103 protein-coding genes, 7 tRNA genes, 1 other RNA gene, 2 pseudogenes and 1 riboswitch (1 of these 114 cut by a window edge) are annotated in these 112,765 nt (G+C 65.9%); of the genes and pseudogenes, 80 read left to right on the forward strand and 33 right to left on the reverse strand.

Translation table 11 applies throughout. The annotated features are described in order from the left end of the window. Window positions 1-677, reverse strand: a pseudogene (locus ACFO0G_RS08035) (pyruvate dehydrogenase (acetyl-transferring), homodimeric type); the annotation flags it as partial. A 426-nt stretch (window positions 678-1,103) separates the two neighbouring features. Between ACFO0G_RS08035 and ACFO0G_RS08040 the strand changes: the two are divergent. From ACFO0G_RS08040 to ACFO0G_RS08060, 5 genes are all read left to right on the forward strand, one after another. Then, window positions 1,104-1,523, forward strand: a complete 420-nt coding sequence (locus tag ACFO0G_RS08040) for a DUF3052 domain-containing protein (RefSeq protein WP_142133578.1) — start codon at window positions 1,104-1,106, stop codon at window positions 1,521-1,523. After that, window positions 1,520-2,014, forward strand: a complete 495-nt coding sequence (locus tag ACFO0G_RS08045; protein WP_286397580.1) for a peroxiredoxin — start codon at window positions 1,520-1,522, stop codon at window positions 2,012-2,014. Before ACFO0G_RS08040 ends, ACFO0G_RS08045 begins: the two co-directional genes overlap by 4 nt. A 6-nt stretch (window positions 2,015-2,020) precedes the next feature. Continuing rightward, a complete protein-coding gene (locus ACFO0G_RS08050) occupies window positions 2,021-2,941 on the forward strand; it encodes an NAD-dependent protein deacetylase (RefSeq protein ID WP_376976995.1) in 921 nt (306 codons plus the stop codon). A 94-nt stretch (window positions 2,942-3,035) separates the two neighbouring features. Next, window positions 3,036-3,111, forward strand: a tRNA-Val gene (locus ACFO0G_RS08055). A 102-nt stretch (window positions 3,112-3,213) separates the two neighbouring features. Further along, window positions 3,214-3,504, forward strand: a complete 291-nt coding sequence (locus ACFO0G_RS08060; protein WP_286397578.1) for a hypothetical protein — start codon at window positions 3,214-3,216, stop codon at window positions 3,502-3,504. Window positions 3,505-3,705: 201 nt separating this feature from the next. Here the strand turns inward: ACFO0G_RS08060 and ACFO0G_RS08065 are convergent, their stop codons facing one another. Beyond that, window positions 3,706-4,431, reverse strand: coding sequence for a FadR/GntR family transcriptional regulator (locus tag ACFO0G_RS08065; RefSeq protein ID WP_286397577.1), 726 nt, complete (start codon window positions 4,429-4,431; stop codon window positions 3,706-3,708). Window positions 4,432-4,631: 200 nt separating this feature from the next. Here ACFO0G_RS08065 and gndA point away from each other — a divergent pair, with 200 nt between their 5' ends. Both gndA and ACFO0G_RS08075 read left to right on the forward strand, forming a co-directional pair. Then, the gene (gene gndA / locus ACFO0G_RS08070; RefSeq protein WP_286397576.1) at window positions 4,632-6,068 is read left to right on the forward strand and encodes an NADP-dependent phosphogluconate dehydrogenase; all 1,437 of its coding nucleotides are present in this window, start codon (window positions 4,632-4,634) and stop codon (window positions 6,066-6,068) included. 126 nt (window positions 6,069-6,194) lie between these two features. Next, window positions 6,195-7,028, forward strand: coding sequence for an oxidoreductase (locus tag ACFO0G_RS08075; protein ID WP_286397575.1), 834 nt, complete (start codon window positions 6,195-6,197; stop codon window positions 7,026-7,028). 35 nt (window positions 7,029-7,063) lie between these two features. Here the strand turns inward: ACFO0G_RS08075 and epsC are convergent, their stop codons facing one another. The 3 genes from epsC to msrA form a co-directional block, all read right to left on the reverse strand. Next, window positions 7,064-7,648 carry a serine O-acetyltransferase EpsC gene (gene epsC, locus ACFO0G_RS08080; RefSeq protein ID WP_188572525.1) on the reverse strand — a complete coding sequence of 195 codons (585 nt, stop codon included), beginning with the start codon at window positions 7,646-7,648 and terminating at the stop codon, window positions 7,064-7,066. A gap of 39 nt (window positions 7,649-7,687) precedes the next feature. Then, window positions 7,688-8,623, reverse strand: coding sequence for a cysteine synthase A (gene cysK, locus ACFO0G_RS08085; RefSeq protein ID WP_286397573.1), 936 nt, complete (start codon window positions 8,621-8,623; stop codon window positions 7,688-7,690). Between the two features lie 65 nt (window positions 8,624-8,688). Beyond that, window positions 8,689-9,213, reverse strand: a complete 525-nt coding sequence (gene msrA / locus ACFO0G_RS08090; RefSeq protein ID WP_286397571.1) for a peptide-methionine (S)-S-oxide reductase MsrA — start codon at window positions 9,211-9,213, stop codon at window positions 8,689-8,691. A 101-nt stretch (window positions 9,214-9,314) separates the two neighbouring features. On the opposite strand from msrA, the gene ACFO0G_RS08095 reads away from it, so the two are divergent. Both ACFO0G_RS08095 and ACFO0G_RS08100 read left to right on the forward strand, forming a co-directional pair. Next, window positions 9,315-10,238: a Nif3-like dinuclear metal center hexameric protein gene (locus ACFO0G_RS08095; RefSeq protein ID WP_286397569.1), complete on the forward strand. Its 924-nt coding sequence runs from the start codon at window positions 9,315-9,317 to the stop codon at window positions 10,236-10,238. A 102-nt stretch (window positions 10,239-10,340) separates the two neighbouring features. Continuing rightward, the gene (locus ACFO0G_RS08100) at window positions 10,341-11,078 is read left to right on the forward strand and encodes a zinc ribbon domain-containing protein (RefSeq protein ID WP_286397567.1); all 738 of its coding nucleotides are present in this window, start codon (window positions 10,341-10,343) and stop codon (window positions 11,076-11,078) included. Window positions 11,079-11,103: 25 nt separating this feature from the next. Here the strand turns inward: ACFO0G_RS08100 and ACFO0G_RS08105 are convergent, their stop codons facing one another. Beyond that, on the reverse strand, window positions 11,104-11,868 hold the full coding sequence (locus ACFO0G_RS08105; RefSeq protein WP_286397566.1) for a YaaA family protein: 765 nt from the start codon (window positions 11,866-11,868) through the stop codon (window positions 11,104-11,106). A gap of 56 nt (window positions 11,869-11,924) precedes the next feature. Between ACFO0G_RS08105 and rnpB the strand changes: the two genes are divergently transcribed. From rnpB to ACFO0G_RS08130, 5 genes are all read left to right on the forward strand, one after another. Then, window positions 11,925-12,311: RNase P RNA component class A (gene rnpB, locus ACFO0G_RS08110), an RNA gene on the forward strand. 44 nt (window positions 12,312-12,355) lie between these two features. Then, entirely contained in the window at window positions 12,356-12,889 is a 534-nt protein-coding gene (locus ACFO0G_RS08115) for a TspO/MBR family protein (protein ID WP_286397565.1), read from the forward strand. A gap of 254 nt (window positions 12,890-13,143) precedes the next feature. Further along, entirely contained in the window at window positions 13,144-14,622 is a 1,479-nt protein-coding gene (locus ACFO0G_RS08120) for a glyceraldehyde-3-phosphate dehydrogenase (protein ID WP_286397563.1), read from the forward strand. A 73-nt stretch (window positions 14,623-14,695) separates the two neighbouring features. Next, a complete protein-coding gene (locus ACFO0G_RS08125) occupies window positions 14,696-14,905 on the forward strand; it encodes a hypothetical protein (RefSeq protein ID WP_142133590.1) in 210 nt (69 codons plus the stop codon). Window positions 14,906-15,029: 124 nt separating this feature from the next. Next, on the forward strand, window positions 15,030-15,845 hold the full coding sequence (locus ACFO0G_RS08130) for a GmrSD restriction endonuclease domain-containing protein (RefSeq protein ID WP_286397561.1): 816 nt from the start codon (window positions 15,030-15,032) through the stop codon (window positions 15,843-15,845). A gap of 60 nt (window positions 15,846-15,905) precedes the next feature. On the opposite strand, the gene def is transcribed toward ACFO0G_RS08130, so the two are convergent. The 3 genes from def to orn all read right to left on the reverse strand — a co-directional run bounded on the left by def (window position 15,906) and on the right by orn (window position 17,440). After that, complete coding sequence (def, locus tag ACFO0G_RS08135; RefSeq protein ID WP_142133592.1) at window positions 15,906-16,478, reverse strand: peptide deformylase; 573 nt, start codon at window positions 16,476-16,478, stop codon at window positions 15,906-15,908. 130 nt (window positions 16,479-16,608) lie between these two features. Continuing rightward, window positions 16,609-16,681: transfer RNA gene (locus ACFO0G_RS08140), tRNA-His, on the reverse strand. Window positions 16,682-16,810: 129 nt separating this feature from the next. Next, window positions 16,811-17,440 carry an oligoribonuclease gene (gene orn / locus ACFO0G_RS08145; RefSeq protein WP_286397558.1) on the reverse strand — a complete coding sequence of 210 codons (630 nt, stop codon included), beginning with the start codon at window positions 17,438-17,440 and terminating at the stop codon, window positions 16,811-16,813. Between the two features lie 155 nt (window positions 17,441-17,595). On the opposite strand from orn, the gene mptB reads away from it, so the two are divergent. Continuing rightward, window positions 17,596-19,152, forward strand: a complete 1,557-nt coding sequence (gene mptB, locus ACFO0G_RS08150) for a polyprenol phosphomannose-dependent alpha 1,6 mannosyltransferase MptB (protein ID WP_376976996.1) — start codon at window positions 17,596-17,598, stop codon at window positions 19,150-19,152. 10 nt (window positions 19,153-19,162) lie between these two features. On the opposite strand, the pseudogene ACFO0G_RS08155 reads toward mptB, so the two are convergent. Then, window positions 19,163-19,843: pseudogene (locus tag ACFO0G_RS08155) on the reverse strand (DNA alkylation repair protein); the annotation flags it as partial. Window positions 19,844-19,947: 104 nt separating this feature from the next. On the opposite strand from ACFO0G_RS08155, the gene ACFO0G_RS08160 reads away from it, so the two are divergent. Then, window positions 19,948-20,850: an aldose 1-epimerase family protein gene (locus tag ACFO0G_RS08160; protein ID WP_376976997.1), complete on the forward strand. Its 903-nt coding sequence runs from the start codon at window positions 19,948-19,950 to the stop codon at window positions 20,848-20,850. Here ACFO0G_RS08160 and ACFO0G_RS08165 read toward each other — a convergent pair. Continuing rightward, on the reverse strand, window positions 20,847-21,617 hold the full coding sequence (locus tag ACFO0G_RS08165) for an alpha/beta hydrolase (protein ID WP_286397554.1): 771 nt from the start codon (window positions 21,615-21,617) through the stop codon (window positions 20,847-20,849). The two genes, ACFO0G_RS08160 and ACFO0G_RS08165, sit on opposite strands and share 4 nt — an antisense overlap. Next, window positions 21,614-22,693 carry a LacI family DNA-binding transcriptional regulator gene (locus tag ACFO0G_RS08170; protein WP_286397552.1) on the reverse strand — a complete coding sequence of 360 codons (1,080 nt, stop codon included), beginning with the start codon at window positions 22,691-22,693 and terminating at the stop codon, window positions 21,614-21,616. The genes ACFO0G_RS08165 and ACFO0G_RS08170 overlap by 4 nt, the downstream gene beginning before the upstream one ends. 168 nt (window positions 22,694-22,861) lie before the next feature. On the opposite strand from ACFO0G_RS08170, the gene ACFO0G_RS08175 reads away from it, so the two are divergent. Genes ACFO0G_RS08175 through ACFO0G_RS08185 form a run of 3 tightly spaced genes read left to right on the forward strand, consistent with a single transcriptional unit; the run spans window position 22,862 to window position 26,081 of the window. After that, the gene (locus tag ACFO0G_RS08175; RefSeq protein ID WP_286397550.1) at window positions 22,862-24,031 is read left to right on the forward strand and encodes a Gfo/Idh/MocA family protein; all 1,170 of its coding nucleotides are present in this window, start codon (window positions 22,862-22,864) and stop codon (window positions 24,029-24,031) included. After that, the gene (locus ACFO0G_RS08180; RefSeq protein ID WP_376976998.1) at window positions 24,031-25,245 is read left to right on the forward strand and encodes a dihydrodipicolinate synthase family protein; all 1,215 of its coding nucleotides are present in this window, start codon (window positions 24,031-24,033) and stop codon (window positions 25,243-25,245) included. Before ACFO0G_RS08175 ends, ACFO0G_RS08180 begins: the two co-directional genes overlap by 1 nt. Next, window positions 25,242-26,081 carry a sugar phosphate isomerase/epimerase family protein gene (locus tag ACFO0G_RS08185; RefSeq protein ID WP_286397545.1) on the forward strand — a complete coding sequence of 280 codons (840 nt, stop codon included), beginning with the start codon at window positions 25,242-25,244 and terminating at the stop codon, window positions 26,079-26,081. The genes ACFO0G_RS08180 and ACFO0G_RS08185 overlap by 4 nt, the downstream gene beginning before the upstream one ends. Window positions 26,082-26,209: 128 nt before the next feature. Here ACFO0G_RS08185 and xylB read toward each other — a convergent pair whose 3' ends face one another. Beyond that, window positions 26,210-27,628: a xylulokinase gene (gene xylB / locus ACFO0G_RS08190; protein WP_376976999.1), complete on the reverse strand. Its 1,419-nt coding sequence runs from the start codon at window positions 27,626-27,628 to the stop codon at window positions 26,210-26,212. A gap of 96 nt (window positions 27,629-27,724) precedes the next feature. Beyond that, entirely contained in the window at window positions 27,725-28,912 is a 1,188-nt protein-coding gene (xylA, locus tag ACFO0G_RS08195; RefSeq protein ID WP_286397541.1) for a xylose isomerase, read from the reverse strand. A gap of 148 nt (window positions 28,913-29,060) precedes the next feature. Here xylA and ACFO0G_RS08200 point away from each other — a divergent pair, with 148 nt between their 5' ends. Then, window positions 29,061-30,284 carry an ROK family protein gene (locus ACFO0G_RS08200; RefSeq protein WP_376977000.1) on the forward strand — a complete coding sequence of 408 codons (1,224 nt, stop codon included), beginning with the start codon at window positions 29,061-29,063 and terminating at the stop codon, window positions 30,282-30,284. 52 nt (window positions 30,285-30,336) lie between these two features. Here ACFO0G_RS08200 and ACFO0G_RS08205 read toward each other — a convergent pair whose 3' ends face one another. Both ACFO0G_RS08205 and ACFO0G_RS08210 read right to left on the reverse strand, forming a co-directional pair. Beyond that, window positions 30,337-31,608: a hypothetical protein gene (locus ACFO0G_RS08205; protein WP_376977001.1), complete on the reverse strand. Its 1,272-nt coding sequence runs from the start codon at window positions 31,606-31,608 to the stop codon at window positions 30,337-30,339. A gap of 201 nt (window positions 31,609-31,809) precedes the next feature. Beyond that, a tRNA-Arg gene (locus ACFO0G_RS08210) sits at window positions 31,810-31,882 on the reverse strand. A gap of 207 nt (window positions 31,883-32,089) precedes the next feature. Here ACFO0G_RS08210 and ACFO0G_RS08215 point away from each other — a divergent pair. The 3 genes from ACFO0G_RS08215 to ettA all read left to right on the forward strand — a co-directional run bounded on the left by ACFO0G_RS08215 (window position 32,090) and on the right by ettA (window position 35,152). Then, complete coding sequence (locus ACFO0G_RS08215; protein ID WP_376977002.1) at window positions 32,090-32,641, forward strand: single-stranded DNA-binding protein; 552 nt, start codon at window positions 32,090-32,092, stop codon at window positions 32,639-32,641. Between the two features lie 206 nt (window positions 32,642-32,847). Continuing rightward, window positions 32,848-33,408, forward strand: a complete 561-nt coding sequence (locus ACFO0G_RS08220) for a DUF6993 domain-containing protein (RefSeq protein WP_376977003.1) — start codon at window positions 32,848-32,850, stop codon at window positions 33,406-33,408. A gap of 61 nt (window positions 33,409-33,469) precedes the next feature. Continuing rightward, complete coding sequence (ettA, locus tag ACFO0G_RS08225) at window positions 33,470-35,152, forward strand: energy-dependent translational throttle protein EttA (RefSeq protein ID WP_376977004.1); 1,683 nt, start codon at window positions 33,470-33,472, stop codon at window positions 35,150-35,152. Window positions 35,153-35,296: 144 nt separating this feature from the next. On the opposite strand, the gene ACFO0G_RS08230 is transcribed toward ettA, so the two are convergent. Then, on the reverse strand, window positions 35,297-36,217 hold the full coding sequence (locus ACFO0G_RS08230) for an acyl-CoA thioesterase (protein WP_286397530.1): 921 nt from the start codon (window positions 36,215-36,217) through the stop codon (window positions 35,297-35,299). Between the two features lie 62 nt (window positions 36,218-36,279). On the opposite strand from ACFO0G_RS08230, the gene ACFO0G_RS08235 reads away from it, so the two are divergent. Continuing rightward, on the forward strand, window positions 36,280-36,942 hold the full coding sequence (locus ACFO0G_RS08235) for a DUF8185 domain-containing protein (RefSeq protein ID WP_376977005.1): 663 nt from the start codon (window positions 36,280-36,282) through the stop codon (window positions 36,940-36,942). Window positions 36,943-36,987: 45 nt separating this feature from the next. Here the strand turns inward: ACFO0G_RS08235 and ACFO0G_RS08240 are convergent, their stop codons facing one another. Both ACFO0G_RS08240 and ACFO0G_RS08245 read right to left on the reverse strand, forming a co-directional pair. After that, entirely contained in the window at window positions 36,988-37,455 is a 468-nt protein-coding gene (locus ACFO0G_RS08240; protein ID WP_286397526.1) for a globin, read from the reverse strand. A 1-nt stretch (window position 37,456) separates the two neighbouring features. Further along, window positions 37,457-38,140, reverse strand: coding sequence for a mechanosensitive ion channel family protein (locus ACFO0G_RS08245; protein WP_376977007.1), 684 nt, complete (start codon window positions 38,138-38,140; stop codon window positions 37,457-37,459). 66 nt (window positions 38,141-38,206) lie between these two features. On the opposite strand from ACFO0G_RS08245, the gene ACFO0G_RS08250 reads away from it, so the two are divergent. After that, the gene (locus tag ACFO0G_RS08250; protein ID WP_376977009.1) at window positions 38,207-39,205 is read left to right on the forward strand and encodes an NAD-dependent epimerase/dehydratase family protein; all 999 of its coding nucleotides are present in this window, start codon (window positions 38,207-38,209) and stop codon (window positions 39,203-39,205) included. Here ACFO0G_RS08250 and ACFO0G_RS08255 read toward each other — a convergent pair. Beyond that, window positions 39,202-39,675 (reverse strand): OsmC family protein, encoded by a 474-nt coding sequence (locus tag ACFO0G_RS08255; protein WP_376977010.1) that lies wholly within the window; start codon window positions 39,673-39,675, stop codon window positions 39,202-39,204. The two genes, ACFO0G_RS08250 and ACFO0G_RS08255, sit on opposite strands and share 4 nt — an antisense overlap. Continuing rightward, on the reverse strand, window positions 39,672-42,245 hold the full coding sequence (gene pepN, locus ACFO0G_RS08260) for an aminopeptidase N (RefSeq protein ID WP_376977011.1): 2,574 nt from the start codon (window positions 42,243-42,245) through the stop codon (window positions 39,672-39,674). Before pepN ends, ACFO0G_RS08255 begins: the two co-directional genes overlap by 4 nt. A gap of 173 nt (window positions 42,246-42,418) precedes the next feature. On the opposite strand from pepN, the gene ACFO0G_RS08265 reads away from it, so the two are divergent. The 3 genes from ACFO0G_RS08265 (at window position 42,419) to ACFO0G_RS08275 (ending at window position 44,979) form a co-directional block, all read left to right on the forward strand. Next, window positions 42,419-43,438, forward strand: a complete 1,020-nt coding sequence (locus ACFO0G_RS08265; RefSeq protein ID WP_376977012.1) for a hypothetical protein — start codon at window positions 42,419-42,421, stop codon at window positions 43,436-43,438. Window positions 43,439-43,525: 87 nt separating this feature from the next. After that, window positions 43,526-44,020 (forward strand): ribose-5-phosphate isomerase, encoded by a 495-nt coding sequence (locus ACFO0G_RS08270; RefSeq protein WP_286397517.1) that lies wholly within the window; start codon window positions 43,526-43,528, stop codon window positions 44,018-44,020. Then, window positions 44,020-44,979 carry an Fpg/Nei family DNA glycosylase gene (locus ACFO0G_RS08275; protein ID WP_286397515.1) on the forward strand — a complete coding sequence of 320 codons (960 nt, stop codon included), beginning with the start codon at window positions 44,020-44,022 and terminating at the stop codon, window positions 44,977-44,979. The genes ACFO0G_RS08270 and ACFO0G_RS08275 overlap by 1 nt, the downstream gene beginning before the upstream one ends. A gap of 48 nt (window positions 44,980-45,027) precedes the next feature. Here the strand turns inward: ACFO0G_RS08275 and ACFO0G_RS08280 are convergent. After that, window positions 45,028-45,101, reverse strand: a tRNA-Gly gene (locus ACFO0G_RS08280). 132 nt (window positions 45,102-45,233) lie between these two features. Between ACFO0G_RS08280 and ACFO0G_RS08285 the strand changes: the two genes are divergently transcribed. The 6 genes from ACFO0G_RS08285 (at window position 45,234) to ACFO0G_RS08310 (ending at window position 50,423) form a co-directional block, all read left to right on the forward strand. Then, a tRNA-Pro gene (locus ACFO0G_RS08285) sits at window positions 45,234-45,308 on the forward strand. A 76-nt stretch (window positions 45,309-45,384) separates the two neighbouring features. Continuing rightward, window positions 45,385-46,785, forward strand: coding sequence for a trigger factor (gene tig, locus ACFO0G_RS08290; protein WP_286397513.1), 1,401 nt, complete (start codon window positions 45,385-45,387; stop codon window positions 46,783-46,785). Window positions 46,786-47,018: 233 nt separating this feature from the next. Further along, complete coding sequence (locus ACFO0G_RS08295) at window positions 47,019-47,642, forward strand: ATP-dependent Clp protease proteolytic subunit (RefSeq protein ID WP_286404440.1); 624 nt, start codon at window positions 47,019-47,021, stop codon at window positions 47,640-47,642. Window positions 47,643-47,679: 37 nt separating this feature from the next. Next, entirely contained in the window at window positions 47,680-48,339 is a 660-nt protein-coding gene (locus tag ACFO0G_RS08300) for an ATP-dependent Clp protease proteolytic subunit (RefSeq protein ID WP_142133618.1), read from the forward strand. 174 nt (window positions 48,340-48,513) lie between these two features. Further along, entirely contained in the window at window positions 48,514-49,794 is a 1,281-nt protein-coding gene (gene clpX, locus ACFO0G_RS08305; RefSeq protein WP_142133619.1) for an ATP-dependent Clp protease ATP-binding subunit ClpX, read from the forward strand. A gap of 14 nt (window positions 49,795-49,808) precedes the next feature. Next, a complete protein-coding gene (locus tag ACFO0G_RS08310) occupies window positions 49,809-50,423 on the forward strand; it encodes a mycothiol-dependent nitroreductase Rv2466c family protein (RefSeq protein WP_376977013.1) in 615 nt (204 codons plus the stop codon). A 355-nt stretch (window positions 50,424-50,778) separates the two neighbouring features. Here the strand turns inward: ACFO0G_RS08310 and valS are convergent, their stop codons facing one another. Continuing rightward, window positions 50,779-53,400, reverse strand: a complete 2,622-nt coding sequence (gene valS / locus ACFO0G_RS08315; protein ID WP_376977014.1) for a valine--tRNA ligase — start codon at window positions 53,398-53,400, stop codon at window positions 50,779-50,781. 81 nt (window positions 53,401-53,481) lie between these two features. Between valS and ACFO0G_RS08320 the strand changes: the two genes are divergently transcribed. Together ACFO0G_RS08320 and ACFO0G_RS08325 are read left to right on the forward strand one after the other, a co-directional pair. Next, the gene (locus tag ACFO0G_RS08320; protein ID WP_286397509.1) at window positions 53,482-53,853 is read left to right on the forward strand and encodes a DUF488 domain-containing protein; all 372 of its coding nucleotides are present in this window, start codon (window positions 53,482-53,484) and stop codon (window positions 53,851-53,853) included. 18 nt (window positions 53,854-53,871) lie between these two features. Further along, window positions 53,872-54,630 carry an SDR family oxidoreductase gene (locus ACFO0G_RS08325; protein WP_376977015.1) on the forward strand — a complete coding sequence of 253 codons (759 nt, stop codon included), beginning with the start codon at window positions 53,872-53,874 and terminating at the stop codon, window positions 54,628-54,630. Window positions 54,631-54,676: 46 nt separating this feature from the next. Here ACFO0G_RS08325 and ACFO0G_RS08330 read toward each other — a convergent pair whose 3' ends face one another. Further along, entirely contained in the window at window positions 54,677-55,675 is a 999-nt protein-coding gene (locus ACFO0G_RS08330; RefSeq protein ID WP_376977017.1) for an endonuclease/exonuclease/phosphatase family protein, read from the reverse strand. Window positions 55,676-56,107: 432 nt separating this feature from the next. Here ACFO0G_RS08330 and ileS point away from each other — a divergent pair, with 432 nt between their 5' ends. Genes ileS through ndk form a run of 4 tightly spaced genes read left to right on the forward strand, consistent with a single transcriptional unit; the run spans window position 56,108 to window position 61,722 of the window. Beyond that, entirely contained in the window at window positions 56,108-59,425 is a 3,318-nt protein-coding gene (gene ileS / locus ACFO0G_RS08335) for an isoleucine--tRNA ligase (RefSeq protein ID WP_376977018.1), read from the forward strand. Between the two features lie 3 nt (window positions 59,426-59,428). Further along, window positions 59,429-60,787, forward strand: coding sequence for a bifunctional folylpolyglutamate synthase/dihydrofolate synthase (locus ACFO0G_RS08340; RefSeq protein ID WP_286397503.1), 1,359 nt, complete (start codon window positions 59,429-59,431; stop codon window positions 60,785-60,787). Between the two features lie 2 nt (window positions 60,788-60,789). After that, window positions 60,790-61,254 (forward strand): DUF4233 domain-containing protein, encoded by a 465-nt coding sequence (locus tag ACFO0G_RS08345; protein WP_376977019.1) that lies wholly within the window; start codon window positions 60,790-60,792, stop codon window positions 61,252-61,254. Between the two features lie 51 nt (window positions 61,255-61,305). After that, window positions 61,306-61,722, forward strand: coding sequence for a nucleoside-diphosphate kinase (gene ndk / locus ACFO0G_RS08350; protein WP_376977020.1), 417 nt, complete (start codon window positions 61,306-61,308; stop codon window positions 61,720-61,722). 103 nt (window positions 61,723-61,825) lie between these two features. Here the strand turns inward: ndk and ACFO0G_RS08355 are convergent, their stop codons facing one another. Continuing rightward, window positions 61,826-62,494, reverse strand: a complete 669-nt coding sequence (locus ACFO0G_RS08355) for a vitamin K epoxide reductase family protein (RefSeq protein WP_286397500.1) — start codon at window positions 62,492-62,494, stop codon at window positions 61,826-61,828. 438 nt (window positions 62,495-62,932) lie between these two features. Here ACFO0G_RS08355 and ACFO0G_RS08360 point away from each other — a divergent pair, with 438 nt between their 5' ends. From ACFO0G_RS08360 to mctP, 15 genes are all read left to right on the forward strand, one after another. Next, window positions 62,933-66,385 (forward strand): Rne/Rng family ribonuclease, encoded by a 3,453-nt coding sequence (locus ACFO0G_RS08360; protein ID WP_376977021.1) that lies wholly within the window; start codon window positions 62,933-62,935, stop codon window positions 66,383-66,385. Window positions 66,386-66,534: 149 nt separating this feature from the next. Further along, window positions 66,535-66,632, forward strand: a riboswitch (TPP riboswitch). A gap of 7 nt (window positions 66,633-66,639) precedes the next feature. Further along, on the forward strand, window positions 66,640-68,160 hold the full coding sequence (gene thiD / locus ACFO0G_RS08365; RefSeq protein WP_376977456.1) for a bifunctional hydroxymethylpyrimidine kinase/phosphomethylpyrimidine kinase: 1,521 nt from the start codon (window positions 66,640-66,642) through the stop codon (window positions 68,158-68,160). 336 nt (window positions 68,161-68,496) lie between these two features. After that, the gene (rplU, locus tag ACFO0G_RS08370; RefSeq protein ID WP_141946370.1) at window positions 68,497-68,805 is read left to right on the forward strand and encodes a 50S ribosomal protein L21; all 309 of its coding nucleotides are present in this window, start codon (window positions 68,497-68,499) and stop codon (window positions 68,803-68,805) included. 62 nt (window positions 68,806-68,867) lie between these two features. Beyond that, entirely contained in the window at window positions 68,868-69,131 is a 264-nt protein-coding gene (rpmA, locus tag ACFO0G_RS08375) for a 50S ribosomal protein L27 (protein WP_009372867.1), read from the forward strand. 116 nt (window positions 69,132-69,247) lie between these two features. Then, complete coding sequence (gene obgE / locus ACFO0G_RS08380) at window positions 69,248-70,837, forward strand: GTPase ObgE (RefSeq protein WP_286397497.1); 1,590 nt, start codon at window positions 69,248-69,250, stop codon at window positions 70,835-70,837. Beyond that, the gene (gene proB, locus ACFO0G_RS08385; RefSeq protein WP_286397495.1) at window positions 70,827-71,978 is read left to right on the forward strand and encodes a glutamate 5-kinase; all 1,152 of its coding nucleotides are present in this window, start codon (window positions 70,827-70,829) and stop codon (window positions 71,976-71,978) included. The genes obgE and proB overlap by 11 nt, the downstream gene beginning before the upstream one ends. 26 nt (window positions 71,979-72,004) lie before the next feature. Continuing rightward, window positions 72,005-73,369 (forward strand): glutamate-5-semialdehyde dehydrogenase, encoded by a 1,365-nt coding sequence (locus ACFO0G_RS08390; RefSeq protein WP_376977022.1) that lies wholly within the window; start codon window positions 72,005-72,007, stop codon window positions 73,367-73,369. Window positions 73,370-73,447: 78 nt separating this feature from the next. After that, the gene (locus ACFO0G_RS08395; RefSeq protein ID WP_286397491.1) at window positions 73,448-73,687 is read left to right on the forward strand and encodes a hypothetical protein; all 240 of its coding nucleotides are present in this window, start codon (window positions 73,448-73,450) and stop codon (window positions 73,685-73,687) included. 55 nt (window positions 73,688-73,742) lie between these two features. Beyond that, a complete protein-coding gene (gene nadD, locus ACFO0G_RS08400; protein ID WP_376977023.1) occupies window positions 73,743-74,357 on the forward strand; it encodes a nicotinate-nucleotide adenylyltransferase in 615 nt (204 codons plus the stop codon). Between the two features lie 7 nt (window positions 74,358-74,364). After that, entirely contained in the window at window positions 74,365-75,657 is a 1,293-nt protein-coding gene (locus ACFO0G_RS08405) for a hypothetical protein (RefSeq protein WP_376977024.1), read from the forward strand. Between the two features lie 42 nt (window positions 75,658-75,699). Continuing rightward, the gene (rsfS, locus tag ACFO0G_RS08410; protein WP_286397486.1) at window positions 75,700-76,101 is read left to right on the forward strand and encodes a ribosome silencing factor; all 402 of its coding nucleotides are present in this window, start codon (window positions 75,700-75,702) and stop codon (window positions 76,099-76,101) included. A gap of 114 nt (window positions 76,102-76,215) precedes the next feature. Further along, window positions 76,216-76,288, forward strand: a tRNA-Ala gene (locus tag ACFO0G_RS08415). A gap of 240 nt (window positions 76,289-76,528) precedes the next feature. Beyond that, window positions 76,529-76,601 (forward strand) — tRNA-Ala (locus ACFO0G_RS08420). A 197-nt stretch (window positions 76,602-76,798) separates the two neighbouring features. Next, window positions 76,799-77,176, forward strand: a complete 378-nt coding sequence (locus ACFO0G_RS08425) for a DUF3311 domain-containing protein (RefSeq protein ID WP_286397483.1) — start codon at window positions 76,799-76,801, stop codon at window positions 77,174-77,176. Then, on the forward strand, window positions 77,173-78,849 hold the full coding sequence (mctP, locus tag ACFO0G_RS08430; RefSeq protein ID WP_286397481.1) for a monocarboxylate uptake permease MctP: 1,677 nt from the start codon (window positions 77,173-77,175) through the stop codon (window positions 78,847-78,849). The genes ACFO0G_RS08425 and mctP overlap by 4 nt, the downstream gene beginning before the upstream one ends. Window positions 78,850-79,034: 185 nt before the next feature. On the opposite strand, the gene ACFO0G_RS08435 is transcribed toward mctP, so the two are convergent. Further along, the gene (locus tag ACFO0G_RS08435) at window positions 79,035-80,417 is read right to left on the reverse strand and encodes a class I SAM-dependent methyltransferase (protein WP_376977025.1); all 1,383 of its coding nucleotides are present in this window, start codon (window positions 80,415-80,417) and stop codon (window positions 79,035-79,037) included. Between the two features lie 46 nt (window positions 80,418-80,463). Between ACFO0G_RS08435 and ACFO0G_RS08440 the strand changes: the two genes are divergently transcribed. From ACFO0G_RS08440 to ACFO0G_RS08465, 6 genes are all read left to right on the forward strand, one after another. After that, window positions 80,464-81,546, forward strand: a complete 1,083-nt coding sequence (locus ACFO0G_RS08440; protein WP_376977026.1) for an FAD-dependent oxidoreductase — start codon at window positions 80,464-80,466, stop codon at window positions 81,544-81,546. A 50-nt stretch (window positions 81,547-81,596) separates the two neighbouring features. After that, window positions 81,597-82,787, forward strand: coding sequence for a class I SAM-dependent methyltransferase (locus ACFO0G_RS08445; protein WP_376977027.1), 1,191 nt, complete (start codon window positions 81,597-81,599; stop codon window positions 82,785-82,787). A 166-nt stretch (window positions 82,788-82,953) separates the two neighbouring features. Further along, window positions 82,954-84,153, forward strand: coding sequence for an ROK family transcriptional regulator (locus tag ACFO0G_RS08450; protein WP_286397474.1), 1,200 nt, complete (start codon window positions 82,954-82,956; stop codon window positions 84,151-84,153). Window positions 84,154-84,158: 5 nt separating this feature from the next. Then, window positions 84,159-85,511: an extracellular solute-binding protein gene (locus ACFO0G_RS08455; RefSeq protein ID WP_376977028.1), complete on the forward strand. Its 1,353-nt coding sequence runs from the start codon at window positions 84,159-84,161 to the stop codon at window positions 85,509-85,511. Window positions 85,512-85,513: 2 nt separating this feature from the next. Further along, window positions 85,514-86,395 carry a carbohydrate ABC transporter permease gene (locus tag ACFO0G_RS08460; RefSeq protein WP_376977029.1) on the forward strand — a complete coding sequence of 294 codons (882 nt, stop codon included), beginning with the start codon at window positions 85,514-85,516 and terminating at the stop codon, window positions 86,393-86,395. Next, the gene (locus tag ACFO0G_RS08465) at window positions 86,392-87,222 is read left to right on the forward strand and encodes a carbohydrate ABC transporter permease (RefSeq protein WP_286397468.1); all 831 of its coding nucleotides are present in this window, start codon (window positions 86,392-86,394) and stop codon (window positions 87,220-87,222) included. Before ACFO0G_RS08460 ends, ACFO0G_RS08465 begins: the two co-directional genes overlap by 4 nt. Here ACFO0G_RS08465 and ACFO0G_RS08470 read toward each other — a convergent pair. Next, window positions 87,219-87,416 (reverse strand): hypothetical protein, encoded by a 198-nt coding sequence (locus ACFO0G_RS08470; RefSeq protein ID WP_142133647.1) that lies wholly within the window; start codon window positions 87,414-87,416, stop codon window positions 87,219-87,221. The two genes, ACFO0G_RS08465 and ACFO0G_RS08470, sit on opposite strands and share 4 nt — an antisense overlap. Before the next feature lie 139 nt (window positions 87,417-87,555). Here ACFO0G_RS08470 and ACFO0G_RS08475 point away from each other — a divergent pair, with 139 nt between their 5' ends. The 7 genes from ACFO0G_RS08475 to metE all read left to right on the forward strand — a co-directional run bounded on the left by ACFO0G_RS08475 (window position 87,556) and on the right by metE (window position 96,390). Beyond that, a complete protein-coding gene (locus ACFO0G_RS08475; RefSeq protein WP_376977030.1) occupies window positions 87,556-88,563 on the forward strand; it encodes an AAA family ATPase in 1,008 nt (335 codons plus the stop codon). Window positions 88,564-88,569: 6 nt separating this feature from the next. Then, the gene (locus tag ACFO0G_RS08480; protein WP_286397463.1) at window positions 88,570-89,466 is read left to right on the forward strand and encodes a DUF58 domain-containing protein; all 897 of its coding nucleotides are present in this window, start codon (window positions 88,570-88,572) and stop codon (window positions 89,464-89,466) included. Then, window positions 89,456-89,935: a hypothetical protein gene (locus tag ACFO0G_RS08485; RefSeq protein WP_376977031.1), complete on the forward strand. Its 480-nt coding sequence runs from the start codon at window positions 89,456-89,458 to the stop codon at window positions 89,933-89,935. The genes ACFO0G_RS08480 and ACFO0G_RS08485 overlap by 11 nt, the downstream gene beginning before the upstream one ends. After that, complete coding sequence (locus tag ACFO0G_RS08490; protein WP_376977459.1) at window positions 89,935-91,890, forward strand: vWA domain-containing protein; 1,956 nt, start codon at window positions 89,935-89,937, stop codon at window positions 91,888-91,890. Before ACFO0G_RS08485 ends, ACFO0G_RS08490 begins: the two co-directional genes overlap by 1 nt. After that, entirely contained in the window at window positions 91,887-92,609 is a 723-nt protein-coding gene (locus ACFO0G_RS08495; protein WP_376977032.1) for a hypothetical protein, read from the forward strand. The genes ACFO0G_RS08490 and ACFO0G_RS08495 overlap by 4 nt, the downstream gene beginning before the upstream one ends. A gap of 329 nt (window positions 92,610-92,938) precedes the next feature. After that, window positions 92,939-93,913 (forward strand): methylenetetrahydrofolate reductase, encoded by a 975-nt coding sequence (locus ACFO0G_RS08500; protein ID WP_286397458.1) that lies wholly within the window; start codon window positions 92,939-92,941, stop codon window positions 93,911-93,913. Window positions 93,914-94,050: 137 nt separating this feature from the next. Then, window positions 94,051-96,390: a 5-methyltetrahydropteroyltriglutamate--homocysteine S-methyltransferase gene (gene metE / locus ACFO0G_RS08505; protein WP_376977033.1), complete on the forward strand. Its 2,340-nt coding sequence runs from the start codon at window positions 94,051-94,053 to the stop codon at window positions 96,388-96,390. A gap of 75 nt (window positions 96,391-96,465) precedes the next feature. Here metE and ACFO0G_RS08510 read toward each other — a convergent pair whose 3' ends face one another. From ACFO0G_RS08510 to ACFO0G_RS08520, 3 genes are read right to left on the reverse strand one after another with little or no spacing between them, the layout of a single operon-like run. Further along, a complete protein-coding gene (locus ACFO0G_RS08510) occupies window positions 96,466-97,176 on the reverse strand; it encodes a DUF4386 family protein (protein WP_376977034.1) in 711 nt (236 codons plus the stop codon). A gap of 52 nt (window positions 97,177-97,228) precedes the next feature. After that, window positions 97,229-97,735 carry a DUF2004 domain-containing protein gene (locus ACFO0G_RS08515; RefSeq protein ID WP_286397452.1) on the reverse strand — a complete coding sequence of 169 codons (507 nt, stop codon included), beginning with the start codon at window positions 97,733-97,735 and terminating at the stop codon, window positions 97,229-97,231. Between the two features lie 45 nt (window positions 97,736-97,780). After that, on the reverse strand, window positions 97,781-98,698 hold the full coding sequence (locus ACFO0G_RS08520; RefSeq protein WP_286397450.1) for a LysR family transcriptional regulator: 918 nt from the start codon (window positions 98,696-98,698) through the stop codon (window positions 97,781-97,783). A 96-nt stretch (window positions 98,699-98,794) separates the two neighbouring features. On the opposite strand from ACFO0G_RS08520, the gene ACFO0G_RS08525 reads away from it, so the two are divergent. The 10 genes from ACFO0G_RS08525 to ACFO0G_RS08570 all read left to right on the forward strand — a co-directional run bounded on the left by ACFO0G_RS08525 (window position 98,795) and on the right by ACFO0G_RS08570 (window position 109,444). Then, window positions 98,795-100,183: an NAD(P)/FAD-dependent oxidoreductase gene (locus tag ACFO0G_RS08525; RefSeq protein ID WP_376977035.1), complete on the forward strand. Its 1,389-nt coding sequence runs from the start codon at window positions 98,795-98,797 to the stop codon at window positions 100,181-100,183. Next, complete coding sequence (locus ACFO0G_RS08530; RefSeq protein WP_376977036.1) at window positions 100,180-100,911, forward strand: DUF1365 domain-containing protein; 732 nt, start codon at window positions 100,180-100,182, stop codon at window positions 100,909-100,911. Before ACFO0G_RS08525 ends, ACFO0G_RS08530 begins: the two co-directional genes overlap by 4 nt. Then, the gene (locus ACFO0G_RS08535) at window positions 100,908-102,281 is read left to right on the forward strand and encodes a class I SAM-dependent methyltransferase (protein ID WP_376977037.1); all 1,374 of its coding nucleotides are present in this window, start codon (window positions 100,908-100,910) and stop codon (window positions 102,279-102,281) included. Before ACFO0G_RS08530 ends, ACFO0G_RS08535 begins: the two co-directional genes overlap by 4 nt. A 32-nt stretch (window positions 102,282-102,313) precedes the next feature. Next, complete coding sequence (locus ACFO0G_RS08540; protein ID WP_376977038.1) at window positions 102,314-102,835, forward strand: TspO/MBR family protein; 522 nt, start codon at window positions 102,314-102,316, stop codon at window positions 102,833-102,835. 353 nt (window positions 102,836-103,188) lie between these two features. After that, window positions 103,189-103,434, forward strand: a complete 246-nt coding sequence (nrdH, locus tag ACFO0G_RS08545) for a glutaredoxin-like protein NrdH (protein WP_013601222.1) — start codon at window positions 103,189-103,191, stop codon at window positions 103,432-103,434. 89 nt (window positions 103,435-103,523) lie between these two features. Beyond that, a complete protein-coding gene (gene nrdI, locus ACFO0G_RS08550; protein ID WP_376977461.1) occupies window positions 103,524-103,994 on the forward strand; it encodes a class Ib ribonucleoside-diphosphate reductase assembly flavoprotein NrdI in 471 nt (156 codons plus the stop codon). Window positions 103,995-104,014: 20 nt separating this feature from the next. Then, window positions 104,015-106,135, forward strand: coding sequence for a class 1b ribonucleoside-diphosphate reductase subunit alpha (nrdE, locus tag ACFO0G_RS08555; RefSeq protein WP_376977463.1), 2,121 nt, complete (start codon window positions 104,015-104,017; stop codon window positions 106,133-106,135). 97 nt (window positions 106,136-106,232) lie between these two features. Beyond that, window positions 106,233-107,207 (forward strand): class 1b ribonucleoside-diphosphate reductase subunit beta, encoded by a 975-nt coding sequence (gene nrdF, locus ACFO0G_RS08560; protein ID WP_015937302.1) that lies wholly within the window; start codon window positions 106,233-106,235, stop codon window positions 107,205-107,207. A 132-nt stretch (window positions 107,208-107,339) separates the two neighbouring features. After that, complete coding sequence (locus ACFO0G_RS08565) at window positions 107,340-108,386, forward strand: MsnO8 family LLM class oxidoreductase (RefSeq protein WP_376977039.1); 1,047 nt, start codon at window positions 107,340-107,342, stop codon at window positions 108,384-108,386. Window positions 108,387-108,715: 329 nt separating this feature from the next. Further along, window positions 108,716-109,444, forward strand: coding sequence for a PspA/IM30 family protein (locus ACFO0G_RS08570; RefSeq protein WP_376977040.1), 729 nt, complete (start codon window positions 108,716-108,718; stop codon window positions 109,442-109,444). A gap of 28 nt (window positions 109,445-109,472) precedes the next feature. Here ACFO0G_RS08570 and ACFO0G_RS08575 read toward each other — a convergent pair whose 3' ends face one another. Continuing rightward, window positions 109,473-110,507: an AAA family ATPase gene (locus ACFO0G_RS08575; RefSeq protein ID WP_376977465.1), complete on the reverse strand. Its 1,035-nt coding sequence runs from the start codon at window positions 110,505-110,507 to the stop codon at window positions 109,473-109,475. Window positions 110,508-110,606: 99 nt separating this feature from the next. On the opposite strand from ACFO0G_RS08575, the gene ACFO0G_RS08580 reads away from it, so the two are divergent. Next, window positions 110,607-111,146, forward strand: coding sequence for a hypothetical protein (locus ACFO0G_RS08580; protein WP_376977041.1), 540 nt, complete (start codon window positions 110,607-110,609; stop codon window positions 111,144-111,146). A 49-nt stretch (window positions 111,147-111,195) separates the two neighbouring features. Here the strand turns inward: ACFO0G_RS08580 and ACFO0G_RS08585 are convergent, their stop codons facing one another. Next, a complete protein-coding gene (locus ACFO0G_RS08585; protein WP_286397431.1) occupies window positions 111,196-111,744 on the reverse strand; it encodes a DUF3090 domain-containing protein in 549 nt (182 codons plus the stop codon). A 105-nt stretch (window positions 111,745-111,849) separates the two neighbouring features. Between ACFO0G_RS08585 and ACFO0G_RS08590 the strand changes: the two genes are divergently transcribed. After that, window positions 111,850-112,386: a GNAT family N-acetyltransferase gene (locus tag ACFO0G_RS08590; protein ID WP_376977042.1), complete on the forward strand. Its 537-nt coding sequence runs from the start codon at window positions 111,850-111,852 to the stop codon at window positions 112,384-112,386. 56 nt (window positions 112,387-112,442) lie between these two features. On the opposite strand, the gene ACFO0G_RS08595 is transcribed toward ACFO0G_RS08590, so the two are convergent. Next, window positions 112,443-112,765, reverse strand: the 3' portion of a protein-coding gene (locus ACFO0G_RS08595) for a hypothetical protein (protein ID WP_376977043.1). Its footprint extends 163 nt past the window's final position; 323 of the gene's 486 nt are visible here — the last part of the coding sequence; its start codon lies beyond the right edge, outside the window; the stop codon is at window positions 112,443-112,445.

Here is a 112,765-nt window from a genome sequence, read left to right on the forward strand (position 1 = left end):
TGCAGGTAGCGGTTGTTCTGGGCCTGGTAGATCGCGTTCATCGGCCCGATGCCCATGGACACGGTGGGGAATTCCCAGAAGTGCGGCATCAGGCGCGGGTGCGGGTAGGAGGACAGGGCGTGGCCCTGGCGGGACTTTTCCTGCCGGAACCCGTCCAGGTCCTCCTCGGAGAGCCGGCCTTCCATGAACGCCCGGGCGTACATGCCGGGGGAGGCGTGGCCCTGGAAGAAGACCTGGTCCCCGCCGCCGGGGTGGTCCTTGCCGCGGAAGAAGTGGTTGAACCCGACCTCGTACAGGGTCGCGGCCCCGGCGTAGGTGGAGATGTGCCCGCCGACGCCGATATCGGGCCGCTGCGCCCGGTGCACCATGACCGCGGCGTTCCACCGCATGTACGCCCGGTAGCGGCGCTCGTACTCCTCGTTGCCCGGGAACTCGGCTTCCTGGTCCACCGGGATCGTGTTCACGTAATCGGTGGTGGTCACCATCGGCACACCCACGCTCTGCGCACCCGCGCGCTGCAGCAGGCTCCGCATGATGTATTGGGCACGCTCGGTGCCCTGTTCCCTGATCAACGCATCCAGGGACTCAACCCACTCGGCAGTCTCTTCCGGATCACGATCAGGCAGCTGGTTAGTCAACCCGCTGAGGATATGGGAGGTATCTTCTCCTGCAGCCACGTCCAACCTCTCTTTGCGCGCATGAATCGGCGCACTCAGGCCAGGCAGGGTGACTGCCCGGCGTATATACGCCGTGTGCGACGTATCGGTTACAACAGCCCGGTCATGTGTGCCGGGCAGCTTCCTAGCGCTCCTATGTCTGCACGGAGTCACACGGTTGTCGTCCCGCAGGCATAGTTGTCACCAGCCACTCTAGCCCTGACGGCAAGCCGATGCGTAGCTGCGGCCCGGGTGCTCCAGTTGTATTTCGTTCGTCATACTGTTTGTGTGGCGAAAAGCCCCTGCGACGGGGTTGTTGCCGCGGGATGTGACGCAAAATATGCGCAATCCCGGGGGCGGCAGCTTGAAGCACAGGCGCAAAGGGTGTTGGCTGGGAGTAATGGAAATCACTATGCACACCGCATATATGAGGTATTGGAGGAACACGTGAGCGAGGCCGACGCCGCCACTTCGGTAAATGTGGCGGAAAAATTGGGTTTCAAAAACGGGGATCTGATTCAGGAGTTCGGTTACGACGACGATGTCGATTTCGACTTGCGTGACGATATTGAGGACCTCACCGGCTCCGAGATGCTGGACGAGGACGACCATGAAGTGGCGGACGCCGTCATCCTCTGGTGGCGCGACGGCGACGGGGACCTGGTGGACAGCCTGGTGGATTCCCTCACCACCCTGAGCGAAAACGGCGTTGTCTGGGTCCTCACCCCCAAATCCGGCAGGGACGGCTACGTCTCGCCCGCAGACATCCAGGAAGCCGCACCAACCGCCGGCCTGCATGTCACCACCTCCGCCGGAGTTTCGAAGGACTGGAGCGCCACGCGCCTGGTCAGCAGGAAGAACAAGTGACGGCAGCGGTTGAGGCCGCTTCTGCAGCTGTCCCTGCGCTGGGAGCAACGGCGCCTGACTTCGAGCTCGCCAACCAGTATGGCGAGCCCGTGCGGTTGTCATCCTTCCGCGGGCAAAACGTGGCGCTCGTTTTCTATCCCTTTGCGTTCTCCGGCATCTGCACCGGAGAACTGTGTGAAATACGGGACAACCTGGGCATGTTCAAGGACTCGAACGCAGTGGTCCTGGCAGTGTCCGTTGACAGCAAGTTCAGTCTCCGGGCCTATGCTGCGCAAGAAGGCTACGAGTTCGACCTCCTCGCCGACTTTTGGCCGCATGGCGCGGTGGCCACGGACTACGGAGTGTTCGACGCCGGCAGCGGCATGGCCAAAAGGGCCACCTTCATCATCGATTCCGAAGGCAAAGTCCGCTACAGCGTGGTGAATCCGCGCGGCCAGGCGCGCGACTTCAACGAGTACCGCACCGCCTTGGCGGACTTGAAGCGGGCCTGACCCGCCATGCCTGGGCAGCGGCGGGGGACGGGTCTTACCGGCTTTGCCAGCATGCCGCCGGTGCCCCCTGGACCGCCATCCGGGGAGGAACTGGAGGTGTTTGTTCGGATCCGCGACCTGCTCGCCGGCGCCCCGTTCGCGCTGCTGACGGGTGCCGGGCTCAGTACCGACTCCGGCATCCCGGATTACCGTGGTCCGGACTCGCCGCCCCGGTCGCCCATGACCTACCAGGAATTCGTCCGCCACGCAGACAACCGGCGGCGTTACTGGGCCAGGAACCACATCGGATGGTCGCACATGCGGCACGCGGGCCCCAACCAGGGCCACTACTCCGCCGCCGAACTGGAACGGCGCGGCTACCTCACCGGCCTGATCACCCAGAATGTTGACCGGCTGCACCAGGACGCGGGCAGCTCCAACGTCGTCGATCTCCATGGCAGGTATGACCAGGTAATCTGCCTTGACTGCGGGCGTACCTACTCGCGGCGGCTCCTCGCTGGTGTTTTCGAGGAACTGAACCCTGATTTCCTGGAACGGGCTGCAGCCACCGGCCTGGTGGAAGTGGCGCCGGACGCCGACGCCACCGTGGAAGACCAGGCCCTCATTGACAGCTTTGTGGTGGCAGTCTGCCCAGCCTGCGGCGGAACCCTGAAGCCCGACTTCGTCTACTTTGGGGAAAACGTCCCCAAGGACCGGGTTGAACGCTCTTACGCCATGGTGGATCAGGCGGCTGCCCTGTTGGTTGCCGGTTCTTCCCTAACGGTGATGAGCGGCCTGCGGTTCGTCAGGCATGCAGCCAAGGAGGACAAGCCCGTGGTCATCATCAACCGGGGTGCCACCCGGGGCGACGACAAGGCAACCATCAAGCTGGAGGCGGGGGTCAGCCAGGCGCTGCAATACCTTGCCGCTGAACTTCCCTCCCTTTAGGGAGCACTTCCGTCCCGATTCGCGTTTCGTGCCTCCAGTCCGGTAGAGTCTATGTTCGTTGGTTGCGGCGGAATGGCCGGAATCAATGCGTTTCGGGTCTTTAGCTCAGCTGGTAGAGCGCCACGTTTACACCGTGGATGTCATCGGTTCGATCCCGGTAGGACCCACCATTCAAACCCCGTTGTTCCGCCACCTGGCGGGGCAGCGGGGTTTTTTTCGTTCCGGTTCTCCTGCCGCGCGCCATTGTCTGACCCCTGCCATAGGTTGCAGCAATGGAACACGTCATAGTGCACACAGACAGCAACGGAATGCCGACGTCGGTGCTGAGCAGGGGCAGGGAATGGGCCGTGGGTGCCGAGCCGGTCAGATGGTTTGAGCGCATCAACTGGTGGGAAACCAGCCGCCGGATGCCAAAGGGCAGCGGCGGCGTGGACGTTGAGGTCCTGCAGCTGCAGGTCAGGCTGGGAAACAACAGCAGGTCAGCCCTGGCCACCATGTACCTGCAGCGCGACGGCATGGGAGGCGGGTGGCGGCTGAGGGAATCCGCAGCAGGAGCAGCCTGAGGGCGGGACTGCCATCCGGGTTGGCTGCGGGCATTGGAAAACCCTCCACCGCGACTATTGGGGGATGCCGCGGGGGAGGGCCTGTGATGAATATACCGTGAACTGCCGGAAACAAAAAGCCGCCGCGATTCATGACACCAGGCGGGGCCGTTTGGGGTTAGTGGTTGGGGCGGAGCATTGGCTGCGGCAGCCTGTGCCGCCTCATTGCCGGACGGGGATGAACACCCGTGGCTGCTGCGTCCAGGTATCGGCCATCTGGGACATTGTGCGCCGCATGATCCGGTCGGACGCTTCGCGGGCGGCTGCGGCATCGCCCCTGGCAATCGCCTCCGCCACGTCCTCATGCCACTGCAGCGCGGCCTGGTGTGGGTGGTCCGGCATCAGGCCATGGACAGTACGGCCCGTCAACGTTTCGGCAACCTGACCCATGAGGTTGGCGAACATCTCGTTGCCCGAACCCGACAGCAGCAGCGAGTGGAACCGGATATCCAGTTCCAGGAAGCGGGCAACCTCCCCATTGTTCCCGGCCTCCCGCATCTCGCGGGCAACATCCACGAGCTCCATCCGCAACGGCGCCGGGGCGTTCTGTGCTGCCAGTTCGGCAGCCGCCGGTTCCACCGCGGCCCGCAGTTCCGCAAGGGAGCGCAACTGCGCACCGCGGGCGTCGCTGGCCAGCCGCCACCGAATCACCTGCGGGTCGAAGGGATTCCAGCGGCTGGCCGGCAACACCCGAATGCCTACCCGCTTGGTGGTTTCCACCAGCCCCAGCGACTGCAGGACCCTGACGGCTTCCCGGATTACCGAGCGGGAAACCTTCAGTTCATCCTCGAGTTGCTCGGCGAGCATGACGTGGCCGGCAGGGAGGTCCCCCGAGATAATCCGGGTGCCAAGGTTTTCGATGGCACGGTGGTGGAGGCTGCTGGTCATGCTGCTAAGCCTAGTTGTTGCCGGCCTGCCGCCTGTCAGCCCCCTGAATCCGGCTGCGACACAATGGGTTCCATGACGCGGACGTTACTTTCGCGTCACCGCCAGAATATATATGCTTTATTCCGACCCCCTGATCTGCCCCGGTGACTTCCCGCCTGTGGAAGCCGGCAGCCGAGGCGAACAATGAATTGGAGTTATTGATGTCTGCACACATCGGTGTCACCGGCCTCGCCGTCATGGGCGCCAACCTGGCCCGTAACCTGGCCCGCAACGGGTTCACGGTTGCCCTGCACAACAGGTCGGTGGAGAAGACGGACGCGCTGCTGGAAAAGCACGGTTCGGAGGGTGACTTCATCCGGACCGAGACCCTGCAGGAACTGGTTGACTCCCTGGAGAAGCCCCGCCGCGTGCTCATCATGGTCAAGGCCGGCAAGCCCGTGGACTCCGTCATCGAGCAGCTGGAGCCGCTTCTGGAGCCGGGCGACATCATCATCGACGCCGGCAACTCCCACTACGAGGACACCCGCCGACGGGAAGCGGCGTTGGCCAAGAAGGACCTGCACTTCGTGGGCGTCGGCGTGTCCGGCGGCGAGGAGGGCGCACTGAACGGCCCGTCCATCATGCCCGGCGGCTCCAAGGAGTCCTACAAGGCCCTTGGCCCGCTGCTGGAAAAGATCTCCGCAAAGGTCGACGGCGAGCCCTGCTGCGCGTGGATCGGCACCGACGGTGCGGGGCACTTCGTCAAAATGGTCCACAACGGCATTGAGTACGCCGACATGCAGGTCATCGGCGAGGCCTTCGACCTGCTGCGTTCCGGTGCCGGCATCGAGCCAGCCGAGCAGGCAAAGATCTTCTCCGACTGGAACAAGGGCGAGCTGTCCTCCTTCCTGATCGAGATCTCCGCTGAGGTCCTGGGCCACGTGGACGCCAAGACCGGCAAGCCGTTCGTCGACGTCGTCGTTGATGCCGCCGGCCAGAAGGGCACCGGCCGCTGGACCGTTATCTCTGCACTGGAACTTGGCTCGCCGGTGTCCGGCATCGCCGAATCCGTATTCGCCCGCGCCCTCTCCTCCCAGGCCGCACAGCGCAAGCTGGGCCAGGAACTGCTGGCGGGCAACGAGGCCACCGTCGAGATCCCGGAGACGTTCGTCGAGGACGTCCGCCAGGCCCTCTACGCCTCCAAGCTGGTCTCCTACGCCCAGGGACTGGACATGCTGACCTCCGCCGCCAAGGAGTACGGCTGGGACCTGAAGCTGGACGAAATCGCGTCACTGTGGCGCGCAGGCTGCATAATCCGCGCCGAACTCCTCAAGGACATCACCAAGGCCTACGCCGCTGATGAGAAGCCTGCCAACCTGCTGTTCGCCCCGGCGTTCACCAAGGCCATTGCCGATGCACTGCCGGCCTGGCGCCGCGTCGTTGCCACGGCCGTCCAGCTCGGCATCCCGGTTCCGGTGTTCTCCTCTTCGCTCGCCTACTACGACGGCCTGCGCCGCAAGCGCGTAGCCGCCGCCCTCATCCAGGGCCAGCGTGACCTGTTCGGTGCCCACACCTACGGGCGAATCGACACCGAAGGCACCTTCCACACCCTGTGGGGCGAGGACAAGTCCGAGGTTGAAGCGGTGGACACGCACTAGTCTGCACCGTTTCCGGCCCGGCGGCCGGCGCTACCCGATACTCTGGGGGCGCCGGCCGCTGGTGTTTCCGGCCGGACTCCGCACTGCCTGTCCGTCCCGTAGCACCGACCCCGAGGAGTCCCGCCCATGAGCCAGCCCGTCGTCTTTGTCACCGGTGCGTCCACAGGAATCGGCTTTGAGGCCGCAAGGAGGCTCGCGGCCCACGGCTTTACGGTCTACGCCGGCGCCCGCCGGGTGGAGAAAATGGAGCCGCTCAGGGCTGACGGCGTCCGGATCCTGCCGCTGGATGTGACCGATGACGCCTCAATGGGTGCGGCGGTGGGGGAGATCCTTGCAGCCCACGGCAGGATCGACGTGTTGGTCAACAACGCCGGTTACGGGTCCTATGGCTCGCTGGAGGAAGTGGCGCTTGCCGAGGGCCGGCGGCAGTTCGAGGTCAACCTTTTCGGGCTGGCCCGGATGACGCAGCTCGTGCTGCCGGCCATGCGTGCCGCCGGCAGGGGCCGGATCATCAATATCTCTTCGATCGGCGGAAAGATGTACGAGCCGCTGGGCGCCTGGTACCACGCCACGAAGTTCGCTGTGGAGGGTCTCAGCGATTCGCTCCGGGTGGAGGTCAAGCCCCACGGCATCGACGTCTCCATCATCGAACCGGGCGGCACCCAGTCTGAATGGGGCGCCATCTCGGCCGAGGGCCTGTTGGCCAATTCGGGTTCGGGTCCATATGCGGCGCAGGCCAAGGTGGTGGCAGCCGCGCTGGCCTCCACTGACGGTTCGGCAATGTCCTCGCATCCAGAAGTCATTGCGGAGGCGATCGTCCACGCTGCCAGCTCGAAGCGGCCAAGGACCCGGTACCCGGTGGGCAGGGGCGCCCGGGCCATCCTGCTGCTGCGCCGGCTGCTGCCGGACCGTGCCTTCGATGTCGTTCTGTGGACTATCTACCGGCGTTTCCCCGGCTAGCGGACGAAGCCAGGGCCACGCCCGGACTGCGTCCGCTAGATCCGGTACTCGATGTCGTACTCGGCCGGGTCCACTGCGGGCTTGGTTTCCCGCTGCGCATCCCGGTGCCGCCACTTGGCGGGGACGCCGGTGACGATCGATTCCGGCGGCGCGTCCTTGACCACAACTGCGTTGGCGCCCACGGCACTGTCACGGCCGATGGTGATGGGCCCCAGGACCTTTGCTCCCGCACCGATGGTGACCCGGTCCCCGATCGTGGGGTGCCGCTTGATCCTGGCCAGGGAGCGCCCGCCGAGCGTAACTCCGTGGTAGATCATCACGTCCTCGCCGATCTCGGCGGTCTCGCCAATGACCACGCCCATGCCGTGGTCAATAAAGAACCGCCGGCCGATCGTGGCGCCGGGATGAATTTCGATTCCGGTCCAGGAGCGCCCCAGCTGGGACAGGAGCCGTGCCGGGAAACGCAGGGCCGGGTTCTGCCACATGCGGTGGGTCAGCCGGTGGATCCAGATGGCGTGCAGGCCGGAATAGGCGAAAAAGTTCTCAAAAGAACCTCGAGCCGCCGGGTCGTGGGACCGGGCGGCGTCGAGGTCTTCCTTCAGTCTTGCGAAAAAGCCCACAAAGTTCTTTCTACAGGAAACGGGCGGACAGCGGACTGATCAGCCGCGGATGTCGTCATAGAGCACGGTGGAGATGTAACGCTCACCGAAGTCGCACACGACCGCCACAATCAGCTTGCCGGCATTCTCCGGCCGCTTGGCCAGCTCCAGGGCCGCCCAGACGATGGCGCCCGAGGAGATACCTCCGAGGATGCCTTCCTTGACGCCCAGTTCGCGGGCCACGCGGACAGAATCCTCAAGGGTTGCGTCGATAACCTCGTCGTAGACGTTGGTGTCCAGCAGTTCCGGGATGAAGTTGGCGCCCAGGCCCTGGATCTTGTGCGGGCCGGGGGCGCCGCCGTTCAGGATGGGGGAGTCCTTGGGTTCCACGGCAACGATCTGCACGCCGGGCTTGCGCTCCTTCAGGACCTGTCCCACACCGGTGATGGTTCCGCCGGTGCCGATGCCGGCAACGAAAATGTCCACGGCGCCGTCGGTGTCGGCCCAGACTTCCTCGGCAGTGGTCTTGCGGTGGATTTCCGGGTTGGCTTCGTTGGCGAACTGCTGGGCCCAGATGGAGTTCTCGGTGTTGGCCACGATCTCCTGGGCCTTTTCGACGGCACCGCGCATGCCCTCGGAGCCCGGGGTGAGGACGATCTCGGCACCGAAGGCGCGCAGCATGACCCGGCGTTCGGTGGACATGGTCTCGGGCATGGTCAGGATGACCTTGTATCCGCGGGCTGCACCCACCATGGCAAGGGCGATGCCGGTGTTGCCCGACGTGCCTTCGACGATGGTGCCGCCGGGCTTCAGGGCGCCCGACTTTTCCGCGGCGTCGATGATGGCAACGCCGATACGGTCCTTGACGCTGTTGGCCGGGTTGTAGAACTCCAGCTTCACGGCAACGGTGGCATCCAGCCCCTCGCTGAGCCGGTTCAACCGAACCAGCGGGGTCCCGCCGACCAGTTGCGTCACATCGTCATAGATCCGTGCCATGTACATACGCCTATCTCTAAGGGGTGGATACTGAGGTCAGCCTAACGAGGCCTTGTGAAGGGTGGCTAAGCGTTAAGCCATGCAGAGTAATATTTCCGCGCCTTGGCCAGCTTAGGGTTGATGATCACCTGGCAGTACCCTTGCTCGGGGTGTTTGGCGTAGTAATTCTGGTGGAATTCCTCGGCCACATGGAAACGGGGCAGGCGGCTGACTTCGGTGACGATGGGATGCGGCCACAGCGCCTGGTTGCGTTCGATCGCTTCCTCGAACAGGATCTTCTCCTCATCGGTTTCGTAAAACATCGAGGAACGGTACTGGGTGCCCACGTCGTATCCCTGGCGGTTCAGCGTAGTGGGGTCGTGCAGGGCGAAGAACATGTCAAGGACAACCTCGGCCGGGATGACCTCCTCATCGAAGGTCACCGCCACAACCTCTGCGTGGCCCGTGGTTCCGCTGCAGACCGAATAGTAGTCAGGCTCGGGATCGTGGCCGCCGGTGTAGCCCGATACCACCGATTCCACACCCCTGGTCTTCTGGTAGACGGCGTCGAGGCACCAGAAGCAGCCTCCGCCAAGAACAAAAGTTTTCATGACCTCTTCAATGGTTGGCGGCGCCGGATCATTCCCCGGGCGTTCTGCGGCGCCTGCCGCAAACTGCGGCGGCAGGAAGCCGATGGGGTAAAACTAAGACTATGGAACCTGTGGACACCGACGTTACCGGCCAGGCAGATCACGACGGCGAAGCCTCGTCCGACACGCCGGCTCCGGCCGGTTCCGCCGACGCCCCCACCTTGGCTGAGCTGCTCCTGGCAGTGGAGGAGCTGTGGCCGGAATCGCTCGCTGAAGGCTGGGACGAGGTGGGGCTTGTGGCAGGACACCCGTCCTCGCCCGTGTCCAAGGTGATGTTCGCCGTGGATCCCACGCTCGAAGTCATCGAGGAAGCCGTTGACTGGGGAGCGGAACTGCTGATCACCCACCACCCGCTGCTGCTGAAGGGCGTCACATCCGTGGCTGCCACGTCGGCCAAGGGCCGGGCAGTCCACCGGCTCATCGAATCGGGGACGGCACTGCTGACGGTGCACACCAACGGGGACTCCGCCGTCGGAGGTGTGTCCGACGTCCTGGCCGATGCCCTGGGCCTCCAGGACGCCGTCCCGCTCACCGTCGCCGCAAATGGGTTGCCGGAAGAAGGCATCGGACGGGTGGGCGACCTGGCGGAGGCGATGAGCCTGGGCGACTTCGCGGCACGCGTTTACGGGATTCTTCCGTCCGTCGCCGGGGGAGTGCGAGTCTCCGGAGACAAGGACGGACTGGTGCGGCGCATCGCGGTGTGCGGCGGCGCCGGGGACTCGCTGTTCACGGAAGTTCGGGCCAGCAACGCCGACGTCTACGTGACCGCCGACCTTCGCCACCACCCGGCATCGGAGGCGCGCGAGGCTGCCCTGAACGGGCGGCCCTACCTGGTTGACGTTTCGCATTTCGCCAGCGAATGGCTCTGGCTGCCTGCCGCGGCAGCTGCCCTGGGCAACGTCCTGGCGGACCAGGGCCACGACGTGGAGATCCGTGTGAGCACCACCAACACCGACCCCTGGGACTTTATTCTGACCCCCGGCTGAACTCCCGGCCGGGCGAGGCGGGGGAGCAGGCCACGCGCTAGAGTCTAGGAAGCGCCGGTTCGGTGCCCGGCTGCGGCCGGAAGGGATCTAGCGGAGGTAACAGTGGCCAAGGCAGCACCGGCGGAACAGTTGAAGTTGCTCGAACTGCAAGGGCTCGACGCCCGGCTGAAGGGCCTCGCCAACCGCCGCCGCACGCTCGAGAACGATCCCCGCATCAAGGATCTCGAGGCCGCCCTCACCGTTGCCAACGGTGAATTGGGCGCAGCCAAGGTGGCCGTGCACGACGCCGAGGCAGAGCTGAAAAGGGCCGAGGCCGACGTCGAACAGGTTGCTTCGCGCATCCAACGCGACGAGGCGCGGCTCAACAGCGGCACAGGCCTGTCCAAGGACCTGGTGGCATTGCAAAAGGACATCGTGTCGCTGAACAAGCGGCGCTCGGACCTCGAAGACGCGGAGCTCGAAGTCATGGAGCGGCTCGAATCGCTGCGGGAGCGCCAGGCGGCCCAGCAGCAGATCGTCGATGACATCCAGGGATCCTTTGGCACCATCCGCGCCGAACTTGATGCAGCTCTCGCCGAGGTGGAAACCGAAGCCGCAGGGATCCGCTCCCAGCGCACCGATTTCGCCGCAGGTTTGGACGCAACCATGCTGGCCGTCTACGAAAAGACCTTGGCAAAACGCGGCGTGGGCGCGGCGAGGCTCTTCCATGGCACCTCGGAAGCCTCCGGCATGAAGCTCAGCCCCGGGGACCTCGCCGAGATCAAGGCTGCAGCTGCCGACGAGATCGTCTTTTGCCCGGACTCCGGCGCCATCCTGGTCCGCTCCGACGAGTGGTCCTGACCTGACCTCGGGACTGCCCGGCAGATCAGCCCGGCAGGATGATGTTCAGGGCATGCGGTTTGCGGGCGGTGCCCGGCACCAGTTCGGCGTTCCACTTTTCTCTGGCAGCCCTTAAGAGGTCCGACGGCGCGGCCGGGGCTTTTCCACGGCGCACCAGCAGGTGCCGCGCCAGTTCGCCGCGGGTGTGCTTGGCAAAGTGGCTCACCACTTTTCGCACACCGTCCGTCTCGGTGAAGACGTTCACGGAGACGGTATGTTCCGGCGGCGGAGCCCAGGCGGCGGCGTAGGTGCTTGAGCGGCAGTCAACCAGCAGGTGCCCCCGGACCGCCGCGCCCAGGGTATCGCCCAACTGCGCCTTCCAGAACGGAGCCAGCCGGCCGACGTCGGGCAAGGCCGTCCCCATGGACAAGCGGTAGGCGGGAACGCTGTCGCCAAAGCGCAGGGCTCCCCACAGCGCAGAGACCACCAAGACGGACTCATCGGCCTTGCGGCGCTGGGCCGGCGTCAAGGTCCGGTAGCCCAGGGCGTCGTACAGGACACCGGAATAGATGCTGTGTGCCGGCGCCGCCGGTTCGGCGTGCAGGCGCGTGTTGCGTTCGACGTCGTCACGCAATGATGCGCCCACCCCCAGCAAGGCGAGGGCATCCTGGTGCGCGCTGACCGTCCCCAATGCCTCAAGGACCTTGGCGCGGTACGGGTTGAGCTCCGGAAAGCCCAGGGCGGACCAGTCGACGGCGGAACCCCTTCGAGCGGGCGTCTTGCCTTCGGAGGGGGGAAGCAGAATCAGCACCGTCCGATCCTACCGGCGACGAAGGCGGCCGGCGGCGCCGGTAGACTGGATGCGGATGGGACAGCCAGACGGCCGCGCGCCACGCAAGTGGCTCGAGGAACGTCCGGGCTCCACAGGGCAGGGTGGTGGGTAACGCCCACTCGGGGTAACCCGCAGGCCAGTGCCACAGAGAACAGACCGCCTGCATTCCGGCTTTGGCCGGAAGGGCAGGTAAGGGTGAAACGGTGGTGTAAGAGACCACCAGCTTCCCGGGTGACCGGGAAGGCTAGGTAAACCCCACCCGGAGCAAGGCCAGACAGGACACGTTCGAGGGCTGCCCGCCCGAGTGTCCGGGTAGGCCGCTGGAGGGTGCCGGCAACGGTACTCGTAGATGGATGGCCGTCGCTCCCGTTTCCGGTAACGGAAGGGGAGAACAGAACCCGGCGTACCGGCTGTCCCATCCGCAAACCGCGTTTGACCACGGGCAACGCGTCGGGGATGCTGAACCGTGCCCGTAATTCCTGAACCCCGCCCCGCACTCGCCGCGGGCGTTCCCGGCGCCCGTTCCCAAGGCATTGCGCTCGCCGGTTTCCTGGGCCTCTCCGCCCTGGCCTGGGTCCTCGCCTCGGTGCCGATCATCCTCAACTCCAATGGCTGGTACGCAACGTCGCTGAAAGCGCCGTGGATGCCGCCGTCGTGGATGTTCCGGACCACCTGGATGGTGCTGTATGCCGGCGTGGCCGTAGCTGCCTGGCTGGTCTGGCGCAAGGGCGGACTCACCGGAGGCACCCTCGTTGGCTATGCAGCGCAGCTGCTGCTCAACACCATGTGGCCGGTGGCCTTCTTCGCGCTGTACCCAATGCTCGGAGCGGTGGCCCTGTGGTCTGCCTTTGCGGTCATCTGTGCCCTCACCGCAACCCTGGGGTTTCTCATCCTGAAGTTCGGACCGGTGGACGCAGCCGCCGGGTACCTGGTACTGCCGTACTTTTCCTGGCTGGTGTTTTCCGCCAGCCTGAACCTGTACTCGGCCATCCACAATTAAGCGCTGCCGGCCGGATAGCTGTGTGAGTGATTTCACGCAGTGCAAGCGTGTTCCCCGTAGCAGTCCAAATTAGAATTGATCCCGGACGCAGGAGTTCTACCGCCGAAAGTTGCGTTCGCAGCCGGCGGTTTTTCTTTGCACGCGATCCAGGTGCCTGGGGGAAATCCCTGCAGGTGCCGGTGCCCCTGGACATCATCAGGTGGCCTACATCCGTGTACGAGGACGTGCACGGCTGAACCGAGGAAGGTATTTCTGTGAGCCAGACGTCTGATTCTTGTCTTGATACGTGGATGGGCCGGGAGGCCCTTGCCGAGGCCATGATCCCGGTCATCGGCAGGCTGTACCGTGAAAACAACGTGGTGACCAGCATCCACGGCCGGAGCCTGATCAACAAGTCCACCATGAACATCCTCAAGGCACACCGCTTTGCGCGCCGGATGGCCAAGGACGAACTGCTCCTGGAGGAGACCGCACCGCTGTTGAACACCCTGGCCGGGCTCGAGCTGGGAGCGGCTGCGATCGACATCGCCCGGCTGAACCAGAAGTTCAAGGAAGAGGGCAACGGCGCCACCCTTGAAGAGTTCCTGCGGGCCGAACTGGCCGAGATCGTCGGCAAGCGGGGCGGCGACGACCGCACCAGCACCGACGTCGTGCTCTACGGCTTTGGCCGCATCGGACGGCTCCTGGCACGCCTCCTCATCGAAAAGGCCGGTGGCGGCCATGGCCTGCGCCTGCGCGCCATCGTGGTTCGCCGCGGTTCCGACAACGACCTCTCCAAGCGCGCCAGCCTGCTGCGCCGCGACTCCGTCCACGGCTCCTTCGAGGGCACCATCCGGATCGACGAGGAAGCCAACACCATCACGGCCAACGGCGTCCGGATCCAGGTCATCTACTCGAACGACCCCGCCACCATCGACTACACGGCCTACGGCATCAACAACGCCCTGGTGGTGGACAACACCGGCCGCTGGCGCGATGCCGAGGGGCTCGGCCAGCACCTGCAGAGCAAGGGCGTTGCCCGGGTCCTGCTGACCGCTCCCGGCAAGGGGGAACTGAAGAACATCGTCCACGGCATCAACCACCGGGACATCACCGATTCGGACAGGATCGTCTCCGCGGCGTCCTGCACCACCAACGCCATCACCCCGGTCCTGAAGGCCATCAACGACAAGTTCGGCGTGGTCCACGGCCACGTGGAGACCGTCCACTCCTTCACCAACGACCAGAACCTGATCGACAACTTCCACAAGGGCGACCGCCGCGGCCGTTCCGCAGCGCTGAACATGGTTATCACCGAAACCGGCGCCGCCAAGGCTGTGGCCAAGGCCCTGCCCGAGCTCCTGGGCAAGCTCACCGGAAGCTCCATCCGTGTCCCCACCCCGGACGTGTCACTGGCCATCCTGAACCTCACCCTCGAGAACGGCACCACCAAGGACGAGGTCAACAACTACCTGCGCGAGATGTCGCTGCACTCGGACCTGCGCAAGCAGATCGACTACATCGACTCGCCCGAGGTCGTCTCCACCGACTTCGTCGGTTCACGCCGCGCCGGCATCGTGGACGGCCTGGCCACCGTGTCCACGGACAAGAACCTGGTCCTCTACGTCTGGTACGACAACGAGTTCGGCTACAGCTGCCAGGTGGTCCGGGTCATGGAGGAGATGGCAGGCGTGAACCCGCCGTCGTTCCCCGCCAAGGAAAGCGCCGCCGCGCTGGCCGCGATCGCTGTCTAACGAGTCCGTCACGTCCTGCGAATTCCCGGCTGGTTCTCTGGAATCAGTCGGGAATCGGGACCACACTGGTGGCATGGACAACGAATCGACTCTTCAGCACGAAACCACCCTCGAACACGCCTTGGACGTAGCCAAGGCCAACCATAAGGAAGCCGTCCGGCTGCTGGAACGGGCCCGCGCCGGGCAGAAGACCGGCGATGTTTCCGACGAGCGGGTACGCCAGTTGGAGGGACTGCTGGCCATCGCCGAGGAGGACCTCCGGAGGGTGACCAGGGAGCAGTAGCCCGCCGGGGCCGCCGGCCGTGTGACCCATCACTCGTCCTCAACAGTGTGGATATCGCCGGCCGTAACTTGCCATTGTCCTAGGCTCTTGGGGTGCCTGACTTTTCCATCCCGGCGTCCACCCCATGACCGTCACCTGGTCCTCCTACCGGCGGGCACGCCGCCGTTCCCGGCAGGCCTGGGCGCTGCTTATCACGGTGGCTGCCGCCATTCTGGCGGCGCTTTTCTGGTTCTTCACCGCCGGCCAGTTCGCCGCGGCCGGTCCTGCGCAGCAGGGACCAACGGAGGCACCCGTCTTCGACGCCGCCTGGATGAAACCGGTGCAGGAGCCCAATCCCATCCCCGCCGGGACCGCTGTCTCGGCGCTGGAGGGCCTTGCCGTGAAGGGCCGGGCACCGAACACCGATTACAGCCGGGAGGCCTTCGGCCAGGCCTGGCTTGATGTTGACCGGAACGGCTGCGACACCCGCAACGACATCCTGCGCAGGGACCTCGCTGATGTGGTCTTCGCCGAAGGATCCAGGTGCAAAGTAACGGCCGGCCACTTTCGCGAACCCTACACCGGCCAGGACCTGGACTTCCGCCGCGGCTCCGACAGCAGCCGCGCGGTCCAGATCGACCATGTGGTTGCACTCGGCGATGCGTGGCAAAAGGGAGCCCAGGGGCTGGGACCGAAGGAGCGCCAAAGCCTGGCCAATGATCCCCTGAACCTCATCGCCGCCGACGGCGCTGCCAACCAGCAAAAAAGCGCGGGGGATGCTGCCACCTGGCTGCCGAAAAACACGGCCATCCGCTGCCATTATGTTGCGCGCCAAATTTCGGTGAAGGCTGCTTATGGGCTCTGGGTGACGGCGGCTGAAAAGGACGCCATGAAACGGGTCCTCGCCTCCTGCCCGCAGCAGCAGACCATCAGGGTCCAGCAGGCCGCCACTGCCCGCTGAGCAACGCCCTGTCCAAGGGGCATGGGCCTTTGCGTCTCAGTGGAAAGGGGTCCTTAGGCCTCAATGTCCGAACGGGTCGGGATCCACGCCAGGCATCCACGTCAGTCCGGGTACGCCCCACCCGTTCTTCTTGGCCTGCTTCATGGCCTTCCGGGAATAGCGGTCCATCAGGCGGTTGACGTACAGCTTGCCGTCCAGGTGGTCGTATTCGTGCTGGATGACCCTGGCGAACCAGCCCGTCGCCTCAAACTTCACCGGGTTCCCGTCCCCGTCAAAGCCTTCCACCCGTGCCCACTCCGCCCGTTTAAGCGGATACTGCTCGCCGGGGAAGGACAGGCAGCCCTCTTCCTCCTCGTCGGGGTCGGGAGCGGCACCGGAGACCTTGGACAGGGTCAGGACGGGATTGACGACGACGCCGGTTGGGGGAGCGCCGTCGTCGTTGGCGTACTTGTACACGAAGATCCGCTTGCCGACGCCGATCTGCGGGGCGGCAAGGCCCACGCCGTTGGCGGCATCGTTTGTTTCGAACATGTCGGCAATAAGGGTGCGCAGTTCGTCGTCGAAAACCTCCACCTCACTGGCGCGCCGGTGCAGGACAGGTTCGCCCCAGATAGTGATCGGCAGAACAGTCATATCAGTAGTCCTTCGGCTTCGCGGTGTCCCCGGCTGCAGTGCACGTGCCCGGTGGGGCACAACAAAGGAGGCCGCACCGGATATCCGGTGCGGCCTCCTTTGTCGACGGCTGCATGTGCCGCCCCGTGAGGGTGAGCGACGGGGGTTGAACCCGCGACCTCCTGGACCACAACCAGGCGCTCTGCCAACTGAGCTACGCCCACCATGTGCCTCAGGGGATGTCCGCCGTAGCGGCTCCCCGGAAACGCAACTCAAATAGCTTACCTGCTCGGAAGGGGTGCTTTGTCCACTTTCTGCGATTTGGGGCAAAATTCATCGAAACGTGGCGCAGATTACTCCGCGGGCTGCCCTGTCGCGTCTCCGTTGACGATCCCCTGGGCGATCCTCTGGGCCGTGGCGCTGTCCGGTCCGGGCGCGGGAACGAAGACCGCTTCGCGGTAGTACCGCAGCTCGTCGATGGAGTCCTTGATGTCTCCGAGCGCACGATGGCCACCCTTTTTTGCGGGCGACTGGAAGTAGGCCCTGGCGTACCAGCGGCGCGACAACTCCTTGATGGTGCTGACGTCGATTACGCGGTAGTGCAGGTGCTCCACCACGGCCGGCATGTCCCGTGACAGGAACACGCGGTCAGTTCCCACGGAGTTGCCGCCCAATGGTGCTTTCCGCGGATCCGGAACCCAGGCGGAGATGTACTCCATCACGGCGGCCTCCGCTTCTGCCATGGTCCTGCCGTGCCGGAGTTCCGCCAGCAGCCCGGACTTGGTGTGCATGTCCCGAACAAAATCGGACATTTGCGCCACCGCGGCATCGTCGGGTTTGATCACCACGTCCACGCCGTCACCCAGGATGTTCAATTCCGAATCGGTGACCAGGGCTGCCACCTCAATGAGGGCGTCATTCTTGATGTCCAGACCGGTCATTTCACAGTCGATCCAGACGATTCGTTCGTTAGATATAGGCACCGGACCAGCCTACCGTTACACTTCCGGACGCCCTGCCGATGCTAGGATTTCGGGTACGCGGCGGGTCGCCCTTCGGCCCTGCACCATGTCCCGGCCCGGCCCGCATGGCCTGCCGGGCGAACAGCGGAAACGCAAGAAGATTGGACGATCCTGAGATGACGGCGCCTGTGCCCATAACGGGGGAGATGGCGGCGGCCGGCATTGCCCGGGAGGGCAAAGCCGAGGTGGACAATCCGCGCTCACCCCTGCTTGCCGGTTTCGTGGGCTCCATGTTCATGCTGGCCGGATCCATAGGCGTCGGCTGGCTGGCCCCTGTCTCGGAACTCCGCCGCATGCCCCTCTTCATCTGGATGCGTACCGAAGCCCCGGGCGTGGCGCTGTCCATCATCCTGGTGGCCGTAGGCGGGATGCTCCTGGTGCGCGCGTGGCTGCGGCTCGGCCAGAAGGTCCGCGTGTGGGGCAACCAGGCGCGGAAGGCAACCCTGGCCGCTGTGGTGGCCTGGGGACTTCCGATGATGTTCAGCGTGCCGCTGTTCAGCCGCGACGTTTACGCCTATATCGGGCAGGGACGCCTCATGGTGGAGGGGTTCAACCCGTACGAAAACGGCATCTCCGCCTTGTCCAACTACTTCCAGCTCGGCGCAGACAAGATGTGGACTGAAGCGCCTGTTCCCTACGGCCAGCTGTTCCTGTGGATCGAGCAGTTCGTCGTCTGGGTCACCAATGTCCAGCCGGAGGCCTGCGTCATGCTTTTCCGGCTGGTGGCGCTGGCCGGCGTGGTGCTGTGTGTCATCTATGTCCCCCGGCTCGCCGAACTGCACGGCGTCAACCCGCATCGGGCCCTCTGGCTCACTGTGGCCAACCCGCTCTTCCTGACCAACTTCATCGCCAGCGTCCATAACGACTCCCTGATGATCGGGCTGGCACTGGCCGGGCTGTACTACTCAGCCACGCGGCGGCAGCTCCGCGGCATTCTGCTGGTGACCCTGTCCATTGCGGTGAAGCCCATCACCATTGTCTTCCTGCCGTTCATTGGACTGTTGTGGGCGGGCAAGAAGGCCGGGTGGCTGCGGAAGGTGGCTTTCTGGGCGTTGACGGCAGGACTCAGCCTGGGGCTCCTGACCGCGATGAGCATGGTGAACGGGTTCGGTTTCGGGTGGATCAACGGGCTGTCCGCCCCGGGCAGCATCTCCATCTGGTACGCCCCGGTGGGTTTGATCGGCCAAGTGGTGGGGTCGCTGGCGACTGCCTTGGGCTTTGACGGGTCGGTGCCTGCCGGATGGGTGTTCGACGCCGGGAAGCTGCTTGCCGTGGGCATCATCGCCTGGCAAATCTTCAAGGGGGACTACGACCGGCTGATGCGCCGCCTGACGCTTTCCCTGGCCGCAGTGGTCCTGCTGGCCCCCATCATCCAGTCCTGGTACGTCGTCTGGCTGATACCGCTCTTCGCCGTCACGGGCATCCGCAATGACTGGCAGGTCAAGGCACTGTACTTTGTGGTTTCGTTCTTCATGATCTACGCCATCTCGGACCAGCTGGACGTCTTCCCGTACCTCCAGACCCAGGACCTGGGCTTCGCGCTGGCCCTGGCCCGCATAGCAGCGGCGCTGACGGCCCTCCTGTTTGCCTTGTACCTGATCTTCTGGGATCCCGGCACCCGCCGGCTGTTCCGCAAGACGCACGAGCCCGTCGTCGAACGCCCGGTCATCTAGCAGCCTGCAGCTACTGCCGTGCGCCGGCCCTCAGCCGGCGCAGGGCTTCCTTCCGCGACAGCGGGCTCATCTCCGCGCTGTGCCGGGCGACAAATCCCTCCACCCACTCCGGCGCCGTCTTGGCGTACTCGCGCAGCGCCCAGCCGATCGCCTTCCTGATGAAGAACTCCCTGTCTGCGAGGTTCGGCTCAATGACAGCCGCGAGCAGCTCCGGATCGGTGGTCTTTTTGGCCCGCAGCTGCGAGGTGATGGCGGCCCTGCGGATCCATAAGTCCGGATCCCGGCACCATTGCCGGAGCACTTTGGACATCTCCCCGGGGTGCGCCGACAGCAGGCCGCAGATCCGGCCGGAGACACCGTCGGCGAAATCCCACCATCCGCCGGTCCGGATGATCTCCTCGTAGACCGGCAGCATGTCCAGGTCCCCAGCCAGTACCCGGTGTGCCGTCAGATCAATCGCGGCGTAGCGTTCCTCCCGGAAGGTGGAACTGCGCCACAGCTCCAGGACTGTGGCACGCAGCTGTCCGGCAGACGCCGGTGGAAACTCACGGGCAGCCCACCCGGCGATGTGCCGCACTTCCGGAACCAGCACACCCAGGGAGGGCAGCGAGGACTTCATATACGCCTGGGCGCCTGCGGCCCGTGCCGGGTCGGCGAGCTCCCGGAGTGCGCCACGGACGGCGGCAACAAGGTCCTAGTCAGCGGCCGTTTCCATGTGCGCCACTTTAGCCAGTATTGACGAGGTGCGTGAGGTACGCTGGTGAGCGCTAACACATTCTGAAGCAGAGGGAACCCATGCCCGGAACAGAAGTCCACCTGGCCCACGGAGCCTACTCCGCCGTCGTGACCGTCCGGGGGGGAGCGCTGCGCGAACTGCGCCATGGCGACAGGGACCTGGTGGTGGGCTTCGGCCCGGACGGCCCCGTTCCCGACTACCGGGGCGTCGTCTGTGCGCCCTGGCCCAACCGGCTGGCGGACGGCACCTACACCTACGCCGGAAGGTCCTTTGCTGCGGCCGTTAACGAACCGGAACGCGGCTGCGCCCTCCATGGCCTGGCGATCCACCGGGCGTGGGAGGTCAAGGAAACGGCCGAAGACCGGGCGGTCCTAAGCTGCCACATCCCGCCCGGCCCCGAATACCCGGGCGATCTCGACCTGACCGTTACGTATGCCCTTGCAGACGACGGACTCCATGCAACGGTGCATGCGGTCAACACCGGTTCTGTCCCCGCTCCTTACGGGGTATGCCCGCACCCCTATCTCGTGGCCGGCGCCTCGCCGCTGGACGACTGGTCGCTGGAACTTCCTGCCCGCACCTACCTTGAGGTCACGCCCGACCGCCTGCTGCCCGTAGCCTTGCGGCAGGTTGACGGCGACGCCTTCGACTTCCGCTCGGTCCGGCGCTTGGGGCAGGTCAAGATCGACCATGCCTTCACAGACATTTCCCGGGACGGTTCCGGCCTGGCGCGGGTGCGGGTGCACGACCCGTCCGGCACGGGCGTGGAGCTGGAATGGGGGACGGAGTGGCCCTGGGTCCAGGTGCACACCGGTGACAAGCCCGTTGGCCCGGACCGGCTGGGGTTGGCCGTTGAACCCATGACCTGCCCGCCGGACGCCCTGAACTCGGGAACGGACCTGGTACACCTCCAGCCCGGCCAGTCCCATTCGGCGGCCTGGACCATCCGGGCCCTGGACTAGCGTTGGCTGGCCGCGGCAGCACCCGCGCGGGCGTCCGCCCAGCCGGAACGTTCCAGCCACGCGGCGCACAACGAAGTCCACTGGTCCGGCCCTGGCTCGCCCGGGGCAAGTCCCAGTCCATGCCGTCCCTGCGGGAAGACATGGAGTTCCGCTTGGACGCCGGCAGCGAATAAGGCCCTGGCGTAGTTCAGGCTGTTGCTCACCGGCACGGCTTCATCGTCGGCAGTATGCCAGAGGAACGCCGGGGGAGTCCCGGGAGTGACGTTCAGTTCCGCCGACAGCGCCGCCAGGAGGTCCGAGGGCGGTGCGTCGCCAAGGAGGTTCGCCACCGATCCCTGGTGCGGCTCGTGGGTCAGTGACGCCACGGGGTAGCACAGCACCGAAAGGTCCGGCACCGCGGCGGGAAGGTCAAGCTTCGGATTCCCCGTGGCCGCGGCCGTGCTCAGGGTGGCGGCCAGATGTCCTCCGGCTGAGAAGCCAAGGACGCCCACGCGGTCCGGGTCCACGGCGAGCCCATGCTGCCCGCTCCGGATGTGGAGCATGGCTTCCTTGGCGTCTTCCAGGGGAGCCGGATGCCGGTGCGGTGCCACGCGGTAGCGCAGTACGAAGGCATGGATGCCAAGGGAGGCGAGCCACTCCGCGACGGGTTCGGCCTCGTGGTCGGCTTGGCGGGCATAGCCTCCGCCGGGGAGGACCAGGATTGCCGGCCGGGGCCCAGCGGCTTCCGGATGTGCCGGAATGGCGGTCAGCCCGCGGGGCGCCGTCACGCTGCCACCTCCGTGCTGCGCCGCAGCGTGACCTCGCCGGTAACGTCACCGGGGTGGACGTGGTCCGTGTCCTCGCCGTTGGGCTGTGGACCAGTGGCCCGGGTGGCAAAGCGTCCAATGTCTTCCAGCGGCAGGCGGACGGTGGAAAGGGCCGGCCGGAAGTCGCGAAGGGTTTCGATGTCGTCGAAGCCGGCGATGGCGGCGTCCCGCGGGATGCGCAGGCCCTCCGCGCGGAGGGCAGCGGCCGCCCCGATGGCCATCACATCATTGACGGCGAAAATACAGAGCTTCCCGCCCGCCGTCGCGCTGGACTGGGCGGCCTTGATCCGTTCGGCCAGTTGAAGCCCGGCCTCATAGCCGCCGGACCGGTTGAATGCGGTCCTGATCACTTCCGCCTGCCCCCGCCCTGCGCGCTCCAGTCCTTCCTGGAAGCCGCGCACCCTGTCATCGGAGGTCAGGAGGCCTTCGGGTCCGGCGACAATGACGAAGCCGCCGTCCCAGCCTGCCGCAAGTTCGGTGGCGAGCTGCCCCGCGAGCTCCTGGTTGGGGACTCTGACTACGTGGTAACCCTCCTGGACGGTGGCACCCACCACGGGATGTCCCACTACGGCCACCTGGCCCCCGTTCCGGCAGTACCGGTCAAGCTCCGCCGCCAGTTCGGCGTTGCCGTCCTGGTCCTCGCTCCGGCAGGAGCGGGATCCGGCAATGACGATCGAGTCCGCACGGCGGGCGGCGAAGGCGGCCACCGCTTCCTTCTCCTCCGCCGGTCCGCCCCCGGTGGTGGCCAGCAGCACCATCTTGCGCTGTTCCCTCGCGGCTTCCTGGACTCCCCGTGCGATCGCGGCGAAGTAGGGGTCGGCGATGTCGTGGACGATCAACCCGATCAGGCCCGAGCTGGATTTTGCCAGCCCCTGGGCCTGCGCATTCGGAATGTAGCCCAGCGAGTCCGCCGCCTGCCGAACCCGCTCGGCGATGTCCTTGCCCGGCTTGCGGGCCGAGCCGTTCAGCACGCGTGAAGCCGTGGCGGGGGAGACGCCGGCAAGGCGTGCCACCTCGGTAAGGGTACTTGCAGCCACTGCATCTCCTGGTCGTCGGTCGGGGCTCAAAGGCTAAGCACATTATGGCAGTTCAAACTACTTCCGGAAAGCGCTTGCCAACGGGAAACGCGCCGTGCATCATTGAAGCAGCGGGAACGCGCTTTCCCACTTAGCTTCAGTACATTGCTCACTCACCGTGGAGGACACATGGGCTTCGAAACGAAAACGATCCGCATCGCCATGAACGGCATTACCGGCCGGATGGGTTATCGCCAGCACCTGCTGCGCTCCATCCTGCCCATCCGCGATGCCGGCGGCTTCACCCTGGAGGACGGTACGCGGGTCCAGGTGGAGCCGATCCTGGTGGGCCGCAACGAGGCCAAGATCCGGGAGCTGGCGGAAAAGCACAAGGTCTCTGAATGGACCACTGACCTGGACGCCGTGATCAACGACCCCACTGTCGACGTCGTTTTCGATGCCTCCATGACCAGCCTGCGCGCCGCCACCCTGAAGAAGGCAATGCTGGCGGGAAAGCACATCTTTACGGAGAAGCCCACGGCGGAAACGCTGGAAGAGGCCATCGAGCTGGCGCGGATCGGCAAGGAAGCCGGCGTCACCGCCGGCGTCGTCCATGACAAGCTCTACCTCCCCGGCCTGGTTAAGCTCCGCCGCCTCGTGGATGAGGGCTTCTTTGGCCGCATCCTCTCCATCCGCGGCGAATTTGGCTACTGGGTCTTCGAAGGCGACATCCAGGCGGCCCAGCGTCCGTCCTGGAACTACCGCAAGGAAGACGGTGGCGGAATGACCACGGACATGTTCTGCCACTGGAACTATGTCCTTGAGGGCATCATCGGCAAGGTCAAGAGCGTCAATGCCAAGACGGCTACCCACATCCCCGCCCGTTGGGACGAAGCGGGCAAGGAATACAAGGCCACCGCGGATGACGCTTCCTACGGCATATTCGAGCTCGAGACCCCGGGCGGGGACGAGGTCATCGGCCAGATCAACTCCTCCTGGGCAGTGCGCGTCTACCGCGACGAACTGGTGGAATTCCAGGTGGACGGTACTCTCGGCTCCGCAGTTGCCGGCCTCAACAAGTGCGTCGCCCAGCAGCGCGCGCACACCCCCAAGCCCGTTTGGAACCCCGACCTCCCCGTCACCGAGTCCTTCCGTGACCAGTGGCAGGAAGTTCCCGCCAACGCCGAGCTCGACAATGGCTTCAAACTGCAGTGGGAAGAGTTCCTGCGCGATGTGGTCGCCGGCCGCGAACACCGCTTCGGCCTGCTGTCCGCCGCCCGCGGTGTCCAGCTGGCCGAGCTTGGCCTGCGCTCCAGCGACGAACGCCGCACCATCGACATCCCGGAGATCAGCCTCTAATGACTTCACTCATCCTTCCGTCCGAAGATGGCGGCACCAGGGAGTACCGCCTGCAGGGCGGCACTGCCTGGGCCCGGCCCGCTGCCCCCTTGACGGCGCGCCGTGCCTACGCCGCCGCCCACGTCATTCCCGAGGTCCTGGCCGACAACACCCCGGGCGCCCCCGCGCGCCTCGACTGGGACGCCACCATGGCCTACCGGCATGAGCTGTGGTCCTACGGCCTGGGCGTTGCCGATGCCATGGACACCGCCCAGCGCGGCATGGGCCTGGACTGGGCCGCCACGCAGCAGCTCATCAAGCGCACAGGGGTGGAGGCTGCCTCGGTGGTTTCGGCCAACAGCCCGGCCACCGCGGGCAAGTCCGTCCGGGACCTCGTATCCTGCGGCGCCGGCACCGACCAGCTGGACATCGACGCCCTGCCCACCGGTGAGGCCGGTATCAAGGCAGTCCTGGAGGCCTACCGCGAACAGATCGCCGTCATCGCCGAGGCCGGGCCCAAGGTCATCCTGATGGCGTCGCGTGCCCTGGCAAAGGTGGCCAGTGGTCCGGAGGATTACCTTCGCGTCTACTCCACACTGCTGCAGGAAGTGGACCAGCCGGTCATCCTGCACTGGCTGGGCACCATGTTCGACCCCGCCCTCGCCGGCTACTGGGGTTCCGGCGACGTCGCCACCGCCACCGAAACCTTCCTGGGCCTGATCCGGGACAACGCGGACAAGGTGGACGGCGTCAAGGTCTCGCTGCTCGACGCCAGCCACGAGGTGGCCCTGCGCGCTGCCCTGCCCGAGGGTGTCCGCCTCTACACCGGCGATGACTTCAACTACCCCGAGCTCATCGACGGCGACGGTACCCACCACTCCGACGCCCTGCTTGGCATCTTCGCGGCCATCTACCCGGCCGCTTCGGTTGCCCTGCAGAACTACGAGGCCGGAAACGCCGCCAAGGCACGCGAAATCCTGGACTCCACCCGCGAACTGGGCAAGCACATCTTCAGCGCCCCCACGTTCTACTACAAGACCGGCATCGCCTTCATGTCCTGGCTCAACGGCAAGCAGCAGGGGTTCCAGATGGTCGGCGGACTGCACTCGGGCCGCTCGGTGTGCCACCTGTCCAGGACCTTTGAGCTGGCCGACAAGGCCGGCCTGCTGAGGGATCCGGCGCTCGCGGCTTTCCGGATGTCCGACTACCTGCGGATCAACGGGGTGGGAGTATGAGCGACTTCTCCCGCCTCTCCATCAACAGCGCCACCACCAAGAAGTGGACGCTCGCCCAGGTGGTCGAGGGCTGTGTCAACGCGGGGATTCCGGCAATCGGCCCCTGGCGGGACCGCGTCGAGGAAGCCGGGCTTGATAAGGCTGCACGCCTCATCAAGGACGCCGGCCTTCGGGTGTCTTCCCTTTGCCGTGGCGGATTCCTCACCGCCGCCGACGCCGAAGGGCAGGCCGCCGCGCTCGCAGACAACCGCGCGGCCATCCTCGAAGCCGTGGCCCTTGACACCAGGGAGCTGTTTCTGGTGGTGGGGGGACTGGCCCCGGGGGAGAAGGACATCGTGGCCGCCCGGCAGCGGGTGGCCGACCGGCTTGCTGACCTGGTGCCCTTCGCGCAGGAAAACGGCGTCCGCCTGGTGCTGGAACCACTGCATCCGATGTATGCTGCGGACCGCGCACTCATCTCCACCCTGGGGCAGGCCCTGGACCTCGCGGCGCCGTTCGATGCAGCGACGGTGGGGGTCGCCGTCGACACTTTCCATGTGTGGTGGGACCCCGAACTGAAGGCGCAGATTCAACGTGCCGGACGTGAGAACCGGATTGCCTCCTACCAGGTGTGCGACTTCAACATGCCCATCGCCGCCGATCCGCTGCTCTCGCGCGGGTACATGGGCGACGGCGTGGTGGACTTTGCCACCATCGGCACCTGGGTGCGCGAGGCCGGGTACACCGGTCACATTGAGGTGGAAATTTTCAACCAGGAGATCTGGGACACGGACGGCAATGCTGTCCTGGCCACGGTCAAGGAGCGGTACGCGGAGCTTGTCCTGCCGTATGCCTGACCTGGTGTAAGACCGCGGGCTCCTGCTACGTCACGGCAGGAGCCTGCGCCCCACATGAAAGGACCCGGACCAGCGGTGGTTGTCCCACCGCTGGTCCGGGTCCTTTCCTGCCCGCGGCTGTTGCTGCCCTACGTGTACAGCGAGGCGAACCTGCGGTACCTTGCCAGCACGCCGGCGTCGTCCGTTCCGTGGTGAAGGTCGACGGCGTCTGCCGCCCAATTGGGGAATTGTCCGGTGAGTGCCGCGGCGGCCTGGCGCGCGGCTCCGTCGGCGACATACTCACCCGGCTGGGGGACGGTGACGGCCGTTCCCAGCAGGCTGGCGGCGACTTCCTGCACAGCAACCGACTGGGCGCCCCCGCCGACCAGGAGGATCCGCTTTGGCTGCACGCCTTGCGCCTGCAGGGCCGCCAGGCCGTCGGCCAGGGAGCAGACCACGCCTTCGACGGCGGCGCGCGCCAGGTTGGCTGGGGTGTAGTTGGCCCGGGTGATGCCATGCAGTGAGCCGGTGGCATCCGGCAGGTTCGGCGTCCGCTCGCCGTCGAAGTAGGGAACCAACGTGAGGCCACCCGCGCCCGGCCCGGCCGACAATGCCAGCTGGTTGAACTCCGCCAGGTCCACGCCGAGCAGGGCAGCGGTGGCATCGAAGATACGGGTGGCATTCAACGTGCATACCAGCGGCAGGTAGTGGCCGGCCGCATCCGCGAACCCTGCCACCAGCCCGGAAGGATCTGCCGCCGGGTTGTCAGACACTGCAAAGACGGTGCCTGATGTGCCCAGCGACATCACCACGTCGCCCAGTGCGGCGCCTGCACCGAGGGCGGCGGCCGCGTTGTCGCCGGCGCCGGGAGCCAGGAGAGCGCCTGCCGGAGTCTTTCCTGCCGTTTCCAGCGGCCCGAGGACCCTGGGAAGGGCCGGCACATGGCCGAGCGATGCGGTCAGGACGTCCGGAAGGTACGTGCCTTCGGCGGTCGAATAATACCCGGTGCCTGAGGCGTCCGAGCGGTCAGTGGCCAGGGCGGCCAATCCCTCTGCTCCGCTGCCTGGCCCGAAGCCGCCGAGCCGCCAGGTCAGCCAGTCGTGCGGGAGGCAGACCGCGGCCACCTTCGCGGCGTTTTCCGGCTCGTTGGCTGCCAGCCAGCGCAGCTTGGTCACCGTCAGGGATGCGACCGGAACGGTGCCGGTGGCACTGGCCCAGTACTGCGCTCCGGCGGCGGGATCGCCGCCGCCGGCACTCTCGATGAGTTCAGCGGCTGCGCCTGCGCTCCGGGTGTCATTCCACAACAGCGCCGGACGGATCACCGCACCATCGCTGTCCAGGCAGACCATGCCGTGCTGCTGGCCGCCGACGGCGACGGCGCTGACATCATCGAGCCCGCCGGCGTCCGCCACGGCCTTTTGCAGGGCAGTCCACCAGTGGTCCGGGTGGACCTCGGTGCCCTCGGGGTGGGCGGCCCGGCCCTGGCGGACGAGCGCCCCGGTGTCCGCATCGCGGATGACTACTTTGCAGGACTGGGTGGAGCTGTCGACTCCGGCTACGAGCGGCATGGGTGTTCTTTTCTTGTGCAGGAATGTTTTTGTGCAGGAATGGAAACGCTGCGGGGCCTGGATTATCTCCAGGGCCCCGCAGCGGGTACTAAGTGGCTAGTGGGCGCCCAGCAGGTGCTCGATGGCCAGCTGGTTGAGCCGGACAAACGCGAAGGAGCGTTCGGCGGCCTTGTCGGCGTCGAAGTCCTCAAAGGCTGCGGCGTCTGCGAGCAGGTCCGCGGTGCTTTCACCGGCGGCGAGGGTGGACTCGCCGAGTTCAAAGACGCCTGAGGTCTTGAGGGCTTCCTGAACCCGCGGGTCTGCACGGAAGGCCAGGGCACGCTCCTTGAGCAGGAGGTACATGGCCATGTTGGCCTTGGCGGACTCCCACACTCCGTCGTAGCCGTCGGTGCGGGAGGGCTTGTAGTCGAAGTGGCGGGGGCCGTCGTACTTGGGGCCGCCGTTCGGGAAGCCGTTCTCCAGCAGGTCGACGGTGAAGAAGGCGCTGGTGAGGTCGCCGTGGCCGAAGACCAGGTCCTGGTCGTACTTGATGCCGCGCTGGCCGTTGAGGTCGATGTGGAAGAGCTTGCCGGCCCACAGCGCCTGGGCGATGCCGTGGGTGAAGTTCAGCCCTGCCATCTGCTCGTGGCCGGTTTCGGGGTTCAGGCCCACGATGTCGCCGTGTTCCAGCTGGGCGATGAAGGCCAGGCCGTGGCCCACGGTGGGCAGGAAGATGTCGCCGCGGGGTTCGTTCGGCTTGGGCTCCAGGGCGATGCGGAGGTTGTAGCCCTTCTCCTTGATGTAGCCGGCTGCGGTGTCCACGCCCTCCTTCATGCGGTCCAGCGCGGCGGCCAGGTCCTTGGACCCGTCGTATTCGCTGCCTTCGCGGCCGCCCCACATGACGAAAGTTTCGGCACCGAGTTCGGCGGCGAGGTCGATGTTGCGCAGGACCTTGGACAGGGCGAAGCGGCGGATCGAGCGGTCGTTGGAGGTGAAGCCGCCATCCTTGAAGACGGGGTGGCTGAACAGGTTGGTGGTGACCATCGGAACCTTCAGCCCGGTCTCGGCCAGGGCTGCACGGAAGTTCTTCAGAATCAGCTCCCGCTCCGAGGCGGAGGCGCCAAACGGAACCAGGTCATTGTCATGGAAGGTGATGCCATAGGCGCCCAGCTCGCTGAGCTTGTGCACTGCTTCAACCGGGTCAAGGGAGGCGCGGGTGGCGACGCCAAACGGGTCGGCTCCAGTCCAGCCGACCGTCCAAAGGCCAAAGGTGAACTTGTCGGCGGGGGTGGGGGAGAGGGTCATGATTGCGTCCTTGCGATCGGGCGCTTCGCGGGATTGCGAAGCATTAGTTCATTGCCTGAACTATATGAGCGGACGTAGGGTGGGGTCAATAGGTCCAGCTTGCGACAGCCGGAAAAATTATCGGAGCCATAAACCAAGGAGCTTTGTGATGGTGATGCCGGCGCCTGCAGTGGCGGGACCGGGAGGCGCAGCCCCCGGAAGCGTCGGGGATGTCCGGCGCAGCAACCTTGCCCTGGTCCTGGGCGCAATCGCGGAATTCCCGCGCGGCACCTTTCCCAGCCGCGCGCAGATAGCCGGCGCCACCGGGTTGACCAAAGCGTCGGTTTCCAGCCTGGTGCTGGACCTCCTGGACGCCGGAATCATTCGGGAAATAGGCCTGAACCCTCAGGGGCGCGGCCGGCCGGGTGTCGGACTGGAGCTTAACCCGGGGCGCGCCGTCATGGGGATGGAAATCAATGTGGATTACATCTCGGCGGCCGTGGTTGACCTGGCCGGGAATGTCCTGATCCGTGAGGTGAAGGAGCGCGACAACCGCAACAGCCCGGACGCCCCGGTGCTGGCGGCGCTGGCAGTCCTGGCCGCGCGGGTACGGAGCGCGGCGGGCGAGCGGGGGGTCGAGGTCCTCGGTGGGGGGCTGGCCGTTCCTGGACTCGTTGACCCTGCCGCGGCCCGGGTACTCACCGCCCCCAACCTTGGGTGGGTCGATGTGCACCTTGACCTTGGTGCGTTGCTGCCCGAAGCTCCCCTGGGTGTGGCGCTTTTCAACGAGGCCAACGCCGCAGCCCTGGCGGAACTGAGGTACCGGCCGGACGGTGCCTCCGACTTCCTGTTTGTCTCTGGCGAAGTGGGTGTCGGTGGCGGGATCGTCATCGGGTCCGAGCTGTTCACGGGCCCGGAAGGCCATGCCGGCGAAGTGGGACACATCGTGGTGGAGCCGGACGGCGGCCGCTGTTCCTGCGGCGGTACCGGTTGCCTTGAAACCGTCGCCGGCCAGGACGCCATTTTCGCCGCATCCGGCCTGGCTCCGGAGGCTGCAGCACGGTCCGCCAGCATGTCCGCGCTGCTGGGGGCGCTGGAGGGCGGAGACACCCAGGCGGTATCCGCCGTTGAACGGGCGGCCCGCTGCCTGGGCATCGCGCTCGCGTCAACGGCGCGGGTGGTCAATATCCACTCGGTGGTCCTCGGTGGGCACTTCGCGGTCCTCGAGCCCTGGCTGCGCGGCCCGTTGCTCGAAAGCGTGCAGAAATACGCCCCGGGCAAGTACGCGTCCGAACAGGTCACAGTCTCCGCGGTGGGCGAGTCGGGCGCGCTGCTGGGCGCAGCCGGCAGCGTCATCCGGTCGCTGGTGGAGGCGCCGCACCGGCTGCAGTAGCGCTAAAGGAAAAGCTACGTTTTAAGCAGACTGGCCGTTGGTCATCCCGCAGTCATTTTTCGAGCGCCGGGCAGGGTATCTCGACGGAGCCGGTGAAGTAGTGCGGTGCAACAGCAGCGGTGAAAGCAGCCGCTTCGCCGGAGCTGCACTTTTCTGCTCCGGTGGCCACCTGTTCAGCCCAGGACGGTCCGGAGTCCCTGGTCGTGAAGGGAGGGAAGTACATGGACGTTAGGAGCAGGCCAAAACCCACCAGAATCGCTGGCTGTGTCCAGTGTGCCCACCTCACCAACGCAGACGAAAGCACCGGCACTATGGCCAGGACAAACATTGTGGCTGCTACCGAATACCGGGTGAACGCGAACTGTTCAATCCAATCGGCGTCGGTAAACCGGGCGTAATCGAGGAACGGCGCCGGGTTCGCCGCGGCGCAGGCAATCCACACCAAAATGGACGCGGAGAGGAACATTATCGCCAGGCGGCGGTGCTGCCGCCGCCCGTATATGAAGACGGCCGCGGTGGCGACAGCAATGATCAGGAACGCCAAAATTACCGGTGCGGCGCCGAAATTGACGATCTGCTGGGTCAGTGCCCGTGCGTAACCATAGACCAGGGGCCCCACGGTGTTTAGCGGCCACCCGTAGATCAGTGATGCTGGATCCAGTTGGTATTGCGTGTACGGAGCCCTCGGATAAGTCACCGTGGTGTACAACTGAGCGCACAATCCCAGTGCAAGTCCTGCTTTCGCAGGCCACAGGCTGCGGTTGCGCCAGCGGTAGAGGAACAACGGGGTGAAGAGGACCGATATGATCTCCGTCGATGCCGTGGCGAATGCTGCACCGAACAGCAGGAGCGCTTCAGCCCGCGTTCGTGCCGGTTTGATCAGGAGCCATGGGGCGAGCCAGAGCAAGTACCAGTGCAAATTCGCGAAGTTGCCAAGTGTTTCGATCGCTCCCACGTTCACGAATATGGGGATCGCTGCCCATGCTCCACGTATCCATACACTCGTCGTCAGGGAACTCGAGCAGTGGAAGGTCATCAGTGCTATGCAGGCGAGGGCTGCGCAGGCCAGGAAGTTCATGGCGTATGCGTAGTCGGGTACGGCGAATCCCCGGACCACGATTTCTGCCGCTATGCGGGGGATGAAGTGCAGATATCCCGCGTAGGGCTTGAATGGCGTCCAGCGATCGTCCGGGGCCATGGCATCGGACAGGAAGACGGCCCCGTCCTCTGCCCAGAGGACGCCCTGCGCGTGTGCCGGGAGCCTCCACCAGGACAGCAGGCTGACCAGTACCAGCGCGCCGAGATATGACAGTGCTTTTGTCACCCGCGTTTTCAATGGACCTGCCCTCATCCCATTCCCCCATGGAATGCCGGACTTAATCTAATGGACGGGATCTAACGGCATCAAAACGGGGCCGGCGGGTGACGGACTTTTTCACAGGAAGAGCGGCAATTGGCTGCATCCGAAGGATACAAAGATGCGGTCCCGCCCAGCGCGTCGGCTGGCCGGGACCGCATCTTTCGGTGCCCCAGGAGGGAATCGAACCCCCGACCGGCGGATTAGAAGGCCGCTGCTCTATCCCCTGAGCTACTGAGGCATCGGCTTCCGGCCCAGGGGCCGGCGCCTCCAAAAGTTTACATTGCCCGGGGTGCCGGTGGCGGCATCCTGCCGCCACCCCTCCTCCACACACGATGTAACGGCGGTTGTTGTCCACATATGAAAATCCGTGCCTGCTGTCCGCCGTTGTCCGGCGCGATGCTGGTCATGCCTGCTAAAGGCGCCACCATCCAGACAGGACGTAGACATGAGCGAAACGATCATCACCATCCGGGGCTTCGTGGCCACGGAGATAACGAGTTCCACCACGCCAGGGGGAGTGGCAACGGCCTCCTTCCGGCTCGGGTCCACCGCCCGCCGTTTTGACCGGGCATCCGGGACCTGGGGTGACGGACACACCAACTGGTACACGGTCCAGGGCTACCGCAACCTTGCTGGAACCCTGGGCTGCAGCATCAGGAAGGGACAGCCGGTCATCGTCGTGGGCAAGCTGAAGATCCACACCTGGGAAAAGGACGGCCGGGTGTACCACTCCACCATCATCGACGCGGAGGCCGTGGGGCACGATCTCACCTTTGGGTCGGCAAACTTCATTCGTACGGCGTCCAGGCCGGCACTCTCCCTGGTGGAGCAGCCGCCAGTTCCCGATGACGCCGGAATGGACCAGGTTCCGGATGAACTGGAGGACCAGGAGGATGAACACGCCGAGGACCACGGCCAGCCCTCCGTCGTCATCGAGGACAGCGACGGTGCCCTCGCCTCGCTGGACCTGGAAACGGGGGAACTCGCCGAGGTCTAGGAAACGCGTATTACTTACCAGCGTCCCCGTTCAGTCCCGGGCGGATGGACGGCGGCACCCCCCGGCCGCCCTCCATCCGCCCGTCAAATGCCTGATGGCCGGCCGCCTATTGCTGCCGACGGTTCCGGACGATGCTTCCCGCAGCCCCACGCCGGGTACCGGTCTTGCACGCCGGTCGATGCCTGCGTCCATGGCAGAATGACACCATGCATCCCACCCCTTACCAGCGGCCCAACAAACGCGCCGGTGCAGCACTGGCGTGCCTCGCCCTGGCCTGTGTGCTGTCGGGGTGTGTTGCCGGCCCTTCCGCGAGCCAACCGGCACTCGGGGCCAGCGAGGGGCAGACGTCGCCGCAGGCCAAGGCAACCGACGGTGGACCGCAGGAGCCGGCCCAGGCAACTGGTTCGGCCGCGGGAAGCGCTCGTCCCAGCGGAGAACCGCTGGCCGACACGTCCGGTGGGGCGCCAGCGGCTGCAGCGGCTACCGAGGCGGTGAAGCGCACTGTGACGGACACTCTTACCAAATTGGCAAGCGGAACCCCGAAACCGGCCACAGCCCAGGTCAGCGAAGCCCTGACGGGTGCAGGCATCGCACCGGGTGTTCTCCAGGTATCGCAAAGCCGGACGCCCACCGGACTGGAAGCGGATGCCATCGAAGCGGCCGTGCTGCAGGGGAGGGATTGTGTCATCGGGCAGGTGCGCGAAGGCGCTGTAACCGTCACGGTGCTTCCGGTGCTGGCCAGCGGTAAATGTTTCGTGGGCTCCTGATGGCGGTAGCCTGCCGGCTGCAAATGTGAGATCTGCCCGCCGACCCACTAGATTTGAGACCATGGCGGAATTTATCTACACAATGACCAAGGCCCGCAAGGCCGTTGGCGAAAAGCTCATCCTTGATGACGTAAGCATGTCCTTCTTCCCGGGCGCCAAGATTGGTGTTGTGGGCCCCAACGGTGCCGGTAAGTCCACCATCCTGAAGATCATGGCCGGGCTGGACACGCCCTCCAACGGTGAGGCCAGGCTCAGTCCCGGCTACAGCGTAGGCATCCTGCTCCAGGAACCACCCCTTAACGAGGAAAAGACCGTCCTGGGCAACGTCCAGGAAGGCGTGGGCGAGATCTACGGAAAGATCCAGCGCTTCAACGAGATCTCCGAGGAAATGGCCAGCCCCGACGCTGACTATGACACCCTCCTCGAAGAAATGGGCAAGCTGCAGGAAGCCATCGACGCCGCCGATGCGTGGGACCTCGACTCCCAGTTGGAACAGGCCATGGACGCGCTGCGCTGCCCGCCGGCCGATGCTGATGTCACCAACCTTTCCGGTGGTGAACGCCGCCGCGTGGCACTTTGCAAGCTGCTCCTGCAGAAGCCGGATTTGCTGCTCCTCGATGAGCCCACCAACCACCTGGATGCCGAAAGCGTCCTGTGGCTCGAACAGCACCTCTCCAGCTACCCCGGCGCCGTCCTTGCCGTGACCCACGACCGCTACTTCCTGGACCACGTGGCTGAATGGATCGCCGAAGTGGACCGCGGCCACCTGTACCCCTACGAGGGCAACTACTCCACGTACCTGGAGAAAAAACGCGCCCGCCTGGAAATCCAGGGCAAGAAGGACGCCAAGCAGGCCAAGCGCCTCGCCGAGGAACTCGGGTGGGTCCGCTCCAACGCCAAAGGGCGCCAAACCAAGTCGAAGGCCCGTCTGGCCCGCTACGAGGAAATGGCTGCAGAGGCGGACCGTACCCGCAAGCTTGACTTCGAAGAGATCCAGATTCCGCCGGGACCCCGCCTGGGCGGCCTGGTCCTGGAGGCCAAGAACCTCCAGAAGGGCTTCGAGGACCGGGTCCTGATTGACGGGCTGTCCTTCACCCTGCCCCGCAACGGTATCGTGGGTGTCATCGGCCCCAACGGCGTGGGCAAGACCACCCTGTTCAAGACCATCGTCGGCCTGGAACCGCTCGACGGCGGCGACCTGAAGATTGGTGACTCGGTCAAGATTTCCTACGCGGACCAGAGCCGCGGCGGCATCGACCCCAACAAGACCCTGTGGGAGGTCGTGTCCGACGGGCTCGACTTCATTCAGGTGGGCAACGTCGAGATGCCGTCCCGCGCCTACGTGGCCGCGTTCGGCTTCAAGGGCCCGGACCAGCAGAAGAAGGCGGGCGTCCTCTCCGGCGGTGAGCGGAACCGGCTGAACCTCGCCCTCACCCTGAAACAGGGCGGCAACCTGCTGCTGCTTGACGAGCCCACCAACGACCTCGACGTCGAAACCCTGAGCAGCCTGGAAAACGCGCTGCTCGAGTTCCCCGGCTGCGCCGTGGTGGTCTCGCACGACCGCTGGTTCCTGGACCGGGTGGCCACCCACATCCTGGCCTACGAGGGCGACGACGAAAACCCCTCCAAGTGGTACTGGTTCGAGGGCAACTTCGAATCCTACGAGGAGAACAAGGTCCAGCGGTTGGGCCCCGACGCCGCCAAGCCGCACCGCGTCACCCACCGGCGCCTCACCCGCGACTGATCTGCGGGGTCCGGCAACGGATGACTAACGCATAAGAGTAAGGCCGGCACCCGATGTGAACTGTTCGAGATGAACAATTCACCGGGGTGCCGGCCTTACCCATTCCCGCGGCTAAGGTGCCGCCGCTGGAGCTGCCGACAGGGTTTACGCGTTTTCCGGGAGAGCAGGAATGCGGACCATGCCCTCCTGGGCCACTGAGGCGACATGGTGGCCCTCACGGTTGAAGATCTTGCCGGTGGCCAGTCCCCTGGCGCCATGAGCACTGGGGGACTCCTGGACGTAGAGAAGCCATTCATCAACGCGTGCCGGGCGGTGCCACCACATGGCGTGGTCCAGGCTGGCGACGTTCATGCCCGGGCTGGTCCAGTTCAGGCCGTGCCGTCGAAGGATGGACTCAAGGAGCGTGTAGTCGCTGGCGTAGGCCAGGGCCGCACGGTGCAGGTTCGAGTCGTCCGGCATCGGGCCGAAAGTCTTCATCCACACGGCGTTGCGGGCCTCGCGCGGTCCGGTTGCGGACACATACAGCGGCGGGTCGACGTGTCGGATGTCGAACGGGCGCTCGTACGCCCAGTGCCGGGCCACTGGGTGGTCGAACTTTCCCAGCAGGTCAGCGGTGCTGGGCAGTGATTCAGGGTCCGGGATTCCGGCCGGCATGGCAGAGGAGTGGTCAATGCCTTCATCTTCACCCTGGAAGGAAGCGATCATCGACAGGATGGGCACCCCGTCCTGGTAGGCGTGCACGCGCCGGGCGGAAAAGGACCGGCCGTCGCGCAGCCGCTGCACCCCGAAGGTGATGGCCTTGTTGGCGTCACCGGGCCGCAGGAAGTAGCCGTGCATGGAGTGGACGAACCGCTCCGGATCCACCGTCCTGGTGGCCGCGACCAGTGACTGCGCAAGCACCTGCCCGCCGAACACCCGGTGGTGGGGCTGCTGCTGGGAGGGGCCCAGGAAAATATCCTCATCCGTCCGTGCGCCCTCAAGCTCACCAAGGTCCAGCAGTTCGATCAGTGATGAGGTTGGGTCTCCGCTTGGCGGCGCCAGCAGTCCGGCTTCGGCTTCAGTCATGGGTCTGACTCTAGACGTCGCCGCGGGAACCACTCAACCGGACAGCCGGTAGTGTCTTAGGTGTGTCTGAACTTCTCACTTCGTCCTTCCGTTTCGCCGATCCCCGGGATCTGGCCGACCTCAAGACGTTCGCCACGCGGGCCAAGTCTATCGACGACAGCGGAGCTATGCGCCTGCAGGCCGCCGGCCAGGTCCTTGCCGCCTACGTTTGCGTCCTGCGGCCCAGGCTCCTGGGCGAATCGACGCCCACCATTCTTGGCCTGCGCACTATGGCCCTGGCGGAACCGTCCGGGACAGATGTCACCGTTGCCTTGTCATCCGTCCTGGACCGGCTCGCGCGGGTAGGGGAGCAGGTCGTCGAATTCCCGGTGCCGCCCACCACAGTCAGCGAGTCGTGGACGGGGGTGGGCGCGCCGCGGGGCGGATGGGAGCTGCTGGGGTCCGTCAGCGACGCCCGGCTTCGGGCTGCGGCGGAGGCGGGCATAGCCGAAGTGGCAGGCATTGTGCCGGACAAGCCGGGTGCCCTCATCGTCAATAACGCACGGGCTGCAGTCTGGGGACGCGAACTGGATGACGCCGGCCTGCCCGCCGGTGCAGCCTTCGCGGCCTTGGCGTTGGGGTTCCTGGGTGACGGGGACCAGAAGCTGTACCGGGCCGGCCGCTGGTTCCGGCTGACAGGGCCCCGCGGCCACGTCCTGGCCCGGACCGGCAGCGGCCTGCTTTAGGCCCCTGCGGCTGCGGCCGTATCTGCACTTGCGGTTATCAAGAGTTCAGGAGTCGGAAGGGCTATTCACCATGGACAGCGCGGCCCGCTCCATGTAGTCCCACAGGGTGCCCTCGTAAAGCGGCGGCAATTCCAGGGCATCCACGGCGGTGCGCATGTGGAACAGCCACCGGTCCTTTGCCTCGGGCGTGACCCTGAACGGCATATGCCGCATCCGCAGGCGCGGGTGGCCGCGTTCCTCGCCGTACGTGGTGGGGCCGCCCCAGTACTGCTCGAGGAACATCAGGAAACGGCGCTTTGCGGGGGCCAGGTCCTCTTCCGGATACATCGGCCGCAGCACCGGATCGGTGGCTACGCCGTCGTAAAAGACGTCGATGAGCTTTACGAAGGTGTCGTGTCCACCCACTGCATCGTAGAAGCTGTCGGTGTAGTCCGGCTTGCTGAAGGGATCATTCTGCATCAACGGCGGCCGCTGGCCCTGGACGGGGCGGCGCGGCTCGATGGGAAGCGACATGCTAGTCCCCGGCTTTCTGGTCTGTCTTCTTGGTCTCAACGTGCGCCGAGCCCTGGTCAGTGGTCCCGTCGTCGGATTCGTGCAGCGGGACATAGCGCCCCTGCGACCGGTTGCCCACGCGCAGAATCTCGCCGTTGCGCAGGTACCAGATGGCGCCGTCGTCCGAGCGGACCCGGGTGATCCGCAGGCCCATGGACTCCACCACGCCCACCACCTCGCTGGTTTCGATGACGTCGCCGATTCCGTACTGGTCTTCAATGGTAATGAAAATCCCGGCCAGGAAGTCGCGGATCAGCTGCTGGGCGCCGAAGCCGATGGCCACACCCAGGATTCCCACGCTGGTCAGAAGCGGGGCGATATTGATGTCCAGGTTCTGCAGCACGTACATGCCGGTGATGATTACCACCAGCACGCCCACCACGCTGTTCAGGAGCGAGCCGATGGTCTCCGCGCGCTGGACCCGGCGTTCATGATCCAGGGCGCGGAAGGCCGGCGCCACCCATTTGAAGGTGGGCTTTTTGAAGAAATTGCTTCCCGCCGCGACGCGCTTGGTAATGCGCGAGATGATGAAGGTCGCCACCAGCCAGACGCCGACGCCAATGCCGAGGCTGATCACGATGCCCGGGACGCTCACACCGCTTGGCTGGCTGGTGGCAGGGGGCAAGAGGGAAAACATGCTGACCATGGGTGGAAATAGCTCCTTGGGATATTGCTCTGTTCTCTTTCAACCCTAGCGCCGTAGCGTGGAGCAATGCGCATCCTCATCCTCGGCGGAACCGCCTTCCTCTCCAAGGAGATTGCCAGTCAGGCGGTTGCCGCCGGCCATGACGTCACGTGCCTGGCGCGCGGAACAACGGCTGCGCCGCCGCCCGGCACAGAGTGGATCAGGGCGGACCGGTCAACAGGGCAGGCAGCATACCAGGAACTGGCCGGGGACTGGGATGCCGTGATCGAGGTCGCGCGGGACCCCAAACCGGCGCGGGAAGCCCTGGCGGCACTCACGGGCCGGGCTGGGCACTGGACCTTCGTGTCCAGCTGTTCGGCCTACGCCGACAACTCCGTGCCCGGCGCGGCGGAGAACGCACCGCTTCTGCCGGCGCTGCCCGCCGGGACGCTGTCCACGCCGGAAAATTACGGCGAGTCTAAAGTGGCCATCGAGGAAGCCACCCTGGAAGCCACACACGGGACGGCCCACCTCTGCCGGGCAGGCCTCATCAGCGGCCCCGGCGACCCCACCGACCGCTACGGCTACTGGCCCGTCCGCTTCGCCAGGAACTCCGGACCAGTGCTCGTCCCGGACATCGGCGGCGACCCCACGCAGGTCATCGACGTGCGGGACCTGGCGGCCTGGATCCTGCGGGCTGCAGAAGAGGGGATCACCGGACCCCTGAACGCCATGGGGGATCAGGTCCCCTTTGCGGACATCGTGAGCGCCTGCCGGAAGGCTTCCGCCTCGCAAGAAGCTGCCGTCACGGCTTCAGGGGACTGGCTGGTGGAGCAGGGCGTCAACTATTGGTCCGGGCCGGAGTCCCTTCCCCTCTGGCTGCCACCGCACCACGAGGGCTTCATGGCCCGCAGCAACCGGGCAGCCAAAGCCGCCGGCATGGTGCTGCGGCCGTGGCAGGAAACCATGGCGGACACCCTGGCTGACGAACGTGCCCGCGGGCTGGGCCGGCCCCGGAAGGCCGGCCTGCAGCCCGCTACTGAGGAACGCCTCCTACGGCTGCTCCACAATGAAAGCGGCGGTTAGCCCGCCACGGTCTCCGGCTGGTGTTCCACCGGAAAGTTCACGCTCCGCGCGATGAAGCAGACCTGGTTGGCCTCATGGTGCAGCGACGCGGCCAGTTCGGCCTGTGCGGCATCGGCCACCGTCACGTGCGGATGCAGGACAACCCGCTCGAACTGTCTGCTGCCGTCCCTGTTGAGCCGCATCAGCCCGGTTGCCTCGTCTCGGTAGTCAGTGACCACCACACCGTGCTTCACGGCCACATGCAGATAGGAGAGCATGTGGCACTGCGCCAGTGCGGCCAGGAGGAGCTGCTCCGGATTGTACCGTTCCCGGTCTCCATGGAACGTGGGATCGGCCGAGCCCTTCAGGGGCGGCAGGCCCGGAATGAGCACATCGTGGTCCCGCGAGTAGCTCCGGTAGGACGAGGTTCCGTCTCCCCGGTTGCCGGTCCACTGGACTGCCAGGGAGTAGTGGTGCTCGCCGAGGCTCACTGCGGGCTGCCGTCCGCCACCACGTCAGCTGCGCGTGCACGCAGGGCGCGGGCAACGCCGTCGCGGTTTTCCAGCATCATGCGGCGAAGTGCGGCACTTTCGGCCGGCAGCGACGCCAGGAAGCCGTCGGTCCGGTCGATGGTGGCCTGGGTGGTCAGCAGCGCCGGGTAGAGGCCGACGACGATTTGCTGGGCCAGTGCGTGGGTGCGGGTTGCCACGATGCCAGGCACAGCCGCAAAGTACTTTTCGGAGTACGGCTCCAGGAGGGAGCGGTCCGGCACCCGCATGAAGCCGGTCACCGCCGATCCCTGCAGCGCGTTGGACAGTTCGCCCTTAACCACAATGGACTCCCAGGCCGCGGCCTTCGCCTCCGGGGTGGGAATGGCGGCCTTGGCCAGCGCGGCAGCATTCTGTCCGCTGGAGGTGTTGTCCCGCTGCAGCTCCGAGTCGATGCCGTCCTGGCCCATCCGGCCGCCGGCCACCAGCGAGGCCACCAGTTCCCACCGGAGGTCCTGGTCCAGGCTCAGTCCCTCCAAAGCCACCGACCCGTCCAGCAGGCCGGCCACCCGGTCCAGCTGGGACCCGCTGCGAGCCAGGAGGGCAAAAGCCTTGATGAACTGCAGCTGTCCATCGGAGCCTGCCGGAACCTCCGCAGCCAGATCCCACAGCCGGTCCGCCGCCGCCGCCGTAGTCGCCTCGCGGTGTTCTTCGGCCACATAGAAATTCAGGGTGGTGGCCAGTTGGCGGAGCTGGACCAGGATCACGGACGAGTCGGTCTCCGCGGCCACGTTGGCCAGGATCAGCTCCACGTACTTCCGGGCCGGAGTCTCGCCGTCCCGGGCGGCGTCCCACGCCGAGTTCCATACCAGGGTCCGGGGCAGGCTTTCGGTGAAGTCCTTCAGGCGGGCGGTGGCGGTGGCCAGCGACCTGGGATCCAGCCGCACCTTGGCATAGGCGAGGTCGTCGTCGTTGATGAGGATCAGGTCCGGCTGGGCAAGGCCGGCCAGTGCCGGCACCTCAGTACGTTCGCCGTCGACGTCCAATTCCTCGCGGTGCACCCGGGTGAGCTTGCCGGCGTCGTCAAGGTTGTAGAACCCCACGGCAAGGCGGTGCGGGCGGATGGTGGGCCACTCCGGAACCGCGGACTGCAGGATGGCAAAGGAGCGCAGCTTCCCTTCCGCGTCCACGTCCAGCTCGGGAGCGAGGGTATTGACGCCGGCGGTTTCCAGCCACTGCCGGCCCCAGTCATCCAGGTCGCGTCCGCTGGCCTTTTCCAGTTCCACCATCAGGTCGCTTAGCTCCGTGTTGTGCCACGAGTGCTTGGCGAAGTACTCGCGCACACCGGCCATGAACTGTTCGGGCCCCACCCAGGCCACCAACTGCCGGAGCACCGAGGCACCCTTGGCGTAGGTGATGCCGTCGAAGTTGACCTCAACGTCCTGCAGGTCGTTGATTTCGGCGAAGATCGGGTGCGTGGTGGGGAGCTGGTCCTGCCGGTAGGCCCAGGACTTCTCCACGGACGCGAACGTGGTCCAGGCACTGGTGAAGGAGGTTGCCTCCACCGCCGCCAGGTGGGACATGTACTCGGCGAAGGATTCGTTCAGCCAGAGGTCATTCCACCAGAGCATGGTCACCAGGTCGCCGAACCACATGTGGGCCAGTTCGTGCAGGACGGTGATGGCTCGCCGCTCCACCTGGGCCCCGGTGACCTTGCTGCGGAAGACATAGCCCTCCAGGATGGTCACGGCACCGGCGTTCTCCATGGCGCCGGCATTGAACTCCGGAACGAACAGCTGGTCGTACTTTTCGAACGGGTAGGGGCAGCCGAACTGCGCCTCGAAGAACCCGAATCCCTGGCGGGTGAGTTCGAAGATGTTGTCCGCGTCCAGGTACTGCATCAGCGATTTCCGGGCAAAGACGCCGAGCGGGATCACGCGGCCGTCTGAGCTGGTGACCTCACTGCGGACGGACTGGTAGGGGCCGGCAATCAGGGCCGTGACGTAGGAGGACAGCCGGGGCGTCGGGGCGAAGGTCCACACCGATCTGGCCGAGCCGTCTTCTGCCGGGGCGGCTTCCTCCGGAGAAGGTGTGGGGGAGTTGGAGATGACGTCCCAGTGCGACGGTGCCGTGATGGTGAAGGCAAACGTTGCTTTCAGGTCCGGCTGCTCGAACACGGTGAACATCCGGCGGGAATCGGGAACCTCGAACTGCGTGTACAGGTAGACCTCGTTGTCCACCGGGTCCACGAACCGGTGCAGGCCTTCCCCGGTGTTCATGTAAGGCATGTCGGCCACAACGGTCAGCTCGTTGTGCTCCGCCAGGTCCGGCAGCTGGATCCGCACGCCGTCCGACACGGTGGCCGGGTCAAGGCTGCGGCCGTTCAGGGTCACGCCGTGCACCGTCCGGGTGACAGCGTCGATGAAACTGGACGATCCCGGTGCCGCCGTGAACTTCACGGTGGTGGTGCTGCCAAAGACCTCGCCGCCGCGGGTCAGGTCGAGGTTGACGTCGTAGGACTCGACGGTGATCAGTTCGGCGCGCTCACGGGCTTCGGTGCGCGTCAGGTTCATGCCTGGCAAAGGAGGTCCTCCAGTGGTGTTTCGGCTGCCGGCCGGTGGTCCCGGTTCCGGCACTGTGATGCATTCTTCCATCCCTGCAGTCCTTGGCAAGTTGCGCAGGTCACAGCGGTCTCCCTGCCGGGCCGGACGGTTGGCGGGGCTGCCGCAGGGGTAGCGTTAAATACATGGGAAAGCTGCTGGATTCGGTGGACACCAAGGCGATGCGTTTTGCTGTCGGGTTCCCCGTCGTGCTGGCCGCCGCCTTTGTCTACTGCGCGTTTCTGCTGCGTCCGGACCTTCCGGATCCACTCGCCATCCAGTGGACGGACGACGGCGGTGCAGCCTTCGCGCCATTTGGCGCCTATGTAGGGGTTGGTGCCGCGGGAATCGCCGTGGCAGGCTGGCTGGTCCTGCTGCAGGCGGTACCCCTCGGCCGGCCGGTCATGATGCGGCGCATCATGATGGGGGCGGGGCTGTTCCTCAGCCTATTCATCACCTCGGCCCTTGCCGCAGGGCTGATCGGCCAAACCGGGCTGGCCGACGCCCGGCAGTCGCATGTGGACATGACAGTCCTCGCCCTCGGCAGCGGCGCCGCGGTATCGCTCGGCGTGGCAATGGGCATGGTGTACAAAGCTGACCGGCAATGGTCGCCGGAAGACGACCGGGCCCTGCAGATTGCCATTGCCAGGGAACAGGATCCGGACCTTGCCCGGGACAGCATCAGGCTCTGGGTGCACGCCAGGAGTTCAGTCTTCGTGATGATCGCCATCGCCTCCCTCTTTCCGGCAGCACTGATTGCGGTGGTGGTGCCGTGGCTGGGGATCCTCCTGGTTGTCCTGGCTGTCATCGGCGCCGCGTTCCTCTTTGCCCGCATCAGGGCGGACCGGCGAGGGCTGAAGGTCATGCTGGCCGGGGTGGTCCCGGTCATGGACGTGCCTGCCGGCGCCATTTCAGATGCCAGCGCCGCGGACGTCAAAGCGGCTGACTACGGCGGGTGGGGCTACCGGCACCACCGCGGAACCGCCGCCATGCTGGTGAGCAGCGGGCCCGCCGTCGTCGTCAGCAAGACCGACGGCCAGCGCGTCGCCGTCAGCGGCGGCAGCCAGGCTTCGGCCGCGCGGCTGGCCGAAGTCCTCACCCGGGTGGCCGCCAGGGCCCGGCGCGGCGGAGGCCCGCCACCTGCCGGCAGGCTGACGGAATCCTGAGTCGCGGCCCGTCCTAGTATCCTTATCGGTGTCGTTCCGGCCTCCACCGGCGGCCCGCCAGCCCCACGAAATGAACGGACTTAGCACGTGACCACTACCCCTGCCTTCCCGCGGGTCCACATCGCCACCGACCACGCAGGGATGGAGCTCAGCGCCCACCTCGTCTCCCACCTGACCGGGAAGGGATATGAGGTGGTGGACCACGGTCCCCAGGTTTACGACGCCCAGGACGACTACCCTTCCTTCTGCATCAACGCCGCCCTTGCCGTGGTGGCGGACCGGGAAGCCGGCATCCACGCCCTGGGCATCGTGCTGGGCGGCTCCGGCAACGGCGAGCAGATCGCCGCCAACAAGGTCAGGGGTATCCGCGCCGCCCTCGCTTGGAACCTCTCCACGGCCACGCTGGCCCGCGAGCACAATGACGCGAACGTGGTGGCCCTGGGCGGCCGCCAGCACACGGTGGAAGAAGCCACCGAACTGGTCGAGGCATTCCTGGCCGAACCGTTCAGCAACGATGAACGCCACATCCGCCGGATCGAAAAGATCGCCGTGTTCGAGGCAACCGGCGAGGTCATCGAGTAGTGCCTGAGGGCCATTCCGTCCGCAGGCTCGCCCGGCAGTTCGGCGACGTCTTCGCCGGTGAAGCGCTGGCTGTTTCCAGTCCGCAGGGGCGGTTCAGTGGGGGAGCGGCGCTGCTGGACGGCCGCACCATGGTTGCCGCCGAGGCGCACGGCAAGCACCTGTTCCTGCATTTCGACAACTCGCTGGTGCTGCACGTCCACCTGGGCCTGTACGGCGCCTGGAGTTTCGGAGGTGACAGCACCTTCAGCGGCGCCTCGAGCATCGGCGCCCCGAGGCGGGTAGGGGAGCAGGAGGCGTTCGCTGACGGGGACGACGACGGCGGCGCACCGTACGCCGGACCGCCGGCACCCGTCGGGGCCGTGCGCGTCAGGCTCGCCGGAAGCCACGGCTGGGCGGACCTTCGGGGTGCCACCACCTGCGAAACCATCACGGTGGCGGAAGCAGGCGCGGTGCTGGCGCGGCTCGGGCCGGATCCGTTGCGGAACCTGCGCGGTGACGCCGGCCGGTTCGCCGCCAACGTCCTTGCCCGCAAGACCCCCCTGGCGGCGCTGCTCATGGACCAGAAGGTGATTGCCGGCGTCGGGAACGTGTACCGCGCCGAGGTCCTCTTCCGCCGACGCCTTGATCCGTGGCTGCCCGGAAGCGCACTGGCGGACGGCGATGCCCGCAAGCTCTGGCGCGACATCGTCGCCGTCATGACCGACGGCGTGGCGGACGGGCGGATCATCACCACCCCGCCTAAATATTGGACGCTCGACGGCACCACGGCTGCGAAGGCCGCTGCGGCGGGCGTGCCCGTTCCGGCAAAGAGCGGCAGCTTCCCGCACCGTGACGACGTCCATTTCGTCTACAAGCGGCACGGACTGCCTTGCCGGGTGTGCCGCACCATCGTGCTCATGGCCGACCTTGCCGGCCGGAACCTCTACTGGTGCCCCTACTGCCAGCAGCCAACGGCGTAGGGGCACAAACACAAAAAGGCCCCTCAAAGGAGGGGCCTTTTGTTGTCCTGGAGGGGACGACGGGAATCGAACCCGCGTAATCAGTTTGGAAGACTGAGGCTTTACCATTAAGCTACGTCCCCGAAGGATGATCCGATTTTCAGCGGAATCTCCGGGCTGGCTGTTCAAGCCGGATACAACTAAACCTAATCCATGGCCTACGTGTCAAATGTGCAATCGCGACGCGTATCACCGTAGACTTGCCTGTGCACTTACGGGGTGTAGCTCAGCTTGGCTAGAGCGCCTGCTTTGGGAGCAGGAAGTCGCAGGTTCAAATCCTGTCACCCCGACTCTGCGGCCAGGACCAGTAGGCCTGGACACAATGCGTTGCAGAAACCCATCCCACAACCCAGGAGTACTTAGACCGTGAAGAGCGCTGTCGAGAACCTCACCCCCACGCGGGTCAAGCTCAATGTTGAGGTCCCCTTTGAGGAACTGAAGCCCAGCATCGACTCGGCCTACAAGACTGTTGCGTCGCAGATCCAGGTCCCCGGGTTCCGCAAGGGCAAGGTTCCCGCCAAGCTCATCGACCAGCGCGTCGGCCGTGGCTACGTCCTGGAGACTGCCATCAACGAGGGCCTCAACGGCTGGTACCAGGCTGCCGTGCAGGAGTCCGGCATCCGTCCCCTGAGCCGTCCCGAGGTGGAAATCACCGAGGTGCCCGATCCCTCTGCAACCGACGGCGGCCTGAAGTTCGCTGCCGAGGTGGACGTCCGCCCCGAGATTGAACTCCCGGACTACGCCGGCATCGAGGTCCAGGTTGCGGCTGCGGAATCCTCCGACGCCGACGTGGACAAGGCCCTGGACGAACTGCGCGGCCGCTTCGGCACCCTGAAGTCCGTTGACCGCCCCGCGGCCGACGGTGACTTCCTCACCATCGACATCACCGCCACCATCGACGGCGAAGAGGTTGACTCCGCTGCCGGCCTGTCCTACCAGGTTGGTGCCGGCACCATGCTCGAGGGCATGGACGAGGCCGTGACCGGCCTCAGCGCCGACGAGGACGCCATCTTCGACACCACCCTGGTGGGCGGCGACCACGCCGGCGAAGCCGCACAGGTCAAGGTTGTAGTTAAGGCCGTCAAGGAACGCGAACTGCCCGAGGCGAACGATGACTTCGCGCAGCTGGCCTCCGAGTTCGACACCCTCGCCGAACTCCGCGAAGACCTGGCCAAGCAGGCCGCCGAGTCCAAGATCGTGGAGCAGGGCGTTGAGGCCCGCGACAAGGTCCTGGACAAGCTGGTGGAACTCGTTGAGGTTCCGGTTCCGGACTCCGTCGTCGAAGAGCAGCTCGAAGCCCACTTCCAGGAGGGCAACGGCCACGGTGACGGCGAGCACGACACCGAGGAGCACCGCGAAGAGGTCCGCGCCAACACCGCCCGCGCCTTCCAGAACGAAATCATCCTCGACGCCATCGCCGAGAAGGAAGAAGTCAACGTCAGCCAGAACGAGCTGATCGACTACATTGTCACCACCGCCAGCCAGTACGGCATGGACCCCAACCAGTTCGCCCAGATCATCGACCAGAGCGGCCAGGTGCCCATGATGGTTTCCGAGGTCCGCCGTCGCAAGGCGCTGGCCGTCGTCCTGGGCCAGGCCGCGGTGACCGACACCGACGGCAACGCAGTGGACCTGAGCGACTTCGTCCGCCCCGGCGGCGAGGAAGCTCCCGCCGCCGATGCAGCGGACGCTGACGCCACCGACGCCGACGCCGCTGAGACCGAGGTTGTCGAAGCCGAGGACGCCACGGCAGAGGCCAAGGCCTAGTCCTTACCGAGCTACAGCACGGGCCCCTGGATCACTCCGATCCGGGGGCCGTTCGCGTTGAAGCTGTAACAACCTGCCGCGGATTCGACGATCGTGCGCCGTCAGCGAACAGCCCTCGGTGCGCGAACAAAAGACCGGTGAAACCGGTTAGTGTCCAAGTAGTGATTTTCAGTGATGTCACCGTCACCAGTGAGAGGTAAGTAAACATGTCACAGCACTCAGAGGCCCCCCGGATGGCGACCGTCGATCCTGCAGCCCAGGACAACTACATTTACAACCGCCTTCTCAAGGAGCGGATCATCTGGCTGGGCTCGGAGGTGCGTGACGACAACGCCAACGCGATCTGCTCGCAGCTGCTCCTTCTCTCGGCCGAGAACCCGGAAAAGGACATCTACCTCTACATCAACTCGCCCGGCGGCTCCGTCACGGCAGGCATGGCTATCTATGACACCATGCAGTTCATCCCCAACGACGTCGTCACCGTCGCCACCGGCCTGGCCGCGTCCATGGGCCAGTTCCTGCTTTCCTCGGGCACCAAGGGCAAGCGCTACGCCACCCCCAACGCCCGCGTGCTGATGCACCAGCCGTCCGGCGGCATCGGCGGCACCGCGTCCGACATCAAGATCCAGGCCGAACTCATCCTGCACATGAAGAAGGTCATGGCGGAACTGACCGCTGAACAGACCGGCCAGACCGTGGAAACCATCCTCAAGGACAACGACCGCGACAAGTGGTTCACTGCCGCAGAGGCCCTCGAATATGGTTTCTTCGACAAGATCGCCGCGCACGCCGGCTCCGTGTCAGGCGGCGGTGGAACGTCCAACGGTTCCTCCGGCGAATCCGACTCCCAGAGCTAACCGGCATCCAGAACCCCTTCGATCAGGAGCAAACACAATGAACTACAACTTCGGGTGGTCAGCCGGCAATCTTCCGTCCAGCCGCTACGTACTGCCGCAGTTCGAGGAACGCACCCCTTACGGTTTCAAGCGCCAGGACCCGTACACCAAACTCTTCGAGGACCGCATCATCTTCCTCGGCGTGCAGGTGGACGACGCTTCCGCTGACGACATCATGGCGCAGCTGCTGGTCCTGGAGTCCACGGACCCGGACCGCGACATCACCATCTACATCAACTCGCCGGGTGGCTCGTTCACGGCCATGACGGCCATCTACGACACCATGCAGTACATCCGCCCCGAGATCCAGACCGTTTGCCTGGGCCAGGCTGCCAGTGCGGCTGCGGTCCTGTTGGCGGCCGGTACCCCCGGCAAGCGGCTTGCCCTGCCCAACGCCCGCGTCCTGATCCACCAGCCGGCACTGTCCGGCGGCCAGGGCGGCCAGGCCTCCGACCTGGAGATCCAGGCGGCAGAGGTCATGCGCATGCGCTCCTGGCTCGAGGACACCCTGGCGCAGCACTCCGGCCGCACGTCGGAGCAGGTCAACAACGACATCGAGCGCGACAAGATTCTTACCGCAGACGAGGCCCAGGCATACGGCCTCATCGACCAGGTGCTTGATTCACGCAAGATCAAACCCCAGGCGATCACGAGGTAGCAGTACGGAAAGCCGGTGCGGCCCAGTTCATTTGGCCGCACCGGCCTTTTCTTTCCACCCTTGGGGCCGAATGTGACCTAGAGTGGATGGTGTCACAATCCGGTCCGCGCTGGTCCGGAAGATTTCAGCAACGGTGCAGGGCTGCCTGGCAGCAGGATACTAAGGGGTTCACATATGGCTCGGATTGGCGAGAGCACGGATCTGCTGAAGTGCTCTTTCTGTGGAAAGAGCCAGAAGCAGGTGCGCAAGCTCATAGCCGGGCCCGGTGTTTACATCTGCGATGAATGCATCGAGTTGTGCAACGAAATCATCGAAGAGGAGTTGGCGGAGGTCGCCGATCTGGGCAGCTTCGAATTGCCCAAGCCGCGTGAAATCTTTGACTTTCTCCAGGAATACGTCATCGGCCAGGAGCCTGCCAAGCGGTCCCTCGCCGTCGCGGTCTACAACCACTACAAGCGAATCCAGGCAGGCCATGCGCCCAAGTCCGGGAGCCTGGGGGAGGGCGGGCACCACGACGACGTCGAAATCGCCAAGTCCAACATCCTCCTGATCGGCCCCACCGGCTGCGGTAAGACGTACCTCGCCCAAACCCTTGCCCGGCGCCTGAACGTTCCCTTCGCAGTGGCGGATGCCACTGCCCTCACCGAGGCCGGCTACGTGGGTGAGGATGTGGAGAACATCCTCCTCAAACTCATCCAGGCCGCGGACTACGACGTCAAGAAGGCCGAGCAGGGCATCATCTACATCGACGAGATTGACAAGATCTCGCGCAAGAGCGAGAACCCCTCCATCACCCGTGACGTCTCGGGTGAGGGTGTGCAGCAGGCGCTCCTGAAGATCCTGGAGGGCACAGTGGCTTCCGTGCCGCCGCAGGGCGGGCGTAAACACCCGCACCAGGAATTCATCCAGATCGACACCACCAACGTCCTGTTCATCGTTGCCGGCGCCTTTGCAGGCCTGGAGGAGATCATCGGGTCCCGGTCCGGCCGCAAGGGCATCGGTTTCGGTGCCCCGCTCAACGAGGCCAGCAAGAAGGTGGACTCCTACGGCGAGGTCATGCCGGAGGATCTGCTGAAATTCGGACTGATCCCCGAATTCATCGGCAGGCTCCCCGTGATCACCACGGTGTCCAACCTGGACCGGGACGCCCTGATCCAGATCCTTTCCACGCCCAAGAACGCCCTGGTGAAGCAGTACCAGAAGATGTTCCAGATCGACGGCGTGGAACTGGTCTTTGATGACACCGCCCTGGAAGCCATCGCGGACCAGGCCCTGGAGCGCGGCACCGGTGCCCGTGGCCTGCGCGCGATCCTCGAAGAGGTCCTGCTTCCCGTGATGTTCGATCTTCCCAGCCGCGAGGACGTTGCCAGCGTCGTGATCACCGAAGACGTGGTCCTGCGGGGAGCCGAACCCACCATGATTCCGCACGTGGCCAAGCGCCGTAAGTCTGCCTGACCGAGAGGACCTTCATGACTTCACCTGCCAAGAACAAAGCCGATTTCTGGTTCGACCCCCTGTGCCCGTTTGCCTGGGTGACCTCCCGCTGGATCGGCGAGGTGGAAAGCGTCCGGGACATCGAGACCGAGTGGCACGTGATGAGCCTTGCCGTCCTGAACGAGGGACGCGACCTGGAGCCCGGCTACCGCGAATCCATGGACAACGCCTGGGGCATGGTCCGCGTGATCATCGCCGCCAGGGAAGAACACGGCCCGCAGTTCATTAAGCCGCTCTATGACGCCATGGGCACCCTGATCCACAACCAGGGTGAAAAGGACCGGTCGGCGGTCATCACCAAGGCCCTTGCCGACTGCGGCCTCCCCGCCGACCTCGCTGACGCTGCCAACACTGACGCCTACGACCAGCAGCTCCGGGCCAGCCACGAGGAAGGCATATCGCTCGTGGGCCAGGATGTCGGCACCCCTGTGGTGGCTTTCAACGGAACCGCCTTTTTTGGCCCCGTCCTGACCCGCATTCCGCGGGGCGAGGAAGCCGGGCGGATCTGGGACGCCACTACCACGATCGCCGCCTACCCGCACTTCTTCGAGCTGAAGCGCAGCCGCACCGAGAGCCCGGAATTCCACTGACATCCAGGACAGGCTGAGCAGCCCGGGCCGCAGAACCGGGACGCCAAGGGCCCCGGGAAAACTACCAAAATGTAGTTTTCCCGGGGCCCTTGCACGTGGACCGGGCCGGGAGAAAAATAGTGCTTACCACTTCGAAAGAAGGGGACGCAGGAGCCAAAGATTCAGTGATATGCAGTTGACGCAGCCATCGGCAAAGTCGCTGCAAGCTACCAGTGACGGGTAGTAAGACCTGGAGATCAGCGGAACCTGCCAGACCATCAGAGCACGTCACCGGATGGCCGAAACAGTCGAAGCCCCACCAACGGCAAAACGCTGATGGGGCTTCCCCTGTGTCTGGAACCAGGTGCGTCCGGTATCAGGCCTTGGCGGGCTCGTCGCTCGGCGCCAGGGCAACGTCGGTCACGGCAAGGTCACCGTCGCCCACTGCAACAGTGATCTCCCGGGCGTTCGACGCCGCTTTCAAGTCAGCCAGCCCGGCCTGCAGCTGTGCCGCCAGCGCCCCAGGGGCGGTGATGGTGGCAGACAGCACTTCGGTGCGCTGCTTGACCTTGGCCTCGGACTTGGCTTTCCGGACACCGCTCAGGGCCACACCAACCGTTGCCAGCATGGTGGTGTCCCCGCCCGGGATCTCCAGCGCAGCCGGCCATTCGGCGCGGTGCACGGATCCGGTGCGCCACCAGCTCCACACTTCCTCCGTGGCGAACGGAAGGAACGGGGCGAAGAGCCGCAGCAGCGTATCCAGGGTGGTAGCCAGCGCAGCGAGAACCGACGCCTGTTCCGCCTCGCCGGCAGCTCCGTAGGCGCGGTCCTTGATCAGCTCCACGTAGTCGTCAGTGAACTGCCAGAAGAAGGACTCCGTGAGCTGCAGGGCGCGTGCGTAGTCGTAGTTGTCGAACGCCTTGGTGGACTGTGCCACGACGTCGGCCAGCTGGGCCAGCAGTGCCCGGTCCAAGGGATTGGTCAGGACGGAGAGGTCCCCGGTGAGCACGGAGTTCTCCGTGGCGCCGAGGTTCAGCACGAACTTGGAGGCGTTCAGCAGCTTGATGGCCAAGCGGCGGCCGATCTTCATCTGCGCGATCTCATAAGCGGTGTCTGCACCGAGCCGCGCCGAGGCAGCCCAGTAGCGGACAGCATCCGAGCCGTATTCGTTCAGGACATCGGTGGGTACCACCACGTTGCCCTTGGACTTGGACATCTTCTTGCGGTCCGGGTCCAGGATCCAGCCGGAAATGGCGGCGTGCTTCCAGGGGGCACAGTCCTGGAGCGCGTCGGCGCGGACCACGGAGGAGAACAGCCAGGTGCGGATGATGTCGTGGCCCTGCGGGCGAAGATCGAACGGGTAGACCTTGGCGAACAGGTCCTCATCCCGGCTCCAGCCGCCCACGATCTGCGGCGTCAGCGAGGACGTTGCCCACGTGTCCAGGACGTCGGCGTCGCCCGTGAAGCCGTTGGGCTGGTCGCGCTGTGCCTCGTCGAAGCCCGGGGCGGCGTCGGCCGCGGGGTCCACGGGCAGCAGCTCGTCCGAGGGCAGGATGGGGTTGTCGTAGTCCGGGTTGCCCTGTGCATCGAGCGGGTACCAGACGGGGATGGGCACGCCGAAGAACCGCTGGCGGGAAACCAGCCAGTCACCGTTCAAGCCGGCGATCCAGTTCTCGTAGCGGGAGCGCATGAAGGACGGGTGGAAGTCGATTTCCTTGCCTCGGCCGATGAGGCGTTCGCGGCGGTCCTCGTCGCGGCCGCCGTTGCGGATGTACCACTGGCGGGACGTAACCACTTCCAGGGGCTTGTCGCCCTTCTCGAAGAAGTTCACCGGGTGGGTGATCTTCTTCGGTTCGCCGTCCAGCAGGTCCGCTTCCTTGAGCAGTTCCACGACGGCCTCCTTCGCAGAGAAAGCAGTCTTGCCGGCGATGGCCGCGTACGCCTGCTTGCCGGCTTCGCTGGTGATCCACTCAGGGTTTTCGGCGATAATGCGGCCGTCACGGCCCATGATGGGGCGGGTGGGAAGCTGCAGTTCACGCCACCAGGTGACGTCGGTCAGGTCACCGAAGGTGCACACCATGGCGATGCCGGAACCCTTGTCCGCTTTGGCCAGCGGGTGGGCCTTGACCTCGAGCTCGACGTCGAAGAGCGGAGACTTCACCGTCTTGCCGAACAGCGGCTGGTACCGCTCGTCGTCGGGGTTTGCTACGAGGGCTGCGCAGGCAGCCAGCAGCTCCGGGCGGGTGGTTTCGATGAAGACCTTGTCGCCGTCTTCGGTGAAGAAGGGGTAGCGGTAGTAGGCGCCGGGGACTTCGCGGTCCTCCAGCTCAGCCTGCGCGACGGCCGTGCGGAAGGTGACATCCCACAGCGTCGGCGCTTCGGCCATGTAGGCGTCGCCAGCGGCCAGGTTGGCCAGGAAGGCGCGCTGGGACACTGCCCTGGAGGTGTCATCGATAGTGCGGTAGGTCAGGTCCCAGTCCACGGACAGGCCCAGGGTCTGGAACAGGTTTTCGAAGACTTTCTCGTCCTCCACAGCCAGTTCCTCGCACAGCTCGATGAAGTTCTGGCGTGACACAACATCGAAATCGCGCTGGTTCTTGGCGGGCTGTGCCGGGGGCCGGTAGTCGGCGTTGTAGGGGATGGCGGGATCGCAGCGGACGCCGTAGTAGTTCTGGACGCGGCGTTCGGTGGGCAGGCCGTTGTCGTCCCAGCCCATCGGGTAGAAGACGTTCTTTCCGGTCATGCGCATGTAGCGTGCCTGGACGTCCGTCTGGGTGAAGGAGAACATGTGCCCCACGTGCAGGGACCCCGACGCGGTGGGCGGGGGAGTGTCGATCGAGTAGACCTGCTCCCGGGTGGTGTCGGAGTTGAATTTGTAGGTTCCTTCGGACAGCCAGCGCTGGGTGAGCGCGGCTTCGAGGCCTTCGAGGGCCGGCTTGTCCGGAACATTGATGGGGGCGGTGGTGGGCGTGTCTGTACCCTGCGTGTCTTCAGCCATTGGGCAATTCTTTCATGCCCGCTTGCATCCCACCCAACCCGTTGGACCCGCCGGCGCGCGGGCGCGGGTAGCATGCGCCCTATGGGCGATATTCAAGGCACCTTCAGAGTGAAGCGCATCTATGAGCCGCCGGCGGACGACGACGGCTCCCGGGTCCTGGTGGACCGGCTCTGGCCCCGGGGCATGCCCAAGGAGGGTGCCGCCGTCGACCTTTGGCTCAAGGACGTGGCGCCGTCCACGGAGCTGCGCAAGGAGTTCAACCACCGCCCCGAGCGGTTTGCCGAATTCACCGAACGCTACCGGCTGGAACTGGACTCCAATCCGGCGGTGGACACCCTGGTGGAACTGGCTGCCAGGCACTCCCGCGTCACCCTTCTCTACGCCGCCCGCAATACAGAGGCCAACAATGCGCGGGTCCTGCTTGATTACCTACTGGGACGTCCGGCCGGCTGATCCCGCTAGGGTGGTGCCATGACTGAGGACTTGCAGAAGAAGGCAGCACTGGTAACCGGCGCGAGCAGCGGAATCGGGGAGGCGGCAGTGCGTGCGCTGCGCGCCGACGGGTGGACGGTCTTCGCCGTGGCACGCCGCGCTGAACGCCTGGCGGCCCTGGAAAGCGAAACCGGCGCCATCGCGATTCCCGCAGACATTGCAGAGGACGACGACGTGTCCCGGCTCCTCGCCCAGGTCACCGAGGCAGGCGGCATCGACACGCTGATCAACATCGCCGGAGGCGCCCGCGGCGCCGATAAGGTGGGCGACGCCAGCACGGCCGACTGGGAGTGGATGTACCGCGTCAACGTCCTGGGCACCATGAAACTCACCCGGGCCTTCCTGCCAATGCTGAGGGCCACCGGCGAAGGAACGGTGCTGAACTTGACCTCCACCGCGGGCCTGGACGCTTACGAGGGCGGCGGCGGCTACAACGCCGCAAAGTTCGGCCAGCACGCCCTGACCAAAGCACTGCGCCTGGAGGAAGCCGAGCACAACCTCCGTGTCATCGAGGTAGCACCGGGCCTGGTGCAGACCGAGGAGTTCGCGCTGAACCGCCTGGGGGACCCGCAGGCCGCCGGCAAGGTGTACCAGGGCGTGGAGAAGCCGCTGACGGCGGAGGATGTGGCCGATGTGGTCCGCTACGCCGTCACCGTCCCGCACCACGTCAACCTGGACCAGATCGTCATCCGGCCGGTGGCGCAGGCCGCCAATTACAAACTCATCCGGAAGGGCTGAGCGGGCCAGGGCACCCTGGACCAGGAGGACCTGTCGCCGGAACGAACTAGGGAACCTGGATGTGCAGGGTTGCCACCACCGCCGCGTGGTCGGTGTCGGCAACCCGGTGGACGGAGTATCCCGAGCCCCTGATGTCGGGGCTGGTCACCAGGTGGTCGAGCGTAATTCCAGGCAGGCTGTAGCCGCGCATCGGCCAGGTGGGCACCAGCCTGCTTCCCAGCGAACCGGCAACGTCCACCAGACTCCGGCCGCCGCCCTGCCCGGCCAGCAGCGCCCGGAACTCCCGGTGGTCATAAGTGGCGTTGAAGTCCCCGGCCAGCAAAAGGGGCCCGGAGCCGTTGTCCGCCCTGCCCACGGTGGCCAGGTCGCTGCGCCACTGATGGAGGCCGTTGCCCACCGGGGCCAAGGTATGGACGGCCACCACCCGCAGGCTCCCGGCGCCCATGTCCAGGCGTGCCATCGACATGGTGAACTGGGTGCCAGGGAGCACACCGGCATCCTCGAGGTTGTGCGAGGCGTAGATCGCAGTGCCGCCGGCGCCATCCCTGGCATGGGCAACCCGATGTGGAAGCAGCCCGTCCAGCCCTTCCGCCGTGAGCCGTCGTGCCAGTTGTGGCGTGTACTCTTCGATGGCCAGCAGTTCCACGCGTTCTTCACGGACCAGGGCCACGATTCCGGCGGCGTCCGCGCCGCCCAACTCCGCGTTGATGCTCATGGCGACCAGGGACGCCCGGGCCCCGGCAGCCTCCGCAGCAGGTTCCCGGACGTCCAGTGGGAAAAGCCAGAACGCCTGGCAACCCAGCAAGGCCGCTGCCACCGCCTGCTGCCACCGCCTCCGTCCCAGGAAGGCAAGAAGCAGGGCTGCTGACGCCGGCACCGCGAACCAAGGCGTGAAGGCAACGAGCTGCACCGCCGGCAGGGGCCAATCGGCCGGGACGGCGCGAATGACCGACACCGCCGCCACCGGCAGGGCAACCGGAATGAACAGCCATCTGCAGGCCGTGGTTGCACGCCGCCGCCATGGGGGGTGGCCGGAAGCTGCCATGAGGCGAGTCTAGGCAATGCGAGGGCCCGCGTCAGCCCCGGGAGGGCACACTGGTCGTTTGGAGCGGCACTCATTCGGAAGGGCGGCATGGACCTGACCGGTGGGGCTCGTGCTGAATGGCACTGGAGCTGCCGCGATAGTAGACTCTGGAGTGGCTATGACCCGGCAATCACCGGTGAGCTTCCGGAAGAACCCGCGGCCGCGACCTCCAAGGCACGCCGCGTCAGTAGAACCGGACGGGTAAGCCCGTCACAGCAGTAATGAGAGGCCGGAGCAGCGGGTGTTCCCTAAGGGAACGCCCAGCGCCGGTAAGTGAGGTGGTACCGCGGTGGGCGTGACGTCTTAGGGACGGCACGGCAGCCGTCCTCGCATCCTGAACGGAACGTCCGGCTCCTGCCGGGGGTTCACCACGCTCAACCCAGGATGTCGAACATGACGTTTTACCCCAAGGCCTCAGCCTCCAGCACTTCCTCCAACGGCAGCGCCGGCGTTTCCGCCTCCGTGAAGTTCCCGGAGGTCGAAGAGCGCATCCTGAAGTACTGGGACCAGGACGGCACTTTCCAGGCCAGCGTCGACCAGCGCAGTGCCGATGTTCCCGGCGGTGAGCCGGGCAGCAACGAGTTTGTGTTCTACGACGGCCCGCCCTTCGCCAACGGCCTGCCGCACTATGGCCACCTCCTGACCGGGTACGCCAAGGACCTGGTGGGCCGCTACCAGACCCAGCGCGGCAAGCGCGTGGAACGCCGGTTCGGCTGGGACACCCACGGCCTGCCCGCCGAGCTTGAGGCGATGAAGCAGCTGGGGATGACGGACAAGACCCAGATCGAAGCCATGGGCATCGACAAGTTCAATGACGCCTGCCGCGCCTCGGTGATGAAGTATGCCGACGAATGGCGCAGCTACGTTACCCGCCAGGCCCGCTGGGTGGACTTCGACAACGACTACAAGACGCTCAACGTCGAGTACATGGAATCGGTCCTCTGGGCGTTCAAGCAGCTGCACGACAAGGGCCTGACATACAACGGCTACCGCGTCCTTCCGTACTGCTGGAAGGACGAAACCCCGCTGTCCAACCACGAGCTGCGCATGGACGACGACGTTTACAAGAACCGCCAGGACCAGACCGTCACCGTCACGTTCCCCATCCTTCCGGGGGAGACGGAGCTGTCCAGGGAGCTTGCCGGCGTGCAGGCCCTCGCCTGGACCACCACCCCCTGGACGCTGCCCACCAACGCCGCGCTCGCCGTCGGGCCTTCCATCACGTACGCCGTACTGCCAGCCGGACCCAACGGCATCAAGGCAGCCTCTGCCGACGCCCCTGTCACCGGAAGCTTCCTGCTCGCCGCCGACCTGCTGGGCAGCTACGCCAAGGACCTGGGCTACGACAGCTTCGAAGCTGCGGAAGCCGCCGTCGTGTCCACCCACACCGGCGCTGAACTGGAGGGCCTGGAGTACCAGCGGCTCTGGGATGACTTCGCCGACAACGAAAAGTACGGCATGGAAAATGCCTGGCGTTTCGTGGTGGCCGACTACGTCACCACCACCGACGGTACGGGCATCGTCCACCAGGCACCGGCCTACGGTGAAGACGACCAGAAGGTGTGCGAGGAGGCAGGCATCCCCGTTGTCCTGTCCGTGGACGAAGGCGCCAAGTTCCTGCCGTTGTTCAAGCACGGCGACCTGCACGACATCGTGGGCCTCCAGGTCTTCGAAGCCAACAAGCCCATCACCCAGGTGCTCCGCGCCCAGGGCCGGCTGGTCCGCCAGGCCAGCTACGAGCACAGCTACCCGCACTGCTGGCGTTGCCGGAACCCGCTGATCTACCGCGCGGTGTCCTCCTGGTACGTGGAGGTCACCAAGTTCAAGGACCGGATGTCGGAACTGAACCAGGAGATCAACTGGATCCCCGGCAACGTCAAGGACGGCCAGTTCGGCAAGTGGCTGGAGAACGCCCGCGACTGGTCCATCAGCCGCAACCGTTTCTGGGGCAGCCCCATCCCCGTATGGCAGTCAACGGACCCCGAGTACCCGCGCACCGACGTCTACGGCTCCCTGGCCGAGATCGAAGCGGACTTCGGCCGGCTCCCGCTGAACAAGGACGGCCAGGTGGACCTGCACCGGCCGTTCATCGATGAGCTCACCCGGCCCAACCCGGACGACCCCCGGACCCCCGAAGAGGGCCAGTCCGTGATGCGCCGCGTGGAGGACGTGCTGGATGTCTGGTTCGACTCCGGCTCCATGCCGTACGGCCAGGTGCACTACCCGTTCGAGAACGAAGCCTGGTTCAACACCCATAACCCCGCGGACTTCATTGTGGAGTACATCGGCCAGACCCGCGGCTGGTTCTACATGTTGCACATCCTGTCCACGGCGCTGTTCGACCGGCCCGCCTTCAGGAATGTCATCAGCCACGGCATCGTGTTGGGCTCCGACGGCCAGAAGATGTCCAAGAGCCTGCGCAACTACCCGGACGTGTCCGAGGTCCTGGACCGCGACGGCTCCGATGCCATGCGCTGGTTCCTGATGTCCAGCCCCATCCTCCGCGGCGGAAACCTGATCGTCACCGAACAGGGCATCCGCGACGGCGTCCGCCAGGTCATCCTGCCGCTGTGGAACGTCTACAGCTTCTTCACGCTCTATACCAACGCTGCGAATGGCGGCGCCGGCTATGACGCCAAACTGCGCTACGAGGGCTACCGGGACACCCTGGACCAGTACCTCCTGGCCAACACCGGCGACCTGGTCCGCACCATGACCGCGCAGTTGGACACCTACGACATCTCCGGTGCCTGCGACTCGCTGCGCAGCTACCTGGACATGCTCACCAACTGGTACGTCCGCCGCAGCCGGCAGCGGTTCTTCGACGAGGACCAGGATGCCTTCGATGCGCTGTTCACCGCGCTGGAGACCGTTACCCGCGCTGCAGCGTCCTTGCTGCCGCTGGTGTCGGAGGAGATCTGGCGCGGCCTGACCGGCGGCCGGTCTGTCCACCTTGCCGACTGGCCGGATGCGGACCTCTTCCCGGCGAACCCGTCCCTGGTGGAAGCCATGGACCGGGTGCAGCAGATCTGCTCCACCGGGTCCTCGCTCCGCAAGGCAGCCAACCTGCGCGTCCGACTTCCGCTGCAGGAACTCACCGTGGTGGCACCCGGCGCAGACACGCTGGAAAGCTTTGCCGCCGTCGTCGCCGATGAACTCAACCTGCGTTCCGTCCGCTTGCTGGATGCCGCCACGGCTTCTCCGGAGGAGTTCGGCATCCAGCAGAAGCTGGTGGTGAACGCCCGGGCGGCCGGCCCGCGCCTGGGCAAGAACGTCCAGGTGGCCATCAAGGGATCCAAGTCCGGCGACTGGTCCGTGGACGACAGCGGTGTGGTCACCGCAGGCGGCCTGCAGCTGGAGCCCCAGGAGTACACGCTGGAGACGGTGGTGGCAGAGTCCGACGGCGGTTCGGCAGCTGTCGCAGTGCTGCCCGGCGGCGGGTTCGTGGTGCTGAACACGGAAGTCACCCCGGAACTGGAAGCCGAAGGCCTGGCACGCGACATGGTCCGCGCCATCCAGCAGGCCCGGAAGGACGCCGGCCTCAACGTCAGCGACCGGATCCGGACCACCGTCACTGCCGCGCAGAACGTGGTGGATGCGCTGCTGGCCAACGCCGAGCTGGTCAAGGGCGAGACGCTGACGGTGGACCTGGCCGCTGAACCGGCCGAGGTGTCCGAACCCGCCGTTGTGGTTGAAAAAGTGGAGGGCTAGGACATGACCGACGAATTTTCCGTGGAAAGTGTCTACGCCGAGCTGCTGGGCCGGGCGCCCGAGAACAAGATGGAGCCCCGGCTTGCGCCGCTGTACCGCGCCATGGACGTACTCGGTGAGCCGAACAAGGCGTATCCGATCATCCACGTGACCGGCACCAACGGCAAGACCTCCACGTCCCGGATGATCGAGTCCGTGCTCCGGGCGCAAGGCCTGAGCACGGGCCGCTACACCAGCCCGCACCTGTCCAAGGTCACCGAGCGGATCAGCATCGACGGCCACCCCGTGTCCGACGAAACGTTCGTCCGGATTTGGGACGAGATCCGGCCCTACCTGCAGATCGTGGACTCCGAGCTCGAAGCCGAGGGCCAGCCCCGGCTGACCTACTTCGAGTGCCTCACCATCCTGGGCTTTGCCATCTTCGCCGACCAGCCCGTCAACGTTGCCATCATTGAAGTGGGCCTGGGCGGCATCACGGACGCCACCAACGTGGGTGACGGCCAGGTATCGGTGGTCACCCCGATCTCGCTGGACCATACGGACCTGCTGGGGGATACGACGGCCGACATCGCCTACGAAAAGGCCGGCATCATCAAGCCCGGCGGCTACCTCATCAGCGCGGCCCAGCCCTTGGACGCAGCGCAGGTGCTGCTGGAAAAGGCCAAGGAGGTGGGCGTACCGTTCCGCTTCGAGGGCGTGGAATTCGGCGTCGAGTCACGCACAGTGGCCGTGGGCGGGCAGATGGTCACCATCCAGGGCATCGCCGGCCGCTACCCGGACCTGCTGGTGCCGCTGCACGGCGCGCACCAGGCGCAGAACGCTGCGGTTGCAGTCGCGGCGCTGGAGGCGTTCTTCGGCGGCGAGAAGGAACTACCCTTCGACGTCCTGCAGGAAGGCTTCGCCGCTGTAACGTCACCCGGACGGCTCGAGGTGGTGCGCACCGCGCCCACCATCATCGTCGACGCCGCCCACAACCCCGACGGCATCAAGGCCTCTGCTGCAGCGCTCCAGGAAGCATTCACCTTCACCCGGCTGGTGCCGGTGGTTGGCGTGCTCAAGGAAAAGGATGCCGAAGAGATCCTGCGGGAGCTCAAGGAGTCCCTGGGTGAGGTGGCGGAGGAATACTGCTTCACCCAGTCCAACTCGCCCCGTGCCGTCCCCGCCGCCGAACTGGCGGAGCTCGCGATCGACCTGGGCTTTGGCGAGGACAACGTGCACGTCGCCGAGAAGCTGGACGACGCACTGGAGTGGGCAGTGGAACGCGCCGAAGCCAACGAGGACCTCTCCGGCGGCGTGCTGGTCACCGGGTCCATCACGCTGGTGGCCGAAGCGCGGATCCTGCTCGGAAAAACGGAGGCGTGACCATGGCCAGACTGACTAAAGCCCAGCGCGAATGGCGTCCGGGCATGCCGAAGAAGCGCCGCTCCACCAAGGTCATGTTTGCCTCCACGGTGTTGCTCCTGGAAGCCTTCGTCATGTTTTTCGCCACCCTGGTGGTGTTCGGACTGCGCCGGGGAGAGTTTTCACCGGCGTTGATCCTGGGGGTGGGCATTGCCCTCAGCGTGGTGATGGTCGCCGCCTGCGCAGTCCTGAACAAGCCCTGGGGCATCGGTTTGGGGTGGATCCTGCAGCTCGTCCTGGTCCTTACCGGCATTTTCGAGCCGGCCATGTTCCTGGTGGGCGCCCTTTTTGCGGTTGCCTGGTGGTACGGGATCCGCACCGGCATCCGGCTGGACCGCGAAGCCGCGCAGCGCGCACGCGAGCAGGCGGAATGGGAAGCTGCCCACCCGGACCAGGCCTCCGGCCCGGCCCAACCGCAATCCCCGTAAGCCTCTCCCCGTAGACTTGTCCCGAAACCCCACCAACGCATTGGAGCAGTTGTGACTACAGAGCGCACCCTCGTCCTGATCAAGCCCGACGGCGTCGCCCGTAACCTGACCGGCGCCATCCTGGCCCGCATCGAAGCCAAGGGCTACACCCTGGTTGAGCTGAAAAAGGTTGACGCCACCCGTGAACTCCTGGAGCGGCACTACGAGGAGCACGTGGGCAAGCCCTTCTACGAGCCGCTGGTGGAATTCATGCTCAGCGGGTCCGTGGTGGCGGCCATCTTCGAAGGCCACCGCGTCATCGAAGGCTTCCGCTCGCTGGCCGGCACCACCGACCCCACGACGGCGGCACCGGGCACCATCCGCGGCGACTTCGGCCGGGACTGGGGCCTGAAAGTGCAGCAGAACCTGGTGCACGGCTCCGACTCCACCGATTCCGCCGAGCGGGAGATCAAGATCTGGTTCAACTAACCGGACACCCCCGCGGGCTCAGAAACCGCGAACTGACAGATAAGGCCAATGTTCATCATGAACATTGGCCTTATCTGTCATCCGGCGGGGGAATGGAAGGGGTTTAGAAGCCCGAGGTTCCCACGAAGACCTGGATGAACGCGAAGAAGATGGTGGCGATCACGGCCACGTACAGCAGCGCGGTGATGATCCAGCCGGAATCACCCAGGACGCGGGCTGCGCCTGCCGGCATGGGGATGACGCCGGCGCTGATGTTCCTGATGGTGGTCCACACGAAGAGCGGGATCATGGCCGCCCAGACGATCATGCAGAAGGGGCACAGGATGTGGATTGAGTAAAGGGCCTGAGACCACAACCAGACAACGAACGCAAAACCAAGCGTGACGCCGGTCTGCAGCCCAATCCAGTACCAGCGGGCGAAGGTGGCTCCCGAAAGCAGGGCCATGCCCACGGTGGTGGTGATGGCGAAGGCCACGATGCCGATGAACATGTTGGGGAAGCCGAACACCGAACTCTGCCAGGTCTGCATCACCTGGCCGCACGAGATCCAGGGATTCACATCGCATACCGTGGTATGGCTGGGGTCCTTGAGCACTTCGAGCTTCTCCAGGACCAGGGTTCCGGACGCCAGCCAGCCCACGATGCCCGTGATGACCAGCAGCCAGCCGAAGGGCCGGTTCCGGGCCATCCGCGGAACGGGGGCAGCCGCAGTGGTGTGGGAATCGGCGGCGCGATGCTCTTCACGGGCGCTGACGGGGGAGATGCTGGGCATGGGTTTTGCGTCCTTTTCGTCCGGTGCTCCTCTGCCTGATTGTAACGCCGGCGGCTGAAGCCACTACACAGAAACCGGAACAGCAGCCCCGGCCTCCGCGGCGATCCAGCCCGGGTATGAGAGAATGAACGTGGCTGGAAGCCGATCCACATTCGGACTCCGGTCCGGTGGTTTGTTCCCAAGACCGCCAATGATGAGCAGGGCAGGCTTCGGATTCTTCCGGCACACCCGCAACTCCATTGGGCGGCACCTGGTTGTGGCACGCAGAACAACGGGTTTTCAGAGCATCCACCGGCTCCTACGGGCTGCCGCACCCCAACGACGGTGCGAACCTGGGAGTATCCACTTGACTTCTGTCAACGCCTGCGGGTTTTGACAATATGTGCCCCAATGGGTGCCGGATGTGGCGGTACGTCAGGGGCAGGAGTGTTGCCACATATGGACAATGATCAGGAACTGGCCGTTAACCAAGAAGCCGCGGCGGAGGCTGCTGCACCCAGGAAGGCTCCACGCGCCCGGCGCAAAGTTGCCCCCAAGGCTACGGATGAAGTGATGGAGGCCGTGGCCACGGCTCCGGATGCAGCGGTTGCCAGCCCAGCTGACACAACACCGGCTGACGACGCGGAACAGGCACCCAAGGCTCCGGCCCGCCGCACCCGTGCCCGGAAGAAGGTGGAGGCTGCGGAGCCGCTGCCCACCTTCGCGGAGGAAACCAGCCTCACGCACGCCGGGGCCGCCGTCGAAGATGCCGGCGTTGACACCTCCGCCGCGGCGCCGCCAGCTGCCGTTGCCGGCCCCGCTGCTGATGCTGCCGCCGCTGGCAGCCCCGCCGTCGTAGCTGCCGCCGAACCCGCGGCCGACGTCGAAAGCAAGCCGGTCCGCCGCCGTCGGGTAGCCACCCGCAAGGTCGCTTCCCCCGCCAGCGCAGAGCCGGCACCCGCCGCCACTGATGCCGTGGTTGAGGGATCAGCAGCACCGGTTGCCGCCGCGCAGGAGCCGGTCCAGGAAGCCGCATCCGCACAGGAACCTGCCGTGGAGCAGGCAGAGCAGCCGGAGCAGGAGCCCGCCGCCGCGCAGGCCGGGGAAAAAGCCGAAGAACCGCAGCAGGCGGCCCCCGCTGCGGCAAAGACCGAAGAGCCTGCCGCCGCCAGCGCCTTCGCTTCCCTGTTCCTGGAACCCGCTTCCCCCACCTCGGTGCTCTTCCAGGCGCCGGACCTCAGCACCGTGGTCCGTCCCACAGCCCCCGCTGCCGAGGAGCCTGACGAGGAAGAAACCGAAGATACGGATGATTCCTCCAGCCGCCGCCGGCGCCGCAGCCGGGGCCGCAGGGGCCGCAGCCGGGTCGGGGACAGGGCTGAAGAGGACAACGAGGACGGCAGCGCTGAAGCCGACGCCGAGGACGAAGCCGACGAGGACACCGCAGGGACGGTGGAGGACGGCGTGACGTCCCGCCGTCGCCGTCGCCGCCGCCGCGGGGACCAGGACCTTGAGCTGACGGGCGGCGGGGACGATGATCCCCCCAACACGGTGACGCGCGTCCGTGCCCCGCGGACTGTGAGCGAGGCTCCGGCCAGCAACCGCGTCACCAGTGTCAAGGGTTCCACCCGCCTGGAAGCCAAGAAACAGCGCCGTCGCGAGTCCCGTGACACGGGCCGCCGCCGCACGGTCATCACCGAGGCTGAGTTCCTGGCGCGCCGCGAGTCGGTGGACCGGCAGATGATCGTGCGCCAGCGCGACGACAGGATCCAGATCGCCGTCCTCGAAGACGGCGTGCTGGCCGAGCACTTCGTGTCCAAGACGCAGCAGGATTCGCTGATCGGCAACGTGTACCTGGGCAAGGTCCAGAACGTGCTGCCGTCCATGGAAGCGGCGTTCGTTGACATTGGGCGCGGCCGCAACGCGGTCCTGTACGCCGGCGAGGTCAACTGGGAAGCCGTGAACCTCGAGGGCAAGCAGCGCCGCATCGAGAACGCGCTGAAGTCCGGCGATACCGTCCTGGTCCAGGTCACCAAGGACCCCGTGGGCCATAAGGGCGCCCGCCTCACCAGCCAGATCTCGCTGCCCGGACGCTACCTGGTGTACGTACCCGGCGGATCCATGACCGGCATCTCGCGCAAGCTGCCCGACGTCGAACGGAACCGCCTCAAGCGCATCCTCAAGGACCGCCTGCCCGAGCACGCCGGCGTCATTGTCCGCACGGCCGCCGAGGGCGCTTCCGAGGAAGAGCTCACGCACGATATCAACCGGCTGCGGGCCCAGTGGGAAGGCATTGAAAGCCAGTCTGCCTCCACCAAGATCCTGGCCCCCGAACTGCTCTACGGCGAGCCGGACCTGACCATCAAGGTGGTCCGCGACGTCTTCAACGAGGACTTCTCCAAGCTCATCGTCTCCGGTGAGGAAGCATGGGACACCATCGAGGCCTACGTGACCTACGTGGCCCCGGACCTGGTGGGCCGCCTCGAAAAGTGGACCAAGGACCAGGACATCTTCTCCGCCTGGCGCATCGATGAGCAGATCCACAAGGCCCTCGAACGGAAGGTCTTCCTGCCCTCCGGCGGCTCCCTGGTGATCGACCGCACCGAGGCCATGACAGTAGTGGACGTCAACACCGGCAAGTTCACCGGCAGCGGCGGCAACCTCGAGGAAACCGTCACCAAGAACAACCTTGAAGCTGCCGAGGAAGTGGTGCGCCAGCTGCGGCTGCGCGATATCGGCGGCATCATCGTGATCGACTTCATCGACATGGTGCTCGAATCCAACCGCGACCTGGTGCTGCGCCGCCTGGTGGAATGCCTGGGCCGCGACCGCACCAAGCACCAGGTTGCCGAAGTGACCTCCCTCGGCCTGGTCCAGATGACCCGCAAGCGCATGGGCACCGGGCTGCTGGAGGTCTTCGGCGAACAGTGCGAGGCCTGCGCCGGCCGCGGCGTGGTGACCCACGACGATCCCGTGGAGCACCGCCGCGCCAACGTCGTTGCCGCCGAGCACCACCACGTCCAGCGCAGCGACAACCGGCCCGAAGCCCGGCCGGAAGCCCACCGCACCGAAGGCCAGCGGACTGACAACAACCAGCCCGGCGCACGTTCGGAACGCAAGCGGCGGCGCGGACGCGGCGGCCAGCAGCCCGAAGCCGCACCGGTGCCTGCCGTCCAGGTCCACACTGTCCACCCGGAGCCCACGGACGCTGAGCGGCACGCCAAGGCAGAAGCCACCCGGCTTGCCCTGGCAAACATCGCCGCTGCCGCCCACGCCGCGCACTTGCACGACGACGAAGTGGCCGCAACCCGCCAGGTGCCGGCAGCCCCGCCTGCGGCGGCCGCTCCGGCAGAGGAGAAGTACGACGCCGATGCCCCCACGCGTCCCGCAGCTGTCCTGACGTTCGGCGGCGAAGAAGTCCCGCTTCCGTTCGTGGAGCATGCGGAGGAGCAGCAGCCCAAGCCCGCCCTCACCCTGGACCGGCTCGCTGAAGCGTTCGCCCACCTCGGCCAGCCGGCGTCGTCCATGGAGGACGCTCCAGCTAAGGCTGCCGAGACGCCGCAGGCACCTAAACAGCCGGCAACGGAACAGCCCGCGCCGGAACGGCAAGCCGAAACCGGGGGAGCGGAAGCCCGCCCCGCAATGGATGCTCCCGTCGAAAAGGACTATTCGGACCACACGCTGGAACAGTCGCGTCAGCGGAGGCCGCGGCGCCACCGGGGTGCCAGCCGTGCCCAGGGTGCCGCCAACGAGACCGCTGTCCAGCACCACGAAAACGTCCAGGCGACTGCCGGAGGCCATTCGCACGCAGCCAAGGCCCCGGAAACGGATAAGGCACAGGCCACGGCGGAACCGGGCAAGGCGGCAGAGGAACCCATCATCCTCGGCGTCGGCGTCCCGGCCTCGGAGCTGTAGCAAAGAAACATTCAGGAGTCCCCGCTTTGTGGACAGTTCCCCCGTAAATTACAGGGGGAACTGTCCATAGGGCGGGGACTCCTGCGTGCGGCCACCCTCCCCGCGCCTGCAGTCACCTTTCCTGCGGACAGGCCCCAGCGGTTAGGCTGGGAACCGACACGGGGTGCCGCGCAGAAGGCCGGCTGAGATCCAGACCCGTTGAACCTGTCCGGCTAGTACCGGCGAAGGGATGTCTCTTGTCTTCCACCCTTTCCATGCCCCTGCCAGTTGCCTCCGGTGCATTCGCCGCGTTACCCGCGGGCCGTGACGTTCCCCGCGTGCTCTCCATCGCGGGCTCGGACCCGTCGGGCGGAGCGGGTATCCAGGCAGACCTCAAAAGCATCGCCGCGCACGGCGGTTACGGCATGGCCGCCATCACCGCCCTCACGGCCCAAAACACTAGGGGCGTACAGGCCGTGCACGTGCCTCCGGCCGCCTTCCTGGCCCAGCAATTGGATGCCGTCAGTGACGACATCAGCATCGACGCCGTCAAGATAGGCATGCTGGGTGACGGGGAAGTGATCCGCACTGTGCGCGGGTGGCTCGAAAAGGTGCGTCCCGCCGTCGTGGTTCTTGATCCGGTGATGGTTGCCACCAGCGGTGACCGGCTGCTGCAGGAGTCGGCAGAAGCCGCACTGCGGGAACTGCTGCCCCTTGCCCACCTCATCACCCCAAACCTGCCCGAGCTTGCCATGCTGGTGGGCGCGGCCCCCGCCGGGAACTGGGACGAGGCACTGGCCCAGGGCCGGCGCCTGGCCGACGCTACCGGGGCAACCGTGCTGGTCAAGGGCGGACACCTGGCAGGTTCGGACTGCCCGGACGCGCTGGTCAACACCGCGGGCCTGCTGGGACAGGACGTAGTGGAAGTCCCGGGCAACCGGATCTCCACCCGCAACAGTCACGGCACAGGCTGCTCCCTTTCCTCTGCCATGGCAACGGTGCAGGCCCGCCTGGGCGACTGGGAAGCGTCACTGCGGACGGTCAAGCCCTGGCTGGCGGGTGCCCTCGAGAACTCGGGTCTGCTGGAGGTGGGCCAGGGGAATGGACCCGTGCACCACTTCCACCACCTGCGGCCGGCACTGCAGGAAGGCGGCTTCGCGGCCCGGCTGTGGGCGGAAGCCCAACAGGACCTCGACGATATCTATGCGCTGGACTTCATCCGCGGCCTGGCCACCGGAGACCTGGCCGAGAAGGACTTTGCCTACTACCTGGCCCAGGACGCCCTTTACCTCAACGGGTACTCCCGCGTGCTGGCCCGCACCAGCGCCCTGGCCCCCTCGGAGGCCGAACAGCTGTTCTGGGCAGGATCGGCCCAACATTGCCTCGAGGTGGAAACGGAACTCCACCGCTCCTGGCTCAGCACCCGGCCAGCCCAGGGCGGCCTCGGCCCCGTCACAAAGGCCTACGTCGACCACCTCACCGCAGCTTCGGCGTCGGGCTCGTATGCTGTCCTGGCTGCCGCCGTCCTGCCCTGCTTCTGGCTCTATGCCGAGGTAGGGGAGAAGCTGCACGCCCAGTTCGTTGCCTCCGGTGAGCCGGACGCGCATGCCTACGCTGCCTGGCTCCGCACCTATGCCGACGAGGCCTTCGCCGAAGCCACCCGCCGGGCTGTTGCCATCGTGGATGAGGAGGGGCGGAAGGCCTCCGACCATGAAAGGGCAGCGATGGTCACCGCGTTCAAGCAGTCCTGCCGACTGGAAGTGGAATTTTTCGACGCGCCGAGGCTGCATGCCTGACTGCTGGGGGCAGCAGCGCCGCTATGATTGATTCGCATGGTTGCGGTGCTGCCCACCGGGTTTGTGGTTACTACCACAGCCGGGCCGCCGGAACCAGCCTCATTTGCGGCCGTGGACGGATTTAGCGTATTCTGGATCTTCGGTGCTTACGCCAACACTTGGGTTATGACCCTGGAGCAATTCGCTGTGCATAACAAGCGGACTTCTCCACCGGGACGGCTCACGGATTTCCCCGGGAAATCCACGGCGTTGAGGCACAGCGGGAACCCAGCCAATTTCTGAGCCGGGTGCCGCACGCAAATTTTGTAATAAACGTCGAGAGAAGTGAGTTCCCAAGTGGTGTACGCGATTGTCCGCGCAGGCGGCCGCCAAGAGAAGGTTTCCGTTGGAGACTTCGTTACCCTGAACCGCGTCGCCGGTGGAGCCGGCAGCACCATCGAGCTGCCCGCACTGCTCCTGGTTGACGGTGACAAGGTCACCTCCGCCGCCGCTGACCTGGCCAAGGTAACTGTTACGGCTGAAATCCTCCAGGACCTGCGTGGTCCTAAGATTGTCATCCAGAAGTACAAGAACAAGACCGGCTACAAGAAGCGCCAGGGTCACCGCCAGGAACTGACCAAGGTCAAGATCACCGGCATCAAGTAACCACCGGTTACTGTTCAGGTTTTCCAACAGATTCCCCAGAATTTTAAAGGCAGGCATTTCAGATGGCACATAAAAAGGGCGCGAGCTCCACTCGCAACGGCCGCGATTCCAACGCTCAGTACCTCGGCGTCAAGCGCTTCGGCGGCCAGGTAGTTTCCGCAGGCGAGATCATCGTCCGCCAGCGTGGCACCCACTTCCACCCGGGCGCCGGCGTTGGCCGTGGCGGCGACGACACCCTGTTCGCACTGACCCCGGGCGCCGTTGAATTCGGCACCCGCCGCGGTCGTCGCGTGGTCAACATCGTTGCTGCTGCAGCTGCAGAGTAACAACCAGTTCTGAAGCGGTGGAGCGGGCCTGTGGGTCCGCTCCACTGTTCTTTTAACCGCATTACAATCGATGTGGCGTTCCGGACGCCAAGTAAACAGCATTTGAGGAGATCCACGTGGCCAGCTTTGTAGACCGGGTAGTCCTGCACGTATCCGGCGGATCGGGCGGCCACGGATGCGTCTCCGTCCACCGCGAGAAGTTCAAGCCGCTCGGCGGGCCCGACGGCGGCAATGGCGGCAACGGCGGTGACGTGATCCTTCGCGTCGATCACCAGACCACCACACTCCTCGACTACCACCACGCACCCCACCGGCACGCCAGCAACGGTGGCCCCGGCATGGGTGACTGGCGCGGCGGCAAGAACGGCGAGACCCTGGTGCTGCCCGTGCCGGACGGCACCGTGGTCAAGACCAAGGACGGCACCCTGCTCGCCGACCTCGTCGGTGAAGGCGCCGAATACGTGGCGGCCGCCGGAGGCCTGGGCGGGCTCGGCAACGCCGCCCTCTCATCCCAAAAGCGCCGCGCCCCTGGCTTCGCACTGCTGGGCCTCGAGGGCGACTCCCGCGACGTCGTGCTGGAACTGAAGTCCATCGCGGATATCGCACTGGTGGGCTTCCCGTCCGCGGGCAAGTCCAGCCTCATCGCAGCGATGTCCGCCGCCCGCCCCAAGATTGCCGATTACCCGTTCACCACCCTGGTTCCCAACCTCGGCGTGGTGCAGGCCGGCGACGTCCGGTTCACCATCGCCGATGTTCCCGGCCTCATCGAAGGCGCCAGCGAGGGACGCGGCCTGGGCCACAACTTCCTGCGCCACGTTGAGCGCTGCGCTGCCCTGGTGCACGTGCTGGACTGCGGCACCCTGGAATCGGACCGGGACCCGCTCTCTGACCTCGCCATCATCGAGGGAGAGCTGGAGAAGTACGCCGTCGACATGAGCTATGCCGGCCAGGATGGCGAAGTCGTCCCCCTGAACCACCGTCCCCGCCTGGTTGCCCTGAACAAGGTGGACCTGCCGGACGGCAAGGACATGGCGGAGTTTGTGCGCCCGGAACTCGAATCGCGCGGTTACCGCGTCTTCGAAGTCTCCGCCACCAGCCACGAGGGACTGCGCCAGCTCGGGTTCGCCATGGCCGAGATTGTCCAGGCTGCGCGGGAGGCCGTAGCTGCCGCCCCGCCCAAGGTCCAGCCGACCGTGCTGCGCCCGCGCGCTGTCAATGAAGCAGGGTTCAAGATCCGCCGCGAAGAGAAGAACCTGGAGCCGCTGTTCCGCGTGCTGGGCGAAAAGCCTGAGCGCTGGGTCAAGCAGACCGACTTCACCAACGAGGAAGCCATCGGCTACCTCGCGGACCGCCTGGCGAAGCTCGGCGTGGAGACCGAGCTGTTCAAGCAGGGCGCCAAGCCGGGGGACACCGTGGTCATCGGCGGGGACGACGGCGTCGTCTTCGACTGGGAGCCCACCATGATGGCCGGGGCCGAACTCCTAGCCTCGCCGCGCGGCACCGATCCCCGGTTCGCCGATATCGGCGACCGCCCCACCCGCAGCCAGAAGCGCGAGGAGCAGCTGGAACGCCGGGAGGCCAAGGCTGCCGCCCGCGCCGAGCTTGAGGCGGAGCGTAAAGCCGGGATCTGGACCGAATCCGTCAGTGCCCGCCGCGCCGCCCAGCCCCTCAAGGAAAGCGGACTGGACGCCGACGATGACCTCTAGGAGCTTGACCGCGGAACCCGCCGGCCACGCCGCGGACCGTAGTGCGCTGGCAGGTGCCCGGCGCATCGTGGTCAAGGTGGGCTCATCCTCGCTGACCAGCATTAAGGGCGGCATCTCGGAAGAGTCGCTCACCGCCTTGGCCGACGCGCTGGCGGCCAAGCGCAACGCCGGAGCCGAGATCATCCTGGTGTCCTCCGGCGCCATCGCCGCCGGTCTGGCTCCGCTGGGACTGGCAAAACGGCCCCGCGACCTCGCCACCCAGCAGGCCGCAGCCAGCGTGGGCCAGGGACTGCTGATGGCCCGCTACACCCAGGCCTTCGGCGCCCACGGCGTCACTGTCAGCCAGGTCCTGCTCACCGCCGAGGACCTGATGCGCCGCAGCCAGCACACCAATGCCCTGCGCGCCATGGACCGGCTGCTGAACCTCGGGGTCGTCCCCGTGGTCAACGAAAACGACACCGTTGCCACCCACGAAATCCGCTTCGGCGACAACGACAGGCTTGCCGCCCTGGTGGCCCACCTGGTGCGCGCCGACGCACTCGTGCTGCTGTCCGACGTCGACTCCCTCTACGACGGTCCGCCCGCCCAGGGTGCCAAGCGCATCCCCCTGGTCACCGGCGCGCACGACCTTGAGGGCGTTTCCATCGGCAAGGCGGGCAAGGCCGGCGTGGGCACCGGCGGCATGATGACCAAGGTCGAAGCTGCCAGCATGGCCGCCGGCTCGGGCATCCACGCCCTGGTGACCTCCACACCCAACGCCGCCGCGGCCCTGAACGGCGAGGACGTGGGCACCTGGTTCTCAGTCAACGGCTCCCGCAAACCGGTCCGCCTCCTGTGGCTGGCCCACGTCGCCTCCGTGCAGGGCCGCCTGGTCCTGGACGACGGAGCCGTGCGCGCCGTGCTGCACCACCACACCTCCCTGCTGCCGGCGGGCATTTCCGCCATCCACGGAGACTTTGAGCCGGGCGACGCCGTGGAGCTGGCAGCTGCTGACGGCACCGTTGTTGCCCGTGGACTGGTCAACTACTCATCCCAGGAACTGCCCCACATGCTGGGACGCTCCACCAGGGAACTTGGCGAGGAACTGGGCAGCGGCTATGACCGCGAAGTTGTTCATGTTGATGACCTGGTGCTGTTGTGAGCTGCAGCCTCGCCTAAACTTGGAGCATGACTGAAGCCCTGATCCATACTGCTGAAAATTCCGGAACCACTGCGGCGCAGGCGCAGCCGGGTCCGTCGGCAGGGCAGGCATCAGCCGTGGACGCTCTTTCCCCCGCGGAGGTGGAAGCGGCCGTCCACGCCATTGCCGACCGCTCCCGCCACGCAGCCCGCCGGATGTCCACCGCCAACCGCGCCTGGAAAGACCGCGGCCTCCGCGCCGTGGGAGCCGCGCTCCAGGAGAACGTCCAGGCCATCCTCGCCGCCAACGCCATGGATGTGCAGCGGGGCAAGGACAACGGCACCTCCGCGGCCCTCCTGGACCGGCTCACCCTCACCGAAGCCCGGGTTGCCGGCCTGGTGTCGGCCCTTGAGAATCTCGCCAACCTTCCGGACCCCGTAGGCAACGTGGTCCGCGGCCAGACCCTGCCCAACGGGCTGCGCCTCCGCCAGGTCAACGTGCCCATGGGCGTGGTGGCAGCCATATACGAGGCACGTCCCAACGTCACCGTGGACATCGCGGGGCTGGCCCTCAAAAGTGGCAACGCAGTCATCCTGCGCGGCGGCAGTGCAGCGGAAGCAACCAACCAGGTCCTGGTGCGTGTGCTGCGGGAAGCCCTCGAATCAGTCGGCCTGCCCGCCGATGCCGTGCAGACCGTGGACCAGTTCGGCCGCGCCGGTGCCAATGTCCTGATGAAGGCGCGCGGCCGGGTGGACGTGCTCATTCCCCGCGGCGGCAGGGACCTGATCCAGACCGTGGTTACCAATTCAGCCGTGCCCGTCATCGAGACAGGGGAGGGCAACGTCCACATCTTCATCGACGAGTCCGCCGACGAGAACATGGCCGTGGAGATCCTGCTCAACGCCAAGACCCAGCGGCCCAGCGTCTGCAACACCGTGGAGACGCTGCTGGTCCACTCCGGTTCAACGGTGCTGCCCGCCGTCGCCACCGCCCTCCGCAACGCCGGCGTCCGCCTCCACGTGGACCACCGCATCAAGGCGGCGCTGCCCGGCGTCGAGACCGAAGCAGCGACGGACGCGGACTGGGCCACCGAGTACATGGACCTGGACCTGGCAGTGGCCATGGTGGATACCCTGGATGAAGCCGTCCAGCACATCCGGACCTGGTCCACGGGACACACCGAGGCGATCCTCACCAACCACCTTGCTAACGCGGAACGATTCATTGCTGAGGTGGATTCGGCGGCGGTAATCGTCAACGCTTCCACCCGCTTTACCGACGGCGGGGAGCTGGGCCTTGGTGCCGAGGTGGGCATTTCCACCCAGAAGCTGCACGCGCGCGGTCCGATGGGGCTGACCGAGCTCACCACCACGAAGTGGATCGTCCAGGGCGAAGGCCAGGTCCGCGGGTAGCAACGCGGTAACATAGACCAGAACCCGTAAGGCGGCGGAGGGTTCCGCTGCCATTAAATCCTTGAACAAGGGGAGAAAATGCTGCTCCAGCAGATTGCCATGTCCGTCGCCGCCGCCGGTGAATCAGGCCATGAGGAGCCTGCGCCGCTGTGGGCTGAGCCATGGGTCTTCGGTGTATCCATGTTCGCCATCCTGGTGGTCCTGATGTTCATCGCCTGGTCCTACAACAACCTGGGCAACCGGCACGCTGCCACCGACGAGCACGCGGATCCGCACCGGCAGCACCCCAACAAGCACGATCGCGGGCAGGGTCACTAAGATTTCCCACAATCTGCACCGCAATGGTGCCCGGGGGAGGCTGCGGCTGGGCGTGATGGGCGGGACGTTCGATCCCATCCACCACGGCCACCTTGTGGCAGCCAGCGAGGTCGCGGCGGAATTCGACCTTGACGAGGTTGTTTTCGTCCCCACCGGGCAGCCATGGCAAAAGTCCCATAAACAGGTCAGCGAGCCCGAGCACCGCTACCTGATGACCGTCATCGCCACAGCCTCCAATCCGCGGTTCACCGTCAGCCGCGTCGATGTGGACCGTCCCGGGCCCACCTACACCATCGATACCCTGCGCGACCTGCGGGCACAACGCCCGGATGCCGATCTGTTCTTCATCACTGGGGCGGACGCCCTGGCGCAGATCCTGTCGTGGAAGGACATCGACGAACTCTGGTCCCTGGCGCACTTTGTCGGAGTCACGCGGCCCGGACACGTCCTGGATGGCATGGGCCGTGAAGACGTCAGCCTCCTGGAAGTTCCGGCGATGGCCATCTCGTCCACTGATTGCCGTGCCCGCGTGGCGGCGAACAATCCGGTCTGGTACCTGGTCCCGGACGGGGTGGTGCAGTACATCGCCAAGTACGGCCTGTATTCCGACGCGCCCTCAAGCGCGGAGGAACAAACTTCCGAAGCACGCGAACCAGCCAGTACTGAATGAGTTCTCAATGAGTCAGGAACAGCCACCAATCCGCAGCCGCCGGGAACTCCGGAAGGCCAGGGAAGCTCAACAGGCCACCCCGCCTTCGACGGAGCAACGCCCGCCTGCCGCCGACCGGCCGGCTGACCGCGCACCTGCACCGGCAGCCCGTCCCCAAACGGCCCCGGAACAGACGTCCACCCAGCGTTCGTCCCAGATCCGGGCCCGGGACCGCGCCACGCTGCGCGCCATCAAGGAGCTTGAGGAAAAGGAAGGGCAGCTCTCCGCCGGGGGACCACCCACCCGGCGCCAGCTGCGTTTGCAGCAGCTCAAAGAGCAGGCACTGACGGCGGCCAACCCCGTTGTTCAGGCCGCTGCTCCAGCTCCCGCCGCACCGCCTTCCCCCGACCCCGGAAAGGGCAGCGGGCAGGGGAGTAAGCCCGAGCGCCAGAAGCCGGACGGCCCCACCCAGGCTCCCGGAAGCGCCCCGGAAGGGATGACTGTCGAACAGGCGCTGCAAGCGCGGGAACTTATCGCCGCGCAGGCGCGGAACCAGATCGCCAAGATGGAGCACATTGCCTCCATGGATCCCGAAGCCGTGGATCCGGAGATCCTTGCGGAGCAGATTGCCCTCGCCGAACGTGCGGCCGTGCTGAACCGCCGCGCCATGGCCCGGCAGAAGCTTGCCGAGCAGGCCGGGACGCCTGCCGGCCAGGGCAGGACAGCCGCTCCCGCGGACAAGCCCGCCCCCTCCAACGCGGACAAGCCCGCCCCCTCCAACGCCAACAAACCCGGCCCCTCCACTGCCAGCAAGGCAGGCCCCTCCACGGCGAACAACCTGGCTATGGTGACTCCGCTCGAGTTCGTCCAGGTACCCGGCGTCGACCGTCCGGTGATGAAGCCGCCGGCAACCTCCCATGTTCCGGTGACCACCAGGCCCGGTACGAAGGTTTCCCCGGGTACAAAGGTTCCGCGTGGCGGGAAGCGCAAGCCTGCCGCCCAGTCCAAGGTGCCTGCGGCTGACTCCGCCACCGGCCGTTCCCAAGTCATTGCCCGGGCGGAGGCTGCCGCGAAGGCAGCAGGCCGTCCCAAACCGGTGACGCGTCCGGCGGGCCAGCCGGAGAACCAGTCGGAGGACCTCTTCGAGGATCTTCCCCGCGTTCCTGCCAGCTCCGCTTACGGTCTCGAGCCACTGGACGCCGCCACCGCCGGCTTGACCAGGGCGCGGCGGAACCGGATTCTCCAGTTCTGCATTCTCGCGTTCGGGATCCTGGCCCTCGTTGCCGGCATCATCCTGATCGTCAGCGGCATGTCCCGCTGACCTGCCGGCCGGCACCAACACTTAACACAATCAAGGAGCCCCGTGACTGCAACAGAATCATCCATCGCCATTGCCCGGACGGCCGCCAAGGCCGCCGCGGACAAGATCGCCCAGGACATCGTCGCCATGGATGTGAGCGAACGCCTGGCCCTGGCTGACGTTTTCCTCATCGCTTCGGCGCCCAGCGAACGCCAGGTCAACGCCATCGTGGACGGCATTGAGGAAGAACTGGCCAAGCAGGACCTGCGTCCCGTGCGCCGCGAGGGCCGTTCCGGCGGACGGTGGGTCTTGCTGGACTACGCCGACGTCGTCATCCACGTCCAGCACGAGGAAGACCGCGTTTTCTATGCCCTGGAGCGCCTATGGAAGGACTGCCCCGTGGTGGACCTGCAGTTGGGCGATGACGCTTCAGCCAAAGCCGGCGCAGCAGCCGAGAGCGAGTAGGCCGGGCCGGCCGGCGAATATTCCCGATTTGGAATTTTCGGAATTGCTGTTCTAAGATATTTGAGTTGCTTCGGGGGAGACCCGGAAGAAAACTTCTTGGAGCGGCAACATTCCGGGGCTGTGGCGCAGCTGGTAGCGCACCTGCATGGCATGCAGGGGGTCAGGGGTTCGAGTCCCCTCAGCTCCACCGGCAAGTCCGCCGGAACCATCAGGTTCCGGCGGACTTTTTTGTTCCCACATCCCGGATGCTCCGGATTGCACCGGCGCCCGGACTTTTCACCCCCGCGTTTCCCGGTGATTTGTCCAGTGGCAGGTGCGTGGGGAAGGCCCGGTTTCAGGCTGTTGAGGGCCGATTGGCGTCCAGCGGAAAAGTGCATTACTCTGGTCAGGTTGCTCCGGGGAATTCGACCGGAAGGGACAAAAGTACGGGGCTGTGGCGCAGCTGGTAGCGCACCTGCATGGCATGCAGGGGGTCAGGGGTTCGAGTCCCCTCAGCTCCACCGATACATGGAAGAAAGGGAACCATCTCCTGGTGATGGTTCCCTTTCTTGTTGCCAGCGGCAACTGTTCGTGGACTGAAACTCTTCCGGCGCAGGTCAAAGCGCGGTACAACTGTGGTTGAGGGCACATCGTTCCGCCTCCGGACTGCTTTCCTCCAAAGCGGCGGCCGCGGGACGGGCTGACGAGGAGGTCACAGATGTCCCACGCAGATGGTTCCGGCTACAGCCCGAACGGTGAAACTGTTCCCGAAGGATCGCGCCTGACGCGCGACACTGCCATCCGCGGGCCGGCCAGGCCCGCCCCCTATATCGGCGCCGGCATACTGTTGGCCGCCGCCATCCTGTTCCCCCTGATGCCCCAGCTTTACGCCTTTGATGCGCCGCGGCTTGGCGGCATGCCGTTCTTCTACTGGTACCAGCTCCTGTGGGTGCCCATTTCGGCCATTCTTACCGGCAGCGCCTATTGGCTGGTGACCAGGGAGGACCGACGACGGCGGGCGGAGGCCCGTGCCGGCGGCGCACCCCAGGAAGGGGCAGCCGCTGCCGGGGCCGGCATGGAAGGGGAGCGGCCATGACCGGCCGGCAGGTCAACTGGACGGCGCTTGTTATCGTCGTGCTGCTCTTTGTCGTCGTCGCCGTAATGGGCTTCCTGGCCGCCAGGTGGCGCCGCAGCACGGAAGTGGAAGGATTGCACAGCCTGGATGAGTGGGGTCTGGGCGGCCGCGGATTCGGTACCTGGATCACCTGGTTCCTGTTGGGCGGGGACCTGTACACCGCGTACACGTTCGTGGCGGTGCCGGCGGCCATGTGGGCCACTGGCGCGGTGAGCGGCTTCTTCGCCGTCCCCTACACAATCGTTCTGTACCCCATCATCTTCATCATCATGAGCCGGCTGTGGTCGGTCTCCCACCGCCACGGCTACGTGACCTCCGCAGACTTTGTCGGCGGACGCTACGGCAGCCGCTGGCTCTCCCTTGCCGTCGCCATCACAGGCATTGTTGCCACCATGCCCTACATCGCCCTGCAACTGGTGGGCATCAAGGCCGTGCTCACGGTTCTTGGCCTGGGCAGCTCCGGCAACGTGCTCTTGACTGACCTGCCGCTGATCCTGGCCTTCGTGGTCCTTGCCGCCTACACCTACACGTCGGGCCTGCGCGCCCCGGCGATGATCGCCGTCGTCAAGGACCTGCTGATCTACCTTGCCGTGATCGTTGCCGTGATCTACCTGCCCATCAAGTTCGGCGGGTGGGACACGATCTTTGGCTCCGCCCAGTCGAAGCTGGGCACAGTGAACCAAGCCACGGGCAAGCCGGCCGGCGTCTTCATCCCGGGAGGGGCCAACTACTCCGCGTACTGGTCGCTGGCACTGGGCTCGGCCATGGCGCTGTTCATGTATCCGCATTCGGTGACCGCGGTACTCGCCTCGAAGGCCCGCAATACCATCCGGCGCAATGCGGCCATCCTGCCGCTGTACTCGCTGATGCTGGGGTTCCTTGCACTGCTGGGCTTCGTCGCCATCCAGGCTGGCACCAAGCCCATAGACTTGGACGGCTCCGTCAACCCGCAGCTGGTGGTTCCGCAATTGTTCCTTGACCACTTCCCGGCCTGGTTCGCCGGCATCGCGCTGGCCGCCATCGCCATCGGCGCCCTGGTGCCGGCAGCCATTATGTCCATCGCGGCCGCCAACATGTTCACGCGCAACATCTACCGGGACTTCATCCGGCCTGACGTTGATGCCAGGACTGAGGCGAAAGTGTCCAAGATCGTCTCGCTGGTGGTGAAGGTGGGCGCCCTGGTCTTCGTCATCGCCATGGACCAGTCCGCAGCCATCAACATGCAGCTGCTGGGCGGCATCTGGATCCTGCAGACCTTCCCGGCGGTGGTGGCAGGCCTCTACACCCGGTGGTTCGACCGCTGGGCGCTGCTGATCGGCTGGGCGGTTGGCATTATCTTCGGCACCGTGTCCGCCTACAACGTGGTCAATCCGGTCACCAAGGCACACTTCGGCGGCTCGGTGGCCCCCATCCCCGGGACTGACTTCAGCGTCTACATCGCGGTGTCAGCCTTCGCGCTGAACCTGGTGGTCGCCGTCGTCCTGACCGTGGTGCTGCGGGCACTGAAGGTCCGGACAGGCGAGGATCTCACCCGGCCCACCGACTACGCGGCGGACGAAACGGACCCGAAGGTGGTACAGATCGAGAAGACCCAGCATTTCACCCAGCCGGGCGGGCCTTCACCGGTCGCCTGACGGCGCAGGAGCCACGCCCGCCGGCAGCAGATGCCCTGCCGCAACAGCCGGGTGCAGCGCCCGGATAGACCGCCCTCCTGCCGGGTTACGTCCCGGCAGGAGGGCGCTTGCCTGGATGCGCTCCAACCGGACGCTCACCGGCCGTGACTGGAACGCTCGTGTCGCATGCCGGAGGGCGCCTTAGGTCACAGCCACGCGTTCCGCCGCAGCGGCGGTTCTTCCCCGCCCGGCCGCCGGACCAGGACCTGGTTGACCCCGGTCAGCCCGTTTTCGAACCCCAGTGCACTCGCAGCCATGTACAGCCGCCAGACACGCGCACGCCCTTCGCCGGCCAGTCGGACGGCCTCGTCCCAGTTGCGCTCCAGCCTGCTGACCCAGGCCCGGAGTGTCAGGGCATAGTGGCCCCTGAGGGCCTCCACGTCGAGGACTTCGAACCGGGCGGTTTCCAGGGCGGAGACCATTTCGCCGAGGCTGATCATTTCGCCGTCCGGGAAGACGTACCGGGGGATGAACGAGTCCGGATCCGGGCTGGTGGGCCCGGCGTTCCAGGAGATGGCGTGGTTCAGCAGCCGGCCGCCTGGGCGCAGCAGCGCGAAAAGCGCCGCGGCGTAGGCAGGGGTCTGGGCCCGTCCCACGTGCTCCGACATCCCGATCGAACTGATCGCGTCGAATGGCCCGTCCTGCACGTCCCGGTAATCCTGGACCCGGATGTCCACGCTGTCCGTAAGGCCTGCGTCTGCCGCGCGCTTGCGCGCCAGGAACGCCTGTTCGGCAGAGAGCGTCACGCCGACGACCGTGACGCCGTAACGGGCGGCAGCATGGAGGGCGAAGCTGCCCCACCCGCAGCCCACGTCGAGGACCCGCATCCCGGGTTGAAGGCCAAGCTTCCGGCACACCAGGTCCAGCTTGGCTTCCTGCGCAGCATCCAGGCCACCGTCCACGGCGCCGTCGATCCCGCCAGCGTCCTCGTTCGGGTCGGCGCCCGCTTTGTCCGCGGGCCGTGCGGCTGCATCGGGAGGCCACACGGCGCATGAATACACCATGGACGGACCCAGCACCAGGGCATAAAAGTCGTTCCCGACGTCGTAATGGTGTGAAATGGCGGCCGCATCACGCCCCTTGGAGTGCATCCTGCCTTTCCTGGCGACGCGTGCCTCCTCGGGCGGCGGGACCGGGTTGGGTCCCACAGCCCCAAGCCGGACGGCGGTGCGCAGGAGCAGCCAGAGTTCCCCCGCGGTCAGCGGGCGGAACGGACCGGGCTCGGCGAACTTGCCGGCAGAACTCAACGCCGTGAATGCGGCGAAGATATCGCCTGGCGCGTCAATGTCGCCGGCCACATACGCCCGGCTCAGCCCCAGTTGCCCGGGCGACCAGAGCATTCGCCGCAGGGCCTTCCGGGACCTGAACTCCAGGACCGGAGCACCCGCAGGACCCGCCTCCGAGCCGTCCCAAGCCCGCAGCCGCAGCGGTATCTGCCCGGTCCCCAGCACCACCCCCAAGGCCTTTTCCAGCCGCGCGGCGTGCCCCTTGGTTCCGGTTCCGTTTGGTACTGCAGCTCCAGTGTCCATGCGCCCACCCTAAGGCCGCGCTGCCCTCCGCGACTATCATGGGGGAGTGATTCCTGACCCAACCGATGTGGTGGTCATCGGTGCGGGCCAAGCCGGCCTGTCGGCCGCCTACCACCTCCAGCGCCGGGGACTGGACTATGCTGTGCTCGACGCCGAGGAAGGTCCGGGCGGTGCGTGGCGGCACCGTTGGAAGAGCCTTCGCATGGCCACCGTCAACGGGATCAGCGACCTGCCCGGCATTCCCAAGCCGGAGGTGGACCCCGCCGAACCCAGCTCCGAATTCCTGACCCGCTACTTTGGCAACTATGAAGCGGAGCTGGGCCTCTCCGTCCGCCGGCCCGTCAAGGTGCGCGCTGTCAGGCGGGAAGACGACAACCCCGCCGGCCGGTTGCGAATCGAAACGTCCGACGGCGACTGGACCGCCAAGGCGCTCATCAACGCCACCGGCACGTGGACCCGCCCCTTCTGGCCCATTTATCCCGGCCAGAACTCGTTCCGCGGCCGGCAGCTGCACGTCGCCGACTATGTTTCAGCGGACGAATTCCGCGGCCAGCACGTCATCGTCGTAGGCGGAGGCATTTCCGCCGTCGGCCTGCTGGAGGAAATTTCCCGCATCACCATCACCAGCTGGTTCACCCGCCGCGAACCGGTGTGGCGGGACGCGCCGTTCGATGCGAAGGCGGGCCATGACGCCGTGGCCCTGGTGGAGGAACGGGTCCGCCGTGGGCTTCCGCCGCAGAGCGTGGTCTCCGTGACGGGACTGATCTGGACGCCTGCATTGCGCGCCGCCAAGGAACGCGGTGCACTCAACCGGCAGCCGATGTTCACATCCATCGAGCCCGACGGCGTCCGCCGGGCGGACGGGAGCCTCCTGAAAGCCGACGTCATCCTTTGGGCCACCGGTTTCAGGGCCGAACTGGAACATCTCGCGCCGCTTCACCTGCGCGGGCCCGGTGGCGGGATCGCCATGGACGGCACCCAGGTGGCAGCCGAGCCGCGCGTCCACCTGGTGGGTTACGGCCCGTCGTCGTCCACCATTGGTGCCAACCGGGCAGGCCGGGCAGCAGTGGCGGCGATCATAAGACTGCCTGGAATGGCGGCGGCGGCGGAACCGGTAACGTGGGGGTGATGCCCCGGGCGCCGGGGCCGGCAATCGCAACAGAAGGCGGCAGGACACCGGTGGCAGCAAACTCGCTGGAGGACGTTTTCCACGTCCTGCGCCGGCGCCCCGACGTGGAGGCCCCCAATCTGCAGGCGTGGGATGCCACAGACCGGCTGCTGCTGGAGACGGCCGTGCAGCTCGGGCGGGCCTGCAGCGCCATCGCCGTCATCGGTGACCGCTACGGCGCCCTGACGCTCGGCGCTTCCGCGGTGCTTGCCCCCGCGTCGTTGCGCGTGCACCAGGACCTCATCACCGGGGAACGGGCCCTGCGGCTCAACGCGGCCGAACTGCCGGCCGAACTGCCGGCCGGCCTGCAGACCCGCCGCGAGGCTGCCGGTTCCGGGGACATCGCAACCGGGTTCGTCCAGCTGCCCCTTGGCCATGATCTGCTGGAGGAGGCAGGAACGGTCCTGCTGCAGCTCCCCAAGACGCTGGCCGAATTGGAGGAAATTGCCACCGCCATAGCGCGGTTCGCGGCGCCGGACGTCCGGTTGTTGGCAGGAGGCCGGGTGAAGCACATGTCACTGGGCATGAACGCAGTCCTTGAACGGTACTTCGTGTCCGTGCAGCCGCAGCTCGCACGGCAAAAGTCGCGGGTCCTTCTGTGTAGCGGCCCCAAGCCTGCCACTGCCGCCCCGCGCTTCCCGGTAGTGGAGCACGTTGCCGAGCTGGACCTGGACGTGGCTGCACATGGAGCTGTCTTCGCCGGCCCACGGCTGGACATCGGCACACGGTTCCTCCTGACGTTCCTGCCCGCCATGAAGCCGGCGCGGCACGCCGTCGACCTGGGCTGCGGCACCGGCATCCTCGCCGCGATGTACGCCCGGCAGTTCCCTGCCGCATCCGTAACGGCAACAGACCAGTCAGCAGCCGCCGTGCAGTCCGCGCTCGCCACCGCCCGGGCGAACGGACTGGCTGACCGGGTCAGCGTCCTGCAGGACGATGCGCTCAGCAGCTTTGCCGATGCGTCCGTGGACGCCGTGCTGCTGAACCCGCCCTTCCACGTCGGTGCCGGTGTCCATGCCGGAGCCGGCCTGAAGATGATCGAGGCCGCCGGCCGTGTCCTGGCTCCCGGCGGCGAACTGTGGACGGTCTTCAACCGGCACCTGGCCTACCAGCCGGCACTGGAACGCTGTGTAGGGCCCACCGTGGTGGAGGGCCGGAACGCCAAGTTCATCGTCACGCGCAGCACACGCCGCCTCCGCTGACCGGAGAAAGACATCCGCGCCGCGCCGCCGTCCGCACATGTGGGCGGGGGCGCGGCCTTAACGTACGATTCAAAGCATCACTATCACCGGTAGCCGAGGACGTTTAGGGGAAACAGTGTCTGAGATCCGCCAATCATCTCCGAGACGCGGAACCAACTTGCCAAGGATGGGTGACTTCAACCTCACCGTCATCCTCGACGCAATCCGCAGGACGTCCGGTGGCCTCAGCCGGGTCGAGCTGGCCCAGATCGTGGGCCTTTCCCCGCAGACCATCTCCAATATTTCCCGCCGCCTGCTGGACCAGAACCTGATCGTCGAGGCAGGCAAGGAGGGCAGCGGTCCGGGCAAGCCGCGGACCATCCTCCGCCTCAATCCCGGCGGCATGTACGCCCTGGGGGTCCACCTGGACCCCGCCGTCACCACGTTCGTGGTCCTGGACCTGGTGGGAGCCGTGGTGCGGCACTCCCGGATCAAGACGCCCGGCGGCAATGATCCGTCCGCCGTCATCGCCACCATTGCCGCGGAGATCGCCCAGCTTGTGGAGGATTCGGGCGTGGACCGCAGCCGTATCGCAGGACTGGGAGTGGCTGCACCCGGCCCCATCGACCTGGATAACGGCACCGTAGTGGACCCGCCGCTGCTGCCGGGCTGGGACAGGGTGGAACTGCGCGACGCGCTGGCCAGGGCCACCGGCTACTCGGTGCTCGTGGACAAGGACGTCACCAGCGCCGCCGTGGCCGAAACATGGGCAGGCGGCCCCAGCGGCGCCGGCAGCTTCATCTTCATGTACATGGGCACGGGTATCGGCTGCGGCATCGTGCTCAACGACGAAGTAGTCCGGGGCACCTCCGGCAACGCCGGAGAAATCGGCCACATCGTAGTGGACCCGGACGGGCCGCTCTGCGACTGCGGCCAGCGCGGCTGCGTCAAATCCTCCGCCATCCCGCAGGTCCTGGTGGCAGAGGCGGAAGCAGCCGGAATCCTGCAGGGCCCCGCGGCCGGGAGCGCCGCCGAAATCCAGCAAAGCTTCTCTGAACTTTGCGCACATGCGTACGCAGGAGATGAACGGGCCTCCGCCATCCTGGACAAGTCAGCCACCCTGGTTGCCAGAGCCGCTTCGGTGGTCACCAACACCCTTGACGTGGAACGCGTGGTCTTTGGCGGCCCGTTCTGGACCTGCCTGGCGCAGCGATACCTGGAACTGATCCCGCCGCTCCTGGATGCCAACAGCGATGTCCGTCTGATCCACCCCATCGAGGTAGTAGGCACAGGCGTGGGGGAGGACGTTGGGGCCATCGGGGCCGCCTCCCTGGTCCTGGAACATACCCTCGCGCCCCGTGCCCAGCGGCTCCTGCTGGAAAGCTGACCGGCATGTTTCGCCGGGCATCCAAGACAGCATCCCTGCTGGCCGCCGCGGTCCTGGTCCTCGCCGCCTGTACACCCGCAGATCCGGCCGGCGGCGATAAGACCATCAAGGTGGCCTACCAGAAGACGGACTCCTTCACCGCCCTGGACACCATGCTGCAGGAGGCGAAAAAGGAGTTTGAAGCCGCCAACCAGGGCGTCAGGGTTGAACTGCAGCCCATCCAGGCCAACGACGATGACTACGGCACCAAGCTGGCCCTGGCCCTGCGGGCTCCCTCGACTGCCCCTGACGTCTTCTACGAAGACACCTTCAAGGTCCGCTCCGACGTGGACGCCGGGTACCTTCTGAACCTGGACAGCCGCCTGGCAGGCTGGGGGGACTGGGCCACGTTCGACAACGCCGCGAAGGAAGCGGGCAAAGCGGACGACGGCGGCACGTACGCAGTGCCGTTGGGCACCGACACCCGGGCCATTTGGTACAACAAGAAGGTTTTTGAGGCAGCAGGCGTTGGAGTGCCCTGGCAGCCGTCCAGCTGGCAGGACATCCTGGACACCGCCCGGAAGATCAAGGCCGCCAACCCGGATGTGATCCCCTTCAACATGTACGCCGGAAAGGGTACCGGTGAAGGAACCGTAATGCAGGGGTTCTACGAACTCCTGTACGGCACCGGATCAAGCCTCTACGACCAGGACGCCAAAAAATGGGTCGTCGGCTCGGCGGGCTTCAAGGACTCGCTCACCTTCCTCGGCACGCTCTATGGGGAGCATTTGGCCGTTCCCCCGGCCGAAGCGCTGGACCCGAACGTCTGGAAGAAGGTGTTCGGTGAATGGTTCCCCAAGGCAAAACTGGGGGCAACCGTGGAAGGCTCCTACGCGCCGTCGTTCTGGCAGGACGGCGGCAGCTACGCGTGGCCAGGTTACGCACAGGAGATGGGCGTCGCCGCTTTCCCCACCCAGAACGGAGCGGCACCCGGCAAGGTCAGCATGTCCGGCGGCTGGACACTGGCCGTCGGCGCCGAAACCAAGCAGCCGGACCTGGCCTTTAATTTCCTCACCACCGCCCTCAACGCAAAGAATTCGCTGGCATTCACGGTGGCCAGTTCGCAGATCGCGGTCCGCACCGACGTAGCCGCCGATCCCGGCTACCAGTCCGCCAACCCGTTCGTGAAGGATGTCTCCAGCCTGGTGTCCGTCACCCGGTTCCGGCCTGCCACCTCCGACTACCCGCGGATTTCGGCTGCCGTCCAGGAAGCCACCGAGGCCGTCATCACCGGCAACCGGACCCCTGAGCAGGCGGCGGCCGACTATGACACGGCCGTGGCCGGCATTGTGGGTGGCGACAAAACCATCCGGAAGTAGCAATGGCCGCCAACCACCGCGGCCGGCAGGTGCTCCGCTACCTGCCGGTGCTGCCCGCCGTCGTGCTGCTGGCTGTGTTCCTGGCCGGCCCCGTGCTGTGGGCTCTCCATGCCTCGCTCACCAACGCCGGACTCACCGGCCGGCACGCCAGGGACCCCGAGTGGGTGGGACTGGAGAACTACCAGCGGCTGCTGCAGGACCCTGTCTTCCCGCTCTCGGTGGTGCTGACCGTGCTGTTCGTGGCAGGTTCGGCCGTCGTAGGCCAGAACGTGCTGGGGTTGGCCCTGGCGGTCCTCATGCGGCGCGCACGCCCCGCGATTTCGGCAACCGTTGGCACCACCGTCGTGGCGGCCTGGGTCCTGCCGGAAATCGTGGCGGCCTTCGCGGCCTATGCCTTCTTCAGCCGGGACGGCACGTTCAACCAGTTGCTTGGCGCGTTTGGGCTAGCCGAAGCCGACTGGCTTTACGCCGTCCCCATGGTGGCTGTGATCCTGGCGAACACCTGGCGCGGGACAGCCTTTTCGATGCTGGTGTACCGGGCCGCGCTGAACGGCGTCCCGGCCGAGCTGACCGAGGCTGCACAGATGGACGGTGCCGGTGGCTGGCAGCGGCTGGCATTCATTACCCTGCCGGTGATCCGGGGCAGCATCGCCACCAACCTGATGCTGGTCACGCTGCAGACGCTGGCGGTCTTCACCCTGATCTGGGTCATGACGGCCGGTGGTCCCGCCAACGGCAGCACCACCCTGCCTGTCCTTGCCTACCAGGAGGCCTTCAAGTTTGGCGACATCGGTTATGGCACGGCCGTCGCTGTGGTCCTCATCCTGATCGGCGCCGTGTTCGGGCTGGCCTACCTGCGCCTGCTCAGGGAGCAGAAACCGTGACAGACCGGCACGGACGTACCCGCAGTGCGTGGGCGGACGTGGTCCTGTTGCTGATCGGCGCCTGCTTCCTGCTCCCGCTGTTATGGCTGGTCCTCGGATCCCTGGACCCGGCCGCCGGACACTCCACCAAGGTTCCGCAGCAGCCCGGACTGGAAAACTTCGCCGCCGTCTTCACCCCGGAGCTGCTGTTCCGGCCACTGTGGAACAGTTTGCTGCTGTCGGCCGGAACCGGCCTCGTGACGCTCGTGGCAGCCGTGCTGGCCGCGTATCCGCTGTCCCGCTACCGGTCCCGGTTCAACACGCCGTTCATGTCCGGCATCCTGTTCGGCACCTGCCTTCCCGTCACGGCCATCATGGTGCCGGTCTACGGATTGTTCGTCCAGCTTCGGCTGCTGGACTCCATGCCGGCCACGGTGCTGTTCCTGGCCGCCACCAGCCTTCCCATGGCCATCTGGATGACCAGGAACTTCATGGACGCCGTGCCGGTGGCACTGGAGGAGGCGGCGTGGGTTGATGGCGCGTCGAGGCTGTCCGGGCTGCGGTCCATCGTGCTTCCGCTCATGGGACCGGGCCTGGGCGTGGTGTTCATCTTCGTCTTCATTCAGGCCTGGGGAAACTTCTTTGTCCCGTTCGTGCTCCTGCTGTCCGAGGCCAGCCAGCCCGCAGCAGTATCGATCTTCAGCTTCTTCGGCCAGCACGGCGCAGTGGCCTACGGCCAGCTGGCCGCATTCTCGATTCTCTATTCCGTTCCAGTCCTGGCCCTCTACGCGATCGTGGCACGCGGGTCCGGCAACGCACTGGCCCTTGCCGGAGCCGTCAGGGGCTAGTCTATGTCCTCGAGCACCACGCCGAAGGGCAGGGTATCGTCGAGGTGCGCCTGGTGCCCCGTGGGATTGTTCACCACCCGAACCCCGTGCAGCTTTTCCGCCGCGGACTGCATCAGGACCGGCCGGACCGTGTCCACGAAGTGCTGGCTCTTGTCGGCAAGGTATTCCTTGTAACTGGCTGGAAGCTCAATCATGGCAAAAGGATAGACCTGCAGACCCCATTAGGGGAGTGGTCCCCATTGCCGGACTTCGCGGCCCCGGCTTGGATAGGATGGCGGGCGGGACAAGGTCGGCCCGGCCCGTGCGCCCAACACCGTCATCAGGGGGAATCCAGTGCTTTCGACCAGCGTGCCCGAAAGAATCCAGCCCGCGGAGCTGGCCAGGGCGCAGCAGGTGGCGGCCAACATTTCCCGGAGTTTCGATGCAAAAGTTGTGGGACAGTCCCGGCTGCGGGAGTCGCTGCTGGTGGGACTGCTGACCGGCGGCCACATCCTCCTGGAAAGCGTCCCGGGACTGGCCAAGACCACGGCCGCACAAACCCTCGCCGAAGCCGTGAGTGCCGAATTCCGCAGGATCCAATGCACCCCTGACCTGCTGCCCAGCGACATCGTGGGGACCCAGATCTACGATGCCGCCAAGGGGGATTTCCGCACCCAACTCGGCCCGGTGCACGCCAATATCGTGCTGCTGGATGAGATCAACCGTTCCAGCGCCAAGACCCAGAGCGCCATGCTTGAGGCCATGCAGGAACGCCAGACGTCCATTGGCGGGCAGGACCACCCCCTGCCCTCGCCGTTCCTGGTCCTGGCAACCCAAAACCCCATCGAGCAGGAGGGAACCTACCAGCTGCCCGAGGCGCAGATGGACCGGTTCATGCTCAAGGACGTGCTGGACTATCCCACCCCCGCTGAAGAAGCGGAGATCATCCGCAGGATCGACGCCGGCGTCTACACCCGCGAACAAAAGCCCGCGGCCGCAGCCTCCCTGGATGCCATCACCGAAATCCAGGCACTGGTGGGGCGGGTCTACCTCGATCCGTCAATCCTCAACTACATCGTGGGCCTCGTATACGTGACGCGGAACGCCTCCCAGTACATCGATGCCCGCCTGGCCGGCTTCATCGAATTCGGCGCCAGCCCCCGGGCCAGCATCGCCTTCAGCCAGGCAGCGCGTGCGGTGGCATTGCTGCACGGCCGCGACCATGTGATCCCGGAGGACGTCAGGTCGCTGGCGCACCGGGTACTGAGGCACCGGTTGATCCTGAACTTCGACGCGGTGGCCGAGCAGGTCCCGGTCGAATCGGTGATGGACGCCGCCGTGGCCGCCGTCCAGACTCCCTGACCCCGGATGGCCAGCCTCCTCCAGCGGGTGAAGTCGAAGATGGCCATCTTCGCGCACCGCAAAGCGCGTGGAATGCTCGACGGCGAGTACGGTTCCGTGTTCAGGGGCCGCAGCCTGGACTTTGACGACCTGCGCGCCTACGTGCCGGGTGACGAAGTGCGCGACATCGACTGGAAGGCCACGGCCCGGCACGGTTCACCCTTGATCCGGCGCTACGTGGCCGTCCGCCGGCAGACCGTCCTCCTGGTCACCGACACTGGACGGAACATGGCGGCGGAGGCGCACTCCGGGGAAGTGAAAAAGGACATCGCCGTGCTCGCGCTGGGGGTTATGGGCTACCTGGCCCATCGGCACGGGGACGTGGTGGGCCTGGTGTGCGGGGACTCCACCGCAACCCTCTCCCTGCCGGCAAAGAGTGGCGAAGCCCACCTGGAACGGCTCCTCAGGCACGTGGATTCCCACACGCGCCTTGAAGGGCAACCCAGCAGAATTCAGGACCAGCTGGGCTACGTGGCACGCAACGTTAAGGGCCGCCACCTGCTCTTTGTCGTCGCGGACGAACTGGCGGCGGACTCTGCCACCGCCCAGCTCCTGCTCCGGCTCCGTGCCCAGCACGAAGTCCTGTGGCTGACAGTGCGGGACGCGGACCTCGCCCCATCCCCAAACGGCACGTATCCCAACGCCCCCGCGGCCTACAGCGTGGCCGATGAGTCCCTCCTGCCCTGGCCGCCCGGGGTGTCCGCCACCGTGGAGACGGCCTACACGAAAGCGACTACGGAGCGTGATACGGGCCGGAAGGCCATGCTGCGCGCGGCCGGGATCACCGAAGGGGACGTAGCGGGCAGTGGGGATGTCATCACCGGCCTGTTCGCGCTTCTGGAGAGGCACCGGCGTGCAGGCTGATCCCGGGTTCTTCGCGCCGCTGCAGTACAGTCCCGCTTGGGCGTGGTGCGGGGCAGCACTGCTGGCCCTGGTGGCAGGGTGGTACGTCTTCGTGCTGGCCACCACCCGTCCGGCCGGGCGCATGGAGCCGTCCGGCAGCGCCCAGGGACGGTCTGCGCTGACCGACCTGCCTGCGCTCAAGGCGGCATACCTGCAGCGCATCCGCGATGTGGAGCAGGCCGCGGCGGCGGGCAGGGTGGACGCGCGGCCGGCCCACCAGGAGATCAGCCTCCTGCTGCGCGGGTTTGTCCGGGACGCCACGGGGGTGGATGCCACCAGGATGACGCACCAGGACCTCGCCCGGCACCCTCTTCCGGCCGCTGCCGACGCGGTCAAGGCCCTCTACCCGGCTGAATTCGGTCCCGGCCCGCTGCCTTCCGTGGCGGCGTCTGCGGCAAGTGCCTCGGCGGCGGTGCGCGCGTGGAGCTGATGTTCTGGTGGCTGCTGCCGGCCGCGGCTGCCGCGGCGGGTGTGGCGGTATGGGTTGCGCTGCGCCGTAACGGGGGGAGCAACGGGCGACGACGGCCCGTGGCCCACGCGGACAGGCTCACCGCGCTGCCGGAATACCAGGCAGCCCTCCGGCGGTACCGGCGGTGGCTGGTCCTGGCCGCGACAGCGCTGGTCCTGTTGTTGGTGTCCACAGCAGCAGCTGCGGCACGTCCCGTGGCGATGGATACCGTCAGGCCGGAGCAGCACAACCGCGATATCATGCTCTGCCTTGATGCCTCGGGCTCCATGAGCAGCGCCGACGCCGCAGTAGTGGACGTCTTCGCCAAACTGGCACGGGAGTTCGACGGCGAACGGATCGGCCTGACCATCTTCGACAGCAGCGCCATCCAGGTCTTTCCGTTGACGGACGACTACGCCTATGCGCAGGAACAACTCCAGGGTGCCAGGGACGCCTTTGACGGCAAACCCGGAAGCTCCGGATTCCTTGATGGCACGTGGAGCGGCCGGGGTTCGTCCCTGATCGGCGACGGCCTGGCGTCCTGCCTCAACAGTTTCCCGGGCGCCGGCAAGTCCCAGGAGACCACCGGCGGAGGCACCAACTCCCAGCGCTCGCGGTCGGTGGTGCTCGCGACGGACAACTTCCTGTCCGGCAAGCCCATCATGACGCTGGACCAGGCGGCCGGATTGGCCAGGGAGCGGTCCGTCCACGTCTATGCGCTGAACCCGGCGGACCTGGACTACGGCTCCGGTTCTGACCAGCCGGGCGCACAACTGCGTGTAGCCGCAGAGTCCACCGGCGGCGCCTACTTTGCCCTTGACAGCCCGGACGCCGTGGCCGGGATTGTCACAGGCATTGAGCAGACGGAGACAACGGCGGTCCAGGGGGCGCCCCGGGCTGTGTTCGCAGATGTACCTGGCCTGCCGCTAGCGGCTGCGCTGCTGTCTGCTCTTGCCCTTTGCGCCGTTCTTTGGCGGCTGCAGCGCGTCCGCCTCCGCAGCAGGACCTGGCTGCGGCGAGCAGCCATTGTCCTGCTGCTTCTTGCAGCGCTCCTGCGGCCGCACCTGCCGGGAGGCACCGTCCAAGCCGCCAGCGCCGACCTGAACGTGTTCTTCGTGGTGGACACCACCACCAGCATGGTGGCGGAGGACTACGGCAACGGTAGGCCGCGGCTGGAGGGCGTCCGGAAGGACATCATGGCCATCGCTGAACAGTTGCCCGGCGCCCGGTTCTCCGTCATCACGTTCGACACCACCGCGCACGTCCGCATGCCGCTGAGCACCGACACCCTTGCCCTGGAGACCATCACGGACGTCCTGGAACCGCAGGTGACCGCTTACGCCAAGGGCAGCAGCATTACCGCAGCCAAGCAGGTGCTGGCCGGGCGCCTGGCAGCGGCCAGGGACAGCCACCCGGGCAGGCCCCGTCTGGTGTACTACCTGGGCGACGGCGAGCAGACCAGCGGCAAGGAGCCGGAGCCCATCAAGGTCGACGGCGGATTGGTGGCCGGGGGAGCGGTGCTGGGTTACGGCACGTCCGGAGGCGGCCGGATGAAGGAGAACACAGGGGCGGACGACGGCGGGACCGCAGGAGGGACGGCCGGCACCCGGGGTGGCGGCTACGTCCAGGACAACCGGCCCGGCAGTACCGGCGACGCGCTGTCCATGATTGACGAGGGACGGCTGCAGGCCATCGCCGGGCAGCTTGGGGTGCCATACGTCCATCGCGTTGCAGGCGCTCCTGTCGCTGACATGATGCAGCAGGCGCACCCCGGAAGGGTGGAACGCCCAGACGATGATGGTTCGCTGGCGGCAGGGACGGAGCTCTACTGGATCCTCGCTGCCGGGGCCTTCCTGCTGGCACTGCCGGAAGCCGTGGCACTCGTGCGGCAGTTTCGCGGACTCCCGCCGGCAGGCCGGAAGGAGGAAAGGCCGTGACCGCACAGTCGACACCGCATTCCTGCAGGCGCCGCCTGCTGGTGTGGTCCGCGCTTCCGGTGCTGCTGGTGCTGTGCTTCGCCGCCAAGCTGCTCAGCCTGGGCATCCTGGCTGACCGCGCCGCCGCCGGTTTTTCCGCCGGGGACGCTGCCGCCGTTGATGCCGCCGCCAGGGGCCTTGGTTTCGCCAACGTCGTGGAGCCGCACAAGGCGCCGTTCGCGGCGGGTGACGCATCCGTGGCGGAGGCGGACTATGCGACTGCCCGGACACAGTTCGAACAAGCCCTAAGCATGGTTCCCGCCGGCTCGGGGGACAGGTGCATCATCCGGGTCAATCTTGTGCTGGCGATCGAACGCCTGGGTGACCAGCGGCAGCAGGCCGGGGACCCGGCGTCGGCCGTTCTGTTGTTCCAGGAAGCGCTGGCAACGGCCGGGCAGGCGCCGGAAGCATGCGGGGCCGGGAATCCCGACACCGGCGGCCGGTTCGCTGATGCCAAGGAGAGGCTGGAGAGCAAACTCGGTGCCGCCGGTCAGGCTGCGGCCGGGACGCCGGCACCCGGGGAGGACCCGCCGCCGAACACGTCTGCAGATCCCCGGCAGGGCCAGCTCGACCAGCTCCAGGACAGCGCACGGCAGGCGGAACGGGAGCGGAACAGCGGGCGCGAACGGGAAGAGTACCTGGATACCGGCGACGGGACAGCTGCGGAGCGCCCGTGGTGAAGGCCCATGCCGGCGAAGAAAATTCTGTTGCCTTGGAAAACGACCTGTAAAACAGTGTCTTAATTCGGCGCCGACTTGTCCCGCGCCCGTCACTGCCCATAGAGTCGAGGACAAGTTACCGCGGTAACGTGTCAGCGATCCTCCGTCTGGAGGGTGTGGGTGCCCCCATGTGGGCCTGACATTTGCTCACGGACTACTTCATGCAAGGCGTAACAGTCGCGGCTGCGTCGCTGGTGGAGTCCCTCCGTGTTCCCCAAACTCAACTCATTGCCGGTTCCCTGCCGTTCTGTCGGAGGGAAGCAGGCAATGGCCCAAAGCCAAGGACGCAAATGTCACCACCAAGCCTGATTGACGCACACCCGAACCTCTCCGAAGCCGCTCCCGTGGCGCTTTCCTATGAGCTGTTCCCGCCCCGTTCGCCTGCAGCAGCGGAAACGCTCTGGACCACCATTCGCGAACTGGAAACCACTGAGCCGGACTATGTCTCCGTAACCTATGGCGCCAGCGGCTCCAACCGGGACACCGCCGTCGAACTCATCAACCGGCTCCTGCTGGAGACCACGCTGCGGCCGCTGGCCCACCTGACCTGCGTGGGCAACAGCCCGCAGGAACTCGCCACCATCGTGGGCGAACTGCTGGACACCGGCGTACGCGGCATCCTTGCCCTGCGCGGAGACCTTCCCAAGGAAGCCAGCGCGCCCGCTGCCGGATCCCTCCGGTACGCCCAGGACCTGATCGAACTCATCCGCCGCGTGGAGCAGCGCCGTTCGGCCCTGCTTTGTGCCGGCAAGATCGCAGTCGGGGTGGCAGCGTATCCCGCCCGGCACCCGGAATCGCCCACGGAGGAGCACGATGTGGAGGTGCTGCTGGCCAAGCAGCGTTCCGGTGCCGACTTCGCCATTACGCAGGTGTTTTTCGAAACCAGGCACTACGCTGACCTGCTCACCAGGGCGCGGCGCGCCGGCGTGACCATCCCCATCATCCCCGGAGTCATGCCGCTCACCAGCCTCCGCCGGCTCAACCGCCTGGGACAGCTCACCGGCGTGGAGCCCGCGCCGGAACTGATGGCCAAGCTGGCCGCCGCCGATTCCGACCTGGAGCGGCTCCATATCGGAGTCGATGCCACGGTGGACCTGGCCAACGCTGCCCTGGACGCCGGTGCCCCCGGCATCCACATTTACACCTTCAACGAGCACCAAAGCGCGCTGGAAGTGCTGGACAAGCTCGCCCTTCCGCGCCGCAGCCGTCCCGGCAGCCAGCACAGCCGGCGGGAATCAATCGCCCGCAGCCTCCTCGCCAGCTGACCAGCCTGGAGTCCTTCCAGGCTGCCGGCTGACCGGCCGCACCACTAAGCATCGCCATCACTACGCGCACCGTTCCGTGCTGCGTTCCTTCGCGCTGCGCTGATCCGCGCGCGCCCTTCCCACTTCCAGGAGTACCCATGACTGAACAGAACACCGCCCGCATCCCGTTCCCGTCCGCTTCGCTTCTCGGCTACCCCCGCATAGGCCGCCGGCGCGAACTCAAGAAGGCCGTGGAGGCCTACTGGGCCGGCAGGATCGACGCCGCCGCCCTGGACGCCGCCGCCAAGGTCATCCAGCTGGCCACCGCCCGCCGCCTTCAGGAACTCGGCCTCACCGAAGCCGCCGCCGTGCCGGGCACCTTCTCCTACTACGACCAGGTCCTCGACACCACCGCCCACCTGGGTGCCGTGCCTGCCCGCTTCGGCAAGTTGCTCAACGCCGATGGGCAGCTGGACATTGACGGTTACTTCACGCTGGCCCGCGGCAACAAGGAACAGCAGCCGCTGGAAATGACCAAGTGGTTCGACACCAACTACCACTACCTGGTCCCGGAGATCGGCCCCGAAACCGAGTTCACCCTGGCGTCCACCGCCAAGGTTGACGAGTTCGCCTTCGCACTGTCCAACGGGATCGAAACCCGCCCCTACATCGTCGGCCCGGTCACCTACCTGCTCCTTTCCAAGGCCTCCGACGACGCCCCGGCCGGCTTCGCGCCGCTGTCCCGCCTCGAGGACATCCTGCCCGTCTACGTCCAGCTGCTGGAGAAGCTGGCCGCCGCCGGCGCAGGCTGGGTGCAGCTCGACGAACCCGCACTGGTGGTTGACCAGGACACGCCGGCTGCAGAGGTCGAAGCAGCCGTTGCACGGGCATATGAGGTTCTGACCGCTGCGGCCAACCGTCCGCAGATCCTGGTTTCCACACCGTACGGCTCGCTCGAAGGCCAGCTGGGCACCCTCGCCGCCACCAACATCGATGCCCTCCACATCGATGTCTTCAAGGGCACCGTTCCCTCCGCCGCCGCGCTGGCGGGCCTGGGCAACAAGACCCTGGTGGCCGGCGTCGTGGACGGCCACAACATCTGGCGCAACGACCTTGCCGCCTCCGCCGCCAGGCTGGACAAGCTGAAGGCCGCCGCCGGCAGGCTCGCCGTCTCCACCTCCACCTCCACCCAGCACGTCCCTTATGACGTTGCCGAGGAAACCCAGCTGTCAGAGCAGCTCCGCAGCTGGCTGGCCTTCTCGGACCAGAAAGCCGTGGAGGTCAAGACCCTGGCGCTCTACCTCGCGGACCCCGTCTCGGCCAAGGCTGCCATTCAGGAAGCCACGGCCGTGATTGCTTCCCGCGCCGCGGCGGAAGGTGTCCGCCGCGCCGACGTCAGGGCCCGCACCGGAGCGCTTACCGCCGCAGACTTCACCCGCTCCGACTACACCGTGCGCGAGGCCGCCCAGGAAGAGGCACTGCACCTGCCGCCGCTGCCCACCACCACCATCGGCTCCTTCCCGCAGACCTCGGAGATCCGCTCCGCCCGGGCCCGCAACACCAAGGGCGAGCTGAGTGATGGGCGGTACGAGCAGCTCATGAAGGATGAAATCAAGCGCGTGGTGGACCTGCAGGAAGAGCTGGGCTACGACGTCCTGGTGCACGGCGAACCCGAGCGCAACGACATGGTGCAGTACTTCGCCGAGAACCTCGAAGGCTTCGACGTCACCGTCCACGGCTGGGTCCAGTCCTACGGCTCCCGCTGCACCCGCCCGTCGATCCTGTGGGGTGACGTCACCCGCAGCGCCCCCATCACCGTCAAGTGGGCGGCGTACGCGCAGTCGCTGACCGGCAAGCCGATGAAGGGCATGCTCACCGGTCCGGTCACCATCCTGGCCTGGTCCTTTGTCCGCGACGACCAGCCGCTGGCTGAAACCGCCAACCAGGTTGGCCTGGCGCTGCGCGATGAGATCGCCGATCTCGAAGCAGCAGGCATCAAGATCATCCAGGTGGACGAGCCCGCCCTGCGCGAACTGCTTCCGCTGCGCAAGGCAGACCAGGCTGACTACCTTAAATGGTCGGTGGACTCCTTCCGTCTGGCCACGGCCGGCGCCGCCGACTCCACCCAGATCCACACCCACCTCTGCTACTCGGAGTTCGGCGTGATCATCGACGCGATCGACGGCCTGGACGCCGACGTTACCTCTATCGAAGCCGCCCGCTCCCGCATGGAGGTTGTCCACGACCTCGAATCCCACGGCTTCGGCCGCGGGGTTGGTCCGGGTGTCTATGACATCCACTCGCCCCGCATTCCCGGCGAGGCCGAGGTCACCGAGCTGCTGTCCACCGCCGTCAGGCACGTTCCGTCCCGCCAGCTCTGGGTCAACCCGGACTGCGGCCTGAAGACCCGCGGCTACGCCGAGACCGAGGAGTCGCTGCGGAACCTGGTCAAGGCCACCCAAACGGTCCGCACGGAACTGCTGCAAGCGGCGAAGTAGCGGATTGGGGTAAGCAGGCTCAAGGTCCGGCTCTCCAGCGCGCCGGACCTTGAGGAGCGGACGACGGCGGTTTGGTCACCTGAGGTGACCGGCCGCCGTCGTCTGCTTCATCCGCCAGGCGCTGACTGCCAGCCAAACGCTGGCCGCGACGATTGCCACGATGCCGACCAAGGTAGGCGCCGAGTTGGCGTCGGAAAACCCGGATTCTCCGATGATCCACCCCTGGGCCAGGTAAGCCAGTCCGGACAGCGCCATGAGTAGTCCGATGATCCGGGGGACACGATGTGTGGCAGCCACAGCAATCCCAAGGAGCCCCAGTGCAGCTCCTAGCAGGAAGCTTTGGTAGCTGCGCATGCCCCATTCCAGCCAGCGGATGCCCTCTGCCGTAGCGAACCGGGCTGCTTTTTCGGGCTCCGGGGCAGCGGCCCAGGCGTCCACCGCCTGCTTCAAAGCCACGCCGTCCACCGCCTGGAGTGCCGCATAAAGTGCCAGGCCGGCAGCGGCGGCAAGGGCACCAAACCGGGCAACCCAGGCCACAGCGTGCTGACTCGCCTCAAGGGCTGCCCACAGGGAGACAAGGGCTGCGCATACCAATGCCATCCCCACGAACTGACCGAGGTGTACGGCGGTCCAGATGCCGCTGTTGGCGTACGCAGTGAACGAGGCAACGTGATCGTTGGCGTCATGGGACCCCGCATGGAGCACACCGGCGATTATCGAGGCCAGCACGCCGGCCAGGAGCAACGAAGCAGCGAGCCGAAACGTGCCGGCCCTGGGTTCTTGCATAACTCCCATGGTGGAACCACCGGCGCGGCGGCGCCAGGGCCAAACGCCCCGTTCAGGACTCCCAGACGATCTCGTCGTCCACAACGCCGTCCTGGTCGGCGCACGCCACCAGGACCTCATCGGTGAAGTGCTGGCCCAAAGTGAAGTCCAGGACGAAGTAGCGCTCGGGCTGGCCGGGGTAGATGGCCACGTGGCCCAGTTTCAGGGCCTTGAGGAAGACCTCGTTGGTGAGCTGGCTGCGGTCCTGGACACCGAACACCTTGTGCAGATGCTCGTCCTTGAGGGCGTTGCAGTGGAAGTGCAGGTACTCCTGGGGGCTGGTGCCCTCCTGCTCAAGCTCTTCCGCGATCATTGCGCGGACCTCGTCCACCAGTTCGGGGAGGAAGCGCAGCCGGTATTCGACTTTGCGAAGCGCGGCCTCGTCAAAGTGGTCGTGCGCCTTGATGTTCAGGTCGAGTTCCAGCGGGTGGCCCCGCAGCTCGTGCTGGGCCGCGAAGAGGTGATCCATGCCGTGGTTGAGCTCGATCTCCCCAAAGTGCTGGCTCGCTACCTTGTTCATAGTCTCAACATAGACCCGAAGCGCAGACCATTCCAGCGTTCGGCCCTAATTCACCGCGGTGCGCATCCCGGCAAGGGTTTCCGCCAGGAGGTCCACGAAAAGCTGTACCCGCGCGGTCTTCCGGTCGTTGATCAGCAGCGCAAATACGTTTCGTGCCAGCCGGATTTCGGGCACGTCCAGCACCACGACGCCTGCCGGTTTGTTCCGCAGCGCCAACTCCGGAACCAGGGCCGCGCCCAGTCCGGCGGCGGCCATTTCCAGGCTTGCGTGGAAGTCGTCGCTGTGTGCAACCACGCGGGGGTGCAGGTTGCAGCCGGCGAACAGCCGTTCGATCACCATGGCGTCGCTCGTGCCGGGGTGGTGCATGATCCATGGCATCTCTGAAAGGTGGTCCGCCGCCACCTTGGCATCGGCCCGGAAGCCCCAGCCCGCCGGCAGCACCACCCGGAAGTCGTCGTCGCCGATCCATTGCCGGTTGATGGTGTTGGGCCAGGCGAAGCCCGTCTGCCCCACCTGGAACACCACCGCCAGGTCCAGGTCCCCGCCGGTGCGCAGGCCCTGGATGGTCTGGCCGGGCTCCGCGACGGATACCCGCAGGTCAATGCCGAGTTTCTTCCAGGCCGGGTTCTTCAGGATCCGGGGCAGGACGTAGGTGGCCAGGCTGGGGAAGATCCCCAGCCGCAGCTCCTGGCTTTCGCTGTCCTGCGTCCTTGACGCGGCGGCCATGAGGGCCTCGATGTCGGTGAGCACCTTGGCGGCATGCCGGGTCATGACGACGGCGGCTTCCGTAGGGACCACGGCGCGCGCCGTCCGCTGGAAGAGCGTTACGCCGGTTTCGCGCTCCAGCGCGGACATCTGCTGCGAGACGGCCGATGCCGTGTAGCCGAGCGTCGCGGCTGCCGCGGCGAACGAGCCCAGCCGCGTGACCTCCAGGAGGGTCTTCAGGTGCACGGGATTTACCACCAGCCCACAGTACTGCACCCATCCGCCGCCGCTACTGCGCCGAATTGCCGTCTGTATACCCGGCCCAGCGACAAATGTTCAGCAGAGGAGCATAAGTTGTCACTTAACCCAGCAGGAAGTGCAGGCAGGCGGCGCATCGCCGTCATCGGCAGCGGCGTGGCAGGACTGACGGCCGCCTATGTGCTGAACAGGCAGGACGATGTCACCCTGTTCGAAGCAGACTCACGGCTGGGAGGCCACGCCCACACCCATGACATGCCGCAGCCGGACGGAGGCATCATCGGGGTGGACACAGGGTTCATCGTGCATAACGAGCGCACCTATCCCACCCTGCTGCGGCTGTTCGCCGAACTCGGCGTCGAAACCCAGGACTCGGAGATGAGCATGTCCATCCGCTGCGACGGCTGCGGACTGGAATACGCCGGTGCCCGGGATGGTGCCCGGGGGATCATCGCCAAGCCCTCCAGCCTGCTGCGTGGCCGTTACCTGCTGATGCTGCTGGAGGTCACACGCTTTTACCGGAAGGCGAGGGAACTGCTCAGGACCGCGCCGCCGTCGGCCGTCAGCGACGAAGTGGACATCCCGGAACTGACGCTCGGCGCTTTCCTGGAGCGGGAGAAGTTCAGCCCGTACTTCATTTCCCACTTCATGACCCCTGTGGTCAGCGCCGTCTGGTCCTGCGATCCCACCACCGCCCTCGCCTATCCCGCACGGTACCTGTTCACCTTTCTTGGCCATCACGGGATGCTGGGCATCAAGGGCTCGCCGCAGTGGCGCACGGTCACCGGCGGCTCGGCCCGGTATGTGGAAAAACTCGCCGCAACACTCAGCGACGTCCGGCTCCACACGCCCGTCAGGGCCATCCGGCGGCTGCCCGACGGGGTGGAGCTCGCAACCGACAGCGGGCTGGAAGACTTTGACGCCGTCGTGATCGCCACCCATCCTGCCCAGGCGCTCGGGTTCCTGGCCGATGCTACCCCGGAGGAGAAGGAAGCGCTGGGCGGGATGCCCTACTCGGTGAACCACACCGTGTTCCACCAGGACCCCGCCGTCCTGCCGGCGGCAGACAATGCCAAGGCGTCCTGGAACTACCGCCTTCCGGGTTGCGACGCCCGGCCGGACAAGGTCCTGGTGAGCTACGACCTGACCCGGCTGCAGCGGCTCACGCCCGCGGACGGCCGCCCCTACCTGGTAAGCCTGGGCGAATCGGAGCTGATCGCCGGCGACGCCGTGCTGGAGCGGATGGTGTACGAGCACCCGCAGTACACTCCCGAGTCGGTGAAGGCCCAGCAGGCCATCACCGCCCTGAGCAACAGCCGGATCGCGTACGCCGGGGCCTACCTTGGCTGGGGCTTCCACGAGGACGGCGCCCTCTCCGGCGTGCGCGCCGCAGAGAAGCTTGGCCGCACCTGGCCGGTGGTGCTCGGCGGCCCGGGCGACCCGGCCGGTGAAGGGGAGCGGGAACTGGCCGCGGAACCTGCATGACCATGGACGCCTCGATCTACCGCACCTCCATTTCCCACGTGCGGCGCAGTCCCCTGAAGAACGCGTTCACGTACCGGAGCTACAGCTGGTTCGTGGACGTGGACGCGATTCCACGGCTGCCGTTCCTGCTCCGGCCACTGGCCGTGTTCCGCGCCGGGGACCACCTGGGGGATCCGGACGCCAGCATCCGGTCCAACGTGGAGCGGTACCTGCGGACCCAGGGCATGGAGCCCGACGGCGGCCCCATCCATATGCTGGCCAGCGCCCGGGTGTTTGGGTATGTCTTCAATCCGCTCAGCCTGTTCTGGTGCTACCGCTCCAACGGGGACCTGCAATGCGTGGTGGCGGAGGTCCACAACACCTACGGGGAACGGCACTGCTACCTGCTGCGCACCGACACCGCCGGGCGGGCATCCGTGCCGAAGGCGTTCTACGTTTCACCCTTCAACGACGTCGACGGGCAGTACCGGATGAAGCTACCGGCACCGGGGGACCGGCTGGCGGTGTCCATCATCCTGGAGCGGGAGGGGCAGCGGCCCTTCGTGGCCACCATGGACGGACGTCGCAGGCCCGCCACGGTCCGGAACATCCTGGCTGCCGCCCTGACGGTGCCTGCCGCGCCGCTGCTGGTATCCGCCCTGATCCGGATTCAGGGCATTAAACTCTGGGCAAGACGCCTGCCCGTCGTTGCCAGACCACATCACCCTTCACAGGAGGCAGTTCAATGACAATGACTGACGACAACGGCACTGCAGCCCGTACCGATGCGGCGCCCCCCGCACACCCCGCCGGGTACAGCCCCGCAGCCTGGGGCGCCAACGGGGTGCCGGCGTCGCCCGCCACCATCGATCCCGACCGCTGGCCCGGTGTTGCCGCACCGCCGTCGGGCCTCAAGGCCGACGTCGCCGGCAAAGCTGCCGGCCTGCTCTTCAAGGGAGCGGTGAAGCGGCTGCCGCTGCGGGTGGAATACCCGGACGGCACGGTGCTGGGAACGGGCGGACAGAACGCTCCTGTGATGACCATGGTGCGGCCCGAGGCCTTTGAGAACCGTATCGGCGACAACGGCCTGATCGGCCTGGGCGAATCCTTCATGGCCGGCGACTGGGAGTCCTCCGACCTGGCCGCGGTGCTGGAAGTCTTCGCTGCTTCCGTGGACACGCTGATCCCCATGCCGCTGCAGAAGCTGCGCTCGCTGTACCTGCCACGGACGCCCCGCCAGGAACGCAACGCCGAACAGAACACCCGCAGCAACATTTCGCGGCACTATGACCTGTCCAACGAGCTGTTCTCCAACTTCCTGGACACCACCATGAGCTACTCGTCGGCGCTGTTCCCGGAAAAGGCCGGGCCGTTGTCCTCGGTGGCATGGGATTTCCTGGCGGAGGCCCAGCAGGCCAAGATCGACCGGCTGCTGGACAAAGCCGGCGTGGGCCAGGGGACCCGGCTGCTGGAAATCGGCACCGGCTGGGGCGAGCTTGCCCTGCGCGCCGCTGCCCGCGGCGCCACCGTCTACAGCGTCACCCTCTCCAGCGAGCAGAAGGCGCTGGCCGAGTCACGAATCGCGGAGGCCGGGTTCGCGGACCGGGTGACCGTGGCCCTGCAGGACTACCGGGCGGTGGAAGGCGAGTACGACGCCGTGGTGTCCGTGGAAATGATTGAGGCCGTGGGTTATGAATACTGGCCCATCTACTTCCAGACGATCGACCGCGTTCTTGCCCCCGGCGGAAAGGTGGCCATCCAGGCCATCACCATGCCGCATGGGCGGATGCTGGCCACCCGCAACGCGTACACGTGGGTGCACAAGTACATCTTCCCCGGCGGTTTCCTGCCGTCCGTCCGGGCCATTGAGGGAGTGACCCAGCAGCACACCACCCTGCGCGTCAGGGAGCGCATGGGGATGGGCGACCACTACGCCGCCACCCTGCGGCTGTGGGAGGAGCGGTTCCTGTCGCAGTCCCGGAAAGTGGGGGAGTTGGGCTTCGATGCCGTCTTCCAGCGGATGTGGCTGTTCTACCTCTGCTACTCGCGCGCCGGTTTCCAGTCGGGGTACCTGGACGTGCAGCAGATTGTGCTGGACCGCCGGGAGGCGCAGCTCTAGGTTTGCGTGTTAAGGAAAGGGGAGGAGCAGGCATGAAACTCAAGACACTGGCATGGACGACGGCGGCAACGGCCGCCACCGCCGCGGCAGGCGGGGTGGCGACCGACCCCCAGAGCAGCTGGTACCTGAAGCTGCGCAAGCCGGACTGGCAGCCACCGGCAATTGCGTTTCCCGTGGTGTGGACTGCCTTGTACGCCGATTTGGCGGTGACGTCCGCTGTCGCGCTGGACCGGGCTGCTGAACTTGATGAGGCTGCCGACAGTCCCGGGCCTGTCCGCAGGGACCACCGCCGGGAGCTGCGTTCCTACCAGGGTGCACTGGCCGCCAACCTGGTGCTGAACGCGTCGTGGAGCTGGTTCTTCTGGCGCTCCCGGCGGCCGTGGCTGGGAGCTGCCGAAGCAGCCGTGCTGGCCGCCAGCAGCGCTGACCTGGTGCGGCGGACCTACCGGCTGAACCGGACGGCCGGGGTTTCGCTCGCTCCGTACGCGGCCTGGTGCGGGTTCGCCACCGTACTGTCCGCGGCAATCGCCAGGCTCAATCCCGGTATGAAGTAGGGAACGTTCTGCCTGTCAGCCGGTGCTGCGCCAAGGGTCCTTCATCACCATATGTAGTGATGAAGGACCCTTTTCCTTGCGCCCGAACGGCGGGCGACACGCCGGGGAATCACGACACGCGCACTGTGCATAAGTGGGCAAGTCCGTCCACAGGGTGTGGACCAACACCGCAAAAAACCCGGGATCCCGGGCATTTTTTCCGGTCTTGCCTGTGGATTAACGGTGCATTAAATGACATACTTGTAATACATCATCTTGGGGTTCCAAAGAGGCGTCTGCACTACATGTAGTATCTACATACAGCTGGACGGGGACACCGCACCAGCAAGAGTTCAACTTAGGGGACAGGGACAATGACCGTAACGGTTTACACGAAGCCTGCTTGTGTTCAGTGCAACGCCACTTACCGCGCGCTCGACAAAAAGGGCATCACCTACCAGAGCGTTGACATCTCCCAGGACGCCGAGGCACTCGAGCGCCTGAAGGCACTGGGCTACATGCAGGCTCCCGTTGTGGTCACCGACCAGGACCACTGGTCCGGCTTCCGCCCGGACAAGATTGAAGAACTGGCACTTTCTGCCGTTTCTTCCGTGGCCTAGGAGCTACAGCTTTTCCTGCCGGCAACCAACTACCAGCTGAGGTGACTCCCATGGCACCAACAGCACAGCGTGACCACACGGCTCAGCGTGTGGAGGTGTCCCCGCCGGCCACAGATCGGAACGATCCCGGGCAGGCTCTCACGGAGAGCCGGCTCATCTACTTTTCCTCCACATCCGAGAACACCAGCCGCTTCGTTGCGAAGCTTGGCCGAGAGGTGGCCCGGATCCCGCTTTATGCAAAGGACGCACCCCTCCTCGCTACCCGGCCGTTCGTGCTGGTGGTGCCCACCTATGGCGGCACCGGGGGAGAGGGGTCCGTTCCCAAGCAGGTCATCCGGTTCCTCAACAACCCGCAGAACAGGAAACTGCTCCGCGGCGTTATTGGCGCCGGCAACACAAACTTCGGGGACAACTACTGCATGGCAGCGGACATCATCGCCGCCAAGTGCCAGGTACCCCACCTTTATCGATTCGAACTTATGGGAACGCCGGAAGACGTCACCCGGGTCAACCAAGGATTGGACAAGTTTTGGACACGACTGTCGCAGACACAGAAGTAACCAGGGCCCAGAAGCCTGAGATGCCTGCCGCCTACAAGGGGCTGGGCTATCACGAGCTGAACGCCATGCTGAACCTTTATGGTCCCAATGGCGAAATCCAGTTCGGCGCGGACCGCGAGGCTGCGCACCAGTACTTCCTGCAGCACGTTAACAACAACACGGTGTTCTTCCATGACCTGGAGGAGAAGCTCGACTACCTGGTGAAGAACCAGTACTACGAGCGCGAGACGCTGGACCAGTACACGATGAACTTCATCCGTGAGCTGTTCAACCGCGCCTACAAGAAGAAGTTCCGCTTCGAGACCTTCCTGGGCGCCTTCAAGTTCTACACCTCCTACACGCTGAAGACGTTCGACGGCAAGCGCTTCCTGGAGCGCTACGAGGACCGCGTGTGCATGGTTGCCCTGCACCTGGCCCGCGGCAACGAGCAGCTGGCCCTGCAGATGGTGGATGAGATCATCGACGGCCGCTTCCAGCCGGCCACCCCTACGTTCCTGAATGCAGGCAAGAAGCAGCGCGGCGAGCTGGTTTCCTGCTTCCTGCTCCGCATCGAAGACAACATGGAGTCGATCGGCCGCTCCATCAACTCCGCGCTGCAGCTCTCCAAGCGCGGCGGCGGCGTGGCCTTCGCCCTGACCAACATCCGCGAAGTCGGCGCCCCGATCAAGCAGATCGAGAACCAGTCCTCCGGCGTTATTCCCGTGATGAAGCTCCTCGAAGACAGCTTCTCCTACGCCAACCAGCTCGGTGCCCGCCAGGGTGCCGGTGCCGTGTACCTGCACGCCCACCACCCTGACATCTACCGCTTCCTGGACACCAAGCGGGAGAACGCGGACGAAAAGATCCGCATCAAGACACTCTCCCTGGGCGTCGTCATCCCGGACATCACGTTCGAGCTGGCCAAGAAGGACGAGGACATGTACCTGTTCTCGCCCTACGACGTGGAACGCGTCTACGGCATGCCGTTCTCCGACGTCTCGGTCACCGAGAAGTACTACGAGATGGTGGATGACTCGCGGATCAAGAAGACCAAGATCAAGGCCCGCGAGTTTTTCCAGACCCTCGCCGAGATCCAGTTCGAGTCCGGTTACCCGTACATCATGTTTGAGGACACCGTGAACCGGGCCAACCCGATCGACGGCAAGATCATCATGTCCAACCTGTGCTCGGAGATCCTCCAGGTTTCCCAGCCCACCACGTACAACGATGACCTCTCCTACGCCGACACCGGCAAGGACATCTCCTGCAACCTGGGTTCGCTGAACATCGCCAAGACCATGGACTCCCCGGACTTCGGCCTGACCATCGAGACGGCCATCCGGTCCCTCTCGGCAGTGTCGGACATGTCCAACATCACCTCGGTGCCGTCCATCGCCAAGGGCAACGACCAGAGCCACGCCATCGGCCTGGGCCAGATGAACCTGCACGGCTACCTGGCCCGCGAGCGGGTCCACTACGGCTCCGAAGAGGGCCTGGACTTCACCAACATCTACTTCTACACCGTGGTGTACCACGCCGTCCGGGCCTCCAACCTGCTGGCCATCGAAACCGGCCAGACGTTCGGCGGCTTCGAGAAGTCCAAATACGCCTCCGGCGAGTTCTTCGACAAGTACACGGAGCAGGAATGGGTGCCGCAGACCGAGAAGGTCCGCGAGCTCTTCAAGGACGTCCACATCCCCACCCAGGCTGACTGGCTGGCGCTGAAGGCTTCCGTCATGGAGCACGGCATCTACAACCAGAACCTGCAGGCTGTGCCGCCTACCGGCTCAATCTCCTACATCAACAACTCCACCTCCTCGATCCACCCGGTGGCGTCCAAGATCGAAATCCGCAAGGAAGGCAAGCTGGGCCGCGTCTACTACCCGGCGCCGTACCTGACCAACGACAACCTGGAGTACTACCAGGACGCGTACGAGATCGGCTACGAAAAGGTCATCGACACCTACGCTGCCGCCACCCAGCACGTGGACCAGGGCCTGTCGCTGACGCTGTTTTTCAAGGACACCGCCACCACGCGCGACATCAACAAGGCCCAGATCTACGCCTGGAAGAAGGGCATCAAGACGATCTACTACATCCGTCTCCGCCAGCTCGCGCTGGAAGGGACCGAGGTCGAGGGCTGCGTCAGCTGCATGCTCTAGTTGCACCGTCAACTAAAGGTGCCAGTACGACGGCGGATGGGCGCCCGCCGTCGTACGCTTTAACTTAGTGAAACCCACCCAACGCTTAGGGGATGACATGACCGAGAAGGTCAAGCTGCTTAGCCACGTCGAGGCCATCAACTGGAACCGTATCCAGGACGACAAGGACGTGGATGTCTGGAACCGCCTGGTGAACAACTTTTGGCTGCCGGAGAAGGTGCCGCTGTCCAACGACGTCCAGTCGTGGAACACGCTGACCCCGGTTGAGCAGCAGCTCACCATGCGCGTGTTCACCGGCCTGACCCTGCTCGACACCATCCAGGGCACCGTTGGCGCCGTCTCGCTGATCCCGGATGCGCTGACCCCGCACGAGGAGGCCGTCTACACGAACATCGCGTTCATGGAGTCCGTGCACGCCAAGAGCTACTCGTCCATCTTCTCCACGCTGGCCTCCACCAAGGAGATCGACGAGGCGTTCCGCTGGTCCACTGAGAACGAGAACCTTCAGAAGAAGGCCCAGATCGTCATGGACTACTACCAGGGTGACGACCCGCTGAAGCGCAAGGTGGCTTCCACGCTGCTGGAGAGCTTCCTGTTCTACTCGGGCTTCTACCTGCCCATGTACTGGTCTTCCCGCGCCAAGTTGACGAACACGGCTGACCTGATCCGCCTGATCATCCGCGATGAGGCAGTGCACGGCTACTACATCGGTTACAAGTTCCAGCGTGCGCTGGAGACCGTGTCCGAGGAGCGCCGCCAGGAAATCAAGGACTACACGTTCGAACTGCTCTTCGAGCTGTACGAAAACGAAGTCCAGTACACCCACGACCTGTACGACGGCGTGGGCCTGGCCGAGGACGTCAAGAAGTTCCTGCACTACAACGCGAACAAGGCGCTGATGAACCTGGGCTATGAGGCGATGTTCCCGGCCTCCGTGACGGACGTGAACCCGGCCATCCTGTCGGCGCTGTCGCCGAACGCGGACGAGAACCACGACTTCTTCTCCGGGTCCGGGTCCTCCTACGTGATCGGCAAGGCAGTGAACACCGAAGACGAGGACTGGGACTTCTAGTCTTCTTCTTCACCGGTGCACCCCGAATGACCCCGCATGCTGAGGCCTGCGGGGTCGTTTGTTTAAGACCCGGGACTCCGTACCGCGCATTCGGGAGCGGAATTCTTCCTCGCCGGGCGTGGTTCCAGCAGTATGACCCTTTCCCTTCCCCGGATTTCCATTCTGGACCGCGCCAACGCCCGCGACGGGCTTCCTGCTGCCGACGCCCTCCACCGGGTGCTGGAACGGGCTCAGCGGGCGGAGGAATTGGGTTATCACCGTTTCTGGGTCGCAGAGCACCATGCGGTACCAGGCATCGCCGGTTCCGTTCCTGCCGTGCTGATGGCCGCCGTTGCTGCCCGGACGCACTCCATCCGGGTCGGTTCAGGAGGCATCATGCTTCCCAACCACCAGCCACTCGTGGTGGCCGAACAGGCGGCCACCCTGGAGGCCCTTCATCCCGGACGGATCGATTTGGGCGTCGGCCGGTCAGTGGGTTTCACGCCTGCAGTCCGGGATGCGCTGCACGCCGGGAAACAGGACGCGGAGCGGTTTGAAGACCTGCTGGCCGAACTGCTGGCCTACCTGTCCGGAACCGCGTCCATCACTGCCCGGCCGCGGAACGACTCGGCGACACCGGTATTCGTGCTGGCCACGGGATCGGGAATCGATATCGCAGCCCGTGCCGGCCTGGCAGTGGTGCTGGGCGGGCCAGCCGTGTTCCGGACAGATCAGAACGGCAGACTCCCCGCGCTGGAAAGGTATCGCTCACAGTTCCGTCCATCACGCTGGTTCCAACGGCCCTTCGTCATGGTTTCCGCCAATGTAGCAGTGGCCGCCACGAGCCAGGCAGCCAGGGAACTGCTTCTGCCCGAAGCCGTCGCGCTGGCCCGTTCCAGGACCACCGGCGAATTCGCTGCCTTGGCGCCTGTGGGCCCGGCCGAGTGGGCCGGCCTGACTGTACGGGAAAAGGAAGCGGTCGAAAGGAGCCTGGCCACCTCGATCTACGGCACGGCTTCCGAGGTGCGGACCCAGGTTCAACACCTGCTCGCTGCCTCCGGAGCTGACGAGTTGCTGATCACAGGCGGAGCCTTCGACGTAGCGGCACAAGGGGAATCGGACCGGATCCTGGCCGGGCTCTTTCCGCAGGACGAGCGTCACAGCATGGACGACCGCCTTGGATTTGTAGCACCTCGTTGACGCCCGCGCCACGTTGAGCGGAACCATCGCCGGGTGGTGGTGTCAGTCGCGCCCGGGTCAGCCGGGATTCCGGGAGGCCCGGGTTAAGGGCCGGCGGCGGTTTGGGGGGCTGCATCCGGTCTCGGGATGCTTCGGCCGCCGGCCCTTTCCCCATGTGTAGAACCTGCCCCCAGCGGGAGGATCCTGCCCCCAAAGATAGGACCCGTTCCTAAACGGCAGCCCACGATGGGCACAAGGTTTGCTCAAGAGTGGCCGCGTCATTACCGTTGGGTCCCAGGTTGCTGCCATTCCGATAGGATGCCAATTCCACCAACGATAGAAAGGCCGCAGTGAAGCAGAGTATTTTCTCCCGCGTCGCCCAGCTCGCCAAGGCCAACCTGAACGCCCTCCTCGACTCCGCAGAAGACCCGCAGAAGATGCTGGACCAGATGGTCCGCGACTACTCGGAGAACATTCGCGAAGCCGAGGCTGCGGTCGCCCAGACGATCGGCAACCTCCGCATGGCCGAGGACGACTACAACAGGGCAATGGACGACGCAAACACCTGGGGCCGCAAGGCCATCGCCGCCTCCCGGAAGGCCGATGAGTTCCGCGCCGCGGGGAACAGCGTTGACGCGGACAAGTTCGACGCCCTCGCCAAGGTCGCCATCGGCCGGCAGATGACTGCCGAAGCCACCGCCAAGGCCCAGGAGCCAAACCTGGCCGCGCAGAACCGGGTTGTTGACCAGCTGAAGAACGGTCTGGAAATGATGCGCGGAAAGCTTCGGGAGCTGACCGTGAAGCGCAACGAGCTGGTCAACCGCGCCCGCGTCGCGGCCACGCAGTCCCAGGTGAACGACGCCCTCAAAGCCTTGGACGGCGGGGACCCAACATCGGCGATCGGCCGTTACGAGGACAAGGTCCGCCGCCAGGAAGCCACCGCCCGCGGCCAGCAGGAACTCGCCGCCTCATCACTGGACGCCCAGTTCGCCTCCCTGGAAGACCTCGGCGAGCAGACCGAAGTAGAGGCACGGCTTGCGGCGCTGAAGTCCATGGACCGGAAGGCCATCGACTACTAGGACATCGTCCAGGGCACCGCAGATTCGGTCAGACGAGCCAGCGCCACCACCGCGGCTGCTCCGGTGCCGGCATCGGTTCCGGCTCCGGCTCCTCACCCAGGGCCAGTGCGGCCTTGACGATGTCGTCCTCGGTGAGCGTCATGACAGCCTCGCGATCGAGCGCGTCGAGACCTTGTTCCTCGTCGAGCGACAGCCGCAATGCCTGGCGGTTGAGCGCCTGCTCGAACAGCGTGCGGGCGAAGCGTGCGTTGCCGGAGTCCTCGCCCGCGTGGAGCCCGGCGAGGATACGGCGCAGCATCTGGTCCCCACCGGGCTCCAGCCTGTACTCGTGCTGGGCCAGCATCTGGTGGAAAATCGTCTGGAGTGCGTCGACGGAGTAGTCGGGGAATGTAATTTCGCGGGCGAACCGGGAGCGCAGCCCGGGGTTCGAGAGCAGGAAGGACTCCATCAGCCGCGGGTACCCGGCCACGATCACCACCAGGCGGTGGCGGTGGTCCTCCATCCGCTTCAGCAGGACCTCGATCGCCTCGGGGCCGAAGTCCATCCGGCCGTCCTCGGGCGCCAGCGCGTAGGCCTCGTCGATAAACAGGACGCCGTCCAGCGCACGCCGGATCACCCGGTCCGTCTTGATGGCGGTCTGGCCGACGTACTGCCCCACCAGGCCGGAACGGTCGACCTCGACCAGGTGGCCTTTCTGCAGTAGACCGACCGCGCGGTACATCTCGGCCAGGAGCCGCGCCACAGTGGTCTTGCCCGTGCCCGGGTTCCCAAGGAACACCAGGTGCTGCGATGTGGCCACCTCGGGCAGCCCGTGTGCTTTACGGCGGGCCTGGACCTGGAGCAGTGCGACGAGGGCCCGTACCTGTTCCTTGACGGTCTCCAGCCCAACCAGTGCGTCGAGCTCCTCTTGCAGCTCGGACAGGGGCCGGGCCGGCCCGGGCCGTGGACCGATGAGATCGCCGACCAGGTCGTCGACGCGCTCTGAACCGGGCAGCTTGAGCTGATCGGCCAGGTGGCCGATGGTTTCGCGCAGCTCGTCGAGCGGTTTGCGGCTGGCAGCCATGCCTCCACTGTAGTACCCGTTTCCCCGCCATGAACGGTTCATCCCGGTCACAAAGGATGAGCCGTAGCGGAGGGCAGGGTCCGGGCCTAGGATGACGCCATGAGGAAGTGGGGCGAAATGCATCCCGCGCTCCGTGCAGTTTTGGTGGGCGTCGTTGCCTTCGCCGCCATCCTGGCGGCCGGTCTCATCCTCGGGGGCGACCCCGACGACGCGGTCGCCAATGCCGTCTTCTACGCTCTGCTGATCGGTGGCGGCGCGTTCTTCCTGACGAGGTTCCCGACGGACACCGCCAAGCTTGATGAGCCGGGCAGATTTGTCATCTTCCTGCGTTTCCCCGGTTCGTCACCGGGCTCGCTCAGCAGCACATGGCAGGCGGGCATCGCCAGCCCAGGCCCGGGAAGGATCGATTTCCAGCCGACCATTCATGACGAACTGATACCCATCGGCCGCAGCAAGGCCCTCACGGGAGTCAGGGCCACGGAGTCCCCACCACGGAAGGCCAACCGCCACGACGGCAAGCAGGAAGTGCCGTTGGACTTTCACGTCATCAGCCTGGACTCAGACCGTGGCGTCATTGAAATCGCAGCCACCCCTGCCACCCTCCAGAACCTTCAGCGCTTCGTATCGACAGCCTCATAGGGGAGCGCTGCGTTCAACGGCCTGCGCCGGCTGTTCGCGGCGCGCCCCATCAGTTGTCGGGAGGGGTGCAGATGTGGCCGTCGGCGTCCATGGGGTACCCGCAGAGCGGGCAGAGGGGACGCCCGGCGCCCACTACTTCGCGTGTGCGCTTGGTAAATGCCCGGGCGGTGCCCACCGGCATTTTCACCAACACCATTTCGGGTACCTCAGCGTCGTCCTGATCAAGGGATTCGTCTTCATCATCCGCATCGCTGATGGGGTAAGCCTCTATGACTACCTGCGCCGTGGTGGGGTCCCAACCCAGGCTCATGGCGCCGGTCCGGAATTGCTCTTCAACGGCCTCGAGCGGATCGTTATCGACCAACTCAATGGGAGTGCTGGTGGGAACGCTGAAGGGATTTCCCTCAAGGGCGTTGAGCTGATCGAGAACATCGTCAATCTTCTCCGCGAGCAGAGCTGCCTGCTGCTTCTCCATGGCGATCGTCACGATCTGCTTGCCTGTGCGGACTTGCAGGTAGAAGGTGCGCGCCCCCGGAACACCCACGGTGCCGATGACGACCCGGTCAGGCCAGGAAAACTCGTGAACAAGTGTAGGCATGTCAGTAGTCTAGGCGACCTGGGCTTCGCGCCCGCTGCCCTCCACAGCGCACGCCGCACATCTGTTCGGGTCCAAGGGAATAGTCCTGCTGGGTAGTGTGAACAGATGAACTTCTCTTTCGAACTCCCTGAAGGCGTTGTCCTCCGGCCCGTCCAAAAGCTGGACGCCAGGGCGTTGACAGAGGCGTTCCAGAAGAACCGCGCCCATCTTGCGCCGTGGGAACCAATTCGTCCCGACAAGTTCTACACGGTCCAAGGACAACAAGAGGTGATCACCAGGCAGCGACGGGAACTATCTGCAGGCACCGGCCTTCCAATGGTCTTGGTACGACTAGATGAGGCCGTCGGCCTGCTGACCCTGAGTTCGATCGTGCGCGGTGCCTTCCAAAACGCCCACCTGGGGTACTGGATGGACCAGGCTTTGCAGGGTTCCGGAATCATGACGGCGGCGGTAGCTGCCGCTGTCAACATCGCCAAACATGACCTCGCGCTGCACCGGCTTGAGGCCGCGACCCTGGTGCCTAACACGGCCTCCCAGCGGGTGCTGGAGAAGAACGGATTCGAGTCGTACGGCACCGCGCGAGCCTATTTGCGGATAGCGGGGCTGTGGCAGGACCACCGAATGTTCCAGCGGATTCTCTAGGCGGTGTGGGGCAGAAGGAACGGCTCAGCCGGCGGCTCCGCGCGGGGTCGGAGCGGTTATGAAGCACGCAGATGGGCCAGCACCAGCCCGATGGGTATGCTGACGGCCACTACCACCACCAAGACCCGATAAACCCACAGCGCCCAGCCGGATTTTGTACCGGAGCGGCGAACAGTCTGAAACATCAACGCCAACGCCACAACCAGCAACACGCCGCCGCCATCGACCACCCAGGGGTTGGCAACCAATGTGCCGCCAATAACGAACGCGCTTGCAGCGTTCCAGGCAACCAGCTCCGCGACAACCTTCCAACCGATGAAGCGTCGTGGCGCCAAAAAGTATTGGCTTATCCCCAAAGCCCCCTGCGCCACTCCTCCGA

The organism is Arthrobacter sedimenti (assembly GCF_042652025.1).
Taxonomy (GTDB): domain Bacteria; phylum Actinomycetota; class Actinomycetes; order Actinomycetales; family Micrococcaceae; genus Arthrobacter; species Arthrobacter sedimenti.

Bases quoted from the DNA above. Each gene is read 5' to 3' on its own strand.
- ACFO0G_RS08050 (WP_376976995.1), top strand. From the start codon at position 2,021: ATGCCTGGGCAGCGGCGGGGGACGGGTCTTACCGGCTTTGCCAGCATG.
- ACFO0G_RS08060 (WP_286397578.1), top strand. From the start codon at position 3,214: ATGGAACACGTCATAGTGCACACAGACAGCAACGGAATGCCGACGTCG.
- ACFO0G_RS08065 (WP_286397577.1), bottom strand. From the start codon at position 4,431: ATGACCAGCAGCCTCCACCACCGTGCCATCGAAAACCTTGGCACCCGG.
- gndA (WP_286397576.1), top strand. From the start codon at position 4,632: ATGTCTGCACACATCGGTGTCACCGGCCTCGCCGTCATGGGCGCCAAC.
- ACFO0G_RS08075 (WP_286397575.1), top strand. From the start codon at position 6,195: ATGAGCCAGCCCGTCGTCTTTGTCACCGGTGCGTCCACAGGAATCGGC.
- cysK (WP_286397573.1), bottom strand. From the start codon at position 8,623: ATGGCACGGATCTATGACGATGTGACGCAACTGGTCGGCGGGACCCCG.
- msrA (WP_286397571.1), bottom strand. From the start codon at position 9,213: ATGAAAACTTTTGTTCTTGGCGGAGGCTGCTTCTGGTGCCTCGACGCC.
- ACFO0G_RS08095 (WP_286397569.1), top strand. From the start codon at position 9,315: ATGGAACCTGTGGACACCGACGTTACCGGCCAGGCAGATCACGACGGC.
- ACFO0G_RS08125 (WP_142133590.1), top strand. From the start codon at position 14,696: ATGGACAACGAATCGACTCTTCAGCACGAAACCACCCTCGAACACGCC.
- ACFO0G_RS08130 (WP_286397561.1), top strand. From the start codon at position 15,030: ATGACCGTCACCTGGTCCTCCTACCGGCGGGCACGCCGCCGTTCCCGG.
- def (WP_142133592.1), bottom strand. From the start codon at position 16,478: ATGACTGTTCTGCCGATCACTATCTGGGGCGAACCTGTCCTGCACCGG.
- mptB (WP_376976996.1), top strand. From the start codon at position 17,596: ATGACGGCGCCTGTGCCCATAACGGGGGAGATGGCGGCGGCCGGCATT.
- ACFO0G_RS08160 (WP_376976997.1), top strand. From the start codon at position 19,948: ATGCCCGGAACAGAAGTCCACCTGGCCCACGGAGCCTACTCCGCCGTC.
- ACFO0G_RS08175 (WP_286397550.1), top strand. From the start codon at position 22,862: ATGGGCTTCGAAACGAAAACGATCCGCATCGCCATGAACGGCATTACC.
- ACFO0G_RS08180 (WP_376976998.1), top strand. From the start codon at position 24,031: ATGACTTCACTCATCCTTCCGTCCGAAGATGGCGGCACCAGGGAGTAC.
- ACFO0G_RS08185 (WP_286397545.1), top strand. From the start codon at position 25,242: ATGAGCGACTTCTCCCGCCTCTCCATCAACAGCGCCACCACCAAGAAG.
- xylB (WP_376976999.1), bottom strand. From the start codon at position 27,628: ATGCCGCTCGTAGCCGGAGTCGACAGCTCCACCCAGTCCTGCAAAGTA.
- xylA (WP_286397541.1), bottom strand. From the start codon at position 28,912: ATGACCCTCTCCCCCACCCCCGCCGACAAGTTCACCTTTGGCCTTTGG.
- ACFO0G_RS08200 (WP_376977000.1), top strand. From the start codon at position 29,061: ATGGTGATGCCGGCGCCTGCAGTGGCGGGACCGGGAGGCGCAGCCCCC.
- ACFO0G_RS08215 (WP_376977002.1), top strand. From the start codon at position 32,090: ATGAGCGAAACGATCATCACCATCCGGGGCTTCGTGGCCACGGAGATA.
- ACFO0G_RS08220 (WP_376977003.1), top strand. From the start codon at position 32,848: ATGCATCCCACCCCTTACCAGCGGCCCAACAAACGCGCCGGTGCAGCA.
- ettA (WP_376977004.1), top strand. From the start codon at position 33,470: ATGGCGGAATTTATCTACACAATGACCAAGGCCCGCAAGGCCGTTGGC.
- ACFO0G_RS08230 (WP_286397530.1), bottom strand. From the start codon at position 36,217: ATGACTGAAGCCGAAGCCGGACTGCTGGCGCCGCCAAGCGGAGACCCA.
- ACFO0G_RS08240 (WP_286397526.1), bottom strand. From the start codon at position 37,455: ATGTCGCTTCCCATCGAGCCGCGCCGCCCCGTCCAGGGCCAGCGGCCG.
- ACFO0G_RS08245 (WP_376977007.1), bottom strand. From the start codon at position 38,140: ATGGTCAGCATGTTTTCCCTCTTGCCCCCTGCCACCAGCCAGCCAAGC.
- ACFO0G_RS08250 (WP_376977009.1), top strand. From the start codon at position 38,207: ATGCGCATCCTCATCCTCGGCGGAACCGCCTTCCTCTCCAAGGAGATT.
- pepN (WP_376977011.1), bottom strand. From the start codon at position 42,245: ATGAACCTGACGCGCACCGAAGCCCGTGAGCGCGCCGAACTGATCACC.
- ACFO0G_RS08265 (WP_376977012.1), top strand. From the start codon at position 42,419: ATGGGAAAGCTGCTGGATTCGGTGGACACCAAGGCGATGCGTTTTGCT.
- ACFO0G_RS08295 (WP_286404440.1), top strand. From the start codon at position 47,019: ATGGCGACCGTCGATCCTGCAGCCCAGGACAACTACATTTACAACCGC.
- ACFO0G_RS08300 (WP_142133618.1), top strand. From the start codon at position 47,680: ATGAACTACAACTTCGGGTGGTCAGCCGGCAATCTTCCGTCCAGCCGC.
- clpX (WP_142133619.1), top strand. From the start codon at position 48,514: ATGGCTCGGATTGGCGAGAGCACGGATCTGCTGAAGTGCTCTTTCTGT.
- ACFO0G_RS08310 (WP_376977013.1), top strand. From the start codon at position 49,809: ATGACTTCACCTGCCAAGAACAAAGCCGATTTCTGGTTCGACCCCCTG.
- valS (WP_376977014.1), bottom strand. From the start codon at position 53,400: ATGGCTGAAGACACGCAGGGTACAGACACGCCCACCACCGCCCCCATC.
- ACFO0G_RS08320 (WP_286397509.1), top strand. From the start codon at position 53,482: ATGGGCGATATTCAAGGCACCTTCAGAGTGAAGCGCATCTATGAGCCG.
- ACFO0G_RS08325 (WP_376977015.1), top strand. From the start codon at position 53,872: ATGACTGAGGACTTGCAGAAGAAGGCAGCACTGGTAACCGGCGCGAGC.
- ACFO0G_RS08330 (WP_376977017.1), bottom strand. From the start codon at position 55,675: ATGGCAGCTTCCGGCCACCCCCCATGGCGGCGGCGTGCAACCACGGCC.
- ileS (WP_376977018.1), top strand. From the start codon at position 56,108: ATGACGTTTTACCCCAAGGCCTCAGCCTCCAGCACTTCCTCCAACGGC.
- ACFO0G_RS08340 (WP_286397503.1), top strand. From the start codon at position 59,429: ATGACCGACGAATTTTCCGTGGAAAGTGTCTACGCCGAGCTGCTGGGC.
- ACFO0G_RS08345 (WP_376977019.1), top strand. From the start codon at position 60,790: ATGGCCAGACTGACTAAAGCCCAGCGCGAATGGCGTCCGGGCATGCCG.
- ACFO0G_RS08355 (WP_286397500.1), bottom strand. From the start codon at position 62,494: ATGCCCAGCATCTCCCCCGTCAGCGCCCGTGAAGAGCATCGCGCCGCC.
- ACFO0G_RS08360 (WP_376977021.1), top strand. From the start codon at position 62,933: ATGGACAATGATCAGGAACTGGCCGTTAACCAAGAAGCCGCGGCGGAG.
- thiD (WP_376977456.1), top strand. From the start codon at position 66,640: ATGCCCCTGCCAGTTGCCTCCGGTGCATTCGCCGCGTTACCCGCGGGC.
- rpmA (WP_009372867.1), top strand. From the start codon at position 68,868: ATGGCACATAAAAAGGGCGCGAGCTCCACTCGCAACGGCCGCGATTCC.
- proB (WP_286397495.1), top strand. From the start codon at position 70,827: ATGACCTCTAGGAGCTTGACCGCGGAACCCGCCGGCCACGCCGCGGAC.
- ACFO0G_RS08390 (WP_376977022.1), top strand. From the start codon at position 72,005: ATGACTGAAGCCCTGATCCATACTGCTGAAAATTCCGGAACCACTGCG.
- ACFO0G_RS08395 (WP_286397491.1), top strand. From the start codon at position 73,448: ATGCTGCTCCAGCAGATTGCCATGTCCGTCGCCGCCGCCGGTGAATCA.
- nadD (WP_376977023.1), top strand. From the start codon at position 73,743: ATGGGCGGGACGTTCGATCCCATCCACCACGGCCACCTTGTGGCAGCC.
- ACFO0G_RS08405 (WP_376977024.1), top strand. From the start codon at position 74,365: ATGAGTCAGGAACAGCCACCAATCCGCAGCCGCCGGGAACTCCGGAAG.
- ACFO0G_RS08425 (WP_286397483.1), top strand. From the start codon at position 76,799: ATGTCCCACGCAGATGGTTCCGGCTACAGCCCGAACGGTGAAACTGTT.
- mctP (WP_286397481.1), top strand. From the start codon at position 77,173: ATGACCGGCCGGCAGGTCAACTGGACGGCGCTTGTTATCGTCGTGCTG.
- ACFO0G_RS08435 (WP_376977025.1), bottom strand. From the start codon at position 80,417: ATGGACACTGGAGCTGCAGTACCAAACGGAACCGGAACCAAGGGGCAC.
- ACFO0G_RS08450 (WP_286397474.1), top strand. From the start codon at position 82,954: ATGGGTGACTTCAACCTCACCGTCATCCTCGACGCAATCCGCAGGACG.
- ACFO0G_RS08455 (WP_376977028.1), top strand. From the start codon at position 84,159: ATGTTTCGCCGGGCATCCAAGACAGCATCCCTGCTGGCCGCCGCGGTC.
- ACFO0G_RS08460 (WP_376977029.1), top strand. From the start codon at position 85,514: ATGGCCGCCAACCACCGCGGCCGGCAGGTGCTCCGCTACCTGCCGGTG.
- ACFO0G_RS08470 (WP_142133647.1), bottom strand. From the start codon at position 87,416: ATGATTGAGCTTCCAGCCAGTTACAAGGAATACCTTGCCGACAAGAGC.
- ACFO0G_RS08480 (WP_286397463.1), top strand. From the start codon at position 88,570: ATGGCCAGCCTCCTCCAGCGGGTGAAGTCGAAGATGGCCATCTTCGCG.
- ACFO0G_RS08490 (WP_376977459.1), top strand. From the start codon at position 89,935: ATGTTCTGGTGGCTGCTGCCGGCCGCGGCTGCCGCGGCGGGTGTGGCG.
- ACFO0G_RS08500 (WP_286397458.1), top strand. From the start codon at position 92,939: ATGTCACCACCAAGCCTGATTGACGCACACCCGAACCTCTCCGAAGCC.
- metE (WP_376977033.1), top strand. From the start codon at position 94,051: ATGACTGAACAGAACACCGCCCGCATCCCGTTCCCGTCCGCTTCGCTT.
- ACFO0G_RS08510 (WP_376977034.1), bottom strand. From the start codon at position 97,176: ATGCAAGAACCCAGGGCCGGCACGTTTCGGCTCGCTGCTTCGTTGCTC.
- ACFO0G_RS08515 (WP_286397452.1), bottom strand. From the start codon at position 97,735: ATGAACAAGGTAGCGAGCCAGCACTTTGGGGAGATCGAGCTCAACCAC.
- ACFO0G_RS08530 (WP_376977036.1), top strand. From the start codon at position 100,180: ATGACCATGGACGCCTCGATCTACCGCACCTCCATTTCCCACGTGCGG.
- ACFO0G_RS08535 (WP_376977037.1), top strand. From the start codon at position 100,908: ATGACAATGACTGACGACAACGGCACTGCAGCCCGTACCGATGCGGCG.
- ACFO0G_RS08540 (WP_376977038.1), top strand. From the start codon at position 102,314: ATGAAACTCAAGACACTGGCATGGACGACGGCGGCAACGGCCGCCACC.
- nrdH (WP_013601222.1), top strand. From the start codon at position 103,189: ATGACCGTAACGGTTTACACGAAGCCTGCTTGTGTTCAGTGCAACGCC.
- nrdE (WP_376977463.1), top strand. From the start codon at position 104,015: ATGCCTGCCGCCTACAAGGGGCTGGGCTATCACGAGCTGAACGCCATG.
- nrdF (WP_015937302.1), top strand. From the start codon at position 106,233: ATGACCGAGAAGGTCAAGCTGCTTAGCCACGTCGAGGCCATCAACTGG.
- ACFO0G_RS08565 (WP_376977039.1), top strand. From the start codon at position 107,340: ATGACCCTTTCCCTTCCCCGGATTTCCATTCTGGACCGCGCCAACGCC.
- ACFO0G_RS08575 (WP_376977465.1), bottom strand. From the start codon at position 110,507: ATGGCTGCCAGCCGCAAACCGCTCGACGAGCTGCGCGAAACCATCGGC.
- ACFO0G_RS08580 (WP_376977041.1), top strand. From the start codon at position 110,607: ATGAGGAAGTGGGGCGAAATGCATCCCGCGCTCCGTGCAGTTTTGGTG.
- ACFO0G_RS08585 (WP_286397431.1), bottom strand. From the start codon at position 111,744: ATGCCTACACTTGTTCACGAGTTTTCCTGGCCTGACCGGGTCGTCATC.
- ACFO0G_RS08590 (WP_376977042.1), top strand. From the start codon at position 111,850: ATGAACTTCTCTTTCGAACTCCCTGAAGGCGTTGTCCTCCGGCCCGTC.